This is a genomic window from Plantibacter sp. AC185, assembly GCF_979258065.1.
This window is the reverse complement of the sequence record NZ_OZ409831.1, coordinates 2,311,786-2,423,897: the sequence shown is the minus strand read 5'-3', so window position 1 is coordinate 2,423,897 and position 112,112 is coordinate 2,311,786. Positions and strand designations below refer to the sequence as shown.

Sequence of the window (112,112 nt, the reverse complement as noted above, 5' to 3'; positions counted from 1 at the left end):
TCGGCGTCGGCGCGGAGGCCGGAGACGTCGTAGATGCCGCGCAGGGTCACGCCCTGGGCTTCGACGAGCGCGATGGATGCTTCGAGTTCGGAGACATGCTCTTCGCCGAGCGGCAGCGCACTCGCCGGCTCGCGGCGCAGGACAGCCCAGAGGGTGAATCCTGAGGGGCCAGTCGGGGTGGCTGAGTCGGTCGGGTGGTGCGATGCCTCGGCAGAGGCCGGGTGAGTCATAGTCCTATCCTCACCCAGTTCGGTCGATTGGGCAAAAGGGGCAGGTCACGATTGACACCGAGCCCAGCCTCACCGCCGATACAGTCGGGTGATGACCAGCGAGCAACCTCCCGTCGAGTACCACGTCGCCAGAGCGGCCGAGATGGATCCGGTGACGCTCTACCGCGTGCTGAAGATCCGCGTCGACGTCTTCGTCGTCGAGCAGACGGCGCTCTTCGCCGATCTCGACGGTCGCGACATCGAGGACGGGACGCTCATCGCCTGGGCGCAGGAGGGCGACGAGGTGCTCGCGACGATCCGGATCCTGACCGAGGCCGAGCACTCGGAGATCGGACGGGTGGCCACCGCGTTCACCGCCCGCGGGCGGGGTCTCGCCGCGGAACTGATCCGCCGCGCCATCGCCGACCACGGGCATCGGGAACTCCGCATGGGCGCCCAGAAACGCCTCGCCGACTGGTACGGCCGGTTCGGGTTCGAGATCAGCGGCCCCGACTACGTGGAGGACGACATCGTGCACGTCCCGATGACGCGCGTGGCCACCGCGAGTGGTTCCTGAGCCGTGCACCGGTCCCTGAGCCTGTCGAAGGGCGCACTTCGACAAGCTCAGTGACCGGGAGTGGTCTCAGCGAGCGGGAATGGTCTCAGCGAGCGGGAGCGGTCTCCGTGACCGGCGGCGGGACGCGTCAGCGCGCGATGGCGCGGACGATGCCCCACACTGCCAGCCCGGCCGCACCGGCGAGGCCCGCGACACCGGCGTAGAAGACCGCCGGGCGTTCGACCTTGACGGTCGCGATCTGCACGATGGCACGACGCTTGGCGCGGTGCACCTGCTTCGGGACGTTGAGCTTGTCCTCGATCGCGTTCAGCGTGGCGACGAGCTCGGCACGAGCCTGCTCGGGCGAGGGCGTCGCCCCCGGGAACTGGTCAACGGTCATACTCGCCGAGTCCCTTCACTGCCTTGATGTCTTCCTTCACGTTGTCCATCGGGCTCGGGTCCTCGTTGATCTTCTTGAAGTACCGCAGCGCGATCAGCACGAGGACCGCAGCGACGAGGACGAAGAGCACGAAGACGCAGAGCGCTGCCAGCCACGAGGGCATGACGAGCGCGAGCGCGAGGATCAGCACGGCGACGAGCACGCCGACCGCGAAGAAGAGGAACACCGCGGCACCGGCGACGAAGGCCGCGCCGATACCCGCGTACTTGCCCTTGTGGGCGAGCTGCGTCTTGAGGTTGGCGATCTCGGCCTTGACCAGGTTCGAGACGACCCCCGGCAGCTGGCCGACGAGGGTCAGGAGGGACTCGTCGCGCTTGTCGTAACGCGGCTCCGACCGGTTGCGGTCACTCATGAACGGCATCGTCGGTGCTACTCGCCGCTCTTGGGCTTCGGAGCCGTCGTCTTGGGCGCGGCAGGCTTGCGCACTGCGGGCTTCGAGGCCGACGACGTCGAGGTGCCGGAGGCCGTGCGGGCGTCCTTGACCGTCTCGGACACGTCCTGGACGGTGTCCTCGGTCTTGGAGATGGCCTTGTCGAGCTTCTGGCCGGGCGTCGAACCCTGCTGGCTGACGACCTTCGCGACGGCGCTGACGCCGCTCCACAGAGCCGCGGGGACCTCGCTGATGCGTGCCTTGGCGAAGTCCTCGACCTTGCCGCGCTGCGCGCGCACCGGCTTCGCGTTCCACAGCTTGACCCACTGCGTCTTGATCTGCTCGTAGCGTTCGCGTCCGGCGCGGGTACCGAGCACGTAGCCCGTGAGCCCACCGACGACGAACATGACCTTGCCCTTCATGGCGCCTCCGTCTGTTCGAGTGGTGCTGTGATGCTGCATCCAACGGGACCAGCGTAGTCGGGTGTCACTCCGACGCCACCATCCGGTCGGGGGTTGACAGGAAAAGATGCCGGGTCGGGCATATGGGCGCGTCTACCGCTGCAGCGCCTGATGGCGGAGTCGTGCCGCCGCCTCGTGGGCGTCGGGGACCACCGAGGCGAGCCCCGTGCCCGACAACCAGGCACCCGTGACCGCGAGGTCGGGCACCTCGGCCACCGCTTCCCGGATGGCCGTCGAGCGTTCACGCTGGCCGCGCGCGGCGGTCGGCTGCGTCCCCGTCCAGGAGATGCGGTGGAAGCCGCGGACGCTGCCCGGGTCGAGCTGGACGCCGAGCATCGCCGACGCATCGTGCAACGCCGTCGAGAGCAGCTCCTCGTCGGTCAACGCGCTCGTCGCGTCGGCCTCGCCCTGACGGCCGAAGGACAGGCGGACGACGTGGCGGTGCTCGCCATGCTCCTTCGCGCGGTCGGCGAGCCAGGCCCACTTCGCCGTCGCGTGGGTGAGCGCCTTGGCGTGGAGCGTCGAGCCGGGTGCGACGAGCAGCCCGGAGCCACGCGGTGCGGCGTCGAGGGCCGGTTCGTCGAGCACGATCGTCACGAGCTCGATGGGCGCGGGCAGGACCGGGTCGCCCGCATCGTCGCCGGCGGCGGGGAGGTCGCGGAGCGCCGGCCCGACGTCGGCCAGCAGGTTGCGGGCCGGCTGCTCGGGCGTCGCGATGAGGACCAGATCGGCCTCGAGCACCCGGCCGTCGGTCAGGGCGACGTACCAGGGGGCTTTCGACGCACCTGCAGCCGCGGGACGCTCGCTCATCCGCGGGAGGCCGGCGTCGCCGAGGCCGACACCCGGTCCGTCCACGTCGATGTCGAACGGGTTCCGGGAGATCGCCGTGACGGCGACGCCGGTGATGAGCGTCGACCCCCACCGCTCGAGCTCCGCGGTCAAGCCGTCGACGAGGACGGTCATGCCACCGTCGAGGCCACCGACCGCGGCACCGGCGGGCGCGTTCTCCCGGAGGGCCGCGACGGCGAGGGACAGCGCCCCGGTGCGGGTCAACGCGGCGTTCAGCCCGGGAGCCGCGCGGTCGACGTCGAGGTCGTCCGGAGCGGCCGAGTAGACGCCCGAGGTGACCGGTGCGACGAGGAGGTCGTGGACGGCCGCGCCCATACGCTTCCGGACGAGCGCACCGAGGTTGTGCTCGGTGCCGATCGTGAGCGGCGGGCGGATGCGGTCGAGATAGGCGCGCAGGGCACCCTTCCAACCGATGACCCGACGGACGTCGTCGGCGAGGGGGTTCGTCGGGATGCCCAGCAGCCCCGCCTTGGGGAGCGGGACACTCCGCTGCGGCTGTCCGGGCTTGGCGACGTGCAACCAGGCCCCGGCCCGGTTGGGACGCACGACGCGGTCGGTCAGGCCCAGGTGCTCGATGAGCTCGGCGACCGAGCCACCGCGCGTCGCGAAGCTCTCGGCACCGACGTCGACGCGGAGACCTGCGACCTCGGCGGCCGCGAGCGCGCCACCGAACGACTCCTGCGCGTCGACGACCGTCACCGAGATGCCGACCTTGGCGCAGTCGACCGCGCCGACGAGTCCGGCCACACCACCGCCGATGACGACGAGACGCTTCGGCTCGAGACTCATGCGGGCTGCCAATCGTGGGCGAGGGCGACAATGCGAGTCAGGACGTCCGGGTCGGTCTCGGGCGGGACCCCGTGGCCGAGGTTGAGGACGTGCGACGGCGCCGCCGTCCCGCGCTGGAGGATGTCGAGGACGTGCGCCTCGAGGACCGGCCATGGGGCGGCGAGCAGTGCCGGGTCGATGTTGCCCTGCACGGGGACGCCGCCACCGAGACGTCGGATGCCCTCGTCGAGCGCCAGCCGGTAGTCGATCCCGACCACGTCGGCGCCGACCCGGTGCATCGCACCGAGCAGTTCACCGGTCCCGACGCCGAAGTGCACCTTCGGGACGGGGAGGTCGGCGACGTGCGCGAGCGCGGCCCGGGAGGCCGGGGCGACGTGACGCTCGTAGTCCTCGAGGGAGAGTGCCCCCGCCCACGAGTCGAAGAGCTGCGCGGCCGACGCGCCGGCGAGCACCTGGGCGCGGAGGAAGCGACCGGTGACGTCCGCGCACCAGGCCATGAGCTTCGCCCACGACGCCGGGTCGGCGTGCATGAGGGTGCGGGCGGCGAGGTGGTCCTTCGATGGTCCGCCCTCGACGAGGTAGGCGGCGAGTGTGAACGGCGCACCCGCGAAGCCGATGAGCGGCGTGCGGCCGTCGCCGATCCCCGCGAGCCCGGCGACGGTGAGCGCGACGCCCTCGCGGATCGGCGCAAGCGTGTCGTCGAGGACGGCCGGGTCGAGCGCGACGAGCGCGTCGACCTCGGCGGCCGTCCGAACGGCGGAACCCATGACGGGACCACGGCCCGGCACGATCTCGACCGCGACTCCGGCCTGCTTGAGCGGCACCACGATGTCGCTGAAGAAGATGGCCGCGTCCGTCCCGTGCCGTCGGATGGGCTGGAGGGTGATCTCGCTCGCCATCGCCGGGTCGAGGCAGGCGTCGAGCATGGCCGTCCCGATCCGCAACTCGCGATACTCGGGCAGCGACCGGCCGGCCTGACGCATGAACCAGACGGGCGTCCGCTCGGGGCGGGTGCCGCGGTACGCGGTGATGAGCGGCGACGACTGGGTCACGCCGGTGACGAGGGGGTGTTCGGGTGGGAGACTCACCCCTCCATCCTCCCATTCCCGCGCTGAGCGCGGCATGGGCGAAGCCCCGCGATGCGCGGCCCTGCCGGTGCGGACCGTCCGGCGACGGCCCGCACCGGAGTCCGACCGTGGTTCAGAGCCGGTGCGACACGCTGCACGAGTGGTCGTAGCCGACCGACTCGTCGAAGGTGAACTCCACCGTCGCCACGAGATCGTCGATGGACGGCGACGCGGAGAGGTCCTGCCAGATCCCGAGCGAGTGCCACTGGCCGTCCTGCTTCATCGAGTCGGGCGAGTGGATCCACCGCGTCGCCCCGCCGTTCTGCGACAGGCCGAGGTCGATGTTCGCCTGATCGCCAAAGGGCGCACCGCCGGCGGTGATCCGGTACTCCTCCAGCGAGACGGTCGTCTTGCCCGAGGCGTCGCTCCCGTTCCAGACCAGGTGGACCTCGCCGGTCGCATGGAACAGACCACCCGTGTACGTGCAGGTGACCACGACATCGCCTCCCCGTGGGTACGAGGCCGGGGCAGGGGCCGCACCCATGAGCCCGGGCGTGACCATCGCTGCCGCGGCGGCGAGCGTGACGACTCTCCTGAAGTGCTGCATAACGTTCTCCTTCGATCGTTGTGTTCCGTTCGGTCGAACGGCTTGATTCGTAGTATCGCATCTGACATTTCATATGTCAGTACCCGACTGGTGGTGAGGGTGCCCTGAGCGACATCCCGGGAGCCCGACAGCGCCGCTCGGGTAGACTCATCGGGTGCTCATGTGTGTGACGGCGAGCCATAAGAACGCCACCTTCGACCTCCTCGAACGACTCTCAGTCGGTGCCGAGGGCGTTGCCGCGCGCCTGGTCGAGCACCACGAGTGCGTCTCGGGTGCCGTCGTCGTGGCCACCTGCAACCGGTTCGAGGCGTACATCGACCTCGACGAGCCCGTCACCGCCGCCGCATCCGTCGCCTTCGAGGCCGCTGCGGAGGCCGTCAGCGAGACCACCGGCATCCCCGCCGAGCAGCTGCGGGAGGTGTTCGACCTCAGCGTCGGCACCGCGGCAGCCGAGCACCTCTTCGCCGTGTCGGCCGGACTCGAGTCCGTCGTCGTCGGCGAGGGCGAGATCGCCGGCCAGGTGCGGCGCTCCCTCGAGGCCGCTCGCGCGGGTGGCACCACCAGCTCCGAACTGGAGCGCCTGTTCCAGCGCGCGTCCCAGACCTCCCGCGGCATCAAGAACCGCACGCCGCTCGGGCGTGCCGGTCGCTCCATCGTGCGTCTCGCCCTCGACCTCGCGGAGAGCCGTATCGACGACTGGGCCACGCAACGCGTCTTGCTCGTCGGCACCGGTGCGTACGCCGGCGCGAGCCTCGCCGCCCTCCGCGACCGCGGCGTCACCGACGTCCTCGTGTACTCGCCGTCCGGCCGCGCCGAGAAGTTCGCGCGCTCGCACGAGATCGGCTGGATCGGACACGACGACCTCGCCCGCACCACCGGCGAGGTCGACATCATCGTCACCTGCACCACCGCCGAGGGCCACGTGGTCGACGCCGAACTGCTCCGCGCGGGTCGCACGGCCGTCGCCGCCGACCACCGTGCGCGAGCCGCGGCTGCCACGGACACACCGACGCTCTCGCTGGTCACCGCGGCCGACGCACCGGCCGCACCCGAGCCCACCGGGGTCTCCGCACTCGTCCACGACGTCATCACCGAAGCCGCCGCCGAGTGCCCCGTGCCGCACGCCTCGGCCCAGCTCGTCATCGACCTCGGCCTGCCGCGCAACGTCGACCCCGACGTCTCCACCGTCTCCGGCGTCGTCCTGCTCGACCTCGAGACCATCCGCATCCACGCGCCGCTCGAGGAGCTGCAGGCCACCGAGGTCGCGCGCTCCATCGTCAGCCGCGCCGCACAGAAGTTCGCCGCGGTCGGCGAGGAGCGAAGCCTCGAGCCCGCCGTCGTCGCACTCCGCAGCCACGTGCACGCGCTCGTCGAGGCCGAGGTCGCCCGTGCGATTGCTCGTGGCGACGACGACGGGTCGACCGCCCGCGCACTGCGTCACCTCGCCGGAGTGCTGCTGCACGAACCGACGGTGCGGGCACGGAACCTCGCCCGCAACGGCGAGCAGGCCGCGTACACGACGGCGCTGCAGACGCTCTTCGGTATCGAGGTTCCCCAGGCACCGGCGGTCGTCGCACCGGTAGCCGACACCGACTCGGCCGCTTCCGCCTCCTAGGCTTCCGACGGCAAACTGGCGTCGGGCAGCCCGGTCGCCGAGCCTGTCGAGGTGCGCGCGAACACGCGACCGACCATGGACGTTCCCCGTGGGCCCTTCGACACTTCGACAGGCTCAGTGCGGCGCAGCTCAGGGACCGGAGAGGGTTACCGCTCAGGGAACGAGTCAAGCACCGCCCTTCGACACTTCGACAGGCTCAGTGCGGCGCAGCTCAGGGACCGGAGGAGGGTCACTGCTCAGGGACCGGAGGAGGGTCACTGCTCAGGGACCGGAGGAGGGTCACTGCTCAGGGACCGGGGCGGGAAGGGCGCTGGGACGACGAACGGGCACCGGCGCGATGCCGATGCCCGTCATGATCCGCCTGCGGAGCAGGCCGTGGATCAGTAGTCGTAGTTGTAGTCGTACGAGCTCGCGCCGGCGATCGCGCCTGCGATGATCAGGAAGTAGAAGATGATCACGATGATGCCGGCGAGGACCGACACGCCGCTCACGATGGTGCCGGCGAGGGCCAGACCACGGCCCTGCTCGCCGGTGCGCTTGATCTGACCGAGCGCGATGATGCCGAGCACGAGGCCGACGACGCCGAACCCGACGAACGGGGCGATGAGCGAGATGATCGCCATGACGTTCGTCTTCGGGCCGGTCGGCTGCGCGTAGCCGTACGGCGCCTGAGGCTGTCCGTACGGAGCGGCGGGCTGGCCGTAGGGGTTCTGCTGCTGCCCGTAGGGTGCCTGCGGCTGGCCGTAGGGGTTCTGCTGCTCGCCGTAGGGAGCCTGCGGCTGACCGTACTTCGGCTGCTCGCCGTACTGCGGAGCCTGCTGGCCCTGCTGCTCACCGTAGGGCGAGGGCTGGCCGTACTGCGGAGCCTGTTCCCCGTACTGCGGAGCCGGCGGAACCTGCGATTCGCCGTAGGCCGGCTGCTGGGGGTTCTGGCTCTGACCGTATGGGTCGTTCGGCTGGCCGGAGTTCGGATCAGTCATGAAGGTGCACCTCGCGCATAGGGGTTCGACGAACGGACTCATGCTTGCAGCGTGCCGTCGCCTTGTCAACACAGGGTAACCCGCGATCCCTGATGTCCACTGGGCTCGCGCGGTGCGCACCGGAGGCGGTGGCAAGATGGACGAGGGGGTGCGGATGGACGAGGAGTCGGTGGCGGAAGCCGAGGACGTGACGCTCGCCGACGCCCCGCCGGTCGCCGAACGGCCGGGAGCGCTGACCATCGCCGGGATCGTCGCCGTCGACTGGGTCCACTCCGTCGTCTGGCACACGCGGGCCTTCTTCAGCGGCCGCATCCCGAGGGAGTACGCCCGCGGCGACGCGTGCCGACCGGTCGTCGTCCTCATCCCCGGCGTGTACGAGACCTGGGCGTTCCTGAAGCCGGTCGCAGACCGCCTGAACGCCGACGGCTACCGGATCCGCATCGCCCGTGGTCTCGGGTACAACCGCAAGCCCATCCGCGACACGGCGGCCCGCTTCGCCCGCGCGCTCGGACGGCTGCCGAAGCCCGCCGCCGGGTGCGTCATCGTCGCGCACAGTAAGGGAGGACTCGTCGGGAAGGAGCTGCTCCTCACGGAACGCGAGCGGCTGGGCCTGCTCGGGGTCGTCGCGATCTGCTCGCCGTTCTCCGGGTCGGTGCTCGCGAAGTACGTGGTCGACCCGAGCCTCCGCGCGTTCCTCCCGACGGACGAGACCATCGTCGCGCTCGGCGCCCCGCACGACGTCAACGCCGACATCGTCTCGATCTACAGCACCTTCGACCCGCACGTGCCGTCCAGCAGCGTGCTGCCCGGAGCGACGAACGTACTCCTCCCGGTGCCCGGTCACTTCGTGATCCTCAGCACGGACGAGCTCAAGGACGCCGTGGAACTCGCCGTCGACAGGTTCGCCGATCGGGTACGGCCCGCACTCGACACCGAGAACCCGGCCGACCGGTGAGCCGCGCACCCGAGAGCTCTGGCAGCGCGCTCCCCGACATCCTCGTGTCCGCGGTCGCGATCGTCCGCGGACGGCGGGTGCTCATGGTGACGGCTCGCGGCCGCGACGTCCTCTACATGCCGGGCGGGAAGATCGACGCGGGCGAGACGCCGGCCGAGGCCGCCGTCCGGGAGACACGCGAGGAGGTCGCGGTCGAGATCGATCCGGCACGGGTGTCGCCGTTGTTCACGGTGGTCACGCAGGCGCACGGCGAGCCCGACGGCCGGCTCGTGCGGATGCACGTCTTCGCGGCCGAGACGGACGAGACACCGACGCCCTCCGCCGAGGTGAGCGCGGTCCACTGGGTGGGCACGGAGTCACTCGACCGCTGCCCACCCGCGGGGCGTGAGGTGCTCGAGCGCCTGGCGGCGGCGGGGCTCATCGGCTGAGTGGCGGGTGGGGTCCGGTCCCCGAGCCTGTCCAAGGGTGAAAGCCTCAGCACCGGGCTGCCCTTCGACAAGCTCAGGGGCCGATGAACAACTGGGACCGGACAGCCCACGAGTCAGCCACCCCGGTCACTGAGCCTGTCGAAGTGCCCACGGACACGCCCTTCGACAAGCTCAGGGACCGGCGGAGGTGAGCCCTTCGACAGGCTCAGGGACCGGAGGAGTGAGACCGGCTCAGTGCACGTACTCGAGGAGGTCCTGGCCGAGGATCCGGACGGCGTCGACCACGCCGAGGCGGGTGCCGAGCTCCGTGTCGTCGTAGCTCGTGCACACGGCGTAGCTCACGGCGCCGTTCGGGCCGCGGAGGATACCCGCCTCGGCTCGCACGCCGACCCCGGAACCGGTCTTGTTGAAGAGCTGGATGCCGTGGTCGGGCTCACGGTGGGCCAGGGGGTCGAGCCCGAAGCCCGAGGCGACGAGCGAGAGGTCGGTGTTGAGCGACAACCAGGCCAGGACCCGGCGGCTCGTGGTCGCGTCGACGATCTCGCCCGTCGCGAGTGCCTGGAACAGCCAGGCGAGTTCGCGGGCGGACCCGACGGAGAGCTGCGGTGCGTTGTCGGGGCCGCGGTGGTCGCGGACGATGTCGAGGAGGGCCGTGCGCTTCAGCCCGATCTCCTCGGCACGGTGGCGGACGGCGTCGAGACCGATGTGGCGGAGCAGGACGTTCGTGGCGAGGTTGTCGCTCGTCGCGCCGACGAGGGCAGCGAGGTCGGCGACCGGGAGAGACGGCGCTTGGAGGTGCTGCCAGATCCCGGAGTCGGCGACGGCGTCGAGTGGTTCGCGGTCGAGGATGGTGAGGCCGCTGAAGTCGGCGTCGCCGAGGCGGGCCGCGACCTCGATGAGGAGGAGGACCTTGCCGATCGAGGCGGTGGGCACGACGACGTGGTCGTCGGCCGACATGAGCATCTCGCCGGTGGTGATGTCGTTGATCCGGAGGCTGACCTGCGCGCCCGACGCGGCCAGCTCGCCGAGGGCGCTGAACCCGCGGGTGAAGGGTTCGATCTGGGCGGAGGCACGGTGGCGCCCTCGACGCGCATCGCGCGAACGGCGACGTTCCGACTCGTGCACTCGTGAAGCCACGGCTGACCGAACTCCTCTGCTCCAGATGGTGATCCCGACGATCCTTCGGGTGTGGGCCTGCCCCGGTCAGCCCACTCCACAGGCGTCCGACGACCCGCGCAGCGGGCCTCCGGATGTGCCGTCCACGGTATCGTAAGCGCCCTTCGCGCTGGCTGCGAATCTGGGCCTGGGAACGTCGTTCCCGGGCGCGTCGGTCCGACATCCGTCGCTTCCATCGCCCGCGAATCCGGTCGGTCCACCGCCCGGATCCCGCAGGTTTCAGCTCGTGATCAGCCGCGGGCGCGGGCTGGGAACTGGGTCGCGAACTTGCCGCCGCTGACGTCGATCAGCGCACCGGTGACGTAGCCCGCCTGGTCGCTCGCGAGGAACCGTACGACGTTCGCGACGTCCTCCGGTTCCTCCCATCGGCGCACCGAGAGCGTGTCGAGGAGTTCGTCCTGCTGCGCCGTCGGGAGATCGGCGAAGCCGTTCATCGCCGTCGGCACCATGCCGGGTGCGTAGGCGTTCACCGTGATGCCCCACGGCCCCAGCTCGCTCGCGAGGACCCTGGTCAACTGGACCACCGCGGACTTGGACGCCGCGTAGGCCGCGCTGCCGACGCTCGGGATGACGGCGGCGAAGCTCGCGGCGTTGATGATGCGGCCGGAACGCTGTCCCTTCAGATACGGGATGACCGCCTTCGACACCCGGAAGACGCCGCCGACGTTGACGTCGAAGCACCTGGTCCACGCGGCGTCGCTCGTCTCCTCGAGCAGTGACTGCACGTTGATCCCGGCGTTGTTCACGAGGACGTCGATCCCTCCGAGCCCGGTGGCAGCCGCCGCGACCGCGCTCGACACCGAGTCCTCGGATCGCACGTCACACGTGATGGCGACGAGGTCGCCGTGGTGGGACGCCACGAGCGCGTCGAGGGAGGAGACGTCGAGGTCGAGCACCGCGACGCGGGACCCCTCGGCGAGGAAGGACTCCACGAGGGCGAGCCCGATCCCTCGAGCACCTCCGGTCACGATCACCCGTCGGTCCGTCAGGTCCAGCAGCATCGGTGTCTCCCGTCGTCCGAGCGCATCCGTCGACGCGCCGACCCGGTGTCGACGGCCGCGTACGCACCAGGCGAGTAAAACATACTTATGGTCGGCCAGCTCGCTACACTGGCGCCATGACGGATCGAGTGCTCTGGGTGACGGGTGGCGGCAGCGGCATGGGACAGGCCGTGGCGGTGTCGGCCGCCGAGGCGGGATGGCGCGTCGCCGTGACGGGGCGACGCCGCGAGGCACTCCTCGAGACCGTCGGAGCCGTCACCTCCGCGGGCGGTGTGGCCGTCGCCGCGGAGGCCGACGCGACGGACCCCGCTTCGCTCGCCCGAGCCCACGAACGCGTCGTCGCCGAGCTCGGCCCGGTCGACGACCTCGTCACCGCGGCGGGCCTGAACGCGCCTCGGCGCCGGTGGGACGACCAGTCGATGACGGAGTTCGCCGCGATCGTCGACACCAACCTCACCTCGGTCGCACGGACGATCGACCTCGCGCTGCCCACCATCCGCGACGCCCAGGGACGGATCATCGCCATCTCCTCCTTCGCCGGCTGGCGCTTCTCGACGAAGGGTGGCGTGGCCTACAGCGCGAGCAAGACCGCACTCGCCTCGCTCTGCGCGACCCTCAACGAGGAGGAGGGGGCCCACGGCGTCGGCGCCACCCACCTCTGCCCGGGCGACGTCGACACCCCGTTCCTCTCCATGCGGCCGCAGGTGCCGGACGCGTCGGCGCGCGAGACGATGCTGACGCCCGAGGACATCGGCCGCGCCGTTCGGTTCATCCTCGACGGCCCGCCGCACGTGCGCATCGACGAGCTCGTGATCTCCCCCACCCGTCCGTCCGCACGGGCGTGAGCCGCTCACCGGGGGCGTCGGCCTTCGAACGGACGCTCGACCGGATCGGTACCGACATCGTCGACGGCGGACTACCCGCCGGCAGGGTGTGCACGGTGGACGAGCTGGTCGCCATGGCAGGACATTCCCGCTCGGTGGTCCGGGAGGCGACCCGCGTGCTCTCCGGCATGGGACTCCTCGCCAGCAAGGCGCACGTCGGCCACACCGTGCAGCCGTCGTCGAGCTGGGACTGGTTGCAGCCTCGGGTGCTCCGCTGGGCGCTGGCGAGCGGACGACGGGAGTCCACCATCCTGGCGATCCGCGAACTCCGCACTGCGACCGAGCCGGAGTCGGCGCGGCTCGCGGCCGAGCGACGCAGCGACGAGGACGCCCGTGAGCTCCGCGTGACGAGTGAGGCGCTCCGCGCGGCTGCGGTTCGCCAGGATCCGATCGCGTTCCTCGAGGCCGACCTCCTGCTGCATCGCCTCATCCGGCGCGCGGCGGCGAACCCGATCCTCGACCGGGTCGGCGACGCCGTCGACGAGGCACTCCGGGATCGTGTGGACCAGCTGCCCGGTGACGGCATCGACCACCACGACGCGGCGTTGCACACGGACCTCGCGTCGGCGATCGAGGCGCAGGACGGCGAGCGGGCCGCCGCGACGATGCGCGTGATCATCCTCCGCACGGCCTGACGACGGCGGCGCCCGTCCGCCATCCACACACACGGTTCTCGCAGCTTCGTGAAACACGTCCGTCACGCAGGTAACGACCGTGTTGCAGTGCTGGAAAATATTTGCAAGCTTCCTGTACTTATTGAATACTGTTTCCACACCCACTGAAAACAGCAGGGATCGACCGCGGTTTCCCGGTCACTCCGGATCCCGGGCCAACGACGGCCCGGACTCCCGATCCCAGAATCGAGGAGCAGCACCATGCGCAAGCGCACCCTTCCGCTGGCCGTCCTCGCCACCGCGGCACTCGGCCTCACCGCCTGTGCCGGTGGCGGTTCCGGCTCAGGCGACGTCTCGGCAGACGGCCAGACGCTCACCGTCTGGATCATGCAGGGCACCAACCCCGACTCCGAGGCCTTCTTCAAGGAGGTCGGCTCGGCCTTCAAGAAGGAGACCGGCGCCACCCTCAAGGTCGAGTACGTGCAGTGGGCCGACGCCCACGACCGCTTCGTGACGTCGATCGCCGGGAACACCACCCCCGACGTCGCCGAGACGGGCACCACCTGGACGGCCGAGTTCGCCGACGCCGGCGCCCTCGCCCCCATCGGCGACTACGTCGACAAGGCCGGCCTGAAGGACGACCTCGTCCAGGGCCTCGCCGACTCCGGCACCTACGACGGCGAGCTCTACGGCATGCCGTGGTACGCCGGCGTCCGCTCGATCGTCTACCGCACCGACGTCTTCGAGGAGCTCGGCCTCAAGGCGCCGACCACCTGGCAGGAGATCATCGACGCCGGCACCGCGATCAAGGCCGCCAAGCCCGACATGATCCCGTTCCCCGTCCCCGGCGACGCCGAGTTCACGGCCTACCCCTGGGTCTGGGGCGCCGGCGGCGAGGTCTCCGAGCTCGACGGCGACACCTGGAAGTCGGGTCTCGCGAGCGACGACTCGCGCAAGGGCATCCAGTTCTGGACCGACCTGGCCACCAAGTACGACCTCTCCTCCTCAGGTGCCACCACCTGGAAGGAGACCGACGTCCTCGACAACTTCGTGCAGGACAAGGTCGCCATGGCGATCATGGGCTCCTGGACCCCGGCGACGATCGTCCAGAAGAACCCGGAGCTCGAGGGCAAGTTCGCCGCCATCCCGATCCCGGGTGAAGACGGCGGCATGTCACCCTCCGTGCTCGGTGGTTCGCACCTCAGCATGTTCAACACCTCGAAGAACAAGGACCTCGCGTTCCAGTTCATCGAGATGATGACCACCGGCAAGTTCGCCTCCGAGTGGGCCGAGCAGACCGGGTACTTCCCCGGCCAGACCTCGCTCCTCAGTGACTCGACCGAGAGCGACGACCCGCTGGTGAAGCCCTTCGCCGAGCAGTTCGTCGACGGCGGCGCTTCCCTCCCCGTGACCCCGAAGTTCGGTGCGGTGCAGGCGAAGAAGACCACCAACGCGATGATCCAGGCCATCCTCTCCGGAAGCAAGTCGGTCGACCAGGCGACGACCGATGCCGCCAAGGAGATGGACGACATCATGAACGGCAAGTAGCCGATCGTGTCGACCCTCACCCCGCCCACGGTCACCCGCGAAGCCCCCGCTTCGCGGGTGGCCGGGGGCCCCTCCCCCAAGCGGCTGCGCCTGCTGATGCGCACCCGCCCCTGGCTGCTGCTCGCGCCGGCGCTCCTCATCCTCGCCGTGCTCCTCCTCTGGCCGCTCATCCGCGTCGTCCTGTTCTCCCTGCAGGACTACGGCCTGCGCGAGATCGTCAGCGGTGACACCAACTTCAACGGCGGCGCGAACTACGCCGAGGTCTTCGCCGACCCGACCCTCTGGACCGTCGTCCTCCCGAACACCGTCTTCTTCGCCGCGGCCGCCGTCATCGGCACGGTCGTCCTCGGCACCCTCGTCGCCCTGCTCATGGCGAACCTCGGCTCCTTCTGGCGCACCATCGTCGGCAGCGCCATCATGGTCGCCTGGGCGATGCCAGCCGTCACCGGCACCTACGTGTGGGTCTGGATCTTCGACGCCGACCGCGGCATCGTCAACCAGACACTCATGGGGCTCGGGCTCATGGACGAGCCCTTCAACTGGTTCACGAACCAGTTCACGTTCTACGGCATCGCGCTCCTGAACGTGATCCACCACGGCTTCCCGTTCGTGGCCATCACCGTCCTCGCCGGCCTACTCGGCGTGTCCAAGGAGATGCTGGAAGCCGCCGAGATGGACGGGGCGGGCGCGTTCCGTCGCTTCTTCCAGATCACCTTCCCGTCGCTGCGCCAGGTGTTCTCGGTCGTGATCATCCTGTCGACCATCTGGGACTTCAAGGTGTTCGCGCAGATCTACCTCATGCCGGGTGGTTCCGGCTCGAACCGCGAGGTGTTGAACCTCGGCGTGTGGTCGTACGTGGAGTCCTTCGGTCAGAACCGCTACGGCTTCGGCTCCGCGATCGCGGTGCTGTTGACGCTCGTCCTGCTCGGCATCACGATCGTCTACATCCGCGCCCTCATGAAGGAGGACGAACTGTGACCACCCACGCTCCCGCCCCCACCGCCGCCCGTCGACCGGCTGATGGACCGGGCACCGACCGGTCCGCCAAGCCGCAGGTCCCGATGCACCGGAAGGCGAGCGGTCGGAAGATCCGCTCGAACACCGTCAAGGCGATCCTCGTCACCCTCCTGCTCGTGTTCACGCTGTTCCCGGCGTACTGGATGCTGTCGAGCGCGTTCGACGCACAGGCGTCGAGCGGCGGCCAGTCCTTCTTCCCGAAGGAGCTGTCGTTCACGAACTTCGAGTCGGTGCTGACCGACGGCGGGTTCGCGGTCTTCCTCCGCAACTCCGCGATCGTCGCCGGTGCGACGGTGCTCATCTCCGCCGCCGTCGCGCTCCTGGCGTCGGTCGCGGTCGCCCGCTTCCGGTTCAAGTTCCGCACCGCGGTGCTGCTCATGATCCTCGTCGTGCAGATGGTGCCGCTCGAGGCGCTCGTGATCCCGCTGTTCGTGCAGATCCGCGACCTGCAGCTGCTCAACACGCTGCTCGGGCTCATCATCGTGTACGTCGCGCTCGCACTGCCGTTCGGCATCTGGATGCTGCGCGGCTTCGTCGCGGCGGTACCAGTGGAGCTCGAAGAGGCGGCGTTCCTCGACGGCGCCAGCTGGTGGCGGATGTTCCGCTCGATCATGCTCCCGCTCGTGGCCCCCGGCCTCGTCGCGACGAGCGTGTTCAGCTTCATCACGGCCTGGAACGAGTTCATCTTCGCGATGACCCTGCTCGGCGGCTCGACGGAGAACTACACGGTGGCCATCGGCCTCAAGCAGTTCTTCGGCCTGAACTCCAACGACTGGGGTTCGGTCATGGCAGCGTCGACCATCATCACGATCCCGGTCATGATCTTCTTCATCCTCGTGCAGCGTCGCCTCTCCGGCGGACTGGTGTCCGGAGCGGTGAAGGGATGATAGACCCCGACGTCGCGCGGCTCGTCCGGGGCGTCCTCTGGCCGGGCTTCCTCGGCCGGACCGCCCCGGACTGGCTGCTGCGCGAGCTGGACGGCGGCCTCGCGGGCGTCGTGTACTTCGGGCAGAACCTCTCCTCGGACCCGGCGGAGGTCGCGGCGCTGTCGGCCGAACTCCGCGACCACCGGCCCGAGATCCTCATCGGCGTCGACGAGGAGGGCGGCAACGTCTCGCGCCTCGAGGCGCAGACGGGCTCGACCCTGCCCGGGCATGCGCAGCTCGGTGCACTCGACGACGTCGAGACGACGCGCGCGGTGGGTGCGGCACTCGCCGAGCGGCTCCGCGCCGCCGGGGCCAACGTCGCCCTCGCGCCCGTCGCCGACGTCAACACCAACCCCGCGAACCCGGTGATCGGGGTGCGCTCGTTCGGCCCGACCGCCGACCTCGTCTCCCGCCACGTCGCCGCGATGGTCGACGGATTACAGGCCGGCGGAGTCGCCGCGTGCGTCAAGCACTACCCCGGCCACGGCGACACGGCGAGCGACTCGCACCTGGATCTGCCCCGCATCGACCTGGACCTGGCGGAGCTCGAAGCCGAGCACCTGCCACCGTTCGACGCGGCCATCGCCGCGGGCGTCGCGAGTGTCATGACCGCCCACATCGTCGTCCCGGCGTTCGGTGACGCCCCGGCGACGCTCAATCCGATCCCCCTCCGTCGGCTGCGCGAGAGCGGCTTCGACGGCGTGATCATCTCCGATGCGCTCGACATGGCCGCCATCCGTTCGACCACGGGCTCCGGACGCGGGGCGGTCCTCGCCCTCGAGGCCGGCGTCGACCTGCTCTGCATCGGCAACCCGTCCAACCTCGGGCCGAAGCAGGGTGCGACGACCGACGAGGACGACTACCTCGAGGTGTTCGAGGCGGTCTGTGCCGCCGTCGCCGACGGCGAGCTCGATCGAGCGATCGTCGAGCGCGCGGCCGCCCGGGTGGCGTGGCTCGCGCGGTCCGTCAGCCCTTCGACCGGCTCAGGGACCGGGGAATCAGTCCCCGAGCAGTCCCCGGCCCCCGAGCGGTCCACGGTCCCTGAGCGGTCCACGGTCCCTGAGCTTGTCGAAGGGCGCTTCTCCGACGCCATCCGCCGGGTCGTCCGCGTCCGGGGCGAGGTCGCGATCGACGCGTCGGCGATCACCCTCGTCGACCTCCGCGACCGACCGACGTTCGCCGTCGCCTCGGCCCACGATCCGTTCGCCGAGTCGCTCGCCGAACGGTTCGACGTCACCCGGCTCGCTGCCGGCCCGAGCCTCCGGACACCGGGCCCAGACGCCGAGGCACCCGCCTCCGACGAGCTGACCCTCCTGCTCGAGACGATCCCCGCCGACGACGGGGTCGTCCTCCTCGCGGACCGCCTCGGCGACGACACTCCGCAGCGGCTCGCCGTGGACCGCCTCGCGCTGGTCCGCCCGGACGCCGTCGTCGTGAGCGTCGGACTACCGCTCGCCGAGGACGCCGTCCTCCCCCTGCCGGTGATCGACACGCTCGCGGCCTCCCGAGCGTCCGCCGACCGGGTCACCGAACTCCTCGCCGCGGCCTCCACCGCGGCGCCGACGCACCATCTGCACGACCAGCACCACCGGAACGGATCATGAACCACCTCGCAGCACCCGTCCTCGCCATCGATCTCGGGAAGACCTCCTGCCGCGCCCGCATCACGAGCGGATCCGTCGACGACCTGACCGTCCTCGCGGAGGCCCGCGGCCACGGAGCACCGGGCCTCGCCGACCACGAGGGTGCGGAACTGTCCGCCCGCGCGGTCCTCGAGACGGTCGCGCACCTCCCGGCCGACCTCCTCACCGAGGTGCAGCACGTCGGGATCGGCGCAGCCGGTGTGGAGGCGGCACCGCACGAGGTCGCCGCGTTCACCGCCGAACTGCGTCTGGCGCTCGGAGCGACGATCGCCGTGGTCAACGACGCTCTGGCAGCCCACGCCGGTGCGTTCGCCGGTGGTCCCGGCACGGTGCTCATCGCCGGCACCGGATCCGTCGTGTTCGACGTCGACGCCGACGGCTCCGTGAAGCAGATCGACGGTTGGGGTCCCTGGCTCGGAGACGAGGGCAGCGGTCGGTGGATCGGGCAGCAGGGCCTCGAGGCCTGCATGCGCGCCTTCGACGGCCGCGGCCCCGCCACCACTTTGCTCGCCGACGCCGAGGCGCTCATGGGGTCCATCCCCGCGCTCCCCCGCTGGGTCTCCAGCACCGGAGCCCCGGCCCGCCAACTCGGCACCTTCGCGCCCACGGTCATCACGCGCGCCGAGGAGGGCGACGCCGTCGCCGCAGACATCGTCGACGCCGCCTGCGCCCATCTCGCCGTGAGCGCCGCCGCTGCCGGCACGGGTGCCGTGTGCGTCGTCGGCGGGATCGCCTCCCACCCCTACGTCGCCGCACATCTCGCGACGGCCATGCACGAGGTCGGCGTCGACCTCTTCGCACCCCGCGGTGACGCGCTCGACGGAGCCAGACTCGTCGCACTCGACACCGCGATCTCCTACGACGGAAGGGTCGTGCGCGACGATGTCCACGCAGCCTGAGAGCGCCTCGACCGGGGCCGCTGAACCCGAGCGGGACCGCATCCGCGCGGAGCTCGCCACCCTCTCGACGGAGCAGGTGAACGAGCGACACCCCGACCTCGACGCCCTCTCCACGCGGGAACTCGTCGCCGCGATGAACGAGGACAACCGTTCCGTCCCCGACGCCATCGCGGCCGTCGAACCCGAGATCGCCGAGGCCGTCGAAGCGATCGTCGAGCGCCTCCGCCGGGGCGGACGACTCGTCTACCTGGGCGCCGGGACCGCCGGACGGATGGGCATCCTCGACGCGAGTGAGGCCCCACCCACGTTCGGGACCGACCCAGGCCTCATCGTCGGACTCATCGCGGGTGGCCCGGGCGCCATCCAGCAGGCGGTGGAGAACGCCGAGGACCGCGACGACCTCGGTCGGGCGGATCTGGAATCGCTGTCGATCACCGCGGACGACGCCGTCGTGGGTGTCTCCGCATCCGGTCGCACGCCCTACGTCCTGGGCGCCCTCGAGTACGCGCGCTCGATCGGTGCGATCACCATCGGCCTGTCGTGCAACGCCGGCTCCCCACTCGCCCGGGACGCGGACATCGGCATCGAGGCGGTCGTCGGTCCGGAGCTCCTCACGGGATCGACCCGACTGAAGGCGGGGACGGCACAGAAGCTCGTGCTCAACATGCTGTCGACGATCACGATGGTGCGGCTCGGGAAGACGTACCGGAACCTCATGGTCGACCTCCTCACCACGAACGAGAAGCTGCGGGCGCGGGCGGAACGCACGGTGATGTTGGCGACCGACGTCGACGCCGCCACGGCCGCGAAGACGCTCGCATCCGTGGACGGCTGGGTGAAGGCCGCTATCCTCGTCCTCGTGACCGGCATCGCCGCAGATGAAGCAGTCGCCCGCCTCCGTGGTGGCGACGGCTCCCTCAGCGCGGCCATCGCAGCGCACGCCGTCGAAGACCCGACGGGGGCCGCACCGGATGTCCACTGACGCGCTGCTCGTGCTCCGCCAGGCGATCCCTCGCCTGAGCGCCGCCGAGACGCGCGTCGCCGAGACCATCATCGGCACCCCCTCGCTCGTCGTCGAGTTGACCATCACCGAACTCGCGAAGGCCTGCGGCACCTCGCAGGCGACCGTCGCGCGGTTCTGTCAGACCATCGGGTACACCGGCTACCGGGAGTTCCGGGTGGCCGTCGCGACCTCCACGAGTCGCGAGCAGGCGGAGCGTGACCGGTTCGAGGTCGACGACGCCGACATCGACCCGGACGACTCGGTCGAGACCGTCGTCGCGAAGGTCGCGTACCAGGAGGTGCAAGCGATCGAGCTCACCGCCCGCTCGCTCGACCGCGACGCCCTGGACGCGGTCGTCGACGCGCTCCTCGTCGCCCCACGGATCGACATCATCGGCTTCGGGTCCTCGAACCTCACGGCGCAGGACCTCCACCAGAAGCTCTACCGGATCGGCATGCCGGCCAACACCTTCGTCGACGCCCACCTCGCGCTGCCGTCGGCCGCCCTCCTCGGGCCCGGTGGGGTCGCCATCGGCATCTCGCACTCCGGGCTCACGGTCGAGACCGAGCAGGCGATGCAGCTCGCGCGGGCCGCCGGCGCGACGACCGTGTGCATCACCAACTTCCCCGACTCCCCCATCGCCGGCCGCTGCGACCTCGTCCTCGCGACGCAGGCGAGGGAGAGCCGATACCGCTCGGGTGCGATGTCGTCGCGCATCGCCCAGCTCGCGCTCGTCGACCTGCTCTTCATCCGTGTCGCCCAGCGTCGCTACGACGCCGCGGCCGAGTCGCTCCGCGTCACCTACGAGTCGATCCAGGACCACCGCATCGACACCTGAGTGCTGAGATCAGGGCAGCAGCGAGACGCCCGTGTGCTCGGCGAGGGCGAGCAGCAGCTCGTCCTGGAACGCCTCGTCGCGGACCGCGCGATGCGGCTCCTCTCGTCGCTGATGGTGCCAGTAGCCGGAGGTGTCCGCGCCACGCCCTTCGGCGAGCGCCACCTGGGTCCGGTGCCCGAGTTCCAGGTCGTCGGGCGCGTTCGGCCCGCCCATCCGCGTCGGCACCCACCCCGGGTCGACCGCATTGCTGAACACCCCGGGACGCACTCGCGCGATGGCCGCCGCGAGGACGGTCACGAGGAGCTTGCTGTCGGAGTAGCTCGCCGTCCTCGTGGAACCCGACCAGTCGAGACCGTCGAGCGTCGCGGTACCGCCGCGGTGCATGCTGCTGCTGAGGAACACGAGTCGCCGCGCGGGGACGAGGGCGCTCAGGAGGTAGGGCGCGACCACGTTGACCGGTAGGACGGCCGTTCCGTCGAGGACGCCGGCGTTGTGGATGATCGCGTCCACGGGACCGGCTGCGGCGACCTGCTCCGCGAGCTCATGGACGCCGTCGAGGGTGGCGAGGTCACCGGTGACAAGGTGCACGGAGGGCTCGTCGAGCAGCCGGACCCCGTCGGCGCGGGCGAGGCTCCGGGCATGGACGAGCACCTCGTGCCCGTGGTCGACCAGCTCGGTCGCGGCGCCGAGCCCCAGGCCGACGGCGGCGCCGGTCACCAGGATGCGCGGCATCAGCGACCCCCTGCCCGTCCGGCCTCGCTGGTGTCGGGCTGGTTCGTGACCGCCGCAGCAACACCCTGCTCAGCCTCCCGCTGGGACGCCGCCCAATTCGCGAGCAACTGCAGTCGCTCGGCGGACGGCGAGCCGGGCTCCGCCGTGTAGACGAGCACGACGTGGCCTGGGTCGGCCGTGATCGCGAGCTCCTCGTAGGCGAAGGTCATCTCGCCGACGATCGGATGGTTGAACCGCTTCGTGCCCGTGCCGTGCGTGCGCACGTTGTGCGCTCCCCAGAGCATGCGGAAGGCGTCGCTCCGGGTCGACAGCTCACCGACGAGGTCGTGCAGTCCCTTGTCGTGCGGGTCCCGGCCGGCCTCGGCACGCATGACCGAGACGCACATCTCGGCGAAGACGTCCCAGTCGGGGTAGAAGTCCCGGGATGCCGGGTCGAGGAACTGGAACCGTGCGAGGTTCGGGGTGCGCCCGCCGTCGCCGATGACCGGTGAGTAGAACGCGCGCCCGAGCTCGTTGGTGGCGAGGAGGTCCTGGTGGGTGTTGCGGACGAAGGCGATGCCGTCGGTGATCGCGTCGAGCATCCAGTGCAGGCTCGGCCGGGTCGCGGGGTTCTTGGCCGCCCGGCGACGCGGTCGACCGGAGAGCGGGACGCCGTCGGCCGCGCGGGCGAGGTCGAACAGGTGGGTGCGTTCCGCCTCGTCGAGCTGCAGCGCACGGGCGATGGCGTCGAGGACGGTCGACGACGCTCCGGCGATGGCCCCGCGCTCCAGCTTCGCGTAGTACTCGACACTGACCCCGGCGAGCGCCGCCACCTCGGATCGCCGCAGCCCGGCCACCCGTCGGTTGGGGCCCGCGGTCAAGCCGGCGAGTTCCGGGGTCAGCCGTGCCCGACGCGTCATGAGGAACTCGCGTACGTCTGCTCGATCGTCCATGCCTCCGACGATACGTCCTCGAGGCGAGCCGACAGGTGCCCTCTCGGTACACCTCTCAGGCGGGACTCCCTCCCGCGTCGCCCGGGGCGTTGACTGGTCGCCTGCACCACCCGACAGAAGGAGCACACATGCGCGCAGTCGTCATGCATTCGCCCGGCGACGTCCGGGTCGAGGACCGTCCGGACCCCGTCATCGTCGACCCGACCGACGCCGTCATCCGGCTCACGGCGACCTGCATCTGCGGGTCCGACCTGTGGCCGTACCGCGGGGTCGAGCCCGTCGACCACACGAACATGGGGCACGAGTACGTCGGTGTCGTCGAGCAGGTCGGCGAGGACGTGCGGACGATCGCCGTCGGCGACTTCGTCATCGGCTCCTTCGTGACCTCCGACAACACCTGCGAGATCTGTCAGGCGGGGTACCAGTCGAAGTGCGTGCACGCCGAGTTCGTGTCGGTCGCCGCGGGGACGCAGGCTCAGCTCGCCCGCATCCCCCACGCCGACGGCACGCTCGTGGCGACGCCCGGACAGCCGGACGCGGAGCTCATCCCCTCGCTGCTCGCCGCGTCCGACGTGCTCGGGACGGGCTGGTTCGCCGCGGTCGCCGCCGAGGTGGGGCCGGGGAAGACGGTCGTGGTCGTCGGTGACGGGGCCGTCGGGCTCATGGGCGTCCTCGCGGCCCGGGAGCTCGGGGCGGAACGCATCATCGCGATGTCGCGTCACGCCGACCGGCAGGCGCTCGCCCGTGAGTTCGGCGCGACCGACATCGTCGAGGAGCGCGGTGCGGCGGGGGTCGCACGGATCAAGGAACTGACCGGCGGTCTCGGCGCGCACAGCGTCATCGAGGCGGTCGGCACCGAAGAGTCCATGCTGCAGGCGATCCGCTCCACTCGCGGTGGCGGCCACGTCGGCTTCGTCGGCGTCGCCCACGAGGGTGTCTCGCTGCCGCTCGACGAGCTCTTCTTCGCCGAGGTGCACCTGCACGGTGGGCCGGCGCCGGTGCGACGGTTCCTCCCCGAGCTCATCCGGATGATCTGGGAGCGGAGGATCGACCCGGGGAAGGTCTTCGACCTCACGCTGCTGCTCGAGGACGCCGCCGAGGGGTACCGGGCGATGGACGAGCGCCGTGCGATCAAGGTGCTGCTGACGCTGTGAGCCCCGCAGCACCGATCACCTCGACGATGGACGCGCCGGTCGGGGCGTCGACCCTCCCCGTAGCCGGGACGCCCACCCGGATGCCCTGGTTCGCACTGGCGGCCCTCGCCGCGATGGGGTTCGTCCTCGTGGCCGCGGAGACGATGCCGGCCGGGCTCCTCCCGGTCATCGCCCGGGATCTCGACACGAGCGAGGGCCTGATCGGTCAGTTCATCAGTGTGTGGGCGCTCGGGACCGTGATCGTGACGGTCCCGGCGCTCGCCCTCACCCGTGGCATGCGTCGCAAGCCACTCCTCCTCGGCGCGATCGTCGGGCTGATCCTCGCGAACACCGCGACCGCGGTCGCGGGGGACGTCGTCGTCGCGCTGGTGTCGCGGTTCGTCGCCGGTGCGTTCTGCGGGGTGATCTGGGGCATGCTCGCCGCCTACGGGCGTCGCATCAGCCCGCCCGACCGTGGAGGCCTCGCACTGTCGATCGTGTCCGTCGGAGCGCCCGCCGGGCTGGCACTCGGGACACCGCTCGGCGCCTGGCTGGGCACCGCGTTCGACTGGCGCTGGGCGTTCGGAGGACTCACGGTGCTCGCGCTCGTCGTGCTCGTGTCCATCGCTGTGTTCGTACCCGACGCGGCAGGGCAGCCTCGCTCGGCACGGCTCCCGCTCCGACAGGTGCTCGTCCTGCCCGGTGTCGCGGTCGTCCTCGCGGTGATCGTCGTCTGGATGCTGGCTCACAACACCGTCTACACCTACATCTCGCCGTTCCTTCGGGCTTCGGGCACCGGGCTCGGGGCCGACCTCGTGCTGCTCGTCTACGGTGTCGCATCCATCGCGGGCATCGGTCTCACGGCGGTGCTCATCGATCGGGCTCCGCGCGCGCTGCTCCACGGGAGCGTCGCGATGTTCGTCGCGGCGGGCGCGCTGCTCCTGCTCGGCCACGTCTCCATCGTCGCCGTCCTCATTGCGACTGTCCTATGGGGGCTGGCGTTCGGTGGCTCCTCCGCCCAGCTGCAGTCGGCGCTCACCCGATCGGGACGCGAGCACTCGGACGTCGCAAACTCCTTCCTGCCCGTCGCGTTCAACCTCGCGATCTTCGCCGGCGGCATCCTCGGCGCACTCCTCCTCGGCACCTTCGACGGCCTGATCCTCCCGGTCGTCATGATCGCCCTCGGACTCGCTGCGCTGCTGCTCACGGCCGTGGGACGCCGGTCGGCCTTCGCCGCGGGGTGACGCGGAGGCCGAGCCGGTGGCGGCGGTCGCGTGAGACCATCGGGCATGGCTTCCATGGACGACGCACCGCGGATCGGGGACCTCGAGGTCGACGGCGACGCACTCACCGGCGACGGCACGACACTCTCGGAGCTGGCGGACGAACTAGCCTGCGGCGTCGACGAGACCACCGCCGGGGCACCGCCGGCTGGTTGGCGGGTGCTCCGCCGGTTGGAGAGCGGTGCGGTGTATCTCGGTTCGCCGGTCGACGCGGACCACCGGACCTGGCGCGTGGCACAGGTGCATCCGGGAGAGCAGCCTCCGGTGGTGCGCGTGCACCCGGACACGTTGGTCGTGCGCCCGAGCCGGGCCGAGCGGCGACAGGGCTTGGTGCTGCGCTGGCCGTCGTTCGTGGAGGAGATCGCCGACCCGATGCAGCTCGTCATCGACGTCGTGAACCTCGGTCACTCTCGTTGGTCTCCGGAGGGTGATTCTTTCCACGCCATCGGAGCGCTCACGGAACCGGGCGAGGTCACATTCGGCTTCGCCTGGATGAGTTCTGCGCAGCAACGCGCGGTCCCACTCGAACCAGGTGAGTACGCTCGGATCCCCGTGCATGTGCAGGATCGCGCGACCCCGACGGAGCTCCGACAAGGGCCGTGCGACCTCCACGTCGTGGTCGTCGAACTCGGGCTCCGTCTCGCCGAGCCGCTCCGGGTCGAGCTGACCGCGGAGATGATCGCGCGTCAGGTCGCCAAACGGAACCGCCACCGACCAGATGCCGCGAGTGAGCGCCGAGCGCTCGACCGACAGATCGACGACGAGCGTGTGCGTGTCGACGCCCGTCGCTCCTGGGCCGCGATCGCTGACGTGATCGGGAGCACGATGTCGGAGAACGAGTCGATTGCGCGCATCGCGGCCGTACTCGACTGCACGACGGAGCAAGCGGCATCCGTGTACGACTCCTCACTGCGCGCGGTGGGACGGGCGGACGCCGACCGCCGTGACGAACAGCTGCAGGAGCTCATCCGCCGTCGCGACGCCCTCGGGTGACGGCCCACCCACCGAGAGTGCAGAAGATGCTCGCTGTGGCCGCGTTTGAGAGCGTTTGGTGCACTCTCGCCGAGCGCATCAGCGCTCGCGCTCGCTCAGCCGGGCCGGATACGCTGGCGGGCGGGGCGAGACGACCGCTCGACCCACGAGGGGATGCCGGATGCTGACTGACGCACTCACCATCGTCCTGGCGGTCGTGTCGGCACTGCTCCTCGGATTCGCCGCGCGGCGGGTGCTCGACGCCCCGGTCGGATGGCCGCGCAGTATCCTCGTCGGGCTCGTCGTGTTCGTCACCGGCCCACCGTTCGTGAACTGGCTGCTGCAACAGACCGGCCTGGTCCAGCCTGGTGAGGCCGGAGATGCTCGAGCGGCCTTCGCAGCGATCGCCGTGGCGCTGCTCGCGATCGGTTGGATCTTCGCGCTCGGCCTCGGTGTCCTCGTCGCCATCGAGGTCATCATCCCGACACGGCCGCTGATGAACCCGATCGACGTCGTCCGCTCGGCGATCAAACGACGGCGACGGACGAGGCGATACCTGCAGATCCTCGCCATCGCGTCACGGCACGGCGCGGGCTGGCTCGTGCACGGCCGATCCCGCGTCCAGCTCGAACTCACCACGAGTGAGCAGCGCGCCAACGCGATCATCGCCACGATCAACGATTCCGGCGTCACCTTCGTGAAGCTCGGACAGGTGCTCTCGACGAGACGCGACCTGGTGCCCGAGCCGTACCTCAGCGCCCTCGCGTCGCTGCAGTCCGAAGCGACCACGCTGCCCTGGCACGAGGTCCAGGTCGTCATCGAGACGGAACTCGGTGCTCCCATCGACACCGTGTTCGCGTCGATCGACTCCGAACCGCTCGCGGCCGCGTCCGTCGCGCAGGTGCACACCGCCGAGCTGCTCGACGGTACCCCCGTGGTCGTGAAAGTCCAGCGACCGGCCGCTCGGGTGCAGGTCGAGGCCGACGCCGACATCGTCGTCCGCCTCGCCGAGCGCGCTGAGACGCACACCAAGTTCGGGCAGGACCTCCGCCTCGCGTCCGTCGCGCGCGCCTTCACCTCGACGCTGCTCGAAGAACTCGACTACCGGATCGAAGCCCGCAACGTGGAGATGATCCGCAGCACCTTGAAGCGTCGCGAGGAGCGCGACGAGGGCGTCCGGATCACGGTGCCACGCGTCTACCCGGCGGCCTCCGGCGCCCGCCTGCTCACCATGGACCTCGTCGACGGGTTGCCGCTCAGCCGAGCACGGGACCGCATCGCGACCATCCCGAAGGAGGAACGCGAGACCCTCGCGACCGGCCTCATGGAGGTCGTGCTCGAACAGATCCTCGTGCACGGCGTCTTCCACGCCGACCTCCACCCGGGCAACGTCATCCTCCGCGAGGACGGATCGCTCGGGCTGATCGACTTCGGGGCCGTCGGCGTCATCGAGCGCAGCCAGCGGCAGCGACTCACCGCGGTCATGCTCGCGACCGTCAGCGAGGACGACATCGCGGCGACCGACGCCCTCCTGCTCATCGTCGACCTGCCCGAGGACGCCGACCTCGACGCCCTGCGCCACGACGTGGGCATCGTCATCACCACCGAGCGTCACCGCCCCGGTGGCGACGGCTCGATCTTCAGCCGACTCCTCGACGTCATCCGCCAGCATCACATCGCGCTCCCCGGCGACCTCGCCGCCGCGTTCCGCAGCTTCGCGACCCTCGAAGGGTGCCTTAAGGCGCTCGACCCCGACTTCGACATGTTCGAACAGGCCCTCCCGATGGTCCCGCGTCTCCTCCGCCGCTCCCAGTCCATCCGGCAAACCGCGGTCACCCTGCAGGCGCAGGCCGCCGTCACCGCCGCGTTGGCCCGCAACCTCCCACGTCGACTGGACTCGCTGCTGTCCGGACTCGAGGACGGGACCGTCGGCGTGACGCTGAAGGGCTTCGCCGACGAACCGGCGAAGGGGCTCGTGGAAGGCGTGACCGCTGAGATCGTCGGAACCCTGATCTCGATCGCCGCCCTGGTGATCGCCGTGGTCCTCGTCGTCACCGGTGCCGGCCCGGTCCTCCCCGGCGGCCTACGGGTGTTCGATCTCATCGCGGCGTTCATCGGGTTCCTCGGCTTCCTGGGGTTGCTGCGCGTCCTGCGGCAGACCGTCGTCCGCAGGGGTCGGTGACCGGAGCACCCCACTGTTCACCTGACGGCGCTACCGTGATCGGGTGAGCGACCCCCGACTGCAGCGACGCCTGGGCACGAGCGCCGCGGTGTTCATCGGCCTGGGCTCGATGATGGGCGCCGGCGTCTTCGCGGTGTTCCAGCCGGCGGCGGAGGTCGCCGGCGCGGGACTCCTCATCGGGCTCGTCATCGCCGCGGTCGTCGCCTGCTGCAACGCGATGTCCTCCGCGCAGCTCGCCTCGCAACTCCCCTCGGCCGGCGGCACCTACCTCTACGGCCGCGAACTCATCGGGCCGTGGTGGGGCTTCGCCGCCGGATGGAGCTTCGTGGTGGGCAAGACGGCGAGCGCCGCAGCCATGGCGGTCGCGTTCGCCGCGTATGCGGCACCGCCCGAGTGGAGTCGTTCGGTCGCCGCGCTCGCGGTCGCCCTCGTGGTCGTGACCAACTGCCTCGGGGTCACCCGCACCGCGACCGCGACCCGGGTGATCGTGGTGGCCGTCCTGCTGGTCCTCGCCGTGGTCGTCGGTTCAGGCGTCGTCGGGCCAGACGCCGGTTGGACGGGACTCGCGTCGCTCGGGTTCGACGCCAGCCCGCTCACCGTGCTGCAGTCGGCGGGGCTGCTGTTCTTCGCCTTCGCCGGGTACGCGCGGATCGCGACCCTGGGCGAGGAGGTCCGCGATCCGGCCAAGACGATCCCGCGCGCCATCGGGATCGCGTTCGCCGTCGCCGTGGTCGTCTACGCGGCCGTCGCGGTCGTGTCGCTGCTCACGCTCGGCGCGGACGGCCTCGCAGCCAGTGCACGACCCCTGGCCGCGGTGGTGGAGGCGAACGGCTGGCAGTGGGCTGCGACACTGGTGCGGCTCGGCGCGGCGGCGGCCTGTCTGGGGGCGCTCCTCGCCGTGTTCGCGGGCATCGGACGCACCGCCTTCGCGATGGCGAGGACCGGCGACCTGCCACGAGCGCTCGACGCGGTGCACCCGCGCTTCGCGACCCCGTACCGCGCGGAGCTGCTCGTCGGCGCGGTCGTCATCGTGCTCGTCCTGCTCGTCGACCTCCGGAGCGCGATCGGGTTCTCCTCGTTCGGCGTGCTGCTCTACTACGTGGTCGCCAACGTCGCGGCGTTCCGCCAGACGCGCGAGCACCGACGGTACCCGCGCGCGGTCAGTGTGTTCGGCGCCGTCGGTTGCGTCGTCCTCATGTTCACGCTGCCGCCGACGTCGGTCATCGTGGGCACGGTGGTCGTGCTCCTCGGGTTCGCCGGGCGGGCGGTGCTGGCACCTCGACGAGCTCGGTGACCGGGGTTGGGCTCGGTGACCGGACCCCGGTCCCTGCCCTTCGACAAGCTCAGGATTCGCTTGTCGAAGGGCCGACCGGTTACAGCTGCGCGGAGAGGCGGAAGATGTTCTCGACGGCCAGTTCGGCGGCGATCGCGTCGCCGGCCTCGACCGCCTCGCGGAGTGCCGGGTAGCCCTGCTCCTTGGCAGCCCAGTCGGTGTTCTCCTCGGTGCGCGTCGCGGAGGACCGGTAGGTGAGGCCGTCGATGATGTCCTTCGTCGCCGCGACGAGCGTGGCGTTCGGGCAGGCGGCGATGAACGCGTCGAAGAGCTCCCAGCTGAGTCGCCCGTGCTCGGCGATGTCGCGCTGCTCGACGACCACGATCACCTGGTTGATCGAGCGGACGAGCGCCTTCTTCTGCGTTGCGCCGAGGCCGGGGACGGTGACGCGGACGACACCGCCGAGCATCGCACCCAGCGTCTGCATGACCTCGGTGCGCTGCGCCGGGTCGGGCAGGGCGACGCGGGTGTACCGCTGTGCGGCCATCTCGATGAGGCCGACGCGGGCGAGGTCGTTGAGGGCCTCGCGGATCGGCGTGCGGGAGATCCCGAGCCAGGACTGCAGTTCGCCGTCGTTGAGGTGCTCGCCGGGCTCGAGGGTGCCGTCGAAGATGGCCGTGCGGATGCGCTCGACGGCGACCTCGCGGAGTGAACGACGCTCGACGGGCGGGTTGGCTGAGGGCACGGGCATGCGGGATCTCCTTCGTCGGCGAATGCTATGCCATCAGCGTACCGAATATCAGCGGATCCACCCGGGGTTGACGGGAGATTCGACGACACCTGACGGGCGGGGTCTCCGCGCGGACATCGCCGGGACGCCCTCCCGCAGGCGGCTAGTCCTGAGGGATCAGCGGGACGATGTCGCGGCTCGGCGGCACGACCTCGCCGCTCTTACTGCCGCCGATGACCTTGCCCTCGGGGCGGTCGTAGACGAGGTCGAACTCGGTCTCATCGGTGCGCACCCAGGCGCCGATCCAGCCGGTCGCCGTCTCACCGGCCGGTGTCGCCTGGAGGAGCGAGTAGCCGGCGGACGCCATCGGGGCCTTCAGCTCTTCGGGCGTTCCGAGGCCGAGCGTCACGTAGTCGAGGTTGACGGCGCGGGTGGTGACGGAGACCCGGTACGGGAAGACGCTGCCGCCGTACTCGTCGCCGGCTTCGAGTCGGACCTGCACGAGCATCGGACGCAGGCCGTCGGTGGTGCCGGCAGGCGCCGGGAAGTCGTCGACGATCGCGAGGGCGGTCACCTTCGTACCGTCGACGTCGTCGGTGAGCGTCTGCTCCTGGAGCGGCGTGCTCGGCGGCTGCGACACCGACGGCGTCGGCGAAGCGGAGGCGCGGTCAGCGTCCGACGAGGAGCCGGTGGAGCAACCGGCGAGGGCGAGGGCGGCGACCGTGAGAGCCGCGGCCAGGGTCGTTCGACAAGAACTCATGCGCATGACTCAATCCTGTCAGAGCGGGGTGGAGCGACCGATGGGCAGCGCGAACCTTGACGGATCTCGACGATACGGTTCTCAGACCTCGGCGACGGCCGTACGCGCGTGTCGGGATGGAGCGTGTTCCCGAGCATCGAAGGACGCGCGGCATGATCGAGAACGGAACGGAGCGTGGCGTCGTCGAGGGGTTCGAACGGCTCGACGCGCTGCTCGGCCACTGAGTCGCGGAGCTGCCGCACGAAACGGCGGAGACCCGTCAGACAGCGCCACCGAAGTAGACCTCGACCTCCCGGACGGTGCCGTCGACGACGCGAGTCGCCTCCATATTGCGGTACGTCTTCCCTTGCACGACGTACTCGTAGCGGTGGAGGACGATGCCGTCGGTCTCGACGATCTGGAGCGTCACGCCGGGGGTGTCGAAATGGTCGGCGCTCGGGAAGCAGCGTTCGAGCCAGGTCGTTCGGTCGAGGTGGTCGTCCTGCGGGCTCGTGAAGACGAAGTCCGCATGCATGAGCGCCTCGGCGGCAGCCTGATCCTGCTCGCGGAACGCACGCATGAACGCCAGAACCGTGTCGATCGCCGATGAACGCATGCGGTGATCCTACGCGCGGGCTGGCGCTGCGGTGTCGCGGCCGGCCCCTGAGCTTGTCGAGGGGCCCACGAGGGACCTCCCGGACCGCGCCGCGACAACCGCGGAGACCCGTTCCCTGAGCCTGTCGAAGGACACCCCGAGGCACTTTCCCCACCGCACATCGACCGCCGAAGACACCCGTTCCCTGAGCTTGTCGAAGGGCCCACGAGCGACCTTCCCCACCAGAGGCGGACTCCGCGACCGCGTCACCGTCGGTCCCTGAGCCTGTCGAAGGGCACCCCGAGGGACCTGCCGGACTGCTCCTCGACAACCGCGGAGACCCGTTCCCTGAGCCTGTCGAAGGGCCCACGGGCAGCCTCCCCCGCCGCACCTCGACCGCCGAGGACACTCGGTCCCTGAGCCTGTCGAAGGGCCCACGAGCAAACATCAACTGTCGGATAAATACCCAGATCAGCGGATGATTCGTTTGCCGTTCGAATGTCAGTGGTCCGTGTTTGGATGGATCCATGACCAGCACCGCACCGAACCCGCTCGCCGCCGCCGCGGCCGGGTTCGATGCCGTGTGGCAGGGCGCGCTCGACGCGATCCGCCCCGGCTCCGGTGTCGCGGAGCAGCTCGAGAACATGAACGACGAGGCGATCCTCCGTCTCCTCGACGAGCTCGGTGCCGTGCAGCATGCGGTCGAGGTCCTCGCCGCCCGCGTCGTCGGCGCGATCGCGTTGCGTCCGTCGCCCAGTGGCCGCGACGGCACCCTAGTGCGCGCTGCGGGTTACGCCAACGCGGGCGTCATGGTGTCGGAGCGGTGGCGGGTGGCACGCGCCCGAGGCGCAGCGATCGCGGAGGTCGGTGCCGCCATCACGCAGCCGCGCGGGCTGCTCGGCGAGCTGGAGGAATGCCCGTTCCCCGCGGTCGCCGCGGCGCTCGAACCGGCATCTGAACCCGACGACGACGCCGAACCGATCCACGATCTCGACGCCACCCCAGAACCGGCCGCCGATTTCGTCGCCACCACCGCCCTGGCCGACGGACCCGACGGGTCATCCTCGTCGGCCACCACAGATGGTGACGCGTCCGCTGCCCTCGGCAGCCCACGGGCACCCATCAGCGTCGACGGGGCCGCGGTCATCGTCCGGGAGCTCCGCAACGCGGGCCGCATCTGCAGCAGAGGCGAGCTCGAGGCGGCGTCGGTCATCGCCATCGAGCACGCCGGACACGCGCCCCTGCAGGACGTCACCCGCATCGCGAAACTCGTCCGCACCCGCCTCGACCAAGACGGCCGCGAACCCCGCGACGAACTCCTCCGCCGAGCCGAACGCTGCACCATCCACGAACTCCCCACCGGCATGACCCTCCTCCGCGCCGAACTCGCCCCCGAAAGTGCCGCCTTCATCCGCGCCGGCCTCGACGCCCTGATCACCGCAAGCATCCGCAAACCCCGCTTCATCGACCCCGAGCAGCCGTCCGACACCGACGCCCCAGACGGGTCCGGGAACCCCATGCCCGCCACCACGCTCATCCCCATCGACCGGCGACGCGCCATCGCCCTCACCGAGACCTTCCGCCACCTGGCCGGCTGCAACGCCGCCGCCACCGAACTCACCCCCGTCACCGTCATCATCCGCACCGACCACGACACCCTCGAAACCGGTCTCGGCACCGCCACCATCGACGGCATCGACGAACCCATCGGAGCCGGCGCCCTCCGCCGCCTCGCCGCCGACGCCAACCTCATCCCCATGGTGTTGAACGGCCCATCCCAGGTCCTCGACCTCGGCACCAGCACCCGCCTGTTCACCCGCGGACAAAAACTCGCCCTCGCTGAACGCGACGGCGGCTGCGCCTGGACCGGCTGCACCCACCCACCATCCTTCACCGAAGCCCACCACATCACCTGGTGGTCACAAGGCGGACCCACCAACCTCGACAACGGGGTACTCCTCTGCCCCTTCCACCACCACCGCATCCACGACGACCACTGGACCATCACCATCCAAAACGGTGTCCCCTGGTTCATCCCACCCAGCCACATCGACCGACACCAAACCCCCATCCGAGGCGGACGCATCCACCTCGCCGCCTGAACCCGGGGCACCCGCCTGCCCACACGCCGCCCTTCGACAAGCTCAGGGACCACCATGCCTCGTACACGCTCAGCGACCGACGCACTACTCGACAACCCGGCCACCCCGGTCCCTGAGCCTGTCGAAGGGCCCACGACGAACCGTCATACCTGCCCTTCGACAAGCTCAGGGAGCGAGACGGGAACCACCACCCGTCGACAAGCTCGGTGAACGACGCCGTATTCGACAACCCGGCCATCCCGGTCCCTGAGCCTGTCGACGGACCCACGAACAACCGTCATACCTACCCTTCGACAAGCTCAGGGACCGAGACAGGACGCCATCGCGCATAGCCAACCTCTGCGACCGACGCTGTATTCAACAACCCGGCCATCCCGGTCCCTGAGCCTGTCGAAGGGCACACGAGCGACCGCCCGCCCTTCGACAAGCTCAGGGACCGGGGACACGGACTCGGGGACCGGGGACACGGACTCGGGGACCCTGGACACCTGCTCAGGGGGCCAAGAACTCCGGCTCAGGCTCCGGTCTGCCGCCTCGGGGCGGGGCGTCAGCTCGAGGAACGGGGAGACCTCAGCTCAGGCGCTCGGAGCCGCCGTCGACTCCCGCACGATGAGCTGCGGCACCGAACGCACCACGCCGATGGAGTCCGCATCGCTCAGCACCTCGAGCAGCGTCGACATGATCGTCCGCCCGAGCTCCGGGAAGTCCTGCCGCATCGTCGTCAGCGGCGGCGCGAAGTGCTCAGCCTCCGGGATGTCATCGAACCCGACGACGCTCACGTCGTCCGGCACCCGCAGGCCCCGCTCCGACAGCGCGTGGATCACGCCGAGCGCCATCTGGTCGTTCGCCGCGAACACGGCCGTGAACAGCCCACCGACCCGTCCACCGGACCGCCCGTCGTCATCGTCTCCGACCCCGAGGTCCGCCACGAGCTCCCGCCCGAGCCGGAACCCGCTCGCCGGCGTCCAGTCGCCCACCAGCGGTTCGCGGGCGACGAGCCCGTGCTCGGACAGCGCATCACGCCACCCCCGCACCCGCTCCAACGCGTCCACCGAATCCGCCGGCCCCGCGAGATGGGCGATGCGGCGATGCCCCAACCCGACGAGGTGGTCGACGAGGATCCGCGCCCCCTGGTACTGGTCGATGGAGACACGGTGGAACCCGTCCCGACGAGTCGACTCGACCGCGACGAGGGGCACCCCCAGCTCGATCCCGCGCACCGCGTCGAGCGCCCCACGATGCGCGGCGATGAGCACGATCGCCTCGACGTTCTGCCGCAGCAGCAACTCGACGGCCTGCCGCATCGACGCCGGATCCGACTCCAGCATGCTCGCCATGCTCACGGCATACCGGGCGTCCCGTGCGGCCTCATTGAAGCCGAGCGCCGTACTCGACGGCCCGTAGTCCGGCCCACCGGTCGTGATGAGGCCGATCGTTCGTGAACGGCGGGTGACGAGCGACCGTGCGGCCTGCGAGGGCGTGTACCGCAACTGCGTGATCGCCTGCTCGACCCGCTGCCTCGTCGCCGGTCGCACGTTCGGCAGATCGTTGAGCACCCGGGACACGGTCTGATGCGAGACCCCGGCGAGGCGCGCCACATCGAAGATGGTCGCGACCCGTGCCCGCCCGTCGTCGTTACCCACCAGTGCTGCCGGCTCCCACCTGACGAGGTCCGCACGCCTCTCCCCGAGAAGCGTATCCGTCCGTTCACGGCACGGCTGCGCTCTCCGCGCCACCTCCAGCGGTTCGGCAGGTAGCCCGCATGGGCACCGCTCCCCATCGCCGGTGGACAGCCGACCTCGGTACCGTGATGGACGAGCCACCGGTCGCGCGGGCGCCGCGTGTTCAGCTGCGCGTCGCGACCGACACCCGAACAGGAGCACACATGATCATCTGGACCCGTTGGGGCATCGTCGTCTTCCTGATCTTCGGGCTCTCCGTCGGCGCCGGCTTCCTCATCAAGGCGATCGTCTCACCCGACGGCGGATCGGCGCAGTCCGGGGTGTTTGTCGGCATCGGATTCCTGCTCGGCGCCGTCGCCTGCTGGGCCTTCGGGAAGTTCGCGCTGGCGAAGCTGGACGCACCGCGGCCGGTCGTCGTCTGGCAGCAGCTCGCGCAGCCGTACGTCAACGAGCACGGCATCACCGTCAAGCAGGAGGCCGTGCCCGTGCGCCACCCGCAGACCGGCGAGCAGCTCTACAGCCGCCCGAGCTCCACACTCTTCTTCATCCCCGTCCGCTTCTGGGCGTACGTCATCGCCGCGCTGGGCGTCGTCACGATCGTCGTGAACGTGGTGCGCGGCTGACACTCAGCCCTGGCGACCCTTCCACCGCGGGTTCTGCTTGTTGATGACGAACACCCGGCCACGGCGGCGGACGATCTGGGACCCCGGCTTGTCCTTGAGCGACTTGAGTGAAGCGCGGACCTTCATGGCGACCTCCTGGTGATCACGATGCGTGCTACCTTGTTGAGAACGATTCTCAACAGAACGCACTGTAGCACCCATCGACCAGGAGAACCCGCCGTGACCACGCCTCGCATCCCGCTGACCGTGACGCTCGTCCTCGGCACCTGTCCGCCCGAGCGTCGCACCGTGGCCCGACAGATCGCCGGACGATCCGCGGCGCTCGTCACGATCGAGCGGCAGGACGACGCCGAGAGTGCCCACCCTGACATCGACGACGCGATCGACGCCGTCGCGCGACACCCGCTCGCTCCCCGGCACCTCGTCCTCGATTGCGGGAGCACGGTCCGCCCGGTCGACGCAGTCTCCGCCGTCCTCGGGCACCGCGACACGGCCGTCCTGGACGCCGTCGTGACCGTCGTCGACGCAGCCCATCTGCTGCACGACCTCCAGGACGACGAGTACGTCACCCACGACGAGGACGGCGACACGGCGTACACCGCACGGTCGATGATCACCGTGGAGCAGCTCGAGTACGCGGACACCATCGCCGTCGCAGGCCGACGCGGCGTCACTCACGAGCGACTCGCGGTGCTCCTCGCGCTCCTCAGCCACCTGAACCCGACGGCGCTGACGCGGATGGTCGAGCCGGTCGCGGCCCGACCGCGGGCCACACCCGGCACTCCGGTGACCGCGAGCACCCGTGAGCCGCTCGCGCGCTACCGCGACTCCCCGTTCGAACTGGACCGCTTCAGCACCTCCCCCGGGTGGATCGCGATGCTGAACGGCGAGCACCGGCCGTGGGTGGATCACGACCGCGTGACCACCCTGCGGTTCGACAGCCCCCGACCAATGCACCCGGAACGACTCCTCGCGTGCTTCGACGGACCGATCGAGGCGGGGCGGTTCGGCCAGGTCGTCCGTACCGCGGGGTTCCTCGTGCTCGCGACGCGCGCCTCCCGCGTCGGCGTCCTCCAACACGTCGGCTCGATGATCGATCTGGAACCCACGTCGTTCGAGACGAACGATCCTGGAGCACCGCTCGGTCAGGAGCTCGTCGTCACCGGGATCGATCTCGACGAGGTCGCCATCACCGCCGCCCTGCACGCCTGCACCCTGACGGACGAGGAACTCCTTGCCGGGCCGGCGGCGTGGGCGCACTACCCGGACGCCTTCACGCCATGGAGCACCACCCACGAACACTGAGCGGCCGGCCCGTCAACTGCCCGAAACGGTTCGGATCCCGGTCGATGTCGTGCAGGTTTGGGCGGCTCAGTGGATCCGCGCGCTCACCCACTCCTCGCGGACGAACCGCACGAACTGCTCGACGGCCGGCGACACCGCCCGGGCACGGCTGGTGGCGACACCGATCACCCGGACCGCCTCGTCGTCGAGCGGGACGAGCACGACGCCCTCCATACTCGTGGAATCGGGGAGGACCGCGATCCCGACCCCGGCGCGTACGAGACCACGGAGCGTCGACAGCTCGGACACCTCCATCGTCACGCGGGGCACGACGCCATGCCTCGCGAAGTACGCGTCCGCGATCTGCCGGAGCCCCGAGTCCGTCGTCATCGCGAGGAACTCCGTCTGCTCGAGGTCGGACGCCGCCAACGACGTCCGATCGGCGAACACATGCCCGACCGGCACGCCGAGCGCGAGCCGCTCGGAGGTGAGCGGACGCCACTCGATGTCCGGATCCCGCGGTTCCGGGCTGAGGAAGGCGACGTCGGCCGAGCCGGAGCGGAGCGCGTCCAGCACGCTGTCGGCCTTCCCGCCGTCGAGGACGAACCGGACGTCCGGCAGCAGCTGGCGGTACTCGCTCACGATGCGCGGAATGAGCCAGCCACCGAGGGACGAGACGTAGGCGATGGACACGAGTCCGGCCGACGGGTCGCGGAGCTCGTCGATCCGCGACTGCGCGTTGTCGAGCTCGGTCTGCGCCCGGAGCGCGTGCACGAGGAGGATCTCGCCGTAGCGGTTGAGTTCGAGCCGGCTGCGGTGGCGGTCGAACAACTCGACCCCGGCGTCCGCCTCGAGCCGACCGATCGCCCGCGTGAGCGTCGACTGGGAGATACCGAGCGCCTCAGCGGCGTACGGGACGTGACCGTCTTCGGCGAGCGCCCGAAGGTACGCGAGTTCGTCGATCCTCATGCCCTCATGATGCCGCACCGGCGAGCCCGGCTGGGGCGGCACCTCGACAAGCTCGGTGACCGGGGCGCGCTCGGTGACCGGATGAGGCTCGGTGACCGGGGCGCGCTAGCGTGGTGCAGTGATCCGCAGACCGCGACCGAGCCAGGCGGCGACCGGCGCCCTCCTCGTCCTGGCCGGACTCGTCTGTCAGGAGCTCGGCGCGTCGATCGCGGTCACGCTGTTCCCGCAGGTCGGTCCGATCGGCATGGTGACGCTGCGGCTCGTGTTCGCCGCACTCATCCTGCTGGCCGTCGCCCGCCCGGCCCTGGGCGGACACCCGAGGAGCGCCTGGGGATCGGCGGTCGGCTTCGGGCTCGTCCTCGCCGCGATGAACGTCTGCTTCTACCTGGCACTGGACCGCATCCCGCTCGGCCCGGCGGTGACCCTCGAGATCCTCGGCCCGCTCGCGCTCAGCGTCATCGCGGGTCGTCGATGGACGAGCGCGCTCTGGGCGGGCGTCGCCCTCGTCGGCGTCCTCCTCCTCGGCGGGGTGCTCCTCCACAGCGGACCGACGGCCGCACTCGATCCGCTCGGCGTCGTCCTCGCACTCGCCGCCGGCGCCCTCTGGATCGGTTACATCCTGCTGTCGGGGCGGACGGGGACGGAGTTCCCCGGCTTGAACGGTCTGGCGATCGCCGCCGCCATCGGCGCCCTCGTGACCATCCCACTCGCCGCGACGACCGCGGGCATCGCCCTGTTCGATCCCGTCATCCTCCTGCTCGGCCTGGGCGTCGCCGCGCTCTCGTCGGCCGTGCCGTACGCGCTGGAGTTCGTCGCCCTCAGACGCCTCAGCGCCGCGACCTTCTCGATCCTGCTCGCATCCGCGCCGGCCATCGCCGCGATCGCCGGACTCCTCGTGCTCGGTCAGCAGCTCACGACACCGCAGTGGCTCGGCATCGCCTGCGTGGTCGGTGCCGGGATCGGCGCCGTGCTCTCAGCCAGGCGGGGTCGCGCACCCGAGGTGCAGCCGAGCATCGCGCCGAGCTGATCGTCGGGTCAGGACGCGGCGAAGCGGGCGTGCACGCGGGAGGACACCGTGATGTCCTCCGGCTTCAGGTCGAGGGCGGTGTCGCCGGCAGGTGCGGCGGCTCCGCGCATCATCGGCGCCGCGGTCTGGGTCCCCGAGGTGCGAGTCTCGTCACCCAGCATGCCGGGATCGGCCAATGCGACCGGTCGTACCGTGCCCAACCCGAGGCTCCGGGCGTAGGCGGTCGCGCGGTCCACGGCGTCGCGGACGGCGTTGTGCTGGGCCTCGGCCGTGATGCGGTGCTTCGTCACCTCGGTGAGCGCCCACGTGACACCGGTCACCGTGACGCCGTCCTGGGTCGCGATCTCCTCGGCCCAGCGGGCCAGCGCCTGCAGGTCGGCGAACTTCACCTCGAGCGCGACCGTCGCGTGGTGCACGAGCGGCAACTGCTTCCCGTCCTTGTTCCACGGCCGCTCACTCCACACCCGCAGCCGATCGGCCGACCACCAGGTCACGGCCGACTGCGCGCGGAGCTGCTCCGCCGCCTGACTGAGTGCACGGTGCAGCGCGGTGGTGTGGGAGACGACGGGCTCACGTTCCGGCCCCTGGAACCCCGCCGAGATGAGGACGGTCCCACGCTCAGCCGGGTGGTGGTAGTCGAAGCGGCCCTCGACGGTGATGATCGTTTCGCTCATACCCGGCACTCTATCCCGCGACGGCGGCTACGCTCTGGACCATGACGGACGGCGGAACCCGGGCGGATCGACGACGTGGACGGCAGCGGGACGCACACGGTCCGGCGGGACGCGGGCTGCCGCCCGGCGACGTCGAGACGGTCGCGAAGTACCTCAAGGAGCGCGTCTACGCGACCTTCACCGGCCTCGCGATCGTCCTCGTGCTGGCGGCGAACGTGGAGCACCACGACGCGTCGGATGCGCTCTTCTCGCTCGTCATCGGCGTGGTCGGCATCACCCTCGCCGGCCTGGTCGCCGAGATGATCGCGCACCTCGCCGCCCACGGTGCGTTCCCCGACGAGCGCGGGTGGCACTCCATGCTCCGGATCGCGTGGGGCTCGCTCCTCACCGTCGCGACCCCCACCATCCTGCTCGTGCTCGCCGTGTTCGACGTCATGGAACTCGAGACCTCCCTCCGCGTGTCCGCGATCGTCTACCTCGTCACCCTCGGGCTCAGCGGGTGGGTCGCCGTCCGGCGCGCGCGGCTGTCCGTCTGGCAGCAGCTCATCGCGCTCGCGGCCCTCGTGCTCCTGGGTGTCCTCGTCATCGGCGTGCAGGTCCTGGCTCACGGCTGAATCGCGGACACGAGCTCGGACCCTGACGGAAATGCCGGAGCGGTCGGCGACGTTGAGGAGCACGTGAGCACTCCGGAGACCGTCGACGTCGTCGTGATCGGCGCGGGTCAAGCCGGGCTGTCGGCCGCGTACCACCTGCATCGCCGCGGATTCGTCCCGCTGGGCGCCACCGAGGGCCCGACCGCGGCACGCACCTTCGTCGTCCTCGACGCGAACGACGCCCCGGGTGGCGCCTGGCAGCACCGATGGCGGTCGCTCACCATGTCGACCGTCAACGGGATCTACGACCTGCCCGGCATGCCGAAGCCCGAGCTCGATCCAGCCTCGCCGAGCGTGGACGTCATCCCGCCGTACTTCGCGGCGTTCGAGCAGCGTTTCGCCCTCGCGGTCCGCCGCCCGGTGCAGGTCCGCGCCGTCCGCCGCGAGGACGACGACCCGCACGGGCGGCTCCTCGTCGAGACCGCGGCGAGCGCCGACTCCTCGGGCGCCGACTCCCCCGCCGCCGTGTTCCGGGCACGGGCGGTCGTGAACGCGACGGGCACCTGGACGAAACCGTTCTGGCCCGCGTACCCGGGACGGGAACGCTTCGCCGGACGCCAGCTGCACGTTGCCGACTACGTCTCCGCTGACGAGTTCCGCGGCCAACGCGTCGTCGTCGTCGGTGCCGGCATCTCGGCCATCCAGCTGCTCGAGGAGATCTCGCGGGTGGCGGAGACGGTGTGGATGACGCGACGCGAACCGGAGTGGGTGGAGGACGACTTCGACACCGCCGCCCGGGTGGAGGCGATCAAGGGCGTCGAAGAACGCGTGCGCCAGGGCCTCCCGCCGGGCAGCGTGATCTCCGTGACGGGGATGCACTGGACACCGTGGGCGCGGGCGGCCGAGGCGCGCGGCGTCCTGGTGCGTCAGCCGATGTTCCGCCGCATCGAGGAGCACGGGGTCGTCCTCGCCGACGGTTCGTTCCTCCCGGTCGACGCCATCCTCTGGGCCACCGGCTTCCGGGCCGCGCTCGACCACCTCGCGCCGCTCGGCATCCGGCTGCCCGGGGGCGGTATCCGGATCGACGGCACCAGGGCAGCCGACGAGCCGCGGGTGCACCTGATCGGGTACGGCCCCTCAGCGTCGACGGTCGGCGCGAACCGGGCCGGGCGGGCGGCGGTCATGGCGATCCTCGCCGACCTCGACGCCGCCGTCCCGGTCCCACAGCACTGACCCCGTCACTGCACCGGCACGGGGATCGGCACGGCGGGAGCCCGCTCGGAGCGCACGAAGCCGATCCCGAGGAGGATGCACACCCCGCCGAGGAGCTGCGCAAGTGACAGCTGCTCCCCCAGGAGGATCCAGGCGAACCCGGTCGCCGCGACCACCTCGAGGAGGCCCGCGAAGGAGGCGAGTCGGGAGCCGAGCATCTGACTCGCGGTGATGCTCGACGCGTAGGCGACGGCCGTCGACACCACCCCGACGAACAGGAGCGGCACCCACCACACGACGTCGGTGCCGAGCACCGTGACGTCGGCGTCGGAGGTCGTGAAGGGCACGCCGACGAGCCCCGCGAGCCACAGACTGAGCGCCCCGATGAGCAGGCCGATGGCAGCGAACGCCACCGGAGGCAGCCCCTTCGCCGGCCGCGCCGAGATGACGTAGTACGCAGCGCAGCCCACCATCGCGAGGATGGCGAACAGCAGGCCGACCGGGTCGAGCGTCGAGCCACCGCTCGGAGCGACGACGAGTACGAGCCCGACGAGCGACACGACGGAGCCGACGAGCACGACCGTCGCGGGACGACGTCGGGTCAGCACCCAGGCGACGGCGACGAGCAGCAGCGGTGCCATGTACTCGACGAGGATCGCGGTCCCGACGGCGATGGTCTGCAGCGCCGCGAAGTAGACGAGCTGCGTCGCCGCCACCCCGATAAGTCCCATGCCGAGGAGTCGCCAGCGGCCACGCCAGACCGCGTCCCAGCGACCACGGAGCGCGATGAGGGCGAACGGGGCGAGTACCAGGCCGCCGATCAGGGCGCGGACGGTGACCGCCGCAGCGGGGCTCCACCCCGACGCGAGCACCGGTTTGATGAACGCGCCGGAGGTGCCGAACGCGACCGCGGCGAGCACAGCGACGAGCAGACCGACCGTGGTCGAGGACGTGTGCTTCATGGGGGTCTCCAGCTGCCGCGAGTGGGGCCGGCGGAAGAGGTGGACGCCCGGCTGAGATGAAGCTACTCTCGGAGAGAGTAAGGAGTCAACTTGCATTTTGCCCCTGACACCGAGGATGCGCTGCTCTTCGCCGCGCTGCTCGTGAACACCCGCGCATCGGCGTCCCGGAGCGGCGGCGACGAACTCGCGACACCGCCGCAACTCGTGGAGCTCCTGCGCGTCAGTCGGTACTCGGGTCGGGTCGACGGCGATGAGCCCGAGCGGGCTGCGGTGGCCCAGCTGCGGGAGCGGATCCACGCGCTCTGGGCTTCCGACGCGGACGCCCCGGACACCCGCGACCGCGCCGTCGCCGAGATCAACACGATGCTCCGCGAGTCCGCCGCACTCCCCCAACTGCGCCGCCACGACGGCTTCGACTGGCACCTCCACGCCACCGAGTTCGACGCGCCGCTCGTCGATCGCGTCCAGACCGAGATCGCCATGGCACTCGTCGACGTCGTCCGGTCCGACGCCTGGGACCGCCTGCGGCTCTGCGCCGCCGACGACTGCGACGGCCTGCTCGTCGACCTGTCCCGCAACGGTTCGAAACGCTACTGCTCCGTCCGCTGCAGCAACCGCGTCAACACGATCGCGTTCCGCGCGAGAGCGCAGTAGTGGGCGTCACCAGACCCGGATGACGACCATTACTGCGATCTCGTCACATCCCAGAGATGGTGCACCGGGTCGTGGATGAAGTAGCGGCCGAGGGTCTCGGTCGTGAAGCGCGCGCCGTCGCTCCGTCGACCCGTCCGCGTGAGCGCTTCGTCCGGCACCCGCTCGAACGCTGCGGCGAGCACCGTCGCGGCCTCCACCAGCTCCGCCGACACCCGCTTCGGGTCCTGCTCGCCGTAGCGCTCCTCGAGAGCCGTCGCATCCTGGTCCCAGTTCTCGAACGCGGGATCGTCCTCGTCGAGGACGAGCCGCAGCCGGACGTCGAAGATGCGGAACACGTCACGCACATGGGCCGCGTACTCGAGCGGCGACCAGGTCTGCGGGTCGGGCCGCTCCCGGACATCGGCGCGCTCCAGCACCGCCGGCCACGCGGCGGCGTTCGCCAGGATCAACCCGGGGAGTTCCCGGAACCCGAACCGCGACGTGTCCATCCCACACTCGGGACAGGCGCGCTCGAGGACCCAGGTCCAGTTCTTCGTATCCGGGACGATGGTGTCGTCGTCGGGGGTGTTCGTCGTCATGGGTTCACTCTAGGAAGCGGCATGGCCCAGCGCCCTCGCGAAAGCGTCATCGTGCCGCGATCCGCCGCCACCGTCCGCTGGCGGCGCCGTGCCGATGCCTCCGTTACCCGGCGGGGGCGACCGGCGGGGCGCAGACCATCGCCGAGGCGGCGAGCTGCTCCGCCATCTGCTGCTCGGACCACGGGAGTGCGATCTCGGGGGCCTTCTGCCCGCTCGCCGGTGCCGCCTTCGCACCGATCGACGCGAGCTGCATCGCGAGCGTCTGCGCGAAGCCCGCACCGAGCGTCGAGTTGTTGAGCATGACGACGACCGTCAAGCCGGAGGTCGGGTCGGAGAAGGCCGCCGAGAGCGACCCGGGGATCGACCCGGCCTGCCCCCGGAGCGGACCGATCTGCAACCCACCCACGCCGAAGCTCTTCCAGGTCGGCTCAGCCTCACCCAGCGAGACAGGGTCCTTCCACTGCTTCTTGTACGTGCTGTCGTTCAGCAGCGAGCCGGACGCGAAGGACTGGGTGAACTTCCGCAGATCGTCGACCGAGGAGACGACGCCACCGGCGGTCCACACCATCGAGGTCGACAGCTCGGTCTCGTCCGTCGGTGCGTCGCACTGGTAGGTGCCGTCCGCGACCCGCGGCGTCAGGTACCCCTTGGGGTGCGACCCCGGCAGCTCGACGGTGGAGGCGTCGGGGAAGCTGGACTTCGACATGCCGAGCGGCGAGAACACGTAGTGGTCGTACAGGGACTGCCACGACTGACCGGTCAGCTCCTCGAGCGCCATGCCGAGCAGGATGTACCCGGTGTCGCTCGAGCCGAAGAGCGCCCCCGGAGCCGTCCGCGTACCGCTCGCGAGGCCGTTCGCGAGGATCTCGGCCATCGACCAGTTGCGGGTCGGGTTGGTGACGAACTGGGCGTTGAGCGCAGGCGTGTAGGTGCCGAGCCCCGACGTGCCGTTGCACAGCTGCTGGTAGGTGATGCCCTCGATGCCCTGGACCTGCGGGAGGGTCTTGTGGACCTGGTCGGTGAGCTTGATCTTGCCCTCGTCGACGAGCTCGAGGAGCACGGTGCAGGTCATCGGGCGTGTGGTGTCGCCGATGCGGTAGACCATGGACGGATCCATCTTGGTCTTGCCACCCGGCTCGGTCGTGCCGACGCCGGCCGTGTAACTCCCGGCCCACGGCGCCCAGACGCCGACGATGGCTCCGGAGGATCCGGACTGGGTGACGGCGGCCTCGACCGCTGCTGTGATGGCGTCGGTCGTGTCGCCGGCGAGCGTGCCGCTGACCTGGTCGGGGAAGTCGGTGTCGGACACCGAGGGGCCCGAGCAGCCGACGAGCACCGTCGCGAGGGTCGCCGCGGTAAGGAGTGCGGCGAGACGCCGTCGCCTCGGAGCTGTTGCAGTCAAGTCATCCCCCTGATGAGCGGTCTGCGGAGCTGCAGACTGTTCCCGATTGTAACCGGGCGCGGCTGGGAGCTGCGGTCGCACGCCGCGCGCCGGTCACTCGGGCGGCGGGCCTGGTGCCGGGCCCGGTGATGGTGTTCCCTGGAGAGGTGACCTCGAACGCCTTCCCGCAGACCACCGTCGACGCCGTCCTGGCGCACATGAACGGCGACCATCCCGACGACAACCTGCTCATCGTGCGCGCTTTCCTGGAACCGGCGGCCGAGACCGCCACCATGATCGCGCTGGACGGGACGGGCGGCGAGTGGACCTGGACGGTCGACGGCACCGCCGCGGGTGGGCGGGTGCCCTGGCCCGCCGGCACGATCACCGAGCGCGGCGAGATCCGACGCGAGGTCGTCGCCCTCTACGACGCCGCATGCGCCCGTCTGGGTGTGGAGCCACGCCCGCACGACTGAGCGACGGCCGCCCCTCGGCCGTCGACCGCGGATGACCGCCTCAGGTGACCAAACCGTCGACGCCCGCACCTCCGAACTCCTCAACGCCCCGAGACGACTCGCGGCACGAAGGATCAGGAGGCATTCCCATGCGTCATTCACCCAACCGGCTCCTCGCCGCCGTCTTCGGCGCGGTCTACGTCGTCGTCGGACTCCTCGGCGGGATCGTCGCCGGCGGCCTGCCCGTCCTCACCACCGAGGGCGGCCTCCTGCTCGGGATCTTCGAGGTCAATCCGCTGCACAACATCGCGCACGTCCTCATCGGCGCGGCCCTGCTCATCGCCGGGCTCTCGAACGTCGTCGCGGCCAAGACCGTCAACACGGTGGTCGGCGGGTTCTACCTCCTGCTCGGTGTCGTCGGCTTCTTCATCGTGGGTTCCGCGCTGAACATCCTCGCGCTCAACACGGCCGACCACTTCCTCCACCTCGCGAGCGCCGTGGTGCTGCTCGGTGCCGGACTGGCTGCGGACAAGCGCACGCACCGGGTGGCGACGGCCTGACATGTCGGTCTCCGTCGGACGTCAGGACGCCCGGGCGGGCGCCGGCACAGCGGTCCGCTCCGGGACGACGTCGATCTCGAACAGCCTGCTCGCGATGTGCGCACTCGGTGCCGGTCTCGTGCTGATCGCGACCGGTGCCGGGTCCTCCCCCGTGGGCGCGATCCCGCTCGTCACCCTGGGCGTCGCCGCACTGCTGTGGTCCGTCGTGGTCCTCGTCCGAGACCGGGTGCCGGGCCTCCGAGCGTCCTTCGCCGGCGCGGTGGGCACGGTCGTCGTCTGGGTGGCGCTGTACGGACTCGCCTCCCTCGGCGTCACGACCGTGCCCCCGTTCCTGCCGACCCTGTCATCCACGGTCCTGCTGCTCGTCGTCGCCGGGGTGCTCGCACGGCGACTCCGGCGGGTCACCCTCGCATCGACGGCGCCGGACGAACTCGAGCTCGACGCCCTGGTGACGCGTGCGAACCGTCGGCCACATCGCGAGCCGAGCACGGGACGGTACGTGCTCACCCTGCTCGCCGGGGCAGCGGTCGTGGCGGCGCTCACGACACCGGCGCTGGCGCAGACCAACGCAGGGGCGTTCGCGGTCCCGCACGGTTCCCTGCACAGCAGCCACTGATTCCCTCCACAGCGACAGATCCACCCTCCCGTTCTCGAGCCCGGCCCGTTACACTTAGGCAACCCTTACCGAGCCAGCCGACGCGGAGTCCGACATGAGCACTGTGATCCCCTTCTCCCAGGCCCTGCGCGAGCGCACGTCCTCCGGCCATGCCTCCAGCGAGGGGGCGGACTTCATGAGCGACCTCATGACCGGGAAGGGCTCGAAGGAGGACTACATCGCCCTCGTCGCGCAGCACTTCTTCATCTACGAGGCTCTGGAGGCCGCAGCCGACCGCATGCGTGCCGATGCCGTCGCCGCTCCGTTCATCAGCGACAAGCTGACGCGTCTCCCCGCCATCGTGCAGGACCTCGAGTTCCTCATCGGTCCGGACTGGCGCGAACAGATCACCCCGCTCCCCACCACCGCCCGGTACGTGGCACGGATCAACGAGGTCGGCGCCGTCTGGCCCGGCGGCTTCGTCGCGCACCACTACACCCGGTACCTCGGCGACCTCTCGGGCGGGCAGATCATCCGCACGCTCATGCAGCGCCAGTTCGGCTTCGACACCAACGGCGTCGGCTTCTACCTCTTCGGCGATATCGCGAAACCGCGCGAGTTCAAGGACACCTACCGCGAGCAGCTCGACGCCGTCCCGTGGGACGACGAGGAGCAGGCCCGCGTGATCGACGAGGTCATGGTGGCGTACCGCTTCAACACCGACCTCTTCCGCGACCTCGCGACCGCGAAGGCCGCAGCGACCGCCGTCGCCTGACCCGTCCGTCCATTCGCCCATTCTCGGGCGAATGGGTGTTCATTCGCCCATTCTTGGGCGAACGAACTGCGGGCGGCGAAGCACCCCTCCCGCCGCTCGCAGGCCCGGCGTAGCATCTCGGGCATGGACCTCATCCTCGTACCCGGTTTCTGGCTCGACGCATCCTCCTGGAGCGAGGTCACACCCCCGCTCGAAGCGGCAGGCCATCGGGTCCGACCGCTCACCCTCCCCGGCCTCGAGAGCGTCACTGCCGACCGCGCCGGCATCGGCCTGCGCGACCACGTCGACGCCGTGGTCGCCGAGATCGACGCCGGCGCCGAGCCCGTCGTGCTCGTCGGGCATTCCGGCGGCGGCGCCATCATCTCCGCTGCGATCGACGCCCGCCCTGACCGCGTCGTCCGCGCCGTGTACGTCGACTCGGGCCCACTCGCCGACGGCGCGTGCATCAACGAGGAACTCCCCTCGTCGGGCTCCGAGATCCCGTTGCCCGACTGGACGGTGTTCGACGCGGAGGACCTCGTCGACTTGGACGAGGAGCTCCGTGAGCAGTTCCGGGCCAGAGCCGTCCCGCAACCGAAGGGCGTCGCCGTCGACCGACAGCAGCTCTCCGACGACGACCGTCGTCTGTCCGTCCCGGCGACCGTGGTCGCGTGCGAATTCTCCTCGGAGATGCTGCGCGGCCTGATGGAACAGGGCCACCCGTACGTCGCGGAACTGGCACGGCTTCAGGACGTCGAGTTCGTCGACCTCCCGACGGGCCACTGGCCGCAGTTCACCAAGCCGGCCGAACTCGGCGCGATCCTGCTCCGGGCCGTCGACCGCACCTGAGGTCACGCCACCCGGCCGCTGATTCAGCGCGGCACGGGCCGCGGAAGTCCGATCAGGACATGGCGAGCGAGAGCGCCAGCACGCCGAACATGGCGACGAAGACCAGTGCGAGGACGGCGTACATCGCGATCTGCACGCCTCGTCCCTTGATGACCGCCTGACCCCTCGGTGCGAGCGAGCCTGAGACCCACTGCTGCGCCGGCGCGATGTAGTCCAGCGTCGGCGCCTCGCCGGGCTGCAGCAGGTAGTCGGCACGGCCGAACTCCCACAGCCACGCCATCGAGCACGAGACCTGCACGGGCCGGTCGGCCGGAACCGTGAACTGCGACGGTCCCCAGGTCGGGCGGTGCTCGAAGCCGTCAATGCGCACGACGAGTGGGATGAACCCCCAGTATCCGGCGAACGGCGGCTTGCTGGCGTTCAGCTCGAGCGTGCGCCAGGCGGTGATCGGACCGGGCTGCGGCCACTGAGCTTGTCCATAGGTCATGAGCGATAATCGTAGTTCTTCGGGTGCAGTCCCGCTCGCACAAACTCTGCCGATCCCTGAGCCCAACCCCGGTCCCTGAGCCCGAACCCGGTCCCTGAGCCCAAACACGGTCCCTGAGCCCAAACACGGTCCCTGAGCCTGTCGAAGGGCAGGTGCGACCGTTGCGACGCCGCCCTTCGACAGGCTCAGGGACCGGACGGCTTCGGCCGAGACCGGAGACGTCACTGCCCCGACATGAACCGCTTCACGTCGGTGTCGACGATGATGTCGCTCGGGCGCAGCGGCCGGGAGAGGTAGAGACCGTCGAGCGTCGAGATGCGGCTGAGTGCGACGTAGCTCTGCCCCGGGCTGAACGCGCGGCTGCCGAGGTCGACGATCGCGCGGTCGTAGGTCTTGCCCTGCGACTTGTGGATGGTGACCGCCCACGCGAGCCGCAGCGGGAACTGCGTGAACTCGGCCACGATGTCGCGCTTCAGCTGCTTCGTCACCGAGGAGTAGGAGTACTTGTACTTCTCCCACGTCGCCGGCTCGACCTCGAACTGCTCGCCGTCGACCTCGACCCAGACGGTGGAGTCGATCTTCACCACGGTCCCGAGCGTGCCGTTCACCCAGCGACGCTCGCTGTCGTTGCGGAGGAACATGACCTGCGCACCGACCTTGAGGTCGAGCGCCTCGTCGGCGGGGAACGCCCGACCGCCGAAGTCGCCCGAGACCTCCGCGTTGGCGGTGAGCGGCTTGCCGTCGAGCTTGGCGAGCGCCGCCTTGTTGATGCGGTCGACGGTGTCGTTGCGGCTCGCGAGGGTGATGACGCCGTCTTCGGGAGGAGTCCTGGCGCCCATGCCGTTCAGCCGGCCGGCCATCTCGGCGGTGACCTGGCCATGCCGGACGCCGTTGAGGAGGTACTTGAACTCGGCCTCGTGCTGGCGGTGGATCTCCGTGAGCTCGACGAGCTGCAGCGGCGTCTCGGACCACACCTTGGCGTCGAAGAACCAGAACGAGCGGTAGGTGTCGGCGATGTACGCCCGTTCCTCGAGACTGCCGGGCACCGGAGCGAGCTGGTACGGGTCGCCGAAGAGCACGATCTGCACGCCGCCGAACGGCTCGCGCGGCCGCTGCCGGGCCTGCCGGAGACTCCGGTCCATGGCGTCCATGAGGTCGGCGCTCACCATGGAGACCTCATCGACGACGAGGGTGTCGATGGAGTTGAGCAGCTTGCGGGTCTGATCGTTCTGGTCGATCGTGTGATCGGCGATGAGCCCGATCGGCAGGCGGAACAACGAGTGGATCGTCTGGCCGCCGACGTTCAGCGCGGCGACACCCGTCGGGGCGCAGATGGCCAGCTGCTTCGAGGTGTTCCAGGCGAGGTGGTTGAGGAGCGTCGACTTCCCGGTGCCCGCTCGACCCGTCACGAACAGGTGCTCGCGGGTGCTCTCGATGCGGTCGAAGACGGCTTGCTGCTCGGCGGAGAGGGCTACGCTCATGATGCTTCGGTTCCCTCCCGTTTTCGCCCTCCAATCCTACGCGAGGTGCCCGCCTAGGATGTCAGGATGAGCCATGTCGCGACACGTGGGGAGCTGCGACGCCCGGGAACGGTGCGCGGTGCGCTCGTCCGCGCCGTCGTGCTGTGGCTCTGCATCGCGGCGCTGCTCGTCGCGGCCATCGTCTCCGCCTGGTCGGCCGTCGCCCGCGACGTCTACGGCGCCGGTTCCTTCGCGCGCGGCTACCTGGACGCCCTCGCAGACGACGACGCCGCGACCGCGCTCGCGTTGCCCGGAGTCGCCCTGAGCTCCACCGAACTCGCCGACGCGGGCCTGCCCGCCGAGAGCTCGGACGCCCTGCTCCGGAGCGAGGCGCTCGGCACGATCGAGGACGTGCGCCTCGTCTCCGACGTCACGACGGGCTCGGGCGCCCACGAGGTCACCTTCTCGTACCGACTCGCTGGGCAGCCGCACAGCACGGTGTTCTCGATCACGAGCGGCGAGCGCACCTTCGGGCTGTTCCCGTCGTGGCGCTTCGAGACGAGCCCGTTGAGCGTCGTCCAGCTGACGGTCGCGCACACGACCGGGTTCCGGGCGAACGGTTTCGAGCTCGACACCCGCCGCGTCGCGGAGGGGACCGAGGGGGCCTTCACCTCCACCATCCCGCTCCTCACCTTCACGCCGGGCAGCGTCGACTTCGACGTCGACACCACCTACCTGGCGGCGTCGGTGGAGACGGCGACGACGACCGAGGTCGCGAGCGTCGTCGATGCCGAGGTGACCGCGAGTGCCACCTCGGACTTCGTCGGGGAGGTCCAGACGCAGATCGACGGCTACCTCGACAACTGCGCCACGCAACAGGTCCTCCAGCCCACCGGGTGCCCGTTCGGCATGGTGATCCGCGATCGCGTGGACGACCTACCGGTGTGGTCCATCGCGGCCTACCCCGTGGTGGCGGTCCAGCCGGGCGACACCGGTTGGCAGATGCCGGCGACGGCCGGAGCCGCGCACCTCGTCGTCGACGTGAAGTCGCTGTTCGACGGCACGGTCTCGACCCTCGACGAGGACGTCCCGTTCACGCTGTCGGCGTTCGTGACGATCCGCGACGACGGCTCCCTCTACATCGACCTCCGCTGAAGCCCGCGAACTGTCACTTCGACACAGTCCGACACCCCTCACACTGTTCCGGAGTGACAGTTCGCGGGCTAGGAGCGGGTGTCGTTGGCCGCCATGCGCGCGAGACGCTCGTTGTACTCGTTGAGCTCCGCGTCGTTCGTGCGGTCCGCGTTACGATCGAGCCGCTTCTGATCCTTCGCGTCGCTCTTACTCCACGAGATCGCGACGGCGACGGCGAGCGCCAGGGTCGGGATCTCGCCGACGCTCCAGGCGATCCCGCCGCCCGTCTGCTGGTCGAGGAGCGGCGCCTGCCCCCACGTGCGTCCCATCGCCCCGAACCAGTCGGCGAGGAACAGCCCGGTCGAGGAGATGATCGCCAGCCCGAAGAACGCGTGGAACGCCATCGTCGCGAAGAGCAGCAGGAGCCGCATCGGGTACGGCAGGCGGTACGGGACCGGGTCGATGCCGATGAGCGACTGCACGAAGAGGTAGCCGGTGATGAGGAAGTGCACCACCATCCACTCGTGGCCGATGTGGTCCTCCATCGACCAGCGGAACAGCGGCGTGTAGTAGAACACCCAGAGTGATCCGGCGAAGAGCACCGCGGTGACGATCGGGTTCGAGATGATCCCCGCGAACTTCGAGTGCACGGCCAGGAGCACCCACTCCCGGCCCCCTCGGGAGTCGTCGGAGCGCTTCCGCACCGCGCGCGCGAGCAGCGTGACCGGCGCTCCGGGGACGAGGAGCACGGGGACGAGCATGGTGAGGCCCATGTGCCCGAGCATGTGCACGCTGAAGAGGTACGGCTGGTAGACGTTGATGCCGCCGCACGTGAGGTACAAGAGCACGAGCAGCCCGAGGACCCAGCTGACGGTGCGCAGGATCGGCCAGGAGTCGCCGCGGCGGTGCAGGCGGACGACGCCCGCGATGTAGAAGAAGATGCCGAACGCACAGGCCAGCAGCCACAGGAGGTCGATGTTCCACTCGGTGAAGTACCGCGCGAAGGTCAGTTCCGGCGGCAGTTCCTCCCCGGTGAGCAGCACCGCGGGCGTCGGCGCGGCCGGCACGGTCTGGTCGACCGGCGGGGCCGTCTTCGCGAGGGCTGCGGCGGCACCGGAGGCGATGCCCATGAACCCGAGCTCGAGGGCGACCAGCCACCAGAAGGTGCCGGTGCGGCCCGCGGGGGTGTCCGCACGTGCAGCGGCGGACCGCTCGATGCGACCGATCAGCACCCGACGCTGCAGCGCACCGAACAGGCCGAGCGCCAGCAGGGCGAAGACCTTGACGAGGACGAGGATGCCGTACGGGGTGCCCAGGCGGTCGAGCGAGCCGATGCGCAGCTCGGCGCTCACATACCCGGAGACCGCCACGACGACGAAGGACACGAGTGCCACGGTCGAGTACCGCATGAGCACGGGGGCGAGCCGGCCGTCTTCGAGGGTCTTGCGGATGAAGACGAGCGTGAGCAGACCGCCGAGCCAGATGGCGGCGAACACGAGGTGCAGGCCGAGCGCGGTGACGGCGGCGTTGTGCCCGCTCGCCTCGGCGGAGTGACCCTGCTGGGCCATCGGCAGCAGCGACACGAGGGACAGCCCGAAGACGAACACAAGCACCGTGTGGTTGCGGACGGCGAAGCAGAGCACCGTGACGGCCGCGGCGATGAGCGTCGTCTGCAGCCAGGCCTGGCCCGACTCGATCCCGGTGAAGAAGAGGCTGAGCTTCGCACCGAACGCGTCGTCGAAGGTGAGCGGCACCTGCGTGACGTTCAGGAAGGTGAAGAAGCCCGTCACGCCGGACGCGACGGTGAAGACCGCGGCGCCGGCTGCGGCGACGTCGAGCGCCGCGCCGTACTCGCGCCGGTCCGGGCTGAGCGCCCAGCAGGCCATGAGCAACGCGCCGATGGTGACGGCCGCGCTCAGGTTGACGAGCAGTTGTGCGATCGGGAGTCCCCACCGCACGACGGCGCCGGGATCGCCCAGGAGTTGCGCATCCGCTCCGCCGCCGAAGGCCAGACCCGCGAGGAGGGTCGCCACGGCCACGAGGAGCAGGAGGGCAGGACCCGCGAGGCGGACGACACGATTCACGCTGCAAGCCTACGCGGCGCTGCTGGGAACCCCGACCGCAGCGGGCTCAGCCGAAACACCGGTCCCTCAGCCGAACCACCGGTCCCTGAGCCTGTCGAAGGGCGCCGGTCACGCCCGCACGAGCAGGGTCGAGGAGCCGTCTTCCAGCCGCCGCACCTCGATGCGTTCGCCGATGCGCTGCTTCATCTCCTCGACGTGGCTGACGACGCCGACGACGCGCCCGCCGGCCGAGAGCCGACCGAGCTCGGCCATCACGGTGTCGAGCGTCTCGGGGTCGAGGCTGCCGAACCCTTCGTCGACGAAGAGCGTGCCGAGCTCGACACCGCCGGCCTCGCCCGTCACGACGTCCGCCAGCCCGAGTGCGAGGCAGAGCGAGGCGTAGAACGTCTCGCCACCGGACAGCGACTTCGGATCGCGACGCCGGTCGGTCCGGTGATCGTGGACCGTGAGCGACAACCCGACGCGCTGGCTGCGGGAGGGTCCTTCCTTGACGTCGCTGCGGACGAGCTCGTAGCGCCCGCCTGACATCGACTCCAGGCGCGCGTTCGCCGCCGCCACGACATCCTCGAAGCGGCGCAGCAGGACGTAGGTGCCGAGGGTGACCTTCGTGCTGTTCTCGCTGCCCGTGGCCGACACCACGTCGGCGAGGCGGACGACGGCCGCGGCCTCGCGGACCGCGTCGGCGTTCTCGTCGGCCGCCTCGGCGAGCGCCGTGCAGGCGGCAGCCGCGTTGGTCGCTCGTCGTGCGGAGACGGCGGCCGCCGCGGTCGCGGTGCCTGCCGCCGCCTCGGCGTCGGCCAGTCGTCGGGCCGTCGCTTCGACGTCGGGGGCGGCGGTACCGGCGACACCGGCGATGGCCGGGCTCGCGAGTGCTTCCGCGTTCGCGGTCGTGTGACGCAGGTGGTCGGCCACCCGCGCCTCGGCGCTCGCTCGTTCGACCCCGTTCATGGCTGCGGCCTCTGCGGCCGCGCGGTCGGCGAACCCAGCCCGCTCGAGTGCCGCCTCCAGCTCGACCGCGCGCTCAGCGTCACGCAGGCGCCGGTCTGCGACGGTCGCTCGTGCCGCCGCGAGCAGCGACAGCGAGGAGAGCTCGGCCTCGAGCATCGCGTCGAGCTCGGCGAGTGAAGCCGCTCGACCGGCAAGGACACCGGCCACCTCGGCGCGGGCCTGCTCGTGGGCGCGCTGCGCGGCGGCGAGCCGCTCGGTCAGTGTCGCCCGGGCGGCGGTGCGTTCCGACACCGCGACCACGCCGGCCAGGTGCTCCTCCGCGAGGCGTCCGGTCTCCGCGACCTCGGCGTCCGCCTCCTCGGCGATGACCACGGCCTCCGCGTGCTGCCGCTCGGCCTCCGCAGCGGCCGCATCGACGGCCGCCCGCGCAGCGACCGGGTCGAACCCGGCAGTCGCCGTCGTCGAAGCGTCGGTGGAGCCGGCAGCGGCAACGTCGCCCGGGTCGTCGGCCAGCGCGAGGAACTGCTCGACGAGGCGACGGCGCTCCGCCCGGGCGATGTCCCGGGTGTTCTGCGCCGACTGCATCCTCGCCTCGGCATCGGCCCGAGCGACGGATGCCGCGTCGACCGCGTCCGCGTCGGGGTGGTCTCCGTCGAGCACCGCGGGCGCCGGATGGCTCAGCGAGCCGCAGACGCTGCACGGCTCGCCGTCCCGCAAGCCGGTGGCGAGTTCACCCGCCATGCCCTCGATCCTCCGGAGGCGCAGCGACGTCTCGACATCGATCGCCGCCTTCGCGGCCGTGGCGGCCTCGGTGACCTCATCGGCGAGCCCCGCGAGGCGTTCGTCGGCCGCGTCCACCCGATCCAGCACCGTGCGGCGTTCAGCCGCGCGCTCGACGGACCGGGCGGCCCTGGCCGACTCGGTGGCCGCACGCGAGGCGCGCTCCGGTGCCGAGCTGAGCGCTGCCCGGCGGGCGTCCCGTCGCGTCTGTTCCGCTGCGAGCTCGGCGAGCCGTTCGTCGACGGTCGCGAGCTCCTCGGCGAGTGCTGCGAGCGCGAGTTCCCGGTCGGCGTCGGCGGCTTCGAGGACGAGCACGGCCGCCATCGACGCCCGCTCGACGGTGAGGGATTCGCGGCGCGCGGTGACGGACGCGTCGTCGAGTGCGACGATCGCCTCGTCGGCCTGCTCCTCCATCGCGGCGAGCGACGCGATGGCGTCCTCGAGCGCCACCGATGCCGTGGCCGCTCCGGCGAGCGCGGACGCGACGGTGTCCGCCCGAGCCGCTGCCGCGATCCGTTCGGAGAGCCGCGCGACCGGTTCGTCGTCCACCGAGAGCAGCTCACGCTCGGTCAGCAGCTCCGCGCGACGTTCGATGGACGCGAGCAGCGTCTGGGCCGCGGCGTGTTCGGTGCGGACGCCCTCCAGGGCGACCCGCGCCTCGCCAGCGGTCGAGGCGTCGGCTGCGGCGTGGCGCTCGAGGACGGCGACGATGCGCGTGGCGTCACCGACGAGGTCTTCGGAATCGGGTTCGAGCGGGACCGCGAGGGTCGCGATGTCCGAATCGGGCTCGCCATCCGCGACGTCCGGGTGGAGGTCGGGCTCCGCAGCCGACGGATCACCGGCAGTCGCGGTATCGCCTGGCTCGGCATCGACTGTCGAGGCGGCGTCCATCCCGGCCGGGGTGTCCGTTCCCCTGCCCGCGACGAGTTCCCGTGCGTCGTCGAGTTCGGCCGCTCCCGCGAACCGGGAGATCGCGCGGCCCAGCGCCTCTCGTGCGCCTTCGATGTCTCGCTGGGCCTGCCGTCGCCGCTCGACGAGGTGCTTGGCGACCCGCTCGTAGTGCTCCGTCCCGAACAGGGACCGGAGCAGTTCGCTGCGCTCCTCACCGCCGGCGGCGAGGAACTTCGCGAACTCGCCCTGCGGGAGGACGATCGTCTGGACGAACTGCTCCCGGGAGAGACCGACGATCCGGCTGATCTCGGGACCGATCTCCTGCGCGCGGGTCGACAGGGTCTCTCCGGCCAGTGCGTCGGGGTCGGTCAGGCGGACGAGGGTGGCGCTCGCCTGCTGCGGAGTGAACCCGGCACCGCGCTGCTTCGGCCGCTGGTAGGCCGGTGTCCGCCGCACCCGGTACACGCCGGATCCGGTCTCGAACACGAGTTCCACGAACGGTTCCGTCCCGGGCTGCGCGTGGTGCGAGTGGAGGCGGTCCTTGCTGGCTCCGGTACCGGCGAGTTCGCCGTACAGCCCGAACACGATGGCGTCGATGATCGTGGACTTGCCGGCGCCGGTCGGTCCCTCCAGGAGGAACAGACCAGCCCGCCCGAGTTCGACGAAGTCGATGGTGTGCTCACCGGCGTACGGCCCGATGGCCTGCAGCGTAAGTCGGTGCAGTCGCATCAGGCGCTCACCTCCGTGGCGAGTGCGGCCTCGTTCGCCGCCGCGATGAGCTCTCGCTCCCGGGTCGTCGCCGGTGCACCCGTCGCGTACTCGATGAACTCGGCGGTGACCTCGACCGGGTCGGAGACCGCCGTGACAGCTGCGGCGCGCGCCTCCTCGGAGCGGTTCGCCGGCGCGTGCGACCAGACGAGCAGGTGCGGGAAGCGCCGGGTCAGCGTCGCGTACAGCTCCGGTGGACGCACGTCGTCGGTGACCGTGGCGCGCACCCAGGCGTCGACGGCGTCGTCTCCCGCGGGGCCCTGCAACTCTGCGAGGGTTCCGGTGACGTCGACGAGCCGACGCGGCACCGGCGCCGGCAGCAGCTCCAGGTGCACGGAGCCGTCGGCGGCGAGGTCGACCAGCACGCTCGACTTCACCTGGTTGCGTTCGGAGAAGGAGTAGGCGAGCGGCGACCCGGAGTACCGCATGCGGTCGACGCCCGACGCGGCCCCGACGCGCTGCGCACCGTGGAGATGGCCGAGCGCGACGTAGTCGAAGTCGTCGAACAGCTGGGCGGGCACCGCATCGACCCCGCCGATCCGGATGTCGCGTTCGCTGTCGCTCGCGAGACCGCCGATGACGAAGGCGTGCGCAGCCACGACCGATCGGACCGCTCCATGCTCGCGACGCTGCGCGAGATCGGCTCGGACGCTTGCGAGGGCTGCACCCATGACGGCGGCGTGCGACCGTGCGAGCGGCTGGTCGTCCGGGGCGAGCACCCCTCGCGCGGTGTCGGGGTCGAGGTAGGGCAGCGGGTAGAAGGCGACGGGCCCGTGCTCGTCGTCCACCAGTACCGGTTCGCCGACCCGAGCGAGGTCGGCTCTGATGTCGATCCCGTCGCGCAGCATGGCGGCACCGAAACCGAGCCGGATGGCCGAATCGTGGTTGCCCGGAGCGAGGACGACCCGGGTGCGGCCCGCCAGCCGCCCGAGCGACTCCGACAGCAGCGTCACCGCTTCGACCGGCGGGATGGCGCGGTCGTAGATGTCGCCGGCGACGAGGAGGACGTCGACCTCGTTGTCCACGACCGTCTGCTCGAGGTGCGCGAGGAAGTCGCGTTGGAAGGGGAGCAGGTCGACCCCGTGCAGCGAACGGCCGAGGTGCCAGTCCGAGGTGTGGAGGATCCGCATGACAGCAATGCTAGGCCGAGCCGCCGACACCTCGCCGCGCCCCGGACGGCACCCGGACGAACGACAGCAGGGCGTCGCTCTCGCGACGCCCTGCTGTGTGGTCTGGACCGACGGAGTGTCTCCGCGGTCCGAGTCCGTGCGGGCTCGCGCCCGCGACGACTTACTTGACGGAAGCCTTGAGCTTCGAGCCGGCGGTCACCTTGACGCGCTTGCCGGCCGGGATCTGGATCTCGGCGCCGGTCTGCGGGTTGCGGCCCGTGCGAGCGGCGGTGTCGGTCTGCTCGAAGGCGATCCAACCCGGGATCGAGACCTTGCCGCCCGTGGCGACGGTCTCAGCGACGGTGGTGAACAGCGCGTCGACAACGCTGCCGACGGTCGCCTGGCTCTGGCCGGTCGATGCGGCGATGGCGGCGACGAGTTCGGTCTTGTTCAAATTTGCCATTGTGAGGGTCCTCCTCGGACGTTGCTGCAACGTACAGCTGATGTGTTGGTAGCGAAGGTGTCGCTGATACGGCACCAACTGGTCGGTGTGACCGCCTCGAATGTAGCAGCAATCCGCGAGATTTCGCGGATTTCTCCGCTCTACGCGGACAATCGGGCCTGCGTGTCGGTCGTTTCCCAGCTGGGAGCCGTCGGTGCGAGCGCTCAGCGGACCCCGATGACGCTGCGCCCGGCAGCTCGCGACAGCAACCACGCCTCGATCGTCGGGAAGAGGGTCAGGACGGCGATCGCGAGGAACGCGAACTGATACGGCAGCAGCTGGCCGCCACCGACCCCGTCCTCGAGGGAGAATCCGGTCGTCAGCAGGATCGCCCCGACGGCGACACCGAAGCCGCTCGCGACCTGTTGCAGGGTCGAGTTGAGCGTGTTCGCCCGAGACATCGCAGCGGGTTCGACGTCGGCGAAGGTGATGGTGTTGTACGCCGTGAAGCCGATCGACCGGGCGACCCCGCTGACGAAGAGCAGCATCGCCGTCAGCACGATCGACGTGTCAGCGATGAGGAACGCCATCCCGACCATGCACAGGACCCCGATCAGGTTCGACGACACGAGCACCAGACGGAATCCGAACCGCCGCAACATCCAGGTCGTCGCCGGCTTGATCGCGAGGTTGCCAGCGAAGAGGAAGAGCACCATCGAACCCGCCTGCACCGGAGTCCAGCCGAAGGCGTCCTGGAACAGCAGCGGCAGGAGGAAGGGGACGGCACTGATCGTGAGCCGATAGACGCTGCCGCCGGCGTTGGCCAGACGGAAGGTCTCGATCCGCAGCGAGCGGAGGTCGACGAACGGGTGCGGCGCGCGGAACAGGTGTCGGATCGCGAGGGCGAGCAGAACGATGCCCGCTACGAGCGACCCGGCGAACCACCGTGCATCGAACCCGGCGCCGGACACTAGGGACGCCGCCACCAGGAGCGACGCGAGCCCGACGCAGGCGAGCGACAGGCCGAGCCAGTCGAGCGGAGGCACCTCGTCGGCGGCGAAGTCGGGGACGATGCGGAGCGCCACGATGAACGCGACGACACCGATCGGCACGTTGATGAGGAAGATCCAGTGCCAGGAGGCGTACTGGGTGATGACCCCACCGAGGAACGGCGCGATGATCGGGGCGGCGAGGGCGGGCCACGTCAGGAGGGCGATGGCCTGGATCAACCGCTCCTTGGGCGTCACCCGGAGCACGGCCAGTCGACCGACCGGCACCATCAACGCCCCGCCGACGCCCTGGAGCACCCGGAAGCCGACGAGCATCGGCAGGCTCGAGCTCAACGCACACAGCACAGAGGCGATCGTGAACACCGCGATCGCCAGCGCGAAGATGCGCTTGGCGCCGAACCGGTCCGTCAGCCAACCGCTGACGGGGATGAGGACGGCCACCGTGAGCAGGAATGCGGTGACGGCGAGCCCGACGGCGGTCGACGAGGTCCCGAGGTCGCGCGCGATGCTCGGTGCGGCGGTGGTGAGGATGGTCCCGTCGAGGTTCTCCATGAAGAAGCAGCCGGCGACCAGGAGGGCGATGGCTCGTTGCGTGCGGACGTCCAGCAGCGCCTCCTCGGTGGATGTGGGAATCGTTCGATCCTTGCAGCTGTCGCCGACAACACCGAAAGGGCCGCCCGCGATGCGGACGGCCCTTTCGGTGTTGCGATGCTGTGTCAGCGGAATGTGAGCTCCGACTGAGCGGGTGTTACCAGCTCGACTTGCGGACGCCGGGCAGTTCGCCCTTGTGCGCCATGTCGCGGAAGCGAACGCGGCTGATGCCGAACTTCGAGAGGTTGCCTCGCGGGCGACCGTCGATCGCGTCGCGGTTGCGGAGGCGAACCGGCGAAGCGTTGCGAGGGAGCTTCTGGAGGCCGAGGCGAGCTGCTTCACGCGACTCGTCGGTCCCGGCGGGGTCGACGAGGGCCTTCTTCAGCTCGGCGCGCTTCGTGGCGTAGCGGTCGACGATAACCTTGCGCTGCTCGTTACGGGCGATCTTGCTCTTCTTAGCCATGTTTAGCGCTCCTCTCGGAATTCAACGTGCTTGCGCACTACGGGGTCGTACTTCTTGAGCACGAGACGGTCTGGGTTGTTGCGACGGTTCTTCTTGGTCACGTACGTGTAACCGGTACCAGCCGTCGAACGGAGCTTGATGATTGGACGGACGTCCTGCTGCTTAGCCATTAGATCTTCACCCCACGAGCGAGAATGTCCTTGACGACGGATTCGATGCCACGGGCGTCGATCACCTTGATGCCTTTGGCGGACACCTTCAGGGTGACGTTACGACGCAGCGAGGGCACGTAGTAGGTCTTCTTCTGCACGTTCGGGTCGAAGCGGCGCTTCGTGCGACGGTGCGAGTGCGAGATGTTGTGACCGAAGCCGGGAACGGCTCCTGTCACCTGGCACACTGCTGCCATAGTAGTTTCTCCTTCATTACCGCAGGGCGACTGCCCTGCCCAAGATCTCTTGTCGGCGTGCGCGATCCCGGTCTGCGTGAGCGGTGGGGATCGTGGACACGATGTGGACATGGAGCGTCCACACCAAGGGTCAAGCGTACGCTGTGACCAGGCGTTTTGCAAATTCTTGTTTCTCGTACTTAACGCAAAATGGCCACCCAAGAACCTTGGGTGGCCATTTCAACGAAGAAGTCCGGCGGTGTCCTACTCTCCCACAGGGTCCCCCCTGCAGTACCATCGGCGCAAAGAGTCTTAGCTTCCGGGTTCGGAATGTGACCGGGCGTTTCCCTCTCGCTATGGCCGCCGAAACACTATTGATGTATCAAAGTGAACAAGCAAACCAACACGCTGTGCGAACACAGTGGTGTTGTTTGCGGGTTCTCGACCGTACATCGAGAACCACTCAGTGGACGCGTAGCATCTTCGTATTCAAACAAAGAAAGTGTTATCAAATTATCGGCTTATTAGTACCGGTCAGCTCCGAGAGTCTTTCGTCCTCTCTTCCACATCCGGCCTATCAACCCAGTAGTCTGGCTGGGAGCCTCTCGCCCGAAGGCATGGAAATCTCATCTTAAGGCCGGCTTCCCGCTTAGATGCTTTCAGCGGTTATCCATCCCGAACGTAGCTAATCAGCGGTGCTCCTGGCGGAACAACTGACACACCAGAGGTTCGTCCAACCCGGTCCTCTCGTACTAGGGTCAGATCCTTTCAAATTTCCTGCGCGCGCAGCGGATAGGGACCGAACTGTCTCACGACGTTCTAAACCCAGCTCGCGTACCGCTTTAATGGGCGAACAGCCCAACCCTTGGGACCTACTCCAGCCCCAGGATGCGACGAGCCGACATCGAGGTGCCAAACCATGCCGTCGATATGGACTCTTGGGCAAGATCAGCCTGTTATCCCCGAGGTACCTTTTATCCGTTGAGCGACAGCGCTTCCACAAGCCACTGCCGGATCACTAGTCCCGACTTTCGTCCCTGCTCGACTTGTCAGTCTCACAGTCAAGCTCCCTTGTGCACTTACACTCGACACCTGATTGCCAACCAGGTTGAGGGAACCTTTGGGCGCCTCCGTTACTTTTTGGGAGGCAACCGCCCCAGTTAAACTACCCACCAGGCACTGTCCCTGAACCGGATTACGGTTCGAAGTTAGATATCCAGAGTGACCAGAGTGGTATTTCAACAATGACTCCACCTGAACTAGCGTCCAAGCTTCAAAGTCTCCCACCTATCCTACACAAGCCACACCGAACACCAATACCAAGCTGTAGTAAAGGTCACGGGGTCTTTCCGTCCTGCTGCGCGTAACGAGCATCTTTACTCGTAATGCAATTTCGCCGAGTTCGCGGTTGAGACAGCTGGGAAGTCGTTACGCCATTCGTGCAGGTCGGAACTTACCCGACAAGGAATTTCGCTACCTTAGGATGGTTATAGTTACCACCGCCGTTTACTGGGGCTTAAATTCTCAGCTTCGCCTTGCGGCTAACCGTTCCTCTTAACCTTCCAGCACCGGGCAGGCGTCAGTCCGTATACATCGTCTTGCGACTTGGCACGGACCTGTGTTTTTAGTAAACAGTCGCTTCCCACTGGTCTCTGCGGCCTTCAAACGCTTTCGGAGCAAGTCCTAATACGCCTCAGGCCCCCCTTCTCCCGAAGTTACGGGGGCATTTTGCCGAGTTCCTTAACCACGATTCTCTCGATCTCCTTAGTATTCTCTACCTGACCACCTGAGTCGGTTTGGGGTACGGGCCACTAGAACCTCGCGTCGATGCTTTTCTTGGCAGCATAGGATCACCTACTATCCCTTACGGGTCCGTATCGTGTCTCAGCCTTCACGAGAGACGGATTTGCCTATCTCTCAGCCTACGCACTTACACCGGGACAACCATCGCCCGGCATAGGCTACCTTCCTGCGTCACACCTGTTAATACGCTAAACGCACCAGCATGGGGTCGAGCGTTAGACCGGACCCATCATCCCCGAAGGGAATCAGTCGTCCGGGTTAGGACTCTTAGCACCACTGGATTGTCTTGGGCGGTTCTTCGCGGGTACGGGAATATCAACCCGTTGTCCATCGACTACGCCTGTCGGCCTCGCCTTAGGTCCCGACTTACCCAGGGAAGATTAGCTTGACCCTGGAACCCTTGGTCTTTCGGAGGACATGTTTCTCACATGTCTTTCGCTACTCATGCCTGCATTCTCACTCGTGTAGCGTCCACGGCTGGTTTACACCGCCGCTTCACTCGCCACACGACGCTCTCCTACCCATCAATACGGCTGGACCACGAAGGCCTACCAAAAATATCAATGCCACAACTTCGGTGGCGTGCTTGAGCCCCGTTACATTGTCGGCGCGGAATCACTTGACCAGTGAGCTATTACGCACTCTTTCAAGGGTGGCTGCTTCTAAGCCAACCTCCTGGTTGTCTGTGCAACTCCACATCCTTTCCCACTTAGCACGCGCTTTGGGACCTTAGTTGGTGGTCTGGGTTGTTTCCCTCTCGACGATGAAGCTTATCCCCCACCGTCTCACTGCTGCGCTCTCACTTACCGGCATTCGGAGTTTGGCTGACGTCAGTAAGCTTTTGGGCCCCATCGGCCATCCAGTAGCTCTACCTCCGGCAAGAAACACGCAACGCTGCACCTAAATGCATTTCGGAGAGAACCAGCTATCACGAAGTTTGATTGGCCTTTCACCCCTATCCACAGCTCATCCCCTCAGTTTTCAACCTAAGTGGGTTCGGTCCTCCACGACGTCTTACCGTCGCTTCAACCTGGCCATGGATAGATCACTTCGCTTCGGGTCTAGGACATGCGACTGAATCGCCCTATTCAGACTCGCTTTCGCTACGGCTACCCCACACGGGTTAACCTCGCCACATATCGCTAACTCGCAGGCTCATTCTTCAAAAGGCACGCTGTCACACCAACAAGGGTGCTCCAACGGTTTGTAAGCAAACGGTTTCAGGTACTATTTCACTCCCCTCCCGGGGTACTTTTCACCTTTCCCTCACGGTACTTGTCCGCTATCGGTCATCTGGGAGTATTTAGGCTTATCAGGTGGTCCTGACAGATTCACACGGGATTTCTCGGGCCCCGTGCTACTTGGGATACTCCTCGCACGATTGCAGCATTTCGACTACCGGGCTGGCACCGTCTCTGGCTGGGCTTTCAATCCCATTCGTCTATACCACGTTCTAATGCTCCCCGAATATCAGTTCGGAGTGAGAAGTCCCACAACCCCGGACATGCAACGCCTGATAGCTATCACACATGCCCGGTTTAGCCTCTTCCGATTTCGCTCGCCACTACTGACGGAATCACTGTTGTTTTCTCTTCCTGGGGGTACTGAGATGTTTCACTTCCCCCCGTTCCCTCTACCCGCCCTATATATTCAGGCGGGAGTCACCAGATCACCACAAGGGGCCTGGCGGGGTTTCCCCATTCGGAAATCCTCGGATCACAGCTCGTTTATCAGCTCCCCGAGGCTTATCGCAGATTACTACGTCCTTCTTCGGCTCCAGATGCCAAGGCATCCACCGTTTGCTCTTAGAAATTTGAAATCACATGAGTTTGAATCGATCGGCACCAGTTACCTGATGCAGATTGACCAATGATCAACATCACTTCCGAAGAAGTATGTTTTGATCTTTGTGATCCACAACCCCGAAGGGTCATGAATCTAAGATGCTCGCGTCCACTGTGTAGTTCTCAAAGTACGGGCGGTACCTCTCTCCTTGACCATTGATGTCAAGCAAAAGAGGCCCTGAGGTTCGTCCTTCCTCCACCGAAGCGGAGAAGATCCGGTCCCTCAGGACCCAACAGCGTGCATATGCAAACCCTCCAGCCGGCCACCGTTCCAATCTCCCGAAGAAGACGTACTTGCTGGCAGACTCTCACGTCTGCATCAATGTCAATGTTCCACCCATGAGCGCCACCCGAGAACATTCGTCTCAGTGTGACTTGGCAACGTAAACCTCGCTGTATACAGACGAGCGTTGCACATGCTCCTTAGAAAGGAGGTGATCCAGCCGCACCTTCCGGTACGGCTACCTTGTTACGACTTAGTCCTAATTACCGATCCCACCTTAGACAGCTCCATCCTTGCGGTTAGGCCACTGGCTTCGGGTGTTACCGACTTTCATGACTTGACGGGCGGTGTGTACAAGGCCCGGGAACGTATTCACCGCAGCGTTGCTGATCTGCGATTACTAGCGACTCCGACTTCATGAGGTCGAGTTGCAGACCTCAATCCGAACTGGGACCAGCTTTTTGGGATTCGCTCCACCTTACGGTATTGCAGCCCTTTGTACTGGCCATTGTAGCATGCGTGAAGCCCAAGACATAAGGGGCATGATGATTTGACGTCGTCCCCACCTTCCTCCGAGTTGACCCCGGCAGTATCCCATGAGTTCCCACCATTACGTGCTGGCAACATAGAACGAGGGTTGCGCTCGTTGCGGGACTTAACCCAACATCTCACGACACGAGCTGACGACAACCATGCACCACCTGTTTACGAGTGTCCAAAGAGTTGACCATTTCTGGCCCGTTCTCGTATATGTCAAGCCTTGGTAAGGTTCTTCGCGTTGCATCGAATTAATCCGCATGCTCCGCCGCTTGTGCGGGCCCCCGTCAATTCCTTTGAGTTTTAGCCTTGCGGCCGTACTCCCCAGGCGGGGCGCTTAATGCGTTAGCTACGACACGGAAACCGTGGAATGGTCCCCACATCTAGCGCCCAACGTTTACGGGGTGGACTACCAGGGTATCTAAGCCTGTTTGCTCCCCACCCTTTCGCTCCTCAGCGTCAGTAGCGGCCCAGAGATCTGCCTTCGCCATCGGTGTTCCTCCTGATATCTGCGCATTCCACCGCTACACCAGGAATTCCAATCTCCCCTACCGCACTCTAGTCTGCCCGTACCCACTGCAGACCCGAGGTTGAGCCTCGGGATTTCACAGCAGACGCGACAAACCGCCTACGAGCTCTTTACGCCCAATAATTCCGGACAACGCTTGCACCCTACGTATTACCGCGGCTGCTGGCACGTAGTTAGCCGGTGCTTTTTCTGCAGGTACCGTCACTTTCGCTTCTTCCCTGCTAAAAGAGGTTTACAACCCGAAGGCCGTCGTCCCTCACGCGGCGTTGCTGCATCAGGCTTTCGCCCATTGTGCAATATTCCCCACTGCTGCCTCCCGTAGGAGTCTGGGCCGTGTCTCAGTCCCAGTGTGGCCGGTCACCCTCTCAGGCCGGCTACCCGTCGTCGCCTTGGTGAGCCGTTACCTCACCAACAAGCTGATAGGCCGCGAGTCCATCCTTGACCAAAATTCTTTCCAGCAACTCACCATGCGGTGGAAGCTCGTATCCGGTATTAGACGTCGTTTCCAACGCTTATCCCAGAGTCAAGGGCAGGTTACTCACGTGTTACTCACCCGTTCGCCACTAATCCACCCAGCAAGCTGGGCTTCATCGTTCGACTTGCATGTGTTAAGCACGCCGCCAGCGTTCGTCCTGAGCCAGGATCAAACTCTCCGTAAATGTTGAATTGCACGACCACCGAAGTGACCGGCACATTTCGCGCACCATGCCACCGGAATAGGTGAACACGATGCAAGTTTGAAACTGACAGAACAAATCATTACTGACTTGCTTTGTTTTGTTTAAATGTTTTCCAAAGGAATCTCTTACAACATCAACCAACCGAAAAGGAAGGCATCAATTGCACGAGGTTTTTGGCATTTGACATTGTGCACGCTGTTGAGTTCTCAAGGATCGGATGCTCCTGCCTTTGGCCATCACGACCGCCCTGCAGGGCAACTTCTCTATCTTACATCTTCCCGGCTTGTTGTCAACTTGGCGTTTCAGCCGCTCTGCGAACAGAGTCATGCTGAGCACGAGTGACACCAGGAGGAAGTCATCCAACCGAGACTTGAAACGATAACATCGAAATGTTCTCGCTTTTGGCTGGGGATTGTCCCCGCTTGAGGCCGAGAAGCTCTTCCGCTTCCCGCACCTTTGGGGTGACGAGTGATTACTCTACGTGTGTCTCGGGATCGTGGCAAATTCCGCTTGCATCCCGGGCGTGTCGCCCGGAATCACGCGGTTTTCGCCGAGGCGGCCTCGAACGGGTCGGCACAGGGTCACTGTGCGACACCCGTGCCGGCGCACCAGGACAGGTCGAACCCGGCCTGCGTCCCGACCACCTTGCCGGTGCGGGCGTCGACGACCTCGATCTCGGGACCGTTGGGCATCGGCGCGTTGGCGTACCCGTCGAAGCCGGCCTTCGCGAAGTCGGGGACGACGACGACCGCGACGTACTCCGCGTTCGGGCTCGCGCACAGTGACCAGATGACGGCACCCGGCTCAGGTCGATAGAGCTCGGCGGTCGCGCCGTCCTTGATCGCCAGTACCCGCTGCTCCGTGGTTCCGGCGGAGCGGTCGTAGTCGGCGTAGATCCTGGCCGACAGGGACTCGGACAGTGCGACGAGTTGTCCAGGGATCTCGGTGGGCGCCACCGAGGGCAGGACGAACGGTTCGCTCTTCCCCGTCGCGAGGTCGAGCACGACCACACCGTCGACCTGCTCGATGACGACCTTGGTGGTGCCCGGGATGTAGCTCGAGATGAGGGAGGCCCGGCCGAGCAGCACCGGATCGGTCGTCGCGGCAGGATCGAGCAGCTCGAGCGAGTTGTCCACCGTGCGGACGAGCATCGAGGAGGTCCGGGGCACGAACGACCACTCCGCCGCCTGGACCGCAGCCCCGTCGATCCCGCCGACCCGGGCGGCCTCCGTCGGTTTCCCCTGCCGCAGCTCGAACGAGTACAACGTGAGGTTGTCGCCGCCATCGCGACCGAACGACTGCTCCGTGAACAGGAAGCCCACCCGACTCTGCGCCGGAGCGGTCTGCAAGGAGGTGATCATCCCACCCATCGGAAGGGCCACCTCCTGGGTACTCCCATCGGTCGTGTCCACCACCACGATGCGACCGAGCCCGCTCGTCTCCTGCTGCACGACGATCAGGGAGTCACCGATCGTCGCGAACTCCTGGATCTTCGCCGCTTCGTACGCGGTCTCGGGTTCACCACCGCCGATCGAGAGGCGCACGATCCGGTCATCCTGCTTCGTCGCCGCCGAGCCGCCGTCCTTGACCGGACTCCGCACGAGGGAGAACCCCTCGACGGGCGGCGTCGAGAACGACGTGGTGAGCGTGGCCGCCGGTCCGCCACCCGGCGCGGTGACCCCGTCGACCGTGATCCGGTAGTCCGTCGCGTAGGCGAGCGGCTCGGGGAACACCAGCGTGATGCCGCCGGCCCCGGTACTGACGTCGAAGTCGGCTGCAGGCTCGATGCGCACCCGGTCCGAGCCGAGATCCGCGATCGGTTGGTTCACCGCAAGGACGACCCGCTGGCCCCAGGACTCCACGAGTCCGGTCGGATCGACCACCGTACGGACGAGCTTCGGTCCCTGGGTCAAGCCCACGACGGCCGCGCCGCCGCCGATGACGACGAGCGCGATCAGCACGATCACGACCAGTCGGCCGAAACCGCTCCGGTCGCCGGTGGCCTGGGTCGACCGGCCTCGTGCAGCATCCCGGCGATCAGTAGTCATACGGGTCCGCCGGCTCCTCGACCTTGTCGACCTTCGCCGTCCCGACCACCAACGGCAGATGCGAGGCGTCGCTCGCGGTGAGCGCGCCCGAGACCTCGACCCAGTCGCCGGGCTTGAGCTGTTGGTCCCAACCGTCGAGCTGCACAGGCACACCGACCGGCTGGGCGTCCACGGCGCAGCAGTTCACGACGAACCGCGAGACGTAGAAGACGTCGGCCGCGTCCGGATCGGCGATCACGAAGCCGACCCCGGTGAAGGCTCGCCCCTCCAGGTCGGCGGGACGCGTCGTCTGGCGCAACAGCGTGGCCCAGTCCTTGATGCCGAAGGTGCTGAAGTCCGGGTTCGAGGTCAGCACCGTCTGGGCGTCCTGCCCCTGGACCTCCCCCGCGAGCGTGCCGGAGTTCACCGCGCGCTGGTCGGCCGTCGCGACCGAGAGCGTCGACGGCGGGAGCACCACCATCGCGCCGACCACCGCGAGACTGCCCACGACGGAGGCGAGCTGCAGCGCCGTTCGCCCACGACGCCTCGGCACCTCCTCGACATCCACATGGACGAGGACGCTGACGATGCCGAGCGCGACCGCGATGAGCGCCATGATGACCGTGAACACGAAGTAGCGCGGGTGGATGTACAGCCCGAGGCGGTCGGTCAGCGCGAGCCAGAGGATGCACACGGCGGCGGTGACGAGCAGCAGCACGCCCCACCATCGCTGCCGGAGGCGTTCGAGCAGTGGGACGCGGCGACCGCCGACCGCCGACGTCTCGGCGTACGCGTGTCCATGGGTGGCGTTCTGATCAGGCAAGGGCGTTCACTCCGAATCCGAGGGCCGCCGAGAACAGCACGGCGACCGCGGTGATGATCACGAGGGTCCTGGTCGTGTAGGTGGTGCGCATGAGCGCGAGCATCTTGACGTCGACGACGGGGCCGAGGACGAGGAAGGCGACGATCGAGCCGGGCATGAACGTCGATCCGAAGGACAGCACGAAGAAGGCGTCGACGTTCGAGCAGATCGAGACGATCACGGCGAGCGTCATCATCGCGAGCACCGACCAGACGGGGTTCGCGCCGAGGGTGACGAGCACCTCCCGCGGCACGAGCACCTGCACGGCGCCGGCCACGGCCGAACCGATGAGCAGCGCCGGCATGATCGCGCGCGCTTCGGCGACGAACTGCTGCAGGCTGCGCTCCACCTTCGTGTGCTCGTGCCCGTGCTGCTCGGTCACCTCGCAGCTGGCTTGGAAGGTCGGCGTGAGCAGCGAGCTGGGGTCGGGGTGCTTGCTGAAGAGCCACCCGATGAGGTTCGCGAGCAGGAACCCACCGACGAGCCGGGCGACGAGGATCCCGCCGTCCCAGCCGAAGGCCTGATGCGTCGTGACGATGACGATGGGGTTGAGGATCGGCGCCGCGAGCAGGAAGGTGATCGACTCCGGCACCGTGAACCCGCGCACGATGAGGCCGCGGGCGAGTGGGACGTTGCCGCACTCGCAGACCGGCAGGAACATGCCGAGCAGTGAGATGCAGGCTCGGCGGAGGATCGGCTGCGTCGGCAACCACCGCTCGAGCCAGCCGTCGGGAAGCCAGATCTGCACGAGGATCGACAGCACGATGCCGAGCACCACGAACGGCAGGGACTCCACCACCACGCTGAGCGTCAGGGTCACGAAGTCGCGCACCGCGGTGGGCGGGGTGAGCGCCTCACCGAGCGGCATGAGCGCCCGGAGCACGAAGAGCCCGACCACCACGAGCAGTGCGACACCGATCAGGAGCGGTGTCCGCAGGTTCCGCGGATCACGTCCTTCGGTGCGACCCCAGTGCTCCGCGCCGTCGTCGTCGGGCGCGGTCCAGTCGTCGTCGACCCCGAGGGTTCCGGTCGTCCTGCTCACTCCGGCCTCACGCGCGCTGGGCCGCCGCCGAGCAGTTCTCGCAGAGCCCGAAGACGTCGACGACGTGCTTCGCCTCGGTGAACCCGTGCTGCGACGCGACCGAGCGCGCCCAGGCTTCGACCTCGTCGGCCTCGATCTCGATGGTGAGACCACAGTTGCGGCAGATGAGGTGGTGATGGTGGGTGCCCGGCGTGCAGGCGCGGTAGAGGTTCTCGCCCTCCGGCGACTGCAAGGAGTCCGCTTCGCCCTCGACCGCGAGGTCGGAGAGGGCGCGGTACACGGTCGCGAGCCCGATCGGCGAACCGGTGTCGCGGAGTTCGGCGTGCAGACCCTGAGCGCTGATGAATCCGTCGTTGCCGCCGAGGGCCTCGCGGACAGCTTCTCGCTGCCAGGTGTTGCGCTTCGCCACGGGTGCTCCTGCCTGTCGCTTCAAGGGTACCCGGGAACCGCTCGGAGGACGCTCCGAAGCAGCCCCACGCGGACGCGCTGCACGGTCCAGGATCATCGTGCGACCTGGGCGTGCCGCGTCTCGCCGACGGGTGCCCGACGACCACGTCGCCCGGACGCGGTGCGCGGCCCGACGATGCGGCAGACGAGGTAGATGAGGAAGGAGATCGTCGTGATGTAGGGGCTGATCGGGAGCGATCCACCGATGGCGAGCAGGATGCCGCCGACCGCCGAGACGAAGCCGAAGAGCATGCTCAGCACCGGGACGAGCACGGGCGACGACGACACCCGGAGCGCCGCGGCCGCGGGCGTCACGAGCAGCGCGAGGACGAGCAGCGCACCGATGATCTGCACCGACACCGCGACCGTGAGCCCGAGCAGCACCATGAAGGCGAGCGAGACGAACCGGCTCGGCACCCCACGCGCTGCGGCGACGTCCGGGTCGAGGCTGTCGAAGCTGAGCGGTCGCCAGAGGAGGAGGAGGGCGACCAGCACGACGATGCTGATGACGATGAGCAGGCCGAGCTGCGGGTCGTCGACCGAGACGATCTGCCCCGTGAGGAGCCCGAACTTGTTCGCACTCCGGCCCGGATAGAGCGCGAGGAACAGGATGCCGAGGCCGAGGCCGAACGGCATGAGCACCCCGATGATCGAGTTGCGGTCGCGCGCTTTGGAGCCGAGCAAGCCGATGAGGATCGCCGCGACGAGAGACCCCGCGAGGGACCCGACAACGACGTTGGCCCCGAACAGCAGCGCGCCGGCAGCGCCGGCGAAGGACAGCTCGCTGATCCCGTGCACCGCGAACGCCATGTCCCGCTGCATGACGAACACACCGATGAGGCCACCGACGATGCCCAGGACCGCGCCGGCGATGATCGAGTTCTGCACGAGTTCGAGGAGTGCGCCGTAGTCCTGGAAGTTGAACAGGCGTCCCCAGAGGTCGTCGGTGTTCATGCGCCGACCCCCACCGCACCGGTGTGCGGATCGTCATGGTGATGGTGGTGGGTCTCGCTGTCGGGGATGCCGACCACGACGACCCGGCCGTGACTGCGGAGCACGTCGACGGGCGTGCCGTAGAGCTCCGACAGCACCTCGCTGCGGAGCACCTCGTCGGGGGTGCCCTCCCGGAACCGCCCGCCGGCGAGGTACAGGATGCGGTCGACCATGGGGAGCACCGGGTTCACGTCGTGGGTGACGAAGACCACCGCGGTGTCGTGCTCGCGTCGGCGCCGGTCGATGAGTTCGCTGACCCCGCGCTGATGCTGGAGGTCGAGGCTGAGCAGTGGTTCGTCGCAGAGGAGGAGGATCGGGTCGTCCGCGAGCGCCTGGGCGACGCGGAGCCGCTGCTGCTCACCGCCGGACAGGGTGCCCACGGCGCCGTCGGCGTAGGCGGTCGCGCCGACGGAGGCGATCAGCTCGTCGACCCGACGCTTCGTCGCCGCGGTGCGGATGGGGAGTCCGAAGCGGTGACCGTCGACGCCGAGGGCGACGAGATCGCGACCGCGCATCGGCGTGCCGGCGGGGATGAGCTTCTGCTGCGGGATGTAGCCGATGCGGCGGTCGCCGCGGCGCACCGGGCCTCCGGCGACCCTGATGGTCCCGCGGTCGAGCTGCTGCTGCCCGAGGATGGTGCGCAGCAGACTCGTCTTGCCGGAGCCGTTCGGGCCGAGCACGGCGAGGAACTCCCCCGGGCGCACCGAGAGGTCGAGGCCGTCCCAGAGCGTTCGTCCGCCGAACCCGAGCTCGGCCCCGGCGAGCGCGAGGACGTCGACGGGACCTGAGCCGTTGGTCGGACCGCTGGTCATCGATTCAGGGCGTCCGCCACGGCGTCGACGTTCTCGGTCATCCACGAGAGGTAGTCCTTGCCGTCCGGGAGGGTCTCGGTGAATGACAGCACCGGCACGCCTGCGTTCTCCGCGGCGGTCTTGACCTGCTCGGTCTCGCCGCCACTCGTCTGCTCATTGTAGGCAAGCAGCGCGACCGATCCGCCGCCGAAGAGGTCGAGCGTCTCCTTGAGGACGGTCGGTGACACGTCGGTGCCTTCCTCGATCGCCTCGCTGAACGCCTCGGGGGTGCGGTTCACGAGTCCGGCGCCCTCGAGCAGGTAGAGCGGGACGGGCTCGGTGATGGCGACGCCCTCGCCGTCGTGTGCGGTCTTGATCGCGGCCTGAGCCGTCTCGATCGTGCCGAGGGACTCGGTGAAGGCCTTCGCGTTCGCGGTGTACGTGGCGGCGTTCGCGCTATCGAGTTCGCCGAGCTCCTTGGCCAGCTCGTCGGCGAGCTTCGCCATCGTCGGGAAGCTGTACCAGACGTGCTCGTTGAAGCCCTCGATGTGGTCGTGGCCGTCGTCCTCGGCGTGCGCCTCGTCCGTGTGCTGCTCGTCGGCGTGGTCGTCGTCCGGGGCGAGGCCCGACAGGTCGACGACGTTGACGACCTCGACGGACTCGTTCTTGGCGGCGTCGAGGAGCGTGTCGACGAACGGGTCGTAGCCGCCGCCGTTCTCGATGACGAGGTCGGCGTTCTTGATGGAGAGCTGGTCCTGCGTGCTCGCCTCGTAGGAGTGCGGGTCCTGGGCTGCCGAGGAGATGAGCGAGGTCACCTCGACGTCCTTGCCGCCGATCTTCGAGGCGATGTCGCCGTACACGTTCGTGGAGGCGACGATGTTGATCTTGCCGTCGTCGGCCGCGCTCGACGCGCCGCTGCCGGAGCAGCCCGCGAGGACGAGGGCGGCTGCCGGGAAGATGGCCAAGGTTGGGAGCAGGGTGCGAGCGCGCATTGATGAACCTTCTCGATCGGGGTGAGAAGGCCAACGCTACGCCTATTGATACTGATTCTCAAAATCGCCCGGCTGGAAGGTTCCTGAGCAGGTGTACTCAGTCGAGCAGCAGCGCCGGCTCCTCGATGATCGACGCGACATCCGCCAGGAAGCGGCTCGCGACGTCGCCGTCCACCACGCGGTGATCGAAGGAGGCGCCGAGCGTCGTCACGAACCGACTGCGCACCTCGCCGTCGACGACCCACGGCTTCTGCTTGATCGTGCCGAGCGCGACGATGCCGACCTCGCCCGGGTTGAGGATCGGGGTGCCGGTGTCCATGCCGAAGACACCGATGTTCGTCACCGTGATCGTGCCGTTCTGCTGGTCGGCCGGCGGCGTCTTGCCGTCGCGGGCCGTGAGCGTGAGGGTCTCGAGGGCGCGCGCCAGCTCGAGCAGGCTCATCGCTTGCGCCTCCTTGACGTTCGGGACGATCAGTCCGCGCGGTGTCGCGGCGGCGACGCCGAGGTTCACGTAGTGGCGGACGATGATCTCCTGGTCCGTCCACTCGCTGTTGACCGTGGGGTTGCGGCGAACCGCCCAGATCATCGCCTTGGCCATGATGAGCAGCGGCGAGACCTTGACGCCGGCGAAGTCCGTCGAGTTCTTCAGGCGCTTGACGAACTCCATCGTGCGCGTCGCGTCGACGTCGACGAAGAGGGAGACGTGCGGCGCGGTGAAGGCACTGCGGGTCATGGCCGTCGCGATGGCCTTGCGGACGCCCTTGACCGGGATGCGCTCCTCGCGCTCGTCGGCCCACTCCGGCGTCTCGATGTTGCGGAACACGCTCGCCTGGCTGGCCTCACGGATGACGTCGTCGCGGGTGATCTCCCCCGCGAGCCCGGTGCCCTCGATGGCCGTGAGGTCGACCTCGAGGTCCTTCGCGAGCTTCCGGATCGGCGGCTTGGCGATGACCGGCAGCGCGGACGCGGCGGGGATGCTCGACGGCGGCTGGCGGCGCACGGGCGGCTGCGGGGTGACGGCCGGGCTCGCCGGCTCGACGACCGGCGTCGCACCACGGCCACGGCGACGGCTCGAGGTGCTGCCGGCGCTGCCGTATCCGACGAGCACGGCGCCAGGGCGCGGCTCTTCGGCAGGAGAGACGCTCGCCGCGGTGTCGGCGGCCAGCGTGGCCTCCTCCGACTCGACGACCGCCGGTGCGGGCGCAGTCGGCTCGGCGGTCGCTGCCCCACCACCGGTGCTCACGCTGATGATGGGCGTCCCGACGTCGACGGTCTGGCCCTCCTGGACGAGCAGGGCGCCGACGGTGCCGGCGAACGGCGACGGGAGTTCGACGAGCGACTTCGCGGTCTCGATCTCGACCAGCACCTGGTTGACCGAGACGGCGTCGCCCGGCGCGACCTTCCATGCGACGATCTCGGCCTCGGTCAGGCCTTCGCCGACGTCCGGCAGTTCGAACTGGAGATCACTCATCGTGGTTCCTCGTCTTCCTTCGGTGTTCAGTACGCCAGCGAGCGATCGACGGCCTCGAGGATGCGGTCGGCATCCGGGAGGTAGACGCCTTCGAGTTTCGCCGGCGGGAACGGGGTGTCGAACCCGGACACCCGAAGAACGGGTGCCTCGAGCGAGTAGAAGGCGCGCTCGGTGACGGTCGCCGCGATCTCCGAGCCGACGCTCGTGAAGCCGGGCGCCTCCTGCACGTAGACGAGGCGGCCGGTCCGGCGGACGGATTCGACGAGCGGGTCGTAGTCGATGGGCGACAGCGAGCGCATGTCGACGACCTCGACGCTCGTGCCCTCGGTGGCGGCGAGTTCGGCCGCCTGCAGCATGACGCTCACGATCGCGCCGTGTCCGGCGAGGGTGACCTCCGTGCCTGTGCGGACGATGCGGCTACCGTGCAGTGGGGCGGCCGAGCCGTCGAGGTCGACCTCGCCCTTCGGCCAGTAGCGGCTCTTCGGCTCGAGGAAGACGACCGGGTCGTTCGAGGCGATGGCCTCCTGGATCATCCAGTAGGCGTCGTTCGGGGTCGACGGGCTGACGACGCGCAGACCGGCGGTGTGGGCGAAGTACGCCTCGGGGCTCTCCTGGTGGTGCTCGACCGCGCCGATGTGTCCGCCGTAGGGGATCCGGATGACGACGGGCATCTGCAGCTTGCCCTCGTGCCGGTTGGTGAGCTTCGCGAGCTGCGTCGTGATCTGGTTGAAGGCCGGGAACACGAAGCCGTCGAACTGGATCTCGCACACCGGACGGTAGCCGCGCATGGCGAGGCCGATCGCGGTGCCGACGATGCCGGACTCCGCAAGCGGGGTGTCGAGCACGCGGTCGCCGCCGAACTCGGCGTGCAAGCCCTCGGTGACGCGGAAGACGCCGCCGAGCGGGCCGATGTCCTCGCCCATCAGCAGGACCTTGTCGTCCTCGGTCATCGCCTTCCGGAGGCCGGCGTTCAGCGCCTTGGCCATCGGCATGGTGGTCATCGTCATGCGTTGCCTCCTTCGAGCGAGGCCTCGTAGCGTTCGAGCCAGGCCTGCTGCTCGACCATGAGCGGGTGCGGTTCGGAGTAGACGCCCTCGAACATGAGCTCGGGACCGGGCGCCTCGAGTGCGAGCGTGCGCACGCGGGTGTCCTCGGCGAGCGCAGCGGCCTCCTCGTCGACCTCGGCGAAGAACGCGTCCGAAGCGCCGAGCCCCTGGAGGTACGTCTTGAACCGGACGATCGGGTCGCGGGCGATCCAGGACTGGAGTTCGTCGTCGGTGCGGTACTTCGTCGGGTCGTCGCTCGTGGTGTGGGCGCCGACGCGGTAGGTCATCGCCTCGATGAGGCTCGGGCCGTGGCCGGCGCGGGCGTCGTCGAGGTGCTTCGCCGCCGTCGCGTAGCTCGCGAGGACGTCGTTGCCGTCAATGCGGACGCTGTCGAGGCCGAACCCGGCGGCGCGCTGGTAGAGCGGCTCGCGGGCCTGGCGGGAGACGGGGACGGAGATGGCCCACTGGTTGTTCTGCAGGAAGAACACCTGCGGCGTCTGGTAGCTGGCGGCGTAGATGTACGCCTCGTTCGCGTCACCCTCGGAGCTCGAGCCGTCGCCGAAGTAGACGAGCACGGCCGTGTCGCGGTCGGGGTCGCCGGTGCCGACGGCCTTGTCGAAGTTCAGGCCCATCGCGTAGCCGGTCGCGTGCAGGGTCTGAGCGGCGAGCACGAGGGTGTACAGGTGCATGTTGCCGTTGGACGGATCTGCCGGGTCCCAGCCGCCGTGCGTGTTGCCGCGCATGAGGCGGACGATGTCGATGGGGTCGACACCGCGGATCATCGCGACGACGTGTTCGCGGTAGGAGGGGAAGATGTGGTCCTGGGCTCGCGCCGCACGGGCCGAACCGACCTGTGCCGCCTCCTGCCCGTGACTCGGCGGCCACAGCGCCATCTGGCCCTGGCGCTGCAGGTTCGTCGCCTCGATGTCGAAGGCGCGGACGTTCGCCATGTCTCGGTAGAACTGCTGCAGGTCGGTCTCGGTCAGGCGATCGAGGAACGGCTGATAGCGCTCCGCGTGTTCGTTCGGCGCGAAGGTGCCGGCCGCGTCGATGAACTGGACGCTGGGCACGGTGGGGTCGTCTCCGGAACGGCTCATCGTGAGCGCACTCCCTCTCGTGTCGGGTGGTCGGCCGGCAGTCCGGCGAGGATCTCTGCAGCGGCGGCGAGGAGCGGTTCGATCGACTCGGCTTCACCGATCGAGATGCGGACGCCGTCGCCGGGGAAGGCGCGGCCGACGATGCCGTGCGCGAGGAAGGTCTCGTTCGCCGCGGCCGTCTGCTCGCCGAGGCCGAACCAGACGAAGTTGCCCTGTGCCGCGGGGATGAACCAGCCCTGCTCGCGGAGTGCGGCGGCGAGGTCGTCGCGTCGTGCGGTGATGACCGCGACGCGGGCTCGGATGTCCTCGGCGTTCGCGAGTCCGGCGATGGCCGCCTGCTGCGCCGGCGCGGTGCTGGAGAGCGGGATGGCCGCGTTGCGGGCGCCGTCGAGGACGAGCTCGTGGCCGATGGCCCAGCCGACGCGGAGGCCGGCGAGTCCGTAGGCCTTCGAGAAGGTGCGGAGCACGACGAGGTTCGGGTGCTCGTCGAGGAGCGGGATGCCGTTCACGGCGTCATCGTCGGTGACGAACTCGCGGTAGGCCTCGTCGAGGAGGACGAGCACGTCGGACGGCACGGAGCGGAGGAAGGCGAGGAAGGCGGCGCGCTCGACGACCGGGCCGGTGGGGTTGTTCGGCGTGCAGACGATGACGACGCGGGTGCGGTCGGTGACGGCTGCGGCCATCGCCTCGAGGTCGTGGGAGCCGTCGGGCCGGTTCGGGACGCGCACCGATGTTGCTCCGGCGACGGTCACGAGACCCGGGTAGGCCTCGAAGGAGCGCCAGGCGAAGACGACCTCGTCTCCCGGACCGGCGGTCGCGGTGATGAACTGGCTGAGGAGTGCGACCGAGCCCGCCCCGATGTGGATGCGTTCCGGCGTGACCCCGTTGGCTTCGGCGAGCGCCGTGCGCAATGCGAGTGCGGCGCCGTCGGGGTAGCGGTGGGAGTCCGCAGCCGTGTCGGTGATGGCCGAGAGGACGGCGTCGAGCGGCGGGAACGGGACCTCGTTGCTGGAGAGCTTGAAGGCGTCGGGTGCGGCCGGCTTGCCCTGACGGTAGGGCGGCAGATCTGCGATCTCCGGACGGAGACGGACCGGGCTCCGGCCCGGCTGAGCGGCCGGCTGGGCGGTGGTTGGCAGGTTGTCACTCACTCGACGAGTCTAGGCCGCGAAGGATACCTGCGTCGGAATGCAGTGCGCCGGTCCGAATCGGCCCTTTGCCCGCTGTGGCAAGGGTGGGAGGATTGCCCTCATGGGACGTTTTCTGCTGAACCTGATCGTCAACGGCTTCGCCATCTGGGTCACGACCCTCATCGTCGCCGGTGTGAACGTGACGCCGTACGCGCCTGGCGGCACGCTGGAGACGATCCTGACCTTCGCGCTCGTCGCGCTCATCTTCGCGGTCGTGAACACCATCATCGGTTCGGTCATCAAGGTGCTCGCGTTCCCCCTCTACATCCTCACACTCGGCCTGATCGGGCTCCTCATCAACGGGCTCCTCCTCCTCATCACCGCAGGCATCAGCGGCTGGTTCGGCTTCGGCCTGACCGTCGACGGCTTCTGGTGGGGCGTCCTCGGGGCGATCGTCATCTCGATCGTGAACTGGCTGCTCGGCATCGTCATCCGCCCGAAGACGCGCGACTGACACTCAGCTCCACCACCCGGTCACGGGAGGACCTTGTCGGCCCGGTACATGATCCGCTCCCCTTCATCGGCCAGTCCGTCGAGCGGACGAAGGGCATCTCTGACGCCCGGGTCGCTCGAGCCGTCCAGTAGTCGGGCGGTGTCGAGGTAGTTCCGCGCCAGATGCGCCGGGACCGGTTCGTCGACTCCGTCGGCGGGAGGCGGGGGCGGCCCACCGTCATACAGTGAACGCCGCGCCACTCGCCCACCGTCAACCGGTTCCGCCCGTTCCCCGGACAGCGCCGGGACCGGATCCTCCTCGTGCTGCACGTGCAACGCTGGGACGTCCTCAGGGAGATCGATCGTCTCGACGGGCGCCCCGAAGGTGACGACCGACGAGTCGTACTGGCCTGAAGCGCCGATGGCCGCTGCGACGATCCCTCCCTGGGAGTACCCGACGTGCATGACGCGCGCTCCCTCCGGGATCCCTGCCTGTCTCATGGCTTCCATCGTCGCTTGCACGCTCTCCGCCGCCGCACCTGCGACAGCGTTCAGATTGCTCCGAGCGTCCCATGGCTCAGTCGAACCCGGCACGGGGAGCATCTCGACGGTTCCGCCGGACCAGACGATCCAGACGTCTTCGCCGTTCTCGTCGACGTGGTGTTCGATCCTGATCTGCGGGGCGCCAGGAGCGTTCCCCGGCATCCGCTCCATGAGTTCGGACGGGCTACGCGGCGGCCCCATGGCCGCCCATGGTTGAGCTGCCGGCGCTCCGGCCGGCGCCGTCCATCCGGGTGGACGGATCGGCTTGACGTCGACCGGTGCCGGCGTGAAGATCCCGCTCGTGTCTGCTCCACGGGCGATGAGCAGCGCGACACCGGCGACCCCGCCGGACGTCCGCGGGTCGTAGTCGCGCAGGAACGGGACGGGTGCACCAGCGGCTCCGGTCAGCGCATCGTCGACCGAGGAGACGAACGTCCGCAGCAGACGTGCTGTCGCAGCAGAGGATCCTAGGTTCCGCAGGGTCCGCTGTGCCGTCGCCTCGAGTGCAGGCCAGACCTTCGGGTTGAGCGAGATGAGAGCGAAGGCGGCCACGGCCGGCGCAACGAACGGAACGAGAAGCGACCGCCCCCAGGTGACCGCCATGTCCTCCATGAACTGCGCCTCGCCAGGCGCCACCTGCTTGTCGGTCTCATGGAACCGCACCACCGTGCCGACGACAGCCCCGAGGACCCACGCACCCGCACCCGCGATCGACTCGAACAGTTCAGACACCCCGCGCTCGAGTGCCCCATACGCTTCGGCACCGAGCGTGAGCTGCCCGCTCAGACGTTCAGCATCGACCGCGGCGTCCCGCAGGGCGGAGGCTGCGCGCATCGCAGCCTCCCCGCCCGCACTGGACGGTGTTGAGGACGACGAAGGGTCGAGCCACGGACGCGCGAGCGCAGTCGGGATGGCGGTGCCGGTGTCCGCTGAACCGGCGACCGCCTCGACCTGGGACGCCGCGTCGAGACACCACTCGGCGAGGGCGGCGGTGACCCGCGCGAGATGCAGCTGGTCGTCGGTCGCCACGGCCGTGGAGCCGCCTCCGCTCAGAACGACGTCGTCACTCATCCGCGTCCATCCGCCACGGCACTCGTCGCGGCCCCGCGAGCGATGCCTGCACCGACATCGAGCGCGGCTGCGGCAGCACGCAAGTGCTGAGCGAGCTCATCCGCACTCCACCCGAACACCGTGGCCGCTGGGCCCGACCACCGCGCCCCGGCACGCGCGTCCCCCAGCGTCGTCATCCAGACCTCGAGGTCGAACATCACGGATTCGAGACGAAGCGACCGCAATTCGAGCACGGCGACCGACTCCTCGAGGCTCTCCTCGGCCGAGCACATCCTGATGCCATCGTCGTCCATCCCCACCGTCCCCTCTGTGCTGATCCCGCGCCAGCCACAGCTCTCGACTCTGCCGGAGCACCGCCGATCGCCAGAGGCGCCGTCCGTTCGATGTGGAGGAAGCTGACCGGCGGAGAGCTGTGGAGCGGAGTCAGCTGAGAACGGTTCGACGGCTCGGGCGCGGTCGGCCAGAATAGACGCATGAACACCCTCGGGGAGGCCGACCCCGGCACGACCCCGTTCCGCGTGTGCTTCGTCTGCGCGGGCAACATCTGTCGATCCCCGATGGCCGAGAGCGTCTTCACCGACCTCGTCGCGGCCGCCGGGCTGGAGCGGGTCGTGGAGGTCTCCTCCGCCGGCACCGGCGACTGGCACGTCGGCGAGCACGCCGACCACCGCACGGTCACCGCACTGCGAGCGCACGGCCACGACGCCACCGCCCACCGGGCCAAGCAGTTCGACCCCGACCGCTTCGACAGCTACGACCTCGTCGTCGCCCTCGACCGCAGTCACGAACGCATCCTGCGGGCCTGGGCGGGCAACGACGCCGACCGCTCCAAGGTGCACCTGCTCCTGAGCTTCGACAGCACCTCCGGGACCCGCGACGTACCCGACCCCTATTACTCGGACGCCCAGATGTTCGAGACCGTCCTCGGCATGATCGACCATGCCTGCAGATCCCTCTTCCACCAGCTCGAACCAGCACTGACCCAGGGAGCCACCCCATGACCGAATTCCCCGCCCAGCCGCTCAGCCCGCTCGACGGTCGCTACCGCCCCGCCGTGACGGCGCTCGGAGAGTACCTCTCGGAGGCCGGCCTGAACCGCGCCCGCGTGCAGGTCGAGGTCGAGTGGCTCGTCTACCTCACCGAGCACTCCATGTTCGGCTCCTCCCCGCTCACCCCGGCGGAGATCGAGCAGCTCCGCGCGCTCTACCTCGACTTCGGCCAGGCCGACATCGACTGGCTCGCCGAGAAGGAGGCCGTCACGCGTCACGATGTGAAGGCCGTCGAATACCTCGTGCGCCACCGCCTGTCCGAGCTCGGTCTCGACCGCATCGCCGAACTCACCCACATCGCCTGCACGAGCGAGGACATCAACAACCTCTCCTACGCGCTCACCGTGTCGCAGGCCGTCCGCGCCATCTGGCTGCCGAAGCTGCGACTCGTCCTCGACTCCCTGCGCACCAAGGCCGTCGACTTCCGGGCCGTCCCGATGCTCGCCCGCACGCACGGCCAGCCGGCGACGCCCACCACGATGGGCCGCGAGCTCGCCGTCACCGTCTACCGACTCGAGCGCATCGCCCTGCAGATCGAGGCGAACGAGTACCTCGGCAAGTTCTCCGGCGCGACCGGCACCTTCGCCGCCCATGTCGTCGCCGATCCCGATGCGGACTGGCCCGCCATCTCGCGCGAGTTCGTCGAAGGACTCGGCCTCGACTGGAACCCGCTGACGACGCAGATCGAGTCGCACGACTGGCAGGCGGAGCTCTACGGCAAGATCTCCCACGCCAACCGCGTGCTGCACAACCTCGCCACGGACATGTGGACGTACATCTCCATCGGCTACTTCCGGCAGATCCCGGTCGCGGGCGCCACCGGCTCGTCGACCATGCCGCACAAGGTCAACCCGATCCGCTTCGAGAACGCCGAGGCCAACCTGGAGCTGTCGAGTGCGATCCTCGACTCCCTCGCCGCCACCCTCGTCACCTCGCGACTCCAGCGCGACCTCACCGACTCGAGCGCCCAGCGCAACATCGGTGTCGGGTTCGGCCACTCGCTGCTCGCCCTCGACAACATCCTTGGCGGCCTCGGGCAGATCGACCTCGCGGAGGACGTGCTCGCCGCGGACCTCGACCACAACTGGGAGGTGCTCGCGGAGGCCATCCAGACGGTCATCCGCGCCGAGGTGACCGCGGGTCGCTCGAGCATCGAGGACCCCTACGCGCTCCTCAAGGAGCTCACGCGCGGCAAGCGTCTCGGCCAGGCGGAGCTCGTCGAGTTCGTCTCCAAGCTCGACATCGGCGACGCCGCGAAGCAGCGCCTGCTCGAGCTCACCCCGGCGACGTACCTCGGGCTCTCCGACGACCTGGTGGACTACCTGCCGTAGGTCGCCCATCGACAGGCTCGGGGAACGGGAGACCGGTCACCGAGCCTGTCGGCGTGCGCCCTTCGACAAGCTCAGGGACCGGAAGGAACGCTCAGGGGCCGGAAGGGACGCTCAGGGACCGGAGGGAACGCGCGGGACCCGGCAAGACGCCGAAGGACCGGAGGGAACGCGCGGGACCCGGCAAGACGCCGAAGAAACGGGCGGACGCTCAGGCCCGGGGTGGCCGGAGGTCAGTGGCCGGAGGTCAGTGGCCGGAGGGGCGCGACGGACGCTTGTCGTCGCCGTCCTGCTCGTCGAGGTCGAGCTTCTCCTGGAAGTCGGGCTTCACGGCGAGCGCCAGCATCGCGAGGACGACGAGCGAGGCGATGAACGCGATGCCCAGGCCGATGAGCGACAGGACGATCTCGCGGGTCGACATCAGGACGACGACGCCGGTGAAGACCCCCATGACGCCCGAGAGCACGAGGAGCTCGATCGGCCGCAGGACGTCGTCGCGGTTGGGCTTGCTCATGATGCGGCTCCAGCCGTGCCGGTGGTGTCGTCGGTGGCTGCGCCGGTGACCGGGCGCTTGCCCGCCCACCGCAGCGACAGTCCGCCGATGACGAGGTAGACGCCGATGATCGCGGCGTATGCTCCGACGAGGCCGACGACGACGATGTCCGCACGGAGGACACCCTCGACACCTCCCGGGGCGGCGAATCGCTGCTCGAGTCCGGGCGGGACGAGGAGCGTCGCGATGGCGAGCAGCACCGTGAAGGCACCGACCGCGGTCCAGTCCTTCGCCGCGGCGAGGCGTCCGCGCCAGCGGATCCCGCTGTACAGCTCAAGGAATCCGGTGAGGGCCGCCCACAGGGTGACGACGTAGAGGAAGATGCTCAGCCCGCCGCCGCTCACGAGCAGCGAGAAGACGCCGGTCACGACGCCGATGACGCCCTGGCCGAGGAAGAACGCGCGCGTCACGGTGTCGGAGAAGTTCGGGAACGCGAAGGCGCCGACGATCGCGCCGGACAACAGCGTGAAGACCCCGAAGACCACGAGGCCGAACTGCGAAGAGTGGCCCTGCGTGAAGGTGACGACCCCCGCCGTGGCGAGCGCGATCACCGCACGCAGGATCGGGACCATCCAGTACCGATCGTGCTTGGCGCCGTCGAACGGAATGCTGGGCACGGTGAACGTCTCATCTCTTGCAGGAAGTCCTCTCCAGCTTACGCGGTCCTGCGGGGGACGCGGACCGGGGTCAGGGTGCCCTGGGTGGGACCGACAGGCCCGCGGCGAGTTCCACGAAGACGGCCGCAGCATCGGCCCGATCGCGGGTCAGCAATGACGCCTGCCCAGCCCAGAAGCCCTGGAGGTCCGCGACGCCCCGCTCGGAGGCGACGGTGCGGAACCGCCCGGTCAGCCAGTTCTGGACCGGGAACGGGGCGACGACCCCCGACGCCTCGATCTGGCGCAGCACCCGGTTCGGGACACCCCGGCCGAGCCTGCCGCTCATCGCGCGCGTGAGGACGGTGCCGTCGGCGGGCGTCGAGACGATGACCGCCCGATGCTCGGCCGTCGCCGCGGAGACGCTCGTGCGGAGGAAGGCGGTCCCGACCTGCACGCCGGCGGCGCCGAGCGCCCGTGCGGCGGCGACACCACGTCGGTCGGCGATACCGCCGGCGGCGATCACCGGGACGTCCAAGGCGTCGACGAGCTGCGGGATCAGGGCGACCAGGCCGACGAGGGAGTCCTCGGCTGCTCGCAGGAACGAGACGCGGTGGCCGCCGGCCTCCATGCCCGTGCCGACGACGACGTCGACGCCGCCCTCCTGCAGGGCGAGTCCCTCGGCAACCGTGGTCGCCGTCCCGACCACGACGATGCCCCGCTCGTGCGCCGCGTCGACCACCGGCCGCGGTGGAACCCCGAAGACGAAGCTGACCACGGCGGGCCGCGCCTCCAGGACGGCCTCGATCTGCTCGTCGAAGGGCGGCACGTACCGGGCCGGGCGATCGGGCAGCTCGAGCGACAACTCGTCGAACACGGGTCGGAGCGCCTCGACCGCGGCTGCGAAGGACGCCTCGGAGTCGTCAGGAGACAGCTCGTCGCCACGCGGCAGCCACAGGTTCAGTGCGAAGGGCGCCGCGGTCCGCTCGCGGAGCGCCGTGACCGTCCGCTCGATGCGCTCGGCGTCATAACCGTACAGACCGAAGGAACCGAGGCCGCCCAGCTCACTCACCGTCGCGGTGAGCTCGACGGAGGACAGACCTCCGAAGGGGCCGAGCACGATCGGGACGTCGACAGGAAGGGCACGCACGCCCCCCAGTATGTCCCTCGCCTCTTGCGGGTGAAACCGGATCGAAACATGATGGACATCAAACAACTCACTTTGAGCTGTTTACTGAGTGCATCGACGCACGCCCACAGAGGAGCTCCACCGCCATGACCCTGACCATCGCCGGACTGCAGCACCACGGCGTCCCCGGAGACGTCGAGGCGAACCTCGCGCTCGTCGCCGACGCCGCCAGACAGGCATCGGATCGCGGCGCGGATCTGCTCGTCACCCCCGAGATGTTCGTCACCGGCTACAACCTCGGCGACCGCCTCGCCCCGCTCGCCACCCCGGAGCTGGTCGACCGGGTCGCCGCCATCGCCGACGAGACCGGGATCGCGATCCTCGCCGGCCTCCCCGAACCACTCCCCGGCGGAGCCGTCGCGAACGCCCTCGTCCTCGTCGGTCCTGACGGGACGGAGCTGCTCCGGTACCGCAAGACGCACCTGTTCGGCGAGCTCGACCGACAGCTCTTCGTGGCCGGTGACACTCTCGCACCGACCGTCGACCTGGGCGGCGTCCGCGTCGCCGTCCTCATCTGTTACGACGTCGAGTTCCCCGAGACCGTCCGCGCGGCGGCCCTCGACGGCGCCGACGTCGTGATCGTCCCCACCGCGCAGATGGAGCCGTACGCGCACATCGCCGAGCGGCTCATCCCGGTGCGCGCCTGGGAGAACCAGGTCCACCTCGTCTACGTCAACCGCGTCGGTTCCGAAGGGGACCTCACCTACGTCGGCCGCAGCAGCATCGTCGGCCCGGACGGCGTGGTCCTCGACGCGCTCGACGGGGACGCCGTCGGTCTCATGATCGCCACGATCGATCCCGAGGCCACCAAGCGCGCCAGGCAGGAGAACCCCTACCTCGCCGACCGCCGCGCCGAGCTGTATTGAAGGATCCCGTCCTTCCTCCCCTCCCCCTCCGAGTCCCCCGACTCCCCTGGAAAGTGACCTCATGACCGTGAACCCCATCGCCGAGCCGCGTCAGCGCCTCGACGGCCAGCTCGGTACCGGCTCCATCGTCTTCATGGTGATCGCCGCCGCCGCACCACTCACCGTGATCGGCGGCAACGTCCCCATCGCGATCGGCACCGGGAACGGCGCCGGAGCCCCGATCGGCTTCGCCCTCGCAGCCGTCATCCTCCTCGTCTTCTCCGTCGGCTTCGTCACCATGACGCCGTTCGTCCGCGAGGCCGGCGCGTTCTTCTCCTACGTGACGGCCGGACTCGGCTCACGCCTCGGTCTCGGCTCCGCGTTCACCGCGCTCGTGGCCTACACGGCGATCCAGGTGGGCGTGTACGGCTACATGGGGTGGGCGCTCGACGACCTCGTCACGTACTTCGGCGGCCCGAGCCTGCCCTGGTGGCTGTACTCCTTCGCGACGATGGCGATCGTGGCGGTGCTCGGCTACCGGCACATCGACCTGAGCGCGAAGGTGCTGGGTATCGCACTGACGCTCGAGATCCTCGTGGTCGTCGTGCTCGATGTCGTCATCTTCGCGACGGGCGGCGCGGACGGCATCGCGGTCGAGACCTTCGATCCCGCCAACATCTTCACCGGTGGGATCGGCGTCGCCGTGCTCTTCGCCCTCACCGGCTTCATCGGCTTCGAGGCGACCGCGGTCTTCCGGGACGAGGCGCGCAACCCGGAACGCACCATCCCGCGAGCCACGTACCTGGCCGTCGTCATCATCGGCGTGTTCTACGCCATCTCCTGTTGGGCGCTCGTGACGGGCATCGGAGCAGGGAACGCCGTCGCGGTCGCCCAACAGACGCTCGCCGGCGAGGGCAACCTCCTGCTCGACACGACGACGACCTACCTCGGCCCGATCATGCGCGATGTCGTCCAGGTGCTGCTCATCACGAGTCTGTTCGCGTGCGTCCTTTCCTTCCACAACGTCATCGCGCGCTACCAGTTCACGCTGGCGCAGAAGTCGGTGCTGCCCGCCCGCCTCGGCCGGCGTCACCCCGCACACCACTCGCCGTCGACCTCCTCGATCGTGCAGACGGTGACGGCGGCCATCGTCCTCGCCGGGCTCGCCCTCGCCGGCCTCGACCCGCTCGTCGGGGTCTTCGGATCCATGGCCGGGGTGGCGACCGTCGGGATGGTGCTGCTCATGCTGACGACCTCGATCGCCGTCCTCGTGTTCTTCGCGCGGCGACCCGAGCTGGTCGCCGGCCGCACCTGGGGTGCGCGGGTGTTCCCGATCCTCGCGGTGGTCGGACTCGCGTTCGCGCTGTGGCTCGTGCTGTCGAACTTCACGCTCGTCACCGGCGGAAGCGTCACCGTGAGTGTCGTGCTCGCCCTCATCCCCGTGGTCGCCATGCTGATCGGTATCGTGTTGGGGAAGCGGTTCCCCCTGGACGCCGAGCCGGACGGCGCGGTGAGCGAGGCGACCGCCGACCAACCGACCGCCGGCTGAACCAGGGTCGCGGAGTCGATCAGCGACGAGACGAGGGTGCCATGGATCTGGGTTCGCCCTCACTCGGAGCGATCCGACGCACGACCGCCGTCGACACCGTCCGCGCGCGGATCTCGCTGGCGCTGGAGCTCGGGATGCTGGTGCCCGGCCAACGGCTCCCGGCACCCGAGGAAGCGGCTCGAGCGTTCAGGGTCAGCGAGATGTCGGTGCGGCGCGCGTATCGGGCGTTGAGCGACGAGGGCGTCGTGGTCCGGCGGCAGGGCAACACGGGTGGGACGTTCATCGCGGATGCGCCCGCGGTGGGCACCGTGCCCGAGATCGCCGCCTACCGCGAGGACGCCGTCCACGTGCACGCGCTCATCGACCAGCGCGCGACGCTCGAAGCCGGGCTGGCGGCGCTCGCAGCCACCGAACCGGAGGCGTCGTCCCTGCATCGACTCGACGACCTCGTGACGACCATGCGGACGGAGCCGGACTGGAGCCGGTTCCGCGAGGCCGATGCGGCGTTCCACGCCGAGCTGGCGGTGTCGGCAGGCGTGCCGGGCGCTGCCGACCTCCACGACCGCGTTTCCCGCGAGCTGTACTCCTACTTCATCCCCTACCGGATCGAGTACCTGCGCGCGTCGAACGAGGAGCATGCTCTACTCGTCGCCGCGGTCCGTGACGGCGACGCGGCAGCAGCGAGTCGCCTGGCTTTCGACCACGTCGCGGAGCTCCACCGCTCGATGTACGTCGGCCTCGCGGGCCACACCGACGGCGCGCAATCCACTTCTTGAAGCGCCTGGAGACGACCGAAGGCGCGCCCTCGGCGAGGCGTCACGGCTGGGGCCGGAAATCCGACATGCGCCGTACTAAGGCATAGTGGGGACGGGTTCACCCCCGCCGCGAAGGAGTGAGAGCATGATCGACAAGGCCTCGATACAGGACTTCCCGCCGATGACGGCATCGCTGCTGGCGGACAATTCCGGCGTGTTCCGCGTCGGCACCGCCGAGCAGTACCTGACCGCCACCGACGCGGGAACGGCCCGCCGCCAGCTCGTCGAACTGATGCAGGCGGAGGCCCGGAAGTCGGGTCGACCGATCCGCGTGACGGTGACCGACCCCACGAGCGTCACCGTGCTCCTCATCGGTGTCGACGGCGAACTGCAGGAGGAACCGCAGTCCACAGCGCCCGCGCGCACCGCGCAACGGACCACGCCACCGCCCGCAGCCGCGCAACGGGTACCGCTCATCCAGGCGCCGCCGCCCACGCCCTCGCAGCCGGCACCCGCGCGCCCGGCGCCGGCTCAGCCGCAGACACCGCCCCGTGCCGCGCCCGTCCAGCCGTCGACACCTGCGCCGGTCCCGGCGCAGCCCAAGCCGCCGGTCTCCGCCAACCCACAGGCGACCACGACGCCGCAGCCCGTCCCGCCGCAGCGCCCGACCGTGCAGCAGCCCGCGTTCGGCACACCGCCGTTCCAGCCGGTCTCGAACCAGCCGAACGCGCAGCAGCCGGTGCCGGCGCAGCGGGCGGTCCCGGTCCAGCAGTCGGTGCAGGCACCGCCGGTCGCGCCCGCGCAGCAGCAGCCCCCGGTCCCACAGCAGCAGCAGCAGGCTCCGGGCCAGCCGACCGCCCCGGCTCGACGAGACCTGCGCGATGCGCCCTCGTTCCTCGCGCCACCCACGATCGGCCCGGCGCAGCACGGGCTCGCCGGCCTGCTCAACAAGCTCGGCTTCTCGGTGCCGCCGTCCGCGAGCGAGCGCGCCGAGCGTGACGACGTCCACGCCGTGTCACGCCACTTCCCGAGGCGTCGCACCATCTCCGTCGCGAACCAGAAGGGCGGCGCCAACAAGACGCCGACCGTCGTCAACCTGTCGTCCGTCTTCGCCCGGTACGGCGGTGGCGGCGTCGCGGCCTGGGACAACAACGAGACCATGGGCACGCTCGGCTGGCGGACCGAGCAGGGCGGCCATGATTCGACCGTCCTCGACCTCCTCGCCGCGGCGAGTGACCTCCTCTCCCCCGGCGCCGAGCGAGCCGACCTGTCGCGGTTCGTCCACCACCAGCCCGGCGACAAGTACGAGGTGCTGCGATCCGCGGCCGACGGCGAGCATGTGGTGACCGCCGACGAGGTCGACCTCGTCCATCGCGTCCTCGCGAAGTACTACCGCCTGATCGTCATGGACTCGGGCAACTCTGCCGGTGCCCCCAACTGGCGGCGCATGGTGGAGCTGACCGACCAGCTCGTCATCCCGACCACGACCGTCGAGGACAAGAAGGAGGGCGCGCGGCTCACCCTCACCGCCGTCAGCCGCGTGAGCGAGCGCGGTGCTGAACTCGCGCGGAACGCCGTCGTCGTCGTCTCCGAGGCCGAGGCCAAGGACACGTCGATCGCCAACGCGTACGCCGAGGACTTCCGACCCTACGTGCGCGACGTGGTCGTCGTCCCCTTCGATCCCGCCTTGAAGAACGGCGTCATCCGTCACGACGCCCTGCGGTCGAGCACGCAGCGGGCGTGGCTCGCAGCGGCAGCCGCGGTGTCGCGCGGACTCTGACCGGGCCATGACGCAGGGAGCATCGGAGACCGGCATCACGCGGGCGGCCGCGCTCGGCGACTACCTCAGGGCTCGTCGAGGACTGGTCCGACCGGAGGACGCGGGGTTCGTCCCGGAGGACGGGCGGCGGGTCGCCGGACTCCGACGCACCGAGGTGGCAGCCCTCGCGGACGTCAGCGCCGACTACTACCTCCGCCTCGAGCAGGGGCGGGATCAGCGCCCGTCCGAGGAGGTGCTGGCGGGCATCGGTCGGGCCCTTCGACTCGACGAGCACGCCGTGGACTACCTCTTCCGGCTCGCCTACGACGTCGACCTCTTCCCGGCCGAGCGCCGACCGTTGGACGCCGGCACGCCCGCACCGGCCGGACGATCCGTCCCGGACACGACACTCCTCGACCACTGGTCGGACACCGGGGCGTACATCACCGACGGCAACCGGGACATCGTCGCATCGAACGCGCTCGCGCGACGCATCGGCGGCGGCCTCCTCGACGTCGGGCGGAACGACGTGCTCGGGTACTTCGACGATCGGGTGCGGTCCATCGCCCCGGAGTGGGAGGTGAGCGCCCCGGCCGTGGTCGCAGCGCTCCGCTACAGCAGCGATCCGAGCAGCCCTCGGTTGCAGACGATCGTCGAGGAGCTCACCGCTCGCAGTCCGCTGTTCGCCCGACTCTGGGCTCGCCATGACGCCCGTCCCCTCGCCGGCGGTCCACTTCGGGCCTCGATCGACGAGTTCGGGACCGTCGAGCTGCAGTATCAGCACCTCCTCGTCCCCGACTGGCCCGGTCATCAGTTGACGACGGTCTTCGCAGAGCGCGGCTCCCCAGGGGCCGCGGTGCTCGCCTACCTCGCCGCCCGGGCCGACTGACCGCCATCCGGAGCGATGACCGGCGCACGCTGACCGAGGTGGGCCGGCGGGCACCGGAGGGGTAGCCGACGGCGGTCGCAGCGCCTACCGTGGACGCATGATCGCGAACGAGGGCGTGCGTGAGCGCCGGGACCGGATCAGGGACTTCATCGACTCGTGGCGAGAGGTACCCGTGGTCCTCTGCGACCGCACGCTGGATGTCCTCGAGGCGAATCCGGCGGCGGCACGCTTGACGCCGGCGTTCCACACCGGCGTCAACCTGGCGCGCTTCGCGTTCCTCTCCCCCGACCGGGTCGTCGGCGATCCGCTGTGGACCCGGATGTCCGAGACCACCGCGGAGCTCCTCAAGCGGTCGGTCGAGGAGCACGATACGGATCGCCCGGCGGCTCGGATCATCGGCGAACTCTCCGCGAAGTCGCGCGACTTCGCCCAGACCTGGGCCTCGGGCGACGGCCACTCCGGGACGTCGGGCCCCATCGTCTTCCCCACGCCGGCCGGGGAGGTCCGGATGGTCTACAACGTCTTGAACGCGCCCGGGCCCGAGGGCGACCTGCTGCTGGTCTTCGTCCCGTCGGGAGCCTCGTCCCGGGCGCGGCTGAAGCGGCTGTCCGAGGCGGTCTCGCCGGACGAGCCCTCCACCTCGAGCGATCCGGTGCCCTCCCGCTGAAGCTCGTCCCGAGCTGCGAGGTAGGCGATCGCCGCCGCAGCAGCTGAGCCTGGCTCGCCGAAGAACACCGTGAGGAACTGGTCCGTGTGCGGGACCTCGAAGGTCTGCGCCCGGAAGTCGACCCAGCCGAGCGGCTCGATGAACGTGCGCGTCCGTCGGGACATCTGCGGTTTGACGAGGTGTTCCGCCCAGATCGTCCGGAACACCGGGTGCCGTGCCGAGAGCATCCCGACGATCTCCTGGAGGCGCGGATCGTCCGGTCGGCCGTAGTAGCGGAGCGGGGCGGTGAGGTCGCGGAGGGTCCCTTCCCACTCCCGGTGCATGCGCTCGTACTCCGGTGCGTCGGGCGATGTGGTGCCTCGGAAGTCGGCGTACTGCTCGAAGGCCGAGACGAGCAGGTTGACCCCGGGGTCGAGCATGCCCGGCGGCACCCATGCCCGCGCGAGCGCGTTCGCGGCGACGACGTACTGATTGTCGTCGCTCACGTACGCGGGCGTGCCGGACCAGTGCGCGAGGAGCCGGGCGACCCGGTCGTCGAGTCGCGTCGACCGGTCGTCGACCGCGCGCATGAACGGCCTCGGGCTCGCCAACCGGAGCAGGTATCGGCGTCCACTGTCGTCCAGCAGCAGGGCACGGGCGAGCCCGAGGAGGACCTGCTCCGACGGCCGCCGCACACGACCCTGCTCGATCCGCAGGTAGTACTCGGGGCTGATGCTCGCAAGGTGCGCGACCTCCTCGCGGCGCAGGCCCGGCACCCGTCGGGACGTGTCGGCGCCGATGCCGACCTGCTCTGGCCGCACGAACTCCCGGCGCGCGCGGAGGAACTCGCCGAGAGCATTCGACAGCCGAGTTGGTGACATCGCCGCGTCCTCCGGAGAGCGAGTGGGATCGACGCCAATCCTCCCCCAGCAAGCTCGTCCGTATGCATCCTTCCGCGGCCGATCATGGGTCGTTTCTGGACATGTCGACCGACGATCGGTCGTTCGCTGAGCCTGACCCTGCGCGTCCCACCCGGTCGCCGCCCGACGTCACTATCGTGGTCGCATGGTTGAGCGCGGACCCGCCGATCGGCTCCCTCAGGACCTGGTCGATCTCGTCGACTCCTGGTCGACCGTCCCCGCGTTCGTCCACGACCGCCACTTCACGGTGCTGCACGCCAACCACCTCGCCCAGGCGTTGTCGCGGGCCTTCCGTCCAGGAGCCAACCTGCTGCGCTCGACCTTCCTCCGCCCGGAGGTCCTCCGGGCGAGTCCCGATCCCGGCCTCGTCACCGAGCATGTGGTGGGCGAACTCCGGAAGTCGCTCGGCACCCACGAGTGGGACGCGGTCTTCGAGGGCCTCGTGGACGAACTCCGCTCCGGGAACAGCCGCTTCGCCGAGGCCTGGGCCGGGCTGGAGCCGGGCCTCCGACCCGATGCGGCCGAGTCGTTCACCTTCGACCGCCCGGATCTCGGGCGTCTCGAGCTGCGCTACCTCCAGTTGGAGGTCCCCGAGCACTTCGGCATGAGTCTCGTGGTCTGGCGAGCGTGCGACGAGGCTTCGGCACGGCTGCTCGCGGTCCTCGCCGGGCAGTCCCCCGACCGGACCTGACGAGCGGGCCGCCACGATCCGACCGCCGACGGGCACGATCTCGTCATCCGTCGGAAGGGTTGTCGTGCCGTCCCTGCTGGGCTGGAGACGATCCAGGCCGCAGGGCGGCGGAGCGAGGAGGACACCATGGATTCGACGGACGACACCGTCCCGCACCACGAGACCCCGAGTCTGGGCAATCCGGATCTTCCGGCGGAGGGCGAGGTGAACACGCTCCGCCACCCGCAGAGCACGCAGATGACCGGCCCGCAGAACCCGGCAGTCGCAAGCCAGTTCCCGAACCAGATCGACGCTCCGGGAACCGACATCAGTACGCAGGCGTTCTTCTGGTCGTCGTTCAACATCTCGCCTCGCCGCGTGCAGGATGGCGGGTGGGCGCGCGAGGTGACGAAGCAGGACTTCGCGATCTCCGACGAGATCGCCGGCGTGAACATGTACCTCGAGTCAGGCGGCATCCGCGAGCTCCACTGGCACCAGACGGCCGAGTGGGCCGTCATGACCCGTGGCAGGTGCCGGGTCACCACCCTCAGCCGATCCGGGATGCCCAGCGTCGAGGACGTGGAGGAAGGCGATCTGTGGTTCTTCCCCGCCGGGACGCCGCACTCCCTGCAGGGGCTGGGTCCCGATGGCGCCGAGTTCGTGCTCGCCTTCGACGACGGCGACCAGTCGGAGTCCAACACCCTGCTGCTCACGGACTGGTTCGCCCACACGCCGCCGGACGTGCTGGCGAAGAACTTCGGGGTGGCCCAGGAGACCTTCGCGGACATCCCGCTCCACAACCTCTGGATCTTCCCCGGCGACGAGCCCGGCCCGCTCGCCAAGGACCAGGAGGACGCCGGTGTCGAGTGGGGAGCGTCGGAACCGATCATCTTCCGACTGTCGCGGTCCAAGCCACTCCACCGGAACAGCGGCGGGAGCATCCAGATCGCGGACAGCACCAACTTCCCGCTGTCGCAGTCGGTCGCCGCAGCGCTCGTGACGGTGGAACCCGGGTCGATGCGCGAGCTGCACTGGCATCCCAACGCCGACGAGTGGCAGTACTACCTCCGCGGATCCGCCAGGATGACCGTCTTCAACACCGGACCCCACGCGAACACGACCGACTTCCGCCCGGGCGACATCGGCGTCGTGAAGAAGAACCTCGGACACTACGTGGAGAACACCGGCGACGACGTGCTGCAGTTCCTCGAGGTGTTCCGCACGGACCGGTACGAGGAGGTGTCGCTCGCGAACTGGCTGGCGCACGTGCCGCCGTCGCTCGTCGCCGCACACCTGAACATCGACGAGGCGACCCTGGCGACCTTCCCCCGGGAAGCGCAGGGGATCACGCCGCTGCGTCCGTGATCCGGGCAGGGTGGCTCTCGGCGGGCCACGCTCGCCCAGGGCCATCCGTCCTAGCTTGAGCGGGACACCACTCGTTCAACCGCGCGGAGGCACCGATGAACAGCGAACGCAGCACGATCGAACCGGCCGAGGGCTCCTGGTCCATCTCGGACGACCGGGCGTTCGTCCTCATCGACATGCTCAGCGACCACCGGGACCGGCGGCGCCACGCGCTCAGGACCGCGCGCTCGAGGCGCTGGCTCGACTCCTACGGTGAGGTGGTCGTGCGTTCGGTGCTGCTCGGGACCACGAGCACGATGGAGCGGGACGAGTACGCGCGGGCCCTCCGTCACGACGGCCGCGACCACACGCTCGTCCTCGATCACGTCGGCGGCTTCGTCCTCGTGACCTCCGAACGACGCGCCGCCTCGCCCGTCGACGAGTGGGTCCGCTCCGTCGCGCCGGCCGGTGTCCGCATCTCCGCGATCGGTTCGGCCGTGCTGCACGCGGACGAGGACGACCTGCTCGGCGTCGTCGACGAGGCCCGCACCGCTGCCGAGATCGTCGGTCAGGTCGGGGACGCGCTCGGGTCGACCCGCGCGGAGGATCTCGGCGGATGGCGACTCCTGCACGCGATCGGTGGCGGGCCGCAGCTCGTGACCTCGGCGTCGCCGGCGGCCGACGAACTCTGGCACGCGGATCCCGTGCGTCGGGAGACGGTGGAGACCTACCTCGACGCCGGGTGCAACGTCGTCGTCGCGTGCGAGCGGCTCCACATCCACCGCACGACGCTCTACTACCGGCTCGACACCATGCCGGAGGTCGTGCGCGACGCGCTGGCCGACGGCTTGAAGCGGAGCACGCTGCACCTGTCGCTGAAGCTGCTCCGCCTCTGGAACGACGTCCCCACCGCGTCGGAGCGGTCGTCCGCGTCCAGCCGACGCCGACGTGTTCCGGAGACCCGTACCGTCGCCCCGGTGCGGCAGCTGCACCCGCGGTCCGCTGGCACCGAGTAGAGGTCGACGTGACCAGTTCAGCACGACGCGTCCCGATCGAGCCTCAGGCCGTGGACGCGCCGCTCAGCGGGACAGCCGTCTTCCTCGTGCTCACCGTGCGCGACGCGGTCGGCGCGATCGACACCGTCCGCAGCACCCTGGCGGGTATCGCCGATGTCCTGAAGAACGTCGCCTTCCGCGACCTCGACGCCGCCCTGTCCTGCACCGTCGGGATCGGCGCGCGCGTCTGGGGTGAGCTCACGCGCGGTCCCGCACCGAGGGAGCTCCATGTCTTCCCCGCGGTCGTCGGCGACCGGCACACCGCGCCCTCCACGCCCGGCGACGTCCTGCTCCACATCCGCGCTGTGAGACGCGACATGTGCTTCGAGTTCGAGCGGCAGCTCCTGGACCTGCTCGGCGACGCCGTCGAGGTCGTGGACGAGACGGTCGGCTTCCGGTACTTCGACGTCCGCGACCTGCTCGGCTTCGTCGACGGCACGGCGAACCCCGTCGGGCAGGACCTTCCCGACGCCACGCTCGTCGGTGACGAGGACCCGGCCTTCGCCGGTGGCAGCTACGTCGTGGTGCAGAAGTACACGCATCCGCTCGACCGCTGGCGCGCGCTCACCACGGAACGGCAGGAGGCGATCATCGGCCGCACGAAGGCCGACAACGTCGAACTCGACGATGCGGAGACCGGCCAGAAGTCGCACAAGACCCTGTCCACGATCGTCGTCGACGGTGCCGAGCACGACATCCTCCGCGACAACATGCCGTTCGGGAGCCCGGCCGGCGGCGAGTTCGGCACCTACTTCATCGGGTACGCCCGACGGCTCTGGGTCATCGAGCGGATGCTCGAGCGCATGTTCATCGGTGACCCACCGGGACTCCACGACCGACTCCTCGACTTCTCGACCGCCCGGACCGGCTCCGTGTTCTTCGCTCCGAGCGCCGCGTTCCTCGAGGCGATGGACGACGATCCGGCCCTGTCCGGCCCCGCTGATCCGGCGAGCGCCGTCGTCCCCGCCACGCCACCCTCGACCGCCGACGGTTCCCTCGGTCTCGGGTCGCTCCGCACCGCACCCGAAAGGACGCAATGATGAACAACCATCTCTTCCGTCACCTCGCGCCGATCACCGATGAGACCTGGCAGATGCTCGACGACGAGGCCCGTGCGCGCCTCACCCCCGTCCTCGGCGGCCGACGGGTGGTCGACTTCGCCGGCCCGCTGGGTTGGGAGCACTCCTCCACCGACATCGGCCGTGTCGGCGCGGTCGTCGACGCCCCGATGGAGGGGGTGATCGCCCGACAGCGTGCGTCGCTGCCCCTGACGGAGGTGCGTGCCGATTTCGCGCTCATGCGCAGCGAGCTGGACAGCGCGGCGAGAGGCGCACTCGACGTGGACCTCTCCCCGCTCGACGACGCGGTCACCCGCTTGTCCACGGTGGAGAACGCGGCGATCCTGTCCGGCTGGTCCGCGGCCGGGTACACGGGTGCGACGGCTGCCTCGCCGCACCCACCGCTGACACGGGACGACGACCCGACGCGGTTCGCACAGGTGGTCGCCACGGCGGTCGAGACGCTCGCGCGGGCCGGGGTCGGCGGCCCCTACGCCCTGGCCGTCGACGCACCGGGCTGGGTGTCGGTCACGGGCGGCAACGACAGCGGTGGCGCGCGGCTGTCCTCGCACATCGAGGCGATCCTCGGCGGGGAGGTCGTCTGGACGCCCGGTATCGAGGGAGCCGTCGTCCTCAGCCGACGTGGCGGCGACTTCCTGTTCGAATCCGGTCAGGACATCGCCCTCGGCTATGCGGCGCACTCGGCCGAGTCGGTGAGCCTGTACCTCGAGGAGAGTTTCAGCTTCCGCGTCGTGACGCCAGAGGCTGCCATCGCGATCCGTTAGCGCGGCGACACGGCTCCGTCGATCGGGTCGGCCAGGGGCGACCGGGTCTTCAGGGACGCCTCGACCACACCGACGCCCGTCGTGCGGAACCGTCGCTGGTACTCGGAGGGCGTCGTGTTGTACCGTGCCGCGAACGCGCGGCGGAAGGCGATCGGGCTGGCGTACCCGGCGGCAGCGGCGACCTGCCCCACCGTGTCCCCGGCCTCCAGCATGCCGAGCGCGACGTCGAGTCGGAGCGAGCCGACGTACTGGATGGGCGTCATGCCCAGCTCGTCCCGGATGACCCGGTTGAGATGGCGGACACCGACGTTCGCGTGTGCGGCGATGTCGGCCAACGATCCCGCCCGGGTCGGATCGCCATGGATGTAGTCCGCGACGGCCTTCGCGATCGAGGTCCGCGCCGGCTTCGCGCGGACGGAGGCGGAGAACTGCGACTGGCCGCCGGACCTGCGCATGTAGACGAGCAGCAACTGCGCGATGGAGCGTGCGACGTCCGCACCGTGGTCCTCCTCCACGATCGCGAGCGCGAGGTCGATCCCGGCGGCGACTCCGGCCGAGGAGTAGGTGTCGCCGTCGCGGACGAAGATCGAGTCGGGGCGGACGTCGATCGACGGGTAGGCGGTGGCGAGCGCGCCGGTGAACTTCCAGTGGGTCGTCGCCGACTTGCCGTCGAGGAGACCCGTGACCGCGAGGGCGAACGCACCGCTGCAGATCGATGCCACCCGCTCGGCTCGGGCCGCGAGGAGGCGGACAGCACGCTGCACCTCCTCCGGGCGGTACACCTGTGGTGCGGACTCGCTCCCCGGGACGATCACGAGGTCGAGCGGTCCGCTGTCGGCCGCGGCGCCGTCCACGCCGACCCGGAGTCCCATCGAGGTGACGACGTCCTGGCCGTCGTGGGAGAAGAACCGGACGTCGTAGCCGTCGACCCGCTGGTTCGCCTCGGTGAACACCTCGGCCGGGCCGACGAAGTCGAGCGTCTTCACCTGGTCGAACAGGAAGATCCCGACGCGGCGTCGTCGCGCGGGTCCTCCGAGGATGGGCTGTGGTCCTGGCTCCTGCTGGGGCGGGCTCATCCCCACATCCTGCCCGACGAGAGCGCCGCGGCCAACGTCGGATTCGACTTCTGTCGCACCTGCCGCCGACGAACGTCCGAAGACTCCGGCCCGACGTCGGCGTAGCCTCGGTCGGACCGGCCCGCCGCCTGGGATCCGGCCCATCCACTCCACGACGCCCAAGGAGATCCGCTCATGCGACTCGAACGCGCAGGGACCATCCCCCTCGACCTCACCCATCGCACCGCGCTGGTGACCGGCTCGACGAGCGGGATCGGTTACGCCATCGCCGCGCGGCTCGTCGAGGCCGGGGCGGACGTCATCGTCAACGGCCGCGACGCCGATCGCCTCGAGGCCGCCGTCCTCTCGCTCGATACCGAATCGGTGGAGTCGGTGCGCGGGATCACGGCTGACGCGACCACCCGGGAGGGAGCTGAGCGGCTCGTCGCCGAGGCCGGCCAGGTCGACATCCTCGTCAACAACCTCGGTGTCTTCGAGGCCGTACCGCCGCTGGACATCACCGACGAGCAGTGGCGGTCGATGTTCGAGGTCAACGTGCTGTCAGCCGCTCGCCTCACCCGGCTCCTGCTCCCCGGCATGTCCGGACGCGGCTGGGGTCGTGTCGTCGACATCGCCAGCGACTCCGCCGTGGTCATCCCCGAGGAGATGATCCACTACGGCATGTCGAAGACCGCACTCCTCGCGGTGAGCCGCGGCTTCGCGAAGGCCGCCGCCGGGACGGGCGTGACGGTGAACTCGGTGATCGCCGGCCCCACCCACACGCCGGGCGTGGAGACCTTCGTCCGGCAGCTCGTCGGCGACGAGCTCGAGTGGGACGACGCCCAGCGGGAGTTCATGCGGCTGCACCGCCCGCAGTCGCTGATCGGCCGCCTCCTCGAACCCATCGAGATCGCGAACCTCGTGGTGTACCTCGCCTCGCCGCTCGCGTCCGGCACCACCGGCGGCGCGCTCCGGGTCGACGGCGGCTACGTCGACTCGATCCTGCCCTGACGTCGACACCGACCGAGAGCCGAGCGACCCGATGACGACCTCTCCTGTTTCGACCCGATCCCACGTCTCCCACGGTGCCGGGTTCTGGATCGTCGCCACCACGTTCCTGCTGGTGATGGCCTACTCGACCGTCCCGACGCCGTTGTACGCGCTGTACCAGGCGAGGGACGGGTTCCCCGTCTCGACGATCACCGTCATCTTCGCCGCCTACGCCGTCGGCGTCGTGTTCAGCCTCTTCTTCGTCGGCCACATCAGCGACTGGGTCGGGCGGCGGCGGATGCTGCTCATCGCGATCCTGATCTCGGCGCTGTCGGCAGTGCTGTTCCTCCTCTGGAGCAGCGTCGAGGGGTTGATCGTCGCGCGGGTCGTCAACGGCGTCAGCGTCGGCGTGCTCACCGCGACGGCGACCGCGCACCTCGGCGAACTGCGCGCGGTCGCCCGGCCGGACGAGAACTCGATCGTCGCGGCATCGGTCGCCGGGGCAAGCAACCTGGGCGGTCTCGCCCTCGGACCACTCATCGGAGGACTCTTCGCCGAGTTCCTCCCGAACCCGCTGGTGCTCCCGCACGCGGTGTTCCTCGTCGCGCTCGTCATCGCCGCGATCGTCATGGTCTCCGTGCCCGAGACCGTCGAGCAGAGCGAACCACGGAGGCGCTATCGACCACAGCGCCTCGCGGTCCCGGCGTCGTCCCGCGGGGCGTTCATCGCGGCAGGGTTCGGTGCCTTCGCGGGGTTCGCGCTCCTCGGACTGTTCACCTCGCTCGCGCCCACCATCCTCATCGGCACCTTCGACGCCCCCGACCACCTGCTCGCCGGTGTGACGACCTTCTCCGTGTTCGGAGCCGCCGCGCTCGGTCAGGTGCTGCTCGCCCGACTCCCGTTGCAGCGCCAACTCCTGATCGCGACGGTCAGCTGCGGTGTCGGACTCGCCGCGGTCGCCGCGGGGGCGGTCCTGCCGCAGCTGGGGGTCTTCCTCGTCGGCGGTGTCATCGCCGGGCTCGGTGTCGGTGTCCTGTTCAAGTCGGCGATCGCGACCGCCGGATCGCTCGCCGACCCCGCCCGCCGGGGCGAGACGCTGTCGCTCGTGTTCCTGATCGCCTACTGCGGCCTCGCTCTCCCGGTGCTCGCCATCGGCTTCGCCCTCACCTTCGCACCGGAGATCGACGTGCTACTGATCTTCGTCTCGCTCGTACTGGTGACGACGGTGGTCGCCGGTGTCGCGATGACCCGGCGAGCGGCCGGACGCCCCTGACCGGGCCCGGCTGCCGCTGAACGGGCGGTGTCGCTTCGGCCTACCCGAACGTCTCGGCGAGGTAGCGATGGACGAGGGAGACCGCCATCGCGCCCTCACCGACGGCCGACGCGACCCGCTTGATGGAGTTGGCGCGGACGTCACCGGCGGCGAACACGCCGGGCTGGTTCGTCTCGAGGTGCAGGGGCTGACGGCGGAGTGGCCACGCCGACAGGTGCTCCGGCAGCAGGTCGCCTCCGGTGAGCAGGAAGCCGCGAGGGTCCAGCGCGACCGCGGAGTCGCGGGCCCAGGCGGTGTTGGGGCTCCCGCCGATGCAGATGAACAGGCGCGACGCCGGCACGTCGGTCGTCGTCCCGGCCGAGTCGACGGTCAGTGACTGCAGGTGGTCGTCGCCGTGGAGTGCGGTGACCGTCGTGTCCACGAGGATCTCGACGTTGGGGGCCGCGAGCAGTCGCCGCAGGAGGTAGGTCGACATCGTCGACGAGAGGGAGTGACCGCGGACGAGGACGGTGACCCGCTCAGCGTGCGCGGCGAGGTTCATCGCCGCCTGGCCCGCCGAGTTCGCACCGCCCACGATGTAGACGTGCTCGCCGACGCACGAGGACGCTTCGCTCGTGCCGGCGCCGTAGTAGACACCGGAGCCCTCCAGCTCGTCCTCCTTCGGTAATCCGAGGCGACGCCACTGCACCCCCGTCGCACAGACGACCGCCCGCGCGGAGAGTCGCGAGCCGTCCGCCAGCTCGGCCTGCATGTGATGGTCGCCGAAGCTCCGGCTCAGGCTGTGACGCATGACGAGCAGTTCGGCGCCGAACGCGATCGCCTGTCGTCGCGCCTGTTCCGCGAGGGCTGCGCCGGAGATGCCGTGCGCGAAGCCGAGGTAGTTCTCGATGAGGCTGCTGGAACCGGCCTGACCGCCGACGGCGTCCCGTTCGACCACGGCGACATCGAGTCCCTCGGACGCCGCATAGACCGCGGCCGAAAGCCCGGCCGGTCCGGCACCGTAGACGAGGACGTCGTACTCGCTGCGTTGCGGTCGCTTGATCCACCCGAAGTGTTCGGCGATCTGCGCGGGCGTCGGATCGGCGAGCCGGGTGCCGTCGGGGAAGGCGACGACGGGAAGCCGGGCCTCTGCCAGACCCGAACCGAGCTGTGTCCGACAGTCCTCGTCCGTCTCGACCACCACCGTCTGGAACGGGACACCGCTGCGGGTGAGGTAGTCGCGGATCGCGAAGGCCTCGCGACCGAAGGACCGCTCGAACACGAGCAGTGGTGCGATCGCCACCTCCCCGACGACGGTCATGAACCGAGGAGTCGTTCCCACTGGGCGGGGACACGATCGTGCGGCCCGGGGACCGTCTGCGAGCGCGGGTGACTGAGCGGGGGCGCGAGGGTGGGACCGGCGAACGACTCCTCCGTGCCGTAGTCGTAGAACCAGTCCTCGCCCGGCTCGTAGCTGCGGATCACGCGATGACCGGTGGTGGTCGCGTGCTTCGTCGCGTGCTTGTTCAGGGAGTCGTCGCAGCATCCGATGTGCCCGCAGAACGTGCAGCGGCGGAGATGCAGCCACCAGCTGTCGGTCGCCTCGCACTCGACGCAACCGGGTCCGGACGGCGGGACGTCCGGCTTGATGTACTGCTCGACATCGTCCATGGTGGACCTCATCTCGGCTCGTGCTGCGGTGACGTGGACTCACCGTACGTCTCTCGGCGGGCGACCCGCTTCGACCTCAGTCGGAAATCGAGAACTGCGAGCGGCAGCCCGTCAGCCCCGGGCGTTCTGCACGATCGCGGTCAGGGCGTCGAGATAGGAGTCGAAGGCGACCCTGCCCTCCGCGGTGAGCGCGATACGGCGTCCGCGGCGGTCCGTGTCGCTCTTCCCGACCTCGACCACCCCGGCGTCGGCGAGCGCCGAGAGGTGCTTCGAGAGAGCCGACTTGCTGACGCCGGTGATGCGCAGGAGCGAGGCGAAGTCGGTGTACTCGGCGGGCGCGAGCGCGGATAGCAGGGCGAGGCGGGCAGGCTCGTGGAAGAGCGGGTTCAGCGGCTGGCGGCTGACCGCGGCGTCCTCGGCTCCATCGTCGTCAGGCATCGCGCGACCCCGACCGTCCGCGGAGCGGCGTGGAGCCGTTCGCGAGGCGCACCAGTGCAGGCAGACAGACAGCGAACACGACGACGGCTGCGACGAGCGCGGACACCGTGTTCGGTACGGAGACGCCTGCGGAACGGGCGATCCACTGGGTCACGACGTAGACCACAGCGACCGCCACGCCACTCGCGGTGAGCAGCAGCACGCCGGTCCGGTCCGACCAGTCGAGGCGGAGCTTCACCGGGCGCGCGAGGGACAGGGCGACGAACCCGATGGCGACGAGTCCGAGCAGCCAGACCATGTCGAGGTCGACGACGACCCCGAGCGAGATGATGAGTACCGCGGTGAGGATGGCGGTGGTGAGCGCTCCCTGGCGTGCGGAGCGGCGCGAGGCGTCTCGTGCCTGGTTCAAGCGGTCCTGTGCGTCTTCATGATCCATGATCGACCTCCAGTCGTTGCGTCTGAAGAAACTATCACAGTGTTTCCCCAAAGGAAACAATCAACGTCGAGCTCACTGCGCTCGAGGTCGCGGTGGCGGTGGCGGTGGCGGTGGCGGTGGCGCAGGATGAGGGCGGCGGGAGCTCCGCGGCGACCCCATCAGGACGACTCGGCCTCCACCACACCGGCGAGGGCACTGACGATCGGGCAGGGCACCGACGGATCGGCGCACTGGGCATCGAGCAGATCCGAGATGGCGGAACGCGTCCGTTGCAGGTCGGCGACCTTCTCGTCGATCTCCTGCAGCTTCTGCGCGGCGACCGCGGCGACGTCCCCGGCGGAGGCACCACCAGCCCGCACCGCCTGGGACAGCCGGTCGAAGTCGTGGAGCTCCGCCAGCATGAACCCGAGCTCCTGGCCGCGACGGAGGAACCGGAGACGGATGACATCGGCCTCCCGATAGTCCCGATAGCCGCCGGTGGTCCGTTCGGGCTCGGCGAGCACACCGGACCGTTCGTAGAACCGGACCGTGGACACCTTCACCTTGGCCAGCCGGGCCAGCTCAGCGATACGCACAAGCCGACCCTAGGCCAAGGCCGCCCGACGAGCCGACAGCATGACGCCGCCCTGGACGGCCGCCCAGACCAGCTCGAACACGAGCATCCCGAGGACCAGCGGTGACGCGCCATGCAGCAACGCGGCCCCCATGCCGATCGAGAAGAGCAACCTCCCGGCCGTGTCGGCCACACCGGCCGCCCACGTCGGGCGCACCAGCCGGAAGGCCGACCAGACCACCACGAGCGAACCCATGAGGTTGGCGAACATCACCGCGAACACGTCTCCAGGGTCGGGAACGACCCCCGGAAGCACGAGTGAGGAATGGATGACACCCAATCCGGCGAAGAGCGTCGGCGCAGTGAAGGGTAGGGCAAACCCGGCGGTGACGACGAGGTCGTACAGGGCGGACAGGCGGACGGTGCGTCGAACGATCGAGGAAGTCATGTCCTCACTGTCGACCCTGCACCCCGGTGCAAGGTCAAGGCCCACCCCACACACTCCAGCGAGAGCTCGGTGATGGGCCAAGAGCTCCGGAGACAGCTGGCGGCACGCCGTCTCGGCGATCAGAGGTCGAGGGACAGCCGCCGACCGAGCGCTTCGATCGCGGCCTCGTCGCGCTGATAGTGCGACCACTGGCCGATCCGGGTGCACGTCACGAGGCCGGCGCGCTGGAGCGTGGCCATGAACTGCGAGGCGGTCGACTGCGACACCTCGGCCCTCGCCTGGATGTGCTTGAGGCACACGCCGACCTCGGCCGCCGGCTGATCCTGCGGCGGGAACGACTCAGGATCCTTCAGCCACCCCAGGATGGCCAGGCGCGTCGGGTGGCCGAGCGCCTTGAAGACCGCCACCAGGTCCAACTCGTCAGCGTTCGTCATCCGTCGACCATATCGTAATATCGCGATTCGACGATGTTGTGCAACACTGTGGATCGGTAAATCGCGATCTAACGATGGAGATGTCATGACACAGCACACCGCACTGGTGGTGGGAGCCCGCGGCGTGATCGGCGGGAACCTGATCACCCACCTCGAGGGGCTCGGCTGGGACGTGATCGGGTTGTCCCGCCGCGGCGGTACCGACCGGGGATCCGTCAGGCACCTCGCGGTGGATCTGCTCGACCGCGAGGTGACCATCCGCCAGTTGCGGGGCCTGTCGGAGGTGACGCACCTGTTCTACGCCGCGTACCAGGACCGCCCCAGCTGGGCCGAGCTGGTCGCGCCGAACCTCGCGATGCTCACCAACGTCGTCGACGCCGTCGAGCCCGTCGCGTCTGGCCTCGAACACATCAGCCTGATGCAGGGCTACAAGGTCTACGGCGCACATCTGGGCCCCTTCGCGACACCCGCGAAGGAGTCCGACCCGCCGCACATGCCGCCGGAGTTCAACGTCGACCAGCAGCAGTTCCTCGAGCGCCGCCAGGTCGGGGCGGCCTGGTCATGGTCGGCGTTGCGGCCGTCGGTCGTCGCCGGGATCGGCCTGGGCAACCCGATGAACCTGGCGATGGTCATCGCCGTCTACGCATCCATGAGCAAAGAGCTCGGCATCCCGTTGCGCTTCCCGGGGAAGCCCGGCGCGTACACGAGCCTGATCGAGATGACCGACGCCGACCTCCTCGCGAAAGCCACAGTGTGGGCCGCGACGCACGAGGCCGGACGCAACGAGGCGTTCAACATCACGAACGGCGACGTGTTCCGGTGGTCGTCGATGTGGCCGAAGATCGCCGCCTTCTTCGACCTCGACGTTGCGCCTCCACTCGAGATGAGCCTCGTCGAGGTGATGGCCGACAAGGAGGCCCTGTGGAACGCGATGGTCGAGCGGCACGGCCTCGCGCCCACCAGCTACGCCGAGGTGTCGTCGTGGGCGTTCGGCGACTTCGTCTTCGCGTGGGACTACGACGTCATCGCCGACACCTCGAAGTCCCGCCGAGCCGGGTTCCACGAGTACGTCGACACAGAGGCGATGTTCCTCCGCATCTTCCAGGACCTCCGCGATCAGCGACTCATCCCGTAAGCGTCGGAGCCCGGCTACTGCTCGAAGGCGGCGAGCGCGACGCTCGCCGCCTCTGCGACCAACGCATCGTCGTACTCGGCGTCCGGGTCGAGTGTGTTCGTGAGGATGGTCAGGACGATCGGGTCGCCGCCCGGCCGGTCGATGATCGCGATGTCGTTCCGGATCCCACCCGCACCCCCGGACTTGTCGGCCACCTGCCATCCCGCCGGAGCACCGGCCCGGATCAGGGTGTCGCCGGTCGCGTTGCCGCTCATCCAGGCGAGGAGCGTCGCCCGGTCGGCGGGGTCCAGGTAGGAGCCGTCGACGAGGCCGGTCAGGTTGTCGGTGAACGCGGCAGGGGTGGTGGTGTCATCGGTGCTGCCCGGTTCGATCACGTTCAACAGCGGCTCCGCGTTGACGACCTCGGTCACCTCATCGCCGAACGTGACGAGGGCGGCATCCAGCGCGGCGGGCCCACCGATCCGCGCGAGGACGAGGTTGAGGGCCGTGTTGTCGCTCCGCCGGACGGCGGCCTCGGCGAGCTGCGACAGGGCCAGGCCGGTCTCGACCTGTTCACTCGTCACCGGCGAATAGCCGGCCGCCTCGACATCCTCGGCCGACCACGTGACGACTTCGTCACGCGCCGAGCCGCGCACCTCGTGGAGGAAGACGGCTGCGGCGAGCGCCTTGATCGTCGATGCGTACCCGAAGCGCTCGTCCGCGCGGTAGGACAACCGGGCGCCGGTCCCCGTGTCGACGGCGCTCACGCCGACGCGAGCGCCGAACTCGGCCTCCAGGGCTTGAAACTCGACGGACCGGTCGGGCATCGACGTGGGCGGGGCCGACGTTGGCGCCGAGGTTGGGGAGCTCGGCGACGCCGAAGGGGATGGAGGAGCGGAGGCGCACCCCACGAGCCCGAGCACCAGCCCACCGGCCAGGGCGACGACGACGACGCCACCGGTGCTCCGCGTCATCGACGAACGCCGGCCTGCCCAGCGACCTGGTGATCGAGGCGCTCGAGGTCCGCCTCGACCATGGCGACGTCACGCGCGAACGCGTCGTCGTCCAGTTCGATCTGCCGCACAGTGAACACCACCTCCGCACCCTCCGGATGCGCCAACACGCGGACCGGGTTGGTCACGACGGTCCCCGACGGCAGGGTCACGTCGTGGTCGAGCACGCCGAAGCGGTTGTGCTCGACGAATCGGACCTCCACCCGACCCATCGGCGACTCGACGAACAGCGAGTCACCCTCCCGCACCACCTCGGCCTGCGCGAGCCCGGCCGCCCACCGCGGGAGGTTGTCGATGTCAGACGCGTATTCGTAAACGGCTTCCGGCGAAGCGCCGATGACCCGGCTCACATGGTGACTTCTCATGACCGCATCCTGCCACCTCGGTGTGGGATCCATCCGCCACGTCCCGCCTGCGGATGATACTCCGCGAGCGGGATCGTCCTGCGGGCTGACGATTCGAGCATCGACGATTCGTAGCCTGGAGGCATGCCCGGCATCACCCGCAGTCGACCGCCCTTGCCATCACCGGCCCCCATGGAACAGCGACGTCGTCGGCGTCGGCGTGGCCTCATCGCTGCCGTCGTCACGGCATCATTCCTCGCTTTGGTGGTCGGCGGCGCCGTCGTCGCCGCGCCGCTCCTGCGGTCGTACGGGATCTACCTCGTACCGCCGTCGCCGCAGACGTATGCGGAGGTCGCGCTTGACGCCATGCGACAGGGTGTCGCGGCCACACCGGACCGCTATGCCGAGGTGCGGGCACGGGCCATGGCCGCCGTCGCGGACGCCTCCGACTACGCCGACACCTACGGGGCGCTCGAGGAGGCGGCGACCGAGTTGGGCGGTCCGCACACCACCTTCAACGATCCTGCGGCCGCGGCGGAACTGTTCGGCCCGTCGTCCGGATCCGAGGCCGCGAACGAACTGCCCACCGTCACGACCGCCGACGGTGTGACGACCATCCGGCTCCCGACACTCGTCGGCGGCGGCTCCGGGAGCGACTCCTTCGGCCAGCGATACATCGACACGGCCGTCGACGCGATCACCGACGCCGCGCCCCACACGTCGGCATGGGTGGTCGACCTGCGGGACAACCATGGCGGCAACGTGTGGCCGATGTTGGCCGCCGTGGCACCCCTACTCGACGACGGGACCGTCGAGACCTTCGAGTCCGTCGACAGGTCGACGGTCGTCTCGGTGTCGGGCGGCGGCGTCTCGTCCGACGGCAATCGACAGAGCGCCGCGACGAAGCCGCAGCCGAAGGTGGAAGGGCCGATCGCCGTGGTCATCGACGGGATGACCGGCAGCTCCGCCGAGGCGGTCGCGATCGCCTTCATCGGGCAGTCGGACGTGCACGTGTTCGGGCAACCGAGCTACGGCTTCAGCACGGCCAACCAGCCGGTCCGCCTCTACGACGGTGCGGTCGTCAATCTGACCGTGGCCGTCGACGCCGACCGTACTGGCAAGCGCTACGGCGTTCCGATCGAGCCCGACACCGCCGTCGAGGACTTCACGCAGCTCCCCGCGGCGATCAGCACGTGGCTCGCCGACCGCGGCTGAACGATCCGTCCACCGAGAGTGCCCGTTCTGCTCGCCGAACTGCTCCGGAAGTGCAGAACGAGCACTCTCGGCCGCTCGGAACTGGACGTCTGCACCAACCGGATTGGACAGGTGTCGGGACTTTCGACAGACCGGTGAATCGGCCGCCGCGTCGCGTTACCGTGGTCGCGCTCCCACATTCCGTGGAAGCGGAATTCGCGAGAGTCGTTCCGAGCACGGCTTGGCTCGACATGAGCTTGGAGGTCAGTCATGCCATTCGTGACAACGGACGACGGCACGGAAATCTACTACAAGGATCTGGGCGACCCGGCGGCGCAGCCCATCATGTTCCACCACGGTTGGCCGCTGTCGTCGGACGACTGGGACGCGCAGGTGCTCTTCTTCCTGTCGAAGGGGTACCGCGTGGTGGCCAGCGATCGGCGCGGACACGGGCGGTCCTCGGAGATCGGCTCAGGCCACGACATGGATCACTACGCCAGCGACGTGTCGGCGGTCGTCGAGCACCTCGACCTGCGCAACGTCGTCCACATCGGGCACTCGACGGGTGGCGGCCAGGTCGCGCGGTACGTCGCCAAGTACGGCGAGCCGCAGGGTCGTGTGGCGAAGGCCGTCCTGGTCTCGTCCGTGCCTCCGCTGATGGTGCAGACCGACGCCAACCCCGAAGGGACACCCATCTCGGTCTTCGACGGCTTCCGGAGCGCGCTCGCTGCGAACCGGGCGGAGTTCTTCCAGGCCGTGGCTTCGGGCCCGTTCTACGGTTTCAACCGAGACGGTGTCACCGTGTCCCAGCCGGTCATCGACAACTGGTGGCGTCAGGGCATGACCGGTAGCGCCGTGGCGCACTACGAGGGCATCAAGGCGTTCTCCGAGACCGACCAGACCGAGGACCTCAAGGCGATCTCCGTGCCGGTCCTCTGCATGCAGGGCGATGACGACCAGGTCGTGCCGTACAAGGACGCCGTCATCAAGCAGGCCGAGCTCCTCAGCAACGCGACCCTCAAGGTCTACGAGGGCTTCCCGCACGGCATGCTGACCACCCACGCCGACGTCATCAACCCCGACCTCCTCGCCTTCATCGAGCAGTAAGGGAACCCACGTCAGAGACGGACGGCGCACCCGGGTGATCTCGGGTTCGCCGTTCGCGCGATGGCCGACCCATCGGCGGATTCCGCCGCTCGCTGGCGGACGGACGCTCGACTCAGCGACGGACGCACGGACCAGACGCGGAAAGGACGATGACCGGCCCCCACTCGGACGTGTCAGCGAATTCGTCGAGACGCACGTAGTAGCCGTTCTGGGAGATGAAGGAGACGCCGCTCGTGAGGTCTGAGGAGTCGTCGGCTGCGACCACCTTCCCGACCTTCCAGGCCGCCCTGTCGGCATACATCGCTGCAGCCTCGTCCAACCAGGCGTTGCGATCGAAGTCCTCCGCGACGCTCACGGTGATGCTGCCGTCGTACTGGACGGCACCGCCGCTGCAGGCGAGGTCCACGTCGTTCTGGCTCACCGTCGACGCTCCGTCCGGCAACGTCGCTTCGAACTCCTGACGCAGAGAGAGCGCCGCCTCCTTGGCCGACTCGTAGCTGGGCCCTCGTTGGAACGCCGCACACCCCGCGAGGGCACCGACGAGGCAGGTGGCGAGGAGAGTACTGACGGCGCGGCGCATGGGGCCTTCCTACCATGTCCGAGGTCGACTGCCTCGTTCCAGTCAGGTCGCCGCGCTGAACAGTCGGTCGTGCTCGATCGCCGAACCGAGCTCGCTGAACCCGTCGGCGAGGACGTCGGTCAGCCGCCGAGGGTAGCGACCGTCGGGGTCGAGGTCTGGATCGAAGACGGTCACTGATGCTCCGACCGCGCCAGGAGCGAGTTCGGCCAACAGCGCACGCAACTGCGGCGCGTCCAAGCCTCCGGGATCGGGGCTGTCGACTGCGGGCATGATGCTCGCGTCGAGGACGTCGACGTCAAGCTGCAGCCAGTAGCCGCGGCCCACCACCTCGTGCACCGCGACACGCACGTCGCCGGCGGGCTGCTCGATGAGCCGCCGGGCTGGGATGACGAGTCCGAGCGTCTCGCGCGCCTCTGCTGCTTCCGCGTCGTCATCGCGGTGCCCGATGTGCGCGACGCGTCGCGATTCGAAGTACGGGCCGAGACCGTCGATGTCCGCGATCGCCGGCCAGTGCAGGCCGACGGCGGCGGCCAGGTCCTCCCCCGCGACGCTCGCACAGGCATCGCTGTTGCCGGGATGTCTGAAGTCCGTGTGGCCGTCGACGTGCACCAGCCCTGCCCGCCCACGGCGCGACAACGCCAGACCGATCCCGATCAGGACACTGCAGTCGCCTCCGATGACGAGCGGTGCATCGCCGGCGTCGAGGACCTCCGTCAGCCGCGTGGCGAGGCGCCGCGCATGATCGACTATCCCCGCTTCGTTGCGGACGTGGCCGCTCGGGCGGGTGTCGTCGTCGTCGAGGTACCGCCCGGCCAGGACAACGCCCGCATCACGGGCTCCGGCCGCTTCGAGCCGACGGAACAGTCCGGCCTCGCGCAGAGCCGACGGAGCTTTGTCCGCGCCGGGCACGCTCTCCCGCTCCGGTGGGCGGAGCCCGAGGTTCGTCGGAGCGGAGATGAGAGCGATCATCCCGTCAGCCTGACAGAGCGCACCGACAGTCGACAGTGCCGCCTCCCGGCCAGATCATCCGCCGACGAGCGGTTGCGTCGTGCGCATCAGCCCACCAACGGGTACCAGTGTCGGTCGCGCAGCTGATGCTCGTCATCGTCGAGACGCACCCACGTGCCGTCAGTGATCGGGGCCACGTCCGAAGCCCACACGCCGAAGTGGGCGACCGGCGCCGGCCAGTCGTATCCGTCGGCCGGTGCCTCCAGGACGTTGCGTACGGCGCCGATGAACTGGATGCCCGTGTGCTCGCCGGTAATGCGCTGCGTCAACTCACGGACGGTCACTGTGCCGTCCAGGTCATCGGGTACAGCCTCGAGCATCGGGAGATCGAGCCGACCGGTCCCCTGCCGCGGCACGCAGAACACCCGGTCGGAGTCGCGGAGGAGCAAGCGTACGACCGCCATCGGCCGGGGTGGCGTCGTCCGGCGGACCACCTCGGCCCTGCCTCCCTGAGGAAGCCACGGCGCGTCGTGCGTCACGTGGACGAGCGTCTCGTCTTCGTTCACGCCGCGAGCGTACCCGAATCGAGGGAGCGTGACCGGTGCCGCCTGCTCGAGCTCTCAGTCAGATGCGCTCAGCGAGATCGTTACTCGCTGGCCACTCCGAGCGGCGGGAGGATGCCCTGGGCCGCCGCCACGGCTCGGGCGACGATGAGCGGCGGGTCGACGATCGCTCCGGAGGCGATCAGCGCGTCGAGCTCGGACATGGGGATACGCACGAGCCGCACCTGCTCCGCGGGATCCGACAGGTCCACCAGGCCGGAACGGATGCCTCGAGTCGAGATGAACAGGTGTGTCGGCCAGGACGCTCGCCCCGGGTTCATGAAGAAGGTGTGCAGCGGTCGGAGGTCGTCCGGAACGACACCGAGCTCCTCTTCGAGCTCACGCCGGGCGGCCTCG

The 112,112-nt window shown here is 69.2% G+C and carries 112 protein-coding genes, 3 rRNA genes and 1 pseudogene (2 of these 116 only partly in view); 50 read left to right on the top strand and 66 right to left on the bottom strand.

Annotated elements, in window-relative coordinates; translation table 11 throughout:
* Positions 1-230, bottom strand: the 5' portion of a protein-coding gene (hemQ, locus tag ACZZZB_RS11560) for a hydrogen peroxide-dependent heme synthase (protein WP_064294913.1). It extends 493 nt beyond the left edge of the window; the window shows 230 of its 723 coding nt (coding positions 1-230); its start codon is at positions 228-230; the stop codon falls past the left edge of the window.
* Between the two features lie 91 nt (positions 231-321).
* Between hemQ and ACZZZB_RS11555 the strand changes: the two genes are divergently transcribed.
* Positions 322-786, top strand: coding sequence for a GNAT family N-acetyltransferase (locus tag ACZZZB_RS11555; protein WP_463529728.1), 465 nt, complete (start codon positions 322-324; stop codon positions 784-786).
* Between the two features lie 127 nt (positions 787-913).
* Here ACZZZB_RS11555 and ACZZZB_RS11550 read toward each other — a convergent pair whose 3' ends face one another.
* The 6 genes from ACZZZB_RS11550 to ACZZZB_RS11525 form a co-directional block, all read right to left on the bottom strand.
* Positions 914-1,165, bottom strand: coding sequence for a DUF3618 domain-containing protein (locus tag ACZZZB_RS11550; protein WP_079003603.1), 252 nt, complete (start codon positions 1,163-1,165; stop codon positions 914-916).
* On the bottom strand, positions 1,155-1,577 hold the full coding sequence (locus ACZZZB_RS11545) for a phage holin family protein (protein WP_064294953.1): 423 nt from the start codon (positions 1,575-1,577) through the stop codon (positions 1,155-1,157). The genes ACZZZB_RS11550 and ACZZZB_RS11545 overlap by 11 nt, the downstream gene beginning before the upstream one ends.
* 17 nt (positions 1,578-1,594) lie before the next feature.
* On the bottom strand, positions 1,595-2,017 hold the full coding sequence (locus ACZZZB_RS11540; RefSeq protein ID WP_064294916.1) for a hypothetical protein: 423 nt from the start codon (positions 2,015-2,017) through the stop codon (positions 1,595-1,597).
* 132 nt (positions 2,018-2,149) lie between these two features.
* Positions 2,150-3,694 carry a protoporphyrinogen/coproporphyrinogen oxidase gene (locus tag ACZZZB_RS11535; RefSeq protein ID WP_463529727.1) on the bottom strand — a complete coding sequence of 515 codons (1,545 nt, stop codon included), beginning with the start codon at positions 3,692-3,694 and terminating at the stop codon, positions 2,150-2,152.
* Positions 3,691-4,818, bottom strand: coding sequence for a uroporphyrinogen decarboxylase (gene hemE, locus ACZZZB_RS11530; RefSeq protein WP_194644877.1), 1,128 nt, complete (start codon positions 4,816-4,818; stop codon positions 3,691-3,693). The genes ACZZZB_RS11535 and hemE overlap by 4 nt, the downstream gene beginning before the upstream one ends.
* A 76-nt stretch (positions 4,819-4,894) precedes the next feature.
* Positions 4,895-5,368, bottom strand: coding sequence for a hypothetical protein (locus ACZZZB_RS11525; protein ID WP_191942048.1), 474 nt, complete (start codon positions 5,366-5,368; stop codon positions 4,895-4,897).
* A gap of 154 nt (positions 5,369-5,522) precedes the next feature.
* On the opposite strand from ACZZZB_RS11525, the gene ACZZZB_RS11520 reads away from it, so the two are divergent.
* Complete coding sequence (locus tag ACZZZB_RS11520) at positions 5,523-6,983, top strand: glutamyl-tRNA reductase (RefSeq protein ID WP_463529726.1); 1,461 nt, start codon at positions 5,523-5,525, stop codon at positions 6,981-6,983.
* A 380-nt stretch (positions 6,984-7,363) separates the two neighbouring features.
* On the opposite strand, the gene ACZZZB_RS11515 is transcribed toward ACZZZB_RS11520, so the two are convergent.
* Entirely contained in the window at positions 7,364-7,963 is a 600-nt protein-coding gene (locus ACZZZB_RS11515) for a DUF4190 domain-containing protein (protein ID WP_463529725.1), read from the bottom strand.
* Positions 7,964-8,075: 112 nt separating this feature from the next.
* On the opposite strand from ACZZZB_RS11515, the gene ACZZZB_RS11510 reads away from it, so the two are divergent.
* Together ACZZZB_RS11510 and ACZZZB_RS11505 are read left to right on the top strand one after the other, a co-directional pair.
* A complete protein-coding gene (locus ACZZZB_RS11510; RefSeq protein WP_463529724.1) occupies positions 8,076-8,918 on the top strand; it encodes an esterase/lipase family protein in 843 nt (280 codons plus the stop codon).
* The gene (locus ACZZZB_RS11505) at positions 8,915-9,346 is read left to right on the top strand and encodes an NUDIX hydrolase (RefSeq protein WP_463529723.1); all 432 of its coding nucleotides are present in this window, start codon (positions 8,915-8,917) and stop codon (positions 9,344-9,346) included. Before ACZZZB_RS11510 ends, ACZZZB_RS11505 begins: the two co-directional genes overlap by 4 nt.
* 231 nt (positions 9,347-9,577) lie before the next feature.
* Here ACZZZB_RS11505 and ACZZZB_RS11500 read toward each other — a convergent pair whose 3' ends face one another.
* Both ACZZZB_RS11500 and ACZZZB_RS11495 read right to left on the bottom strand, forming a co-directional pair.
* Positions 9,578-10,483 carry a serine hydrolase gene (locus ACZZZB_RS11500; protein ID WP_064294922.1) on the bottom strand — a complete coding sequence of 302 codons (906 nt, stop codon included), beginning with the start codon at positions 10,481-10,483 and terminating at the stop codon, positions 9,578-9,580.
* Positions 10,484-10,752: 269 nt separating this feature from the next.
* The gene (locus ACZZZB_RS11495) at positions 10,753-11,523 is read right to left on the bottom strand and encodes an SDR family NAD(P)-dependent oxidoreductase (protein WP_463529722.1); all 771 of its coding nucleotides are present in this window, start codon (positions 11,521-11,523) and stop codon (positions 10,753-10,755) included.
* Between the two features lie 116 nt (positions 11,524-11,639).
* On the opposite strand from ACZZZB_RS11495, the gene ACZZZB_RS11490 reads away from it, so the two are divergent.
* The 9 genes from ACZZZB_RS11490 to ACZZZB_RS11450 all read left to right on the top strand — a co-directional run bounded on the left by ACZZZB_RS11490 (position 11,640) and on the right by ACZZZB_RS11450 (position 20,895).
* Positions 11,640-12,368 (top strand): SDR family oxidoreductase, encoded by a 729-nt coding sequence (locus ACZZZB_RS11490; RefSeq protein ID WP_194644873.1) that lies wholly within the window; start codon positions 11,640-11,642, stop codon positions 12,366-12,368.
* Positions 12,365-13,042, top strand: coding sequence for a FadR/GntR family transcriptional regulator (locus ACZZZB_RS11485; protein ID WP_192019951.1), 678 nt, complete (start codon positions 12,365-12,367; stop codon positions 13,040-13,042). The genes ACZZZB_RS11490 and ACZZZB_RS11485 overlap by 4 nt, the downstream gene beginning before the upstream one ends.
* Before the next feature lie 240 nt (positions 13,043-13,282).
* The gene (locus tag ACZZZB_RS11480) at positions 13,283-14,569 is read left to right on the top strand and encodes a sugar ABC transporter substrate-binding protein (RefSeq protein ID WP_085514313.1); all 1,287 of its coding nucleotides are present in this window, start codon (positions 13,283-13,285) and stop codon (positions 14,567-14,569) included.
* Between the two features lie 6 nt (positions 14,570-14,575).
* On the top strand, positions 14,576-15,547 hold the full coding sequence (locus tag ACZZZB_RS11475; RefSeq protein ID WP_370282131.1) for a carbohydrate ABC transporter permease: 972 nt from the start codon (positions 14,576-14,578) through the stop codon (positions 15,545-15,547).
* An 83-nt stretch (positions 15,548-15,630) separates the two neighbouring features.
* Entirely contained in the window at positions 15,631-16,473 is an 843-nt protein-coding gene (locus ACZZZB_RS11470; RefSeq protein ID WP_079706980.1) for a carbohydrate ABC transporter permease, read from the top strand.
* Positions 16,470-18,116, top strand: coding sequence for a glycoside hydrolase family 3 protein (locus tag ACZZZB_RS11465; protein WP_463529721.1), 1,647 nt, complete (start codon positions 16,470-16,472; stop codon positions 18,114-18,116). Before ACZZZB_RS11470 ends, ACZZZB_RS11465 begins: the two co-directional genes overlap by 4 nt.
* Positions 18,113-19,054: an N-acetylglucosamine kinase gene (locus tag ACZZZB_RS11460; protein ID WP_463529720.1), complete on the top strand. Its 942-nt coding sequence runs from the start codon at positions 18,113-18,115 to the stop codon at positions 19,052-19,054. The genes ACZZZB_RS11465 and ACZZZB_RS11460 overlap by 4 nt, the downstream gene beginning before the upstream one ends.
* On the top strand, positions 19,038-20,036 hold the full coding sequence (gene murQ / locus ACZZZB_RS11455; protein ID WP_463529719.1) for an N-acetylmuramic acid 6-phosphate etherase: 999 nt from the start codon (positions 19,038-19,040) through the stop codon (positions 20,034-20,036). The genes ACZZZB_RS11460 and murQ overlap by 17 nt, the downstream gene beginning before the upstream one ends.
* Complete coding sequence (locus tag ACZZZB_RS11450) at positions 20,026-20,895, top strand: MurR/RpiR family transcriptional regulator (protein WP_191942058.1); 870 nt, start codon at positions 20,026-20,028, stop codon at positions 20,893-20,895. The genes murQ and ACZZZB_RS11450 overlap by 11 nt, the downstream gene beginning before the upstream one ends.
* Before the next feature lie 9 nt (positions 20,896-20,904).
* Here the strand turns inward: ACZZZB_RS11450 and ACZZZB_RS11445 are convergent, their stop codons facing one another.
* The gene (locus tag ACZZZB_RS11445) at positions 20,905-21,627 is read right to left on the bottom strand and encodes an SDR family NAD(P)-dependent oxidoreductase (RefSeq protein ID WP_194644869.1); all 723 of its coding nucleotides are present in this window, start codon (positions 21,625-21,627) and stop codon (positions 20,905-20,907) included.
* Positions 21,627-22,559, bottom strand: coding sequence for a helix-turn-helix domain-containing protein (locus tag ACZZZB_RS11440; RefSeq protein WP_194644868.1), 933 nt, complete (start codon positions 22,557-22,559; stop codon positions 21,627-21,629). The genes ACZZZB_RS11445 and ACZZZB_RS11440 overlap by 1 nt, the downstream gene beginning before the upstream one ends.
* A 128-nt stretch (positions 22,560-22,687) precedes the next feature.
* On the opposite strand from ACZZZB_RS11440, the gene ACZZZB_RS11435 reads away from it, so the two are divergent.
* The 5 genes from ACZZZB_RS11435 (at position 22,688) to ACZZZB_RS11415 (ending at position 29,423) form a co-directional block, all read left to right on the top strand.
* Positions 22,688-23,713, top strand: a complete 1,026-nt coding sequence (locus tag ACZZZB_RS11435; protein WP_463529718.1) for a zinc-dependent alcohol dehydrogenase family protein — start codon at positions 22,688-22,690, stop codon at positions 23,711-23,713.
* The gene (locus ACZZZB_RS11430; RefSeq protein WP_463529717.1) at positions 23,710-24,936 is read left to right on the top strand and encodes an MFS transporter; all 1,227 of its coding nucleotides are present in this window, start codon (positions 23,710-23,712) and stop codon (positions 24,934-24,936) included. Before ACZZZB_RS11435 ends, ACZZZB_RS11430 begins: the two co-directional genes overlap by 4 nt.
* 45 nt (positions 24,937-24,981) lie before the next feature.
* Positions 24,982-25,968 (top strand): hypothetical protein, encoded by a 987-nt coding sequence (locus ACZZZB_RS11425; protein WP_463529716.1) that lies wholly within the window; start codon positions 24,982-24,984, stop codon positions 25,966-25,968.
* Between the two features lie 160 nt (positions 25,969-26,128).
* The gene (locus ACZZZB_RS11420; protein WP_274500106.1) at positions 26,129-28,129 is read left to right on the top strand and encodes an ABC1 kinase family protein; all 2,001 of its coding nucleotides are present in this window, start codon (positions 26,129-26,131) and stop codon (positions 28,127-28,129) included.
* A 43-nt stretch (positions 28,130-28,172) separates the two neighbouring features.
* Entirely contained in the window at positions 28,173-29,423 is a 1,251-nt protein-coding gene (locus ACZZZB_RS11415; RefSeq protein WP_463529715.1) for an APC family permease, read from the top strand.
* Positions 29,424-29,502: 79 nt separating this feature from the next.
* Here ACZZZB_RS11415 and ACZZZB_RS11410 read toward each other — a convergent pair whose 3' ends face one another.
* The 3 genes from ACZZZB_RS11410 to ACZZZB_RS11400 form a co-directional block, all read right to left on the bottom strand.
* Positions 29,503-30,153 (bottom strand): GntR family transcriptional regulator, encoded by a 651-nt coding sequence (locus tag ACZZZB_RS11410; protein WP_124767670.1) that lies wholly within the window; start codon positions 30,151-30,153, stop codon positions 29,503-29,505.
* Positions 30,154-30,295: 142 nt separating this feature from the next.
* Entirely contained in the window at positions 30,296-30,892 is a 597-nt protein-coding gene (locus ACZZZB_RS11405) for a hypothetical protein (protein WP_463529714.1), read from the bottom strand.
* Between the two features lie 259 nt (positions 30,893-31,151).
* On the bottom strand, positions 31,152-31,487 hold the full coding sequence (locus tag ACZZZB_RS11400; RefSeq protein ID WP_192019759.1) for a nuclear transport factor 2 family protein: 336 nt from the start codon (positions 31,485-31,487) through the stop codon (positions 31,152-31,154).
* Between the two features lie 506 nt (positions 31,488-31,993).
* Between ACZZZB_RS11400 and ACZZZB_RS11395 the strand changes: the two genes are divergently transcribed.
* Entirely contained in the window at positions 31,994-33,568 is a 1,575-nt protein-coding gene (locus tag ACZZZB_RS11395) for an HNH endonuclease signature motif containing protein (protein ID WP_463529713.1), read from the top strand.
* A gap of 575 nt (positions 33,569-34,143) precedes the next feature.
* Here the strand turns inward: ACZZZB_RS11395 and ACZZZB_RS11390 are convergent.
* Complete coding sequence (locus ACZZZB_RS11390) at positions 34,144-35,211, bottom strand: LacI family DNA-binding transcriptional regulator (protein ID WP_463529712.1); 1,068 nt, start codon at positions 35,209-35,211, stop codon at positions 34,144-34,146.
* A 242-nt stretch (positions 35,212-35,453) separates the two neighbouring features.
* Here ACZZZB_RS11390 and ACZZZB_RS11385 point away from each other — a divergent pair, with 242 nt between their 5' ends.
* Positions 35,454-35,873 (top strand): hypothetical protein, encoded by a 420-nt coding sequence (locus ACZZZB_RS11385; RefSeq protein WP_064294781.1) that lies wholly within the window; start codon positions 35,454-35,456, stop codon positions 35,871-35,873.
* Positions 35,874-35,876: 3 nt separating this feature from the next.
* Here the strand turns inward: ACZZZB_RS11385 and ykgO are convergent, their stop codons facing one another.
* Positions 35,877-35,999: a type B 50S ribosomal protein L36 gene (gene ykgO, locus ACZZZB_RS11380; RefSeq protein WP_079707423.1), complete on the bottom strand. Its 123-nt coding sequence runs from the start codon at positions 35,997-35,999 to the stop codon at positions 35,877-35,879.
* Between the two features lie 93 nt (positions 36,000-36,092).
* Between ykgO and ACZZZB_RS11375 the strand changes: the two genes are divergently transcribed.
* A complete protein-coding gene (locus tag ACZZZB_RS11375) occupies positions 36,093-37,178 on the top strand; it encodes a GTP-binding protein (RefSeq protein WP_463529711.1) in 1,086 nt (361 codons plus the stop codon).
* Between the two features lie 66 nt (positions 37,179-37,244).
* Here ACZZZB_RS11375 and ACZZZB_RS11370 read toward each other — a convergent pair whose 3' ends face one another.
* Entirely contained in the window at positions 37,245-38,126 is an 882-nt protein-coding gene (locus ACZZZB_RS11370; protein ID WP_463529710.1) for a LysR family transcriptional regulator, read from the bottom strand.
* Positions 38,127-38,244: 118 nt separating this feature from the next.
* Between ACZZZB_RS11370 and ACZZZB_RS11365 the strand changes: the two genes are divergently transcribed.
* A complete protein-coding gene (locus ACZZZB_RS11365) occupies positions 38,245-39,153 on the top strand; it encodes an EamA family transporter (RefSeq protein WP_463529709.1) in 909 nt (302 codons plus the stop codon).
* An 8-nt stretch (positions 39,154-39,161) separates the two neighbouring features.
* Here ACZZZB_RS11365 and ACZZZB_RS11360 read toward each other — a convergent pair whose 3' ends face one another.
* A complete protein-coding gene (locus ACZZZB_RS11360) occupies positions 39,162-39,827 on the bottom strand; it encodes an SIMPL domain-containing protein (protein WP_463529708.1) in 666 nt (221 codons plus the stop codon).
* Positions 39,828-39,868: 41 nt separating this feature from the next.
* Here ACZZZB_RS11360 and ACZZZB_RS11355 point away from each other — a divergent pair, with 41 nt between their 5' ends.
* Positions 39,869-40,441: a hypothetical protein gene (locus ACZZZB_RS11355; RefSeq protein WP_137244271.1), complete on the top strand. Its 573-nt coding sequence runs from the start codon at positions 39,869-39,871 to the stop codon at positions 40,439-40,441.
* A gap of 63 nt (positions 40,442-40,504) precedes the next feature.
* Entirely contained in the window at positions 40,505-41,653 is a 1,149-nt protein-coding gene (locus tag ACZZZB_RS11350) for an NAD(P)-binding domain-containing protein (RefSeq protein ID WP_463529707.1), read from the top strand.
* Positions 41,654-41,658: 5 nt separating this feature from the next.
* Here ACZZZB_RS11350 and ACZZZB_RS11345 read toward each other — a convergent pair whose 3' ends face one another.
* Positions 41,659-42,594, bottom strand: coding sequence for an EamA family transporter (locus tag ACZZZB_RS11345; RefSeq protein ID WP_463529706.1), 936 nt, complete (start codon positions 42,592-42,594; stop codon positions 41,659-41,661).
* Between the two features lie 90 nt (positions 42,595-42,684).
* Between ACZZZB_RS11345 and ACZZZB_RS11340 the strand changes: the two genes are divergently transcribed.
* Positions 42,685-43,248 carry a CGNR zinc finger domain-containing protein gene (locus ACZZZB_RS11340; RefSeq protein ID WP_194605462.1) on the top strand — a complete coding sequence of 188 codons (564 nt, stop codon included), beginning with the start codon at positions 42,685-42,687 and terminating at the stop codon, positions 43,246-43,248.
* Positions 43,249-43,277: 29 nt separating this feature from the next.
* On the opposite strand, the gene ACZZZB_RS11335 is transcribed toward ACZZZB_RS11340, so the two are convergent.
* Entirely contained in the window at positions 43,278-43,826 is a 549-nt protein-coding gene (locus ACZZZB_RS11335) for a DinB family protein (RefSeq protein ID WP_202939817.1), read from the bottom strand.
* 103 nt (positions 43,827-43,929) lie between these two features.
* The gene (locus ACZZZB_RS11330; RefSeq protein ID WP_463529705.1) at positions 43,930-45,228 is read right to left on the bottom strand and encodes a serine hydrolase domain-containing protein; all 1,299 of its coding nucleotides are present in this window, start codon (positions 45,226-45,228) and stop codon (positions 43,930-43,932) included.
* Between the two features lie 146 nt (positions 45,229-45,374).
* Between ACZZZB_RS11330 and ACZZZB_RS11325 the strand changes: the two genes are divergently transcribed.
* From ACZZZB_RS11325 to ACZZZB_RS11305, 5 genes are all read left to right on the top strand, one after another.
* Positions 45,375-45,683 (top strand): DUF2470 domain-containing protein, encoded by a 309-nt coding sequence (locus ACZZZB_RS11325; RefSeq protein WP_354002421.1) that lies wholly within the window; start codon positions 45,375-45,377, stop codon positions 45,681-45,683.
* Positions 45,684-45,811: 128 nt separating this feature from the next.
* Complete coding sequence (locus tag ACZZZB_RS11320; protein WP_085514340.1) at positions 45,812-46,222, top strand: DUF4383 domain-containing protein; 411 nt, start codon at positions 45,812-45,814, stop codon at positions 46,220-46,222.
* A 1-nt stretch (position 46,223) separates the two neighbouring features.
* Entirely contained in the window at positions 46,224-46,838 is a 615-nt protein-coding gene (locus ACZZZB_RS11315; RefSeq protein WP_463529704.1) for a hypothetical protein, read from the top strand.
* Between the two features lie 94 nt (positions 46,839-46,932).
* Complete coding sequence (locus tag ACZZZB_RS11310) at positions 46,933-47,592, top strand: biliverdin-producing heme oxygenase (RefSeq protein WP_137244281.1); 660 nt, start codon at positions 46,933-46,935, stop codon at positions 47,590-47,592.
* A gap of 123 nt (positions 47,593-47,715) precedes the next feature.
* Complete coding sequence (locus tag ACZZZB_RS11305; RefSeq protein ID WP_463529703.1) at positions 47,716-48,420, top strand: alpha/beta fold hydrolase; 705 nt, start codon at positions 47,716-47,718, stop codon at positions 48,418-48,420.
* A gap of 52 nt (positions 48,421-48,472) precedes the next feature.
* Here the strand turns inward: ACZZZB_RS11305 and ACZZZB_RS11300 are convergent, their stop codons facing one another.
* Both ACZZZB_RS11300 and ACZZZB_RS11295 read right to left on the bottom strand, forming a co-directional pair.
* Complete coding sequence (locus tag ACZZZB_RS11300) at positions 48,473-48,907, bottom strand: hypothetical protein (RefSeq protein ID WP_086475145.1); 435 nt, start codon at positions 48,905-48,907, stop codon at positions 48,473-48,475.
* Positions 48,908-49,128: 221 nt separating this feature from the next.
* The gene (locus ACZZZB_RS11295) at positions 49,129-50,388 is read right to left on the bottom strand and encodes an ATP-dependent DNA helicase (protein ID WP_079003639.1); all 1,260 of its coding nucleotides are present in this window, start codon (positions 50,386-50,388) and stop codon (positions 49,129-49,131) included.
* A gap of 66 nt (positions 50,389-50,454) precedes the next feature.
* On the opposite strand from ACZZZB_RS11295, the gene ACZZZB_RS11290 reads away from it, so the two are divergent.
* A complete protein-coding gene (locus ACZZZB_RS11290; RefSeq protein ID WP_463529702.1) occupies positions 50,455-51,522 on the top strand; it encodes a hypothetical protein in 1,068 nt (355 codons plus the stop codon).
* Between the two features lie 68 nt (positions 51,523-51,590).
* Here the strand turns inward: ACZZZB_RS11290 and ACZZZB_RS11285 are convergent, their stop codons facing one another.
* The 22 genes from ACZZZB_RS11285 to ACZZZB_RS11180 all read right to left on the bottom strand — a co-directional run bounded on the left by ACZZZB_RS11285 (position 51,591) and on the right by ACZZZB_RS11180 (position 78,504).
* Positions 51,591-53,585 carry a bifunctional copper resistance protein CopD/cytochrome c oxidase assembly protein gene (locus tag ACZZZB_RS11285; RefSeq protein ID WP_370582645.1) on the bottom strand — a complete coding sequence of 665 codons (1,995 nt, stop codon included), beginning with the start codon at positions 53,583-53,585 and terminating at the stop codon, positions 51,591-51,593.
* Between the two features lie 108 nt (positions 53,586-53,693).
* Positions 53,694-56,933 (bottom strand): AAA family ATPase, encoded by a 3,240-nt coding sequence (locus tag ACZZZB_RS11280; RefSeq protein ID WP_463529701.1) that lies wholly within the window; start codon positions 56,931-56,933, stop codon positions 53,694-53,696.
* Positions 56,933-58,102 (bottom strand): exonuclease SbcCD subunit D, encoded by a 1,170-nt coding sequence (locus tag ACZZZB_RS11275; protein ID WP_463529700.1) that lies wholly within the window; start codon positions 58,100-58,102, stop codon positions 56,933-56,935. The genes ACZZZB_RS11280 and ACZZZB_RS11275 overlap by 1 nt, the downstream gene beginning before the upstream one ends.
* 160 nt (positions 58,103-58,262) lie before the next feature.
* On the bottom strand, positions 58,263-58,544 hold the full coding sequence (locus ACZZZB_RS11270; RefSeq protein WP_064294762.1) for an HU family DNA-binding protein: 282 nt from the start codon (positions 58,542-58,544) through the stop codon (positions 58,263-58,265).
* Positions 58,545-58,747: 203 nt separating this feature from the next.
* Complete coding sequence (locus ACZZZB_RS11265) at positions 58,748-60,166, bottom strand: DHA2 family efflux MFS transporter permease subunit (RefSeq protein ID WP_463530558.1); 1,419 nt, start codon at positions 60,164-60,166, stop codon at positions 58,748-58,750.
* Between the two features lie 115 nt (positions 60,167-60,281).
* Positions 60,282-60,587: a 30S ribosomal protein S14 gene (gene rpsN, locus ACZZZB_RS11260; protein ID WP_064294760.1), complete on the bottom strand. Its 306-nt coding sequence runs from the start codon at positions 60,585-60,587 to the stop codon at positions 60,282-60,284.
* Positions 60,588-60,589: 2 nt separating this feature from the next.
* A complete protein-coding gene (gene rpmG / locus ACZZZB_RS11255; protein ID WP_056010525.1) occupies positions 60,590-60,757 on the bottom strand; it encodes a 50S ribosomal protein L33 in 168 nt (55 codons plus the stop codon).
* Positions 60,757-60,993, bottom strand: coding sequence for a 50S ribosomal protein L28 (rpmB, locus tag ACZZZB_RS11250; RefSeq protein ID WP_056010522.1), 237 nt, complete (start codon positions 60,991-60,993; stop codon positions 60,757-60,759). The genes rpmG and rpmB overlap by 1 nt, the downstream gene beginning before the upstream one ends.
* 230 nt (positions 60,994-61,223) lie before the next feature.
* Positions 61,224-61,340 (bottom strand): 5S ribosomal RNA (gene rrf / locus ACZZZB_RS11245).
* 136 nt (positions 61,341-61,476) lie between these two features.
* A 23S ribosomal RNA gene (locus ACZZZB_RS11240) occupies positions 61,477-64,594 on the bottom strand.
* 452 nt (positions 64,595-65,046) lie between these two features.
* Positions 65,047-66,567 (bottom strand): 16S ribosomal RNA (locus tag ACZZZB_RS11235).
* Together the 16S, 23S and 5S rRNA genes form the textbook arrangement of a ribosomal RNA operon.
* Positions 66,568-67,169: 602 nt before the next feature.
* Positions 67,170-68,636, bottom strand: a complete 1,467-nt coding sequence (locus ACZZZB_RS11230; protein ID WP_463529699.1) for a hypothetical protein — start codon at positions 68,634-68,636, stop codon at positions 67,170-67,172.
* Entirely contained in the window at positions 68,626-69,438 is an 813-nt protein-coding gene (locus ACZZZB_RS11225; RefSeq protein WP_229940380.1) for a TIGR03943 family putative permease subunit, read from the bottom strand. Before ACZZZB_RS11225 ends, ACZZZB_RS11230 begins: the two co-directional genes overlap by 11 nt.
* On the bottom strand, positions 69,431-70,519 hold the full coding sequence (locus ACZZZB_RS11220) for a permease (RefSeq protein WP_369821859.1): 1,089 nt from the start codon (positions 70,517-70,519) through the stop codon (positions 69,431-69,433). Before ACZZZB_RS11220 ends, ACZZZB_RS11225 begins: the two co-directional genes overlap by 8 nt.
* Positions 70,520-70,526: 7 nt before the next feature.
* Entirely contained in the window at positions 70,527-70,928 is a 402-nt protein-coding gene (locus tag ACZZZB_RS11215) for a Fur family transcriptional regulator (protein WP_079704165.1), read from the bottom strand.
* A gap of 92 nt (positions 70,929-71,020) precedes the next feature.
* On the bottom strand, positions 71,021-71,920 hold the full coding sequence (locus ACZZZB_RS11210; protein WP_085511689.1) for a metal ABC transporter permease: 900 nt from the start codon (positions 71,918-71,920) through the stop codon (positions 71,021-71,023).
* Positions 71,917-72,771: a metal ABC transporter ATP-binding protein gene (locus tag ACZZZB_RS11205; protein ID WP_229940379.1), complete on the bottom strand. Its 855-nt coding sequence runs from the start codon at positions 72,769-72,771 to the stop codon at positions 71,917-71,919. Before ACZZZB_RS11205 ends, ACZZZB_RS11210 begins: the two co-directional genes overlap by 4 nt.
* Positions 72,768-73,742: a metal ABC transporter solute-binding protein, Zn/Mn family gene (locus ACZZZB_RS11200; RefSeq protein WP_463529698.1), complete on the bottom strand. Its 975-nt coding sequence runs from the start codon at positions 73,740-73,742 to the stop codon at positions 72,768-72,770. The genes ACZZZB_RS11205 and ACZZZB_RS11200 overlap by 4 nt, the downstream gene beginning before the upstream one ends.
* 97 nt (positions 73,743-73,839) lie before the next feature.
* Complete coding sequence (locus ACZZZB_RS11195; RefSeq protein WP_194642705.1) at positions 73,840-75,213, bottom strand: dihydrolipoamide acetyltransferase family protein; 1,374 nt, start codon at positions 75,211-75,213, stop codon at positions 73,840-73,842.
* 26 nt (positions 75,214-75,239) lie between these two features.
* A complete protein-coding gene (locus ACZZZB_RS11190; protein ID WP_370282136.1) occupies positions 75,240-76,220 on the bottom strand; it encodes an alpha-ketoacid dehydrogenase subunit beta in 981 nt (326 codons plus the stop codon).
* A complete protein-coding gene (locus ACZZZB_RS11185; protein WP_086472326.1) occupies positions 76,217-77,356 on the bottom strand; it encodes a thiamine pyrophosphate-dependent dehydrogenase E1 component subunit alpha in 1,140 nt (379 codons plus the stop codon). The genes ACZZZB_RS11190 and ACZZZB_RS11185 overlap by 4 nt, the downstream gene beginning before the upstream one ends.
* On the bottom strand, positions 77,353-78,504 hold the full coding sequence (locus ACZZZB_RS11180; RefSeq protein ID WP_229940375.1) for a histidinol-phosphate transaminase: 1,152 nt from the start codon (positions 78,502-78,504) through the stop codon (positions 77,353-77,355). Before ACZZZB_RS11180 ends, ACZZZB_RS11185 begins: the two co-directional genes overlap by 4 nt.
* A 100-nt stretch (positions 78,505-78,604) precedes the next feature.
* Here ACZZZB_RS11180 and ACZZZB_RS11175 point away from each other — a divergent pair, with 100 nt between their 5' ends.
* A complete protein-coding gene (locus tag ACZZZB_RS11175; protein ID WP_159876305.1) occupies positions 78,605-78,997 on the top strand; it encodes a phage holin family protein in 393 nt (130 codons plus the stop codon).
* A 20-nt stretch (positions 78,998-79,017) separates the two neighbouring features.
* Here ACZZZB_RS11175 and ACZZZB_RS11170 read toward each other — a convergent pair whose 3' ends face one another.
* Together ACZZZB_RS11170 and ACZZZB_RS11165 are read right to left on the bottom strand one after the other, a co-directional pair.
* Complete coding sequence (locus tag ACZZZB_RS11170; RefSeq protein WP_159876307.1) at positions 79,018-80,589, bottom strand: hypothetical protein; 1,572 nt, start codon at positions 80,587-80,589, stop codon at positions 79,018-79,020.
* Positions 80,586-80,882: a hypothetical protein gene (locus ACZZZB_RS11165; RefSeq protein WP_079704174.1), complete on the bottom strand. Its 297-nt coding sequence runs from the start codon at positions 80,880-80,882 to the stop codon at positions 80,586-80,588. The genes ACZZZB_RS11170 and ACZZZB_RS11165 overlap by 4 nt, the downstream gene beginning before the upstream one ends.
* 180 nt (positions 80,883-81,062) lie before the next feature.
* Between ACZZZB_RS11165 and ACZZZB_RS11160 the strand changes: the two genes are divergently transcribed.
* On the top strand, positions 81,063-81,590 hold the full coding sequence (locus ACZZZB_RS11160; protein WP_079704175.1) for a low molecular weight protein-tyrosine-phosphatase: 528 nt from the start codon (positions 81,063-81,065) through the stop codon (positions 81,588-81,590).
* Positions 81,587-82,969, top strand: coding sequence for an adenylosuccinate lyase (purB, locus tag ACZZZB_RS11155; RefSeq protein WP_064296029.1), 1,383 nt, complete (start codon positions 81,587-81,589; stop codon positions 82,967-82,969). The genes ACZZZB_RS11160 and purB overlap by 4 nt, the downstream gene beginning before the upstream one ends.
* A gap of 244 nt (positions 82,970-83,213) precedes the next feature.
* Here the strand turns inward: purB and ACZZZB_RS11150 are convergent, their stop codons facing one another.
* The 3 genes from ACZZZB_RS11150 to ACZZZB_RS11140 form a co-directional block, all read right to left on the bottom strand.
* Positions 83,214-83,480, bottom strand: a complete 267-nt coding sequence (locus ACZZZB_RS11150; protein WP_463529697.1) for a hypothetical protein — start codon at positions 83,478-83,480, stop codon at positions 83,214-83,216.
* Positions 83,477-84,136 carry a hypothetical protein gene (locus tag ACZZZB_RS11145; protein ID WP_192003894.1) on the bottom strand — a complete coding sequence of 220 codons (660 nt, stop codon included), beginning with the start codon at positions 84,134-84,136 and terminating at the stop codon, positions 83,477-83,479. The genes ACZZZB_RS11150 and ACZZZB_RS11145 overlap by 4 nt, the downstream gene beginning before the upstream one ends.
* A 70-nt stretch (positions 84,137-84,206) precedes the next feature.
* The gene (locus ACZZZB_RS11140) at positions 84,207-85,271 is read right to left on the bottom strand and encodes an NAD(P)H-dependent flavin oxidoreductase (RefSeq protein ID WP_463530557.1); all 1,065 of its coding nucleotides are present in this window, start codon (positions 85,269-85,271) and stop codon (positions 84,207-84,209) included.
* Between the two features lie 116 nt (positions 85,272-85,387).
* Between ACZZZB_RS11140 and ACZZZB_RS11135 the strand changes: the two genes are divergently transcribed.
* The 6 genes from ACZZZB_RS11135 to ACZZZB_RS11110 all read left to right on the top strand — a co-directional run bounded on the left by ACZZZB_RS11135 (position 85,388) and on the right by ACZZZB_RS11110 (position 91,765).
* On the top strand, positions 85,388-86,167 hold the full coding sequence (locus ACZZZB_RS11135) for a carbon-nitrogen hydrolase family protein (RefSeq protein WP_192019546.1): 780 nt from the start codon (positions 85,388-85,390) through the stop codon (positions 86,165-86,167).
* 61 nt (positions 86,168-86,228) lie between these two features.
* A complete protein-coding gene (locus ACZZZB_RS11130; protein ID WP_463529696.1) occupies positions 86,229-87,695 on the top strand; it encodes an APC family permease in 1,467 nt (488 codons plus the stop codon).
* Positions 87,696-87,736: 41 nt separating this feature from the next.
* Complete coding sequence (locus ACZZZB_RS11125; RefSeq protein ID WP_463529695.1) at positions 87,737-88,471, top strand: FadR/GntR family transcriptional regulator; 735 nt, start codon at positions 87,737-87,739, stop codon at positions 88,469-88,471.
* A 124-nt stretch (positions 88,472-88,595) separates the two neighbouring features.
* On the top strand, positions 88,596-90,230 hold the full coding sequence (locus ACZZZB_RS11120) for a chromosome partitioning protein ParA (RefSeq protein ID WP_463529694.1): 1,635 nt from the start codon (positions 88,596-88,598) through the stop codon (positions 90,228-90,230).
* A 7-nt stretch (positions 90,231-90,237) separates the two neighbouring features.
* Entirely contained in the window at positions 90,238-91,098 is an 861-nt protein-coding gene (locus ACZZZB_RS11115) for a helix-turn-helix transcriptional regulator (RefSeq protein ID WP_159876321.1), read from the top strand.
* A 97-nt stretch (positions 91,099-91,195) separates the two neighbouring features.
* Positions 91,196-91,765 carry an MmyB family transcriptional regulator gene (locus ACZZZB_RS11110; protein ID WP_159876324.1) on the top strand — a complete coding sequence of 190 codons (570 nt, stop codon included), beginning with the start codon at positions 91,196-91,198 and terminating at the stop codon, positions 91,763-91,765.
* A 38-nt stretch (positions 91,766-91,803) separates the two neighbouring features.
* Here ACZZZB_RS11110 and ACZZZB_RS11105 read toward each other — a convergent pair.
* A pseudogene (locus ACZZZB_RS11105) lies at positions 91,804-92,625 on the bottom strand (helix-turn-helix transcriptional regulator); the annotation flags it as partial.
* Between the two features lie 184 nt (positions 92,626-92,809).
* Here ACZZZB_RS11105 and ACZZZB_RS11100 point away from each other — a divergent pair.
* The 5 genes from ACZZZB_RS11100 (at position 92,810) to ACZZZB_RS11080 (ending at position 97,576) form a co-directional block, all read left to right on the top strand.
* Positions 92,810-93,355: an MmyB family transcriptional regulator gene (locus ACZZZB_RS11100; RefSeq protein WP_274498775.1), complete on the top strand. Its 546-nt coding sequence runs from the start codon at positions 92,810-92,812 to the stop codon at positions 93,353-93,355.
* A 126-nt stretch (positions 93,356-93,481) separates the two neighbouring features.
* The gene (locus ACZZZB_RS11095) at positions 93,482-94,699 is read left to right on the top strand and encodes a cupin domain-containing protein (protein ID WP_079704186.1); all 1,218 of its coding nucleotides are present in this window, start codon (positions 93,482-93,484) and stop codon (positions 94,697-94,699) included.
* Positions 94,700-94,794: 95 nt separating this feature from the next.
* Positions 94,795-95,694: a helix-turn-helix domain-containing protein gene (locus ACZZZB_RS11090; RefSeq protein WP_463529693.1), complete on the top strand. Its 900-nt coding sequence runs from the start codon at positions 94,795-94,797 to the stop codon at positions 95,692-95,694.
* 8 nt (positions 95,695-95,702) lie between these two features.
* Positions 95,703-96,773, top strand: a complete 1,071-nt coding sequence (locus ACZZZB_RS11085) for a Dyp-type peroxidase (RefSeq protein WP_463529692.1) — start codon at positions 95,703-95,705, stop codon at positions 96,771-96,773.
* Positions 96,773-97,576, top strand: coding sequence for a family 1 encapsulin nanocompartment shell protein (locus tag ACZZZB_RS11080; RefSeq protein ID WP_463529691.1), 804 nt, complete (start codon positions 96,773-96,775; stop codon positions 97,574-97,576). The genes ACZZZB_RS11085 and ACZZZB_RS11080 overlap by 1 nt, the downstream gene beginning before the upstream one ends.
* Here ACZZZB_RS11080 and ACZZZB_RS11075 read toward each other — a convergent pair.
* Positions 97,573-98,652, bottom strand: a complete 1,080-nt coding sequence (locus tag ACZZZB_RS11075) for a GlxA family transcriptional regulator (protein WP_463529690.1) — start codon at positions 98,650-98,652, stop codon at positions 97,573-97,575. The two genes, ACZZZB_RS11080 and ACZZZB_RS11075, sit on opposite strands and share 4 nt — an antisense overlap.
* Positions 98,653-98,826: 174 nt before the next feature.
* On the opposite strand from ACZZZB_RS11075, the gene ACZZZB_RS11070 reads away from it, so the two are divergent.
* Positions 98,827-99,642 (top strand): SDR family NAD(P)-dependent oxidoreductase, encoded by an 816-nt coding sequence (locus ACZZZB_RS11070; RefSeq protein ID WP_228501397.1) that lies wholly within the window; start codon positions 98,827-98,829, stop codon positions 99,640-99,642.
* A 31-nt stretch (positions 99,643-99,673) separates the two neighbouring features.
* Complete coding sequence (locus tag ACZZZB_RS11065) at positions 99,674-100,894, top strand: MFS transporter (protein ID WP_194642736.1); 1,221 nt, start codon at positions 99,674-99,676, stop codon at positions 100,892-100,894.
* A 40-nt stretch (positions 100,895-100,934) separates the two neighbouring features.
* Here ACZZZB_RS11065 and ACZZZB_RS11060 read toward each other — a convergent pair whose 3' ends face one another.
* The 7 genes from ACZZZB_RS11060 to ACZZZB_RS11030 all read right to left on the bottom strand — a co-directional run bounded on the left by ACZZZB_RS11060 (position 100,935) and on the right by ACZZZB_RS11030 (position 104,853).
* On the bottom strand, positions 100,935-102,194 hold the full coding sequence (locus tag ACZZZB_RS11060) for an FAD-dependent oxidoreductase (protein ID WP_463529689.1): 1,260 nt from the start codon (positions 102,192-102,194) through the stop codon (positions 100,935-100,937).
* On the bottom strand, positions 102,191-102,544 hold the full coding sequence (locus tag ACZZZB_RS11055) for a UBP-type zinc finger domain-containing protein (RefSeq protein WP_191939872.1): 354 nt from the start codon (positions 102,542-102,544) through the stop codon (positions 102,191-102,193). Before ACZZZB_RS11055 ends, ACZZZB_RS11060 begins: the two co-directional genes overlap by 4 nt.
* A gap of 111 nt (positions 102,545-102,655) precedes the next feature.
* A complete protein-coding gene (locus tag ACZZZB_RS11050) occupies positions 102,656-102,982 on the bottom strand; it encodes a transcriptional regulator (RefSeq protein WP_086472344.1) in 327 nt (108 codons plus the stop codon).
* Entirely contained in the window at positions 102,975-103,418 is a 444-nt protein-coding gene (locus ACZZZB_RS11045; protein WP_463529688.1) for a hypothetical protein, read from the bottom strand. Before ACZZZB_RS11045 ends, ACZZZB_RS11050 begins: the two co-directional genes overlap by 8 nt.
* 158 nt (positions 103,419-103,576) lie before the next feature.
* Entirely contained in the window at positions 103,577-103,993 is a 417-nt protein-coding gene (locus tag ACZZZB_RS11040; RefSeq protein WP_463529687.1) for a heavy metal-responsive transcriptional regulator, read from the bottom strand.
* Positions 103,994-104,002: 9 nt separating this feature from the next.
* Positions 104,003-104,419 (bottom strand): hypothetical protein, encoded by a 417-nt coding sequence (locus ACZZZB_RS11035; protein ID WP_463529686.1) that lies wholly within the window; start codon positions 104,417-104,419, stop codon positions 104,003-104,005.
* A gap of 119 nt (positions 104,420-104,538) precedes the next feature.
* On the bottom strand, positions 104,539-104,853 hold the full coding sequence (locus tag ACZZZB_RS11030) for an ArsR/SmtB family transcription factor (protein ID WP_079704198.1): 315 nt from the start codon (positions 104,851-104,853) through the stop codon (positions 104,539-104,541).
* 85 nt (positions 104,854-104,938) lie between these two features.
* Here ACZZZB_RS11030 and ACZZZB_RS11025 point away from each other — a divergent pair, with 85 nt between their 5' ends.
* Positions 104,939-105,988: an SDR family oxidoreductase gene (locus ACZZZB_RS11025; protein WP_463529685.1), complete on the top strand. Its 1,050-nt coding sequence runs from the start codon at positions 104,939-104,941 to the stop codon at positions 105,986-105,988.
* Positions 105,989-106,002: 14 nt separating this feature from the next.
* Here the strand turns inward: ACZZZB_RS11025 and bla are convergent, their stop codons facing one another.
* Positions 106,003-106,941, bottom strand: coding sequence for a class A beta-lactamase (gene bla / locus ACZZZB_RS11020; RefSeq protein ID WP_463529684.1), 939 nt, complete (start codon positions 106,939-106,941; stop codon positions 106,003-106,005).
* A complete protein-coding gene (locus tag ACZZZB_RS11015; RefSeq protein WP_463529683.1) occupies positions 106,938-107,345 on the bottom strand; it encodes an SRPBCC family protein in 408 nt (135 codons plus the stop codon). Before ACZZZB_RS11015 ends, bla begins: the two co-directional genes overlap by 4 nt.
* Positions 107,346-107,468: 123 nt before the next feature.
* Between ACZZZB_RS11015 and ACZZZB_RS11010 the strand changes: the two genes are divergently transcribed.
* Both ACZZZB_RS11010 and ACZZZB_RS11005 read left to right on the top strand, forming a co-directional pair.
* Positions 107,469-108,539 (top strand): S41 family peptidase, encoded by a 1,071-nt coding sequence (locus ACZZZB_RS11010; protein WP_463529682.1) that lies wholly within the window; start codon positions 107,469-107,471, stop codon positions 108,537-108,539.
* Positions 108,540-108,788: 249 nt separating this feature from the next.
* Positions 108,789-109,625: an alpha/beta fold hydrolase gene (locus ACZZZB_RS11005; protein WP_202937959.1), complete on the top strand. Its 837-nt coding sequence runs from the start codon at positions 108,789-108,791 to the stop codon at positions 109,623-109,625.
* 112 nt (positions 109,626-109,737) lie between these two features.
* Here ACZZZB_RS11005 and ACZZZB_RS11000 read toward each other — a convergent pair whose 3' ends face one another.
* The 4 genes from ACZZZB_RS11000 to ACZZZB_RS10985 all read right to left on the bottom strand — a co-directional run.
* A complete protein-coding gene (locus tag ACZZZB_RS11000) occupies positions 109,738-110,205 on the bottom strand; it encodes a hypothetical protein (RefSeq protein ID WP_463529681.1) in 468 nt (155 codons plus the stop codon).
* A 42-nt stretch (positions 110,206-110,247) separates the two neighbouring features.
* A complete protein-coding gene (locus tag ACZZZB_RS10995) occupies positions 110,248-111,174 on the bottom strand; it encodes an arginase family protein (protein ID WP_463529680.1) in 927 nt (308 codons plus the stop codon).
* 86 nt (positions 111,175-111,260) lie between these two features.
* A complete protein-coding gene (locus tag ACZZZB_RS10990) occupies positions 111,261-111,719 on the bottom strand; it encodes an NUDIX hydrolase (RefSeq protein WP_463529679.1) in 459 nt (152 codons plus the stop codon).
* A gap of 80 nt (positions 111,720-111,799) precedes the next feature.
* Positions 111,800-112,112 carry the 3' portion of an NUDIX domain-containing protein gene (locus tag ACZZZB_RS10985; protein ID WP_463529678.1) on the bottom strand. The gene runs 173 nt beyond the window's last position, so only the last 313 of its 486 coding nucleotides appear in the window; the start codon falls outside the window, past its right edge; it ends in the stop codon at positions 111,800-111,802.

Bases quoted from the DNA above. Each gene is read 5' to 3' on its own strand.
- ACZZZB_RS11495 (WP_463529722.1), bottom strand. From the start codon at position 11,523: ATGCTGCTGGACCTGACGGACCGACGGGTGATCGTGACCGGAGGTGCT.
- rpmB (WP_056010522.1), bottom strand. From the start codon at position 60,993: ATGGCAGCAGTGTGCCAGGTGACAGGAGCCGTTCCCGGCTTCGGTCAC.
- ACZZZB_RS11440 (WP_194644868.1), bottom strand. From the start codon at position 22,559: ATGGACGATCGAGCAGACGTACGCGAGTTCCTCATGACGCGTCGGGCA.
- ACZZZB_RS11515 (WP_463529725.1), bottom strand. From the start codon at position 7,963: ATGACTGATCCGAACTCCGGCCAGCCGAACGACCCATACGGTCAGAGC.
- ACZZZB_RS11190 (WP_370282136.1), bottom strand. From the start codon at position 76,220: ATGACGATGACCACCATGCCGATGGCCAAGGCGCTGAACGCCGGCCTC.
- ACZZZB_RS11345 (WP_463529706.1), bottom strand. From the start codon at position 42,594: ATGAAGCACACGTCCTCGACCACGGTCGGTCTGCTCGTCGCTGTGCTC.
- ACZZZB_RS11525 (WP_191942048.1), bottom strand. From the start codon at position 5,368: ATGCAGCACTTCAGGAGAGTCGTCACGCTCGCCGCCGCGGCAGCGATG.
- ACZZZB_RS11320 (WP_085514340.1), top strand. From the start codon at position 45,812: ATGCGTCATTCACCCAACCGGCTCCTCGCCGCCGTCTTCGGCGCGGTC.
- ACZZZB_RS11120 (WP_463529694.1), top strand. From the start codon at position 88,596: ATGATCGACAAGGCCTCGATACAGGACTTCCCGCCGATGACGGCATCG.
- ACZZZB_RS11370 (WP_463529710.1), bottom strand. From the start codon at position 38,126: ATGAGGATCGACGAACTCGCGTACCTTCGGGCGCTCGCCGAAGACGGT.
- ACZZZB_RS11480 (WP_085514313.1), top strand. From the start codon at position 13,283: ATGCGCAAGCGCACCCTTCCGCTGGCCGTCCTCGCCACCGCGGCACTC.
- ACZZZB_RS11445 (WP_194644869.1), bottom strand. From the start codon at position 21,627: ATGCCGCGCATCCTGGTGACCGGCGCCGCCGTCGGCCTGGGGCTCGGC.
- ACZZZB_RS11075 (WP_463529690.1), bottom strand. From the start codon at position 98,652: ATGAGCCCGCCCCAGCAGGAGCCAGGACCACAGCCCATCCTCGGAGGA.
- ACZZZB_RS11185 (WP_086472326.1), bottom strand. From the start codon at position 77,356: ATGAGCCGTTCCGGAGACGACCCCACCGTGCCCAGCGTCCAGTTCATC.
- ykgO (WP_079707423.1), bottom strand. From the start codon at position 35,999: ATGAAGGTCCGCGCTTCACTCAAGTCGCTCAAGGACAAGCCGGGGTCC.
- ACZZZB_RS11405 (WP_463529714.1), bottom strand. From the start codon at position 30,892: ATGAGTTCTTGTCGAACGACCCTGGCCGCGGCTCTCACGGTCGCCGCC.
- ACZZZB_RS11200 (WP_463529698.1), bottom strand. From the start codon at position 73,742: ATGCGCGCTCGCACCCTGCTCCCAACCTTGGCCATCTTCCCGGCAGCC.
- ACZZZB_RS11050 (WP_086472344.1), bottom strand. From the start codon at position 102,982: ATGCCTGACGACGATGGAGCCGAGGACGCCGCGGTCAGCCGCCAGCCG.
- ACZZZB_RS11130 (WP_463529696.1), top strand. From the start codon at position 86,229: ATGACCGTGAACCCCATCGCCGAGCCGCGTCAGCGCCTCGACGGCCAG.
- ACZZZB_RS11275 (WP_463529700.1), bottom strand. From the start codon at position 58,102: ATGCGGATCCTCCACACCTCGGACTGGCACCTCGGCCGTTCGCTGCAC.
- ACZZZB_RS11550 (WP_079003603.1), bottom strand. From the start codon at position 1,165: ATGACCGTTGACCAGTTCCCGGGGGCGACGCCCTCGCCCGAGCAGGCT.
- ACZZZB_RS11195 (WP_194642705.1), bottom strand. From the start codon at position 75,213: ATGAGTGATCTCCAGTTCGAACTGCCGGACGTCGGCGAAGGCCTGACC.
- ACZZZB_RS11010 (WP_463529682.1), top strand. From the start codon at position 107,469: ATGCCCGGCATCACCCGCAGTCGACCGCCCTTGCCATCACCGGCCCCC.
- ACZZZB_RS11035 (WP_463529686.1), bottom strand. From the start codon at position 104,419: ATGACTTCCTCGATCGTTCGACGCACCGTCCGCCTGTCCGCCCTGTAC.
- ACZZZB_RS11060 (WP_463529689.1), bottom strand. From the start codon at position 102,194: ATGACCGTCGTCGGGGAGGTGGCGATCGCACCACTGCTCGTGTTCGAG.
- ACZZZB_RS11535 (WP_463529727.1), bottom strand. From the start codon at position 3,694: ATGAGTCTCGAGCCGAAGCGTCTCGTCGTCATCGGCGGTGGTGTGGCC.
- ACZZZB_RS11315 (WP_463529704.1), top strand. From the start codon at position 46,224: ATGTCGGTCTCCGTCGGACGTCAGGACGCCCGGGCGGGCGCCGGCACA.
- purB (WP_064296029.1), top strand. From the start codon at position 81,587: ATGACCGAATTCCCCGCCCAGCCGCTCAGCCCGCTCGACGGTCGCTAC.
- ACZZZB_RS11400 (WP_192019759.1), bottom strand. From the start codon at position 31,487: ATGCGTTCATCGGCGATCGACACGGTTCTGGCGTTCATGCGTGCGTTC.
- ACZZZB_RS11070 (WP_228501397.1), top strand. From the start codon at position 98,827: ATGCGACTCGAACGCGCAGGGACCATCCCCCTCGACCTCACCCATCGC.
- ACZZZB_RS11300 (WP_086475145.1), bottom strand. From the start codon at position 48,907: ATGACCTATGGACAAGCTCAGTGGCCGCAGCCCGGTCCGATCACCGCC.
- ACZZZB_RS11095 (WP_079704186.1), top strand. From the start codon at position 93,482: ATGGATTCGACGGACGACACCGTCCCGCACCACGAGACCCCGAGTCTG.
- ACZZZB_RS11205 (WP_229940379.1), bottom strand. From the start codon at position 72,771: ATGACCAGCGGTCCGACCAACGGCTCAGGTCCCGTCGACGTCCTCGCG.
- ACZZZB_RS11175 (WP_159876305.1), top strand. From the start codon at position 78,605: ATGGGACGTTTTCTGCTGAACCTGATCGTCAACGGCTTCGCCATCTGG.
- ACZZZB_RS11410 (WP_124767670.1), bottom strand. From the start codon at position 30,153: ATGCCCGTGCCCTCAGCCAACCCGCCCGTCGAGCGTCGTTCACTCCGC.
- ACZZZB_RS11290 (WP_463529702.1), top strand. From the start codon at position 50,455: ATGAGCCATGTCGCGACACGTGGGGAGCTGCGACGCCCGGGAACGGTG.
- ACZZZB_RS11310 (WP_137244281.1), top strand. From the start codon at position 46,933: ATGAGCACTGTGATCCCCTTCTCCCAGGCCCTGCGCGAGCGCACGTCC.
- ACZZZB_RS11080 (WP_463529691.1), top strand. From the start codon at position 96,773: ATGAACAACCATCTCTTCCGTCACCTCGCGCCGATCACCGATGAGACC.
- ACZZZB_RS11110 (WP_159876324.1), top strand. From the start codon at position 91,196: ATGATCGCGAACGAGGGCGTGCGTGAGCGCCGGGACCGGATCAGGGAC.
- ACZZZB_RS11210 (WP_085511689.1), bottom strand. From the start codon at position 71,920: ATGAACACCGACGACCTCTGGGGACGCCTGTTCAACTTCCAGGACTAC.
- ACZZZB_RS11490 (WP_194644873.1), top strand. From the start codon at position 11,640: ATGACGGATCGAGTGCTCTGGGTGACGGGTGGCGGCAGCGGCATGGGA.
- ACZZZB_RS11115 (WP_159876321.1), top strand. From the start codon at position 90,238: ATGACGCAGGGAGCATCGGAGACCGGCATCACGCGGGCGGCCGCGCTC.
- ACZZZB_RS11030 (WP_079704198.1), bottom strand. From the start codon at position 104,853: ATGACGAACGCTGACGAGTTGGACCTGGTGGCGGTCTTCAAGGCGCTC.
- ACZZZB_RS11160 (WP_079704175.1), top strand. From the start codon at position 81,063: ATGAACACCCTCGGGGAGGCCGACCCCGGCACGACCCCGTTCCGCGTG.
- rpsN (WP_064294760.1), bottom strand. From the start codon at position 60,587: ATGGCTAAGAAGAGCAAGATCGCCCGTAACGAGCAGCGCAAGGTTATC.
- ACZZZB_RS11170 (WP_159876307.1), bottom strand. From the start codon at position 80,589: ATGAGTGACGACGTCGTTCTGAGCGGAGGCGGCTCCACGGCCGTGGCG.
- murQ (WP_463529719.1), top strand. From the start codon at position 19,038: ATGTCCACGCAGCCTGAGAGCGCCTCGACCGGGGCCGCTGAACCCGAG.
- ACZZZB_RS11045 (WP_463529688.1), bottom strand. From the start codon at position 103,418: ATGGATCATGAAGACGCACAGGACCGCTTGAACCAGGCACGAGACGCC.
- ACZZZB_RS11005 (WP_202937959.1), top strand. From the start codon at position 108,789: ATGCCATTCGTGACAACGGACGACGGCACGGAAATCTACTACAAGGAT.
- ACZZZB_RS11025 (WP_463529685.1), top strand. From the start codon at position 104,939: ATGACACAGCACACCGCACTGGTGGTGGGAGCCCGCGGCGTGATCGGC.
- ACZZZB_RS11125 (WP_463529695.1), top strand. From the start codon at position 87,737: ATGGATCTGGGTTCGCCCTCACTCGGAGCGATCCGACGCACGACCGCC.
- hemE (WP_194644877.1), bottom strand. From the start codon at position 4,818: ATGCCGCGCTCAGCGCGGGAATGGGAGGATGGAGGGGTGAGTCTCCCA.
- ACZZZB_RS11545 (WP_064294953.1), bottom strand. From the start codon at position 1,577: ATGAGTGACCGCAACCGGTCGGAGCCGCGTTACGACAAGCGCGACGAG.
- rpmG (WP_056010525.1), bottom strand. From the start codon at position 60,757: ATGGCTAAGCAGCAGGACGTCCGTCCAATCATCAAGCTCCGTTCGACG.
- ACZZZB_RS11230 (WP_463529699.1), bottom strand. From the start codon at position 68,636: ATGACTACTGATCGCCGGGATGCTGCACGAGGCCGGTCGACCCAGGCC.
- ACZZZB_RS11015 (WP_463529683.1), bottom strand. From the start codon at position 107,345: ATGAGAAGTCACCATGTGAGCCGGGTCATCGGCGCTTCGCCGGAAGCC.
- ACZZZB_RS11090 (WP_463529693.1), top strand. From the start codon at position 94,795: ATGAACAGCGAACGCAGCACGATCGAACCGGCCGAGGGCTCCTGGTCC.
- ACZZZB_RS11280 (WP_463529701.1), bottom strand. From the start codon at position 56,933: ATGCGACTGCACCGACTTACGCTGCAGGCCATCGGGCCGTACGCCGGT.
- ACZZZB_RS11295 (WP_079003639.1), bottom strand. From the start codon at position 50,388: ATGAGCGTAGCCCTCTCCGCCGAGCAGCAAGCCGTCTTCGACCGCATC.
- ACZZZB_RS11420 (WP_274500106.1), top strand. From the start codon at position 26,129: ATGCTGACTGACGCACTCACCATCGTCCTGGCGGTCGTGTCGGCACTG.
- ACZZZB_RS11000 (WP_463529681.1), bottom strand. From the start codon at position 110,205: ATGCGCCGCGCCGTCAGTACTCTCCTCGCCACCTGCCTCGTCGGTGCC.
- ACZZZB_RS11270 (WP_064294762.1), bottom strand. From the start codon at position 58,544: ATGGCAAATTTGAACAAGACCGAACTCGTCGCCGCCATCGCCGCATCG.
- ACZZZB_RS11395 (WP_463529713.1), top strand. From the start codon at position 31,994: ATGACCAGCACCGCACCGAACCCGCTCGCCGCCGCCGCGGCCGGGTTC.
- ACZZZB_RS11055 (WP_191939872.1), bottom strand. From the start codon at position 102,544: ATGGACGATGTCGAGCAGTACATCAAGCCGGACGTCCCGCCGTCCGGA.
- ACZZZB_RS11470 (WP_079706980.1), top strand. From the start codon at position 15,631: ATGCACCGGAAGGCGAGCGGTCGGAAGATCCGCTCGAACACCGTCAAG.
- ACZZZB_RS11150 (WP_463529697.1), bottom strand. From the start codon at position 83,480: ATGAGCAAGCCCAACCGCGACGACGTCCTGCGGCCGATCGAGCTCCTC.
- ACZZZB_RS11135 (WP_192019546.1), top strand. From the start codon at position 85,388: ATGACCCTGACCATCGCCGGACTGCAGCACCACGGCGTCCCCGGAGAC.
- ACZZZB_RS11065 (WP_194642736.1), top strand. From the start codon at position 99,674: ATGACGACCTCTCCTGTTTCGACCCGATCCCACGTCTCCCACGGTGCC.
- ACZZZB_RS11305 (WP_463529703.1), top strand. From the start codon at position 47,716: ATGGACCTCATCCTCGTACCCGGTTTCTGGCTCGACGCATCCTCCTGG.
- ACZZZB_RS11335 (WP_202939817.1), bottom strand. From the start codon at position 43,826: ATGACGACGAACACCCCCGACGACGACACCATCGTCCCGGATACGAAG.
- ACZZZB_RS11465 (WP_463529721.1), top strand. From the start codon at position 16,470: ATGATAGACCCCGACGTCGCGCGGCTCGTCCGGGGCGTCCTCTGGCCG.
- ACZZZB_RS11165 (WP_079704174.1), bottom strand. From the start codon at position 80,882: ATGGACGACGATGGCATCAGGATGTGCTCGGCCGAGGAGAGCCTCGAG.
- ACZZZB_RS11100 (WP_274498775.1), top strand. From the start codon at position 92,810: ATGGTTGAGCGCGGACCCGCCGATCGGCTCCCTCAGGACCTGGTCGAT.
- ACZZZB_RS10995 (WP_463529680.1), bottom strand. From the start codon at position 111,174: ATGATCGCTCTCATCTCCGCTCCGACGAACCTCGGGCTCCGCCCACCG.
- bla (WP_463529684.1), bottom strand. From the start codon at position 106,941: ATGACGCGGAGCACCGGTGGCGTCGTCGTCGTCGCCCTGGCCGGTGGG.
- ACZZZB_RS11360 (WP_463529708.1), bottom strand. From the start codon at position 39,827: ATGAGCGAAACGATCATCACCGTCGAGGGCCGCTTCGACTACCACCAC.
- ACZZZB_RS11355 (WP_137244271.1), top strand. From the start codon at position 39,869: ATGACGGACGGCGGAACCCGGGCGGATCGACGACGTGGACGGCAGCGG.
- ACZZZB_RS11425 (WP_463529716.1), top strand. From the start codon at position 24,982: ATGGCTTCCATGGACGACGCACCGCGGATCGGGGACCTCGAGGTCGAC.
- ACZZZB_RS11460 (WP_463529720.1), top strand. From the start codon at position 18,113: ATGAACCACCTCGCAGCACCCGTCCTCGCCATCGATCTCGGGAAGACC.
- ACZZZB_RS11435 (WP_463529718.1), top strand. From the start codon at position 22,688: ATGCGCGCAGTCGTCATGCATTCGCCCGGCGACGTCCGGGTCGAGGAC.
- ACZZZB_RS11540 (WP_064294916.1), bottom strand. From the start codon at position 2,017: ATGAAGGGCAAGGTCATGTTCGTCGTCGGTGGGCTCACGGGCTACGTG.
- ACZZZB_RS11555 (WP_463529728.1), top strand. From the start codon at position 322: ATGACCAGCGAGCAACCTCCCGTCGAGTACCACGTCGCCAGAGCGGCC.
- ACZZZB_RS11450 (WP_191942058.1), top strand. From the start codon at position 20,026: ATGTCCACTGACGCGCTGCTCGTGCTCCGCCAGGCGATCCCTCGCCTG.
- ACZZZB_RS11385 (WP_064294781.1), top strand. From the start codon at position 35,454: ATGATCATCTGGACCCGTTGGGGCATCGTCGTCTTCCTGATCTTCGGG.